We start from the raw sequence: 115,343 nt of genomic DNA, 5'->3' as shown, positions 1-115,343 counted from the left end.
ATGCGTTATTTCCCCATTTAACGATTGCAGAAAATGTCGCTTTTGGGCTGAAATTACGCAAAGAAAGCAAACAAACCATGGACCAAAAAGTCACGGAAATGCTAAAAGTATGTGGTTTAGAAAGCTTGGGCGACCGTTATCCAAAACAATTATCTGGTGGTCAAAGACAGCGGGTTGCGCTAGCACGTGCTCTGATTATTGAACCTAAACTATTACTACTAGATGAACCGTTGAGTAATTTAGATGCAAAATTGCGAGTGGCAATGCGGATTGAAATCAAACGGATTCAACAACAATTAGGCATTACGACAGTTTTTGTCACACATGACCAAGAAGAATGTTTTTCTATTTCAGATAAAGTGGCCATTATGAATAATGGCGTGATTGAACAATATGATTCACCAGAAACGATTTATCGTTTGCCTCGTACTAAGTTTGTTGCAGAATTTATCGGTTTTGAAAACTTTTTCTCTGTCGAAAAAATGGAAGCCGGTCATTATCGGACACAAACAAATCAAATAGTGAAAACGACTAATCCTGAACCAAATGTTACAACGACGGTGGCAACGATTCGTCCAGGGGACATTGAGATTGTTTCAGAAGCTGCTACTAATACTGTCGCAGGTACTGTCGCTGTCCGAACATTTTTAGGGAAAAGCTATCAATATGAAGTGGAAACAGCGTTAGGTACATTGCTGGTTAATGGAACAAGTGAACAGTTATATGAAACAAACGAAACCATTCACTTGGCTTTTCCAGCTGAGAAATTAGTTATTTTAGAAAAATAAAAACCATTTTGGAGGAAGATTTAAAAATGAAAAAACGCGTAATTTTAGGGACATTAGTCGCTGCAACGTTATTAATGACTGCTTGTGGAAACAGCGAAGCAACTACGAAAAGCGAGAGCAAAGGTGGAAGTAATGCTTTAGTCGTTTCAACTTTCGGATTAAGTGAAGATATTGTCAAAAAAGACATTATCGCTCCATTTGAAAAAGAGAATGAAGCGAAAGTTACCTTAGAAGTAGGCAATAGCGCAGACCGCTTTACGAAATTAAAAAATAATCCCAATGCGGGAATTGATGTCATTGAATTAGCACAAGCAAATGCAGCACAAGGTGGAAAAGAAGGGTTATTTGAAAAAATTACAGAAAAAGAAGTACCTAATTTAAGTCAGTTAACGCCGGGAGCAAAAGAGGTTTTTGAAAGTGGTGCTGGCGTACCAATCGCTGTAAACAGTATCGGGATTGTTTACAACAAAGAAAAATTAGGCAAAGAAATTAAAAACTGGGATGACTTATGGTCAGCTGATTTGAAAGGTAAAATTTCTGTTCCAGACGTTGCCACGACGGCAGGTCCTTTAATGTTATACGTTGCCAGTGAACATGCTGGTCAAGATATTACAAAAGATAACGGGAAGGCCGCTTTTGAAGCGATGAAAGAATTAAAACCAAACGTTGTTAAAACGTATTCAAAATCGTCAGACTTAGCTAATATGTTCCAATCTGGTGAAATTGAAGCAGCTGTGGTTGCTGATTTTGCGGTTGATATTATTCAAGGCGCAGCAGAAAACGTGACGTATGTCGTCCCAGAAAGCGGCACGTATGCCAACTATAATACAGTCAATATTCCTAAAAAAGCACAAAACAAAGAAACCGCCTTTAAATTTGTTAACGCACGGATTAGTGAAGAATCACAAAAGGCCAAAGCGATTTCATTAAATGAAGGACCTACAAATCAACAAGTAACGTTAAGCGAAAAAGAAGCGAAAAATAAAACATATGGTGCCATTGCCGAACGTGCCAAAACAGTCGATTTTAATTTTATTAATAGTCAACTAGCGGATTGGATTGATCAATGGAATCGGACGATGAATCAATAGTTTTAGAAAAGAGGGACAAAATGAACGTCGATGTATTACTAAAAAATGTGTGGCTGTATCAAACAGTCACTCAAACATTCGTTCAACGAAATGTTGCGATTAAAAATGATAAATTTTATTACATTTATGAAGAAGAGAACGTCAATTTGCAGCCCCAAAAAACAATTAATGCCGAGAATCAATGGATGATTCCCGGCTTAATTGATGCACACATGCATATTGAAAGTTCCATGACGACACCTACTATTTTTTCCAAAGCAGTAGTGCGTTACGGTGTGACAACGGTGATTGCCGATGCCCATGAAATGGCTAACGTATTTGGCTTAGAAGGCTTAAAAGCTTTTATGGCCGCTGAAACAGAACTAGATATCTTTCACGCAATTCCTTCCTCGGTTCCTTCGACCACTCCCGAATTAGAAACAACTGGTGGGATTATCGGCTTAGCAGAAGTAGCAGAATTACTCAAAGAACCAAAAGTGATTTGTTTAGGGGAAGCCATGAATTTTAAAGGGATTTCCTATGAGCCAGATTCTTTAATTCGTCAAATTATCGATTTGTGCCAAAAACAACGACCAACCATGCCTTTAGAAGGCCACTGTCCTAAAATCGAAGATCAAGAGTTAGCAGATTTTCTATATAGTGGTATCACTTCAGATCATACCCATCAATTTCCTAAAACGTTAAAAGAAAAAATTGAAGCGGGCGTCTTTATTCAATTTCAAAATAAATCAATCACTCCTGAAAACATTCAGGTGATAGTAGACAATGACTTCTACAATTATGCAAGTATTATCACGGATGACGTGATGGCTGATGATTTGCTAAAAGGTCATCTAAATGAAAATGTCAAAAAAGCCGTTCATGCAGGGTTACCTATCGAGAAAGCCATTTATATGGCAACTTATACGCCAGCCAAACGAATGGGTCTCCATGATCGCGGCGAAATTGCACCTGGTAAAAAAGCTGACTTTTTGTTATTAAATGACTTAGAAAGTTTTGATATTAATACGGTTTATAAATCTGGAAAGGTCGTTTTTGAAAAAGGCGAGCCCTTCCATTATCCAGAAAAAATCGAAGAGTTTCCAGCCGCTTATCAACAAACCATCCAATGTAAAAAGTTAACAGAAGAAGATTTACTTTTAAAGGTGGCTACAACAAAAGAAACAGTTCGTTGTAATGTGATTCAAAAACAAGAAATTGGCACATTTACAGAACGAATTACAAAAGAAATTCCTGTTGAAAATGGATTGTTGCAATGGCAAAAAGCCAACTGCGCCTTATTAATTGTGATGGAACGTTACGGAAAAAATGGTAATATTTCTTTTTCTTTAATGGATCAACCTCTTTCCGAGAAAGGAGCCATTGCGACAACCTGGGCCCATGATCATCATAATTTAATGGTGATGGGTAATACGATTGAGGATATTCTGTTAGCGCAGAATGAATTATTAGCGATGCAAGGCGGCTATTTGGTTGCTTCGGATCAGCAAGTGATGGCAACTTGTCCTTTACCAATTGGTGGGATTTTATCGCAAGCACCGATTGAACAATTAGGCGCTTCTTTACAAAAAGTCCGACAAGCTATGCAAGCGTTAGGTTATCAAAATATGAATGAAATCATGTCCTTTTCTACACTATCATTACCTGTCTCGCCAGCCATTAAAGTGACAGATTTTGGGATGATGGATACGAAGTCACAACGTTTCTATCCATTAGTTTTTCCAGAGGATGGAGTTCTTTTTCATGAAAACACTCATTAAAAATGTGCATATACTAACAATGGATGAGCAATTTTCAGAAATCAAAGCCGGCTATTTAGTGATTGAAGAAGACACAATTGTGGAATTAGCATCAATGACCACACTTGATGAAAAGCGAGTGGCTGCAAATCAAGTAATCGATGGCCAAAATGGAATTTTAATACCTGGGATGATTAACACCCATACCCATGTAGGCATGATTCCGTTTCGTTCGTTAGGAGACGATGTGCCAGATCGACTCCGGCGTTTTCTTTTTCCATTAGAACAATTCATGACAAAAGAATTAGTAGGATGCAGTAGTGATTATGCAATTGCTGAAATGTTACTGAGTGGTATTACGAGCTTTTGTGATATGTATTATTTTGAAGATGAAATTGCTAAAAGTTGTGAAAAAATGAGTGTTCGTGCTTTGCTCGGAGAGACGATCATTGATATGCCCACTTGTGATAGTCCAGAGCCTTCAGGCGGTCTTTTTTACGCGGAAACCTTTATTCGCAAGTGGCAAGGCCATCCGTTGATTACGCCTATACTTGCGCCACATGCACCGAATACCAATTCACCAGAAGTGTTGGCAAAAATTATTGAACTTAGTCGGCAATACCAAGTTCCTGTGACCATGCACGTTGCTGAAATGACTTATGAAATGGCTGAGTTTGAAAAAGCCTATCAAAAAACACCAATTGCTTTCTTAGAAGAACTGGGTTATTTGAGCGAGCCGTTTATTTTAGCGCATTGTATTTTGGCAACAGATGAAGATCTTGCGAGTTTAGCTGCTACTAATGGAAAAGCGCGTGTCGCTCATTGTATTGGTGCGAATACTAAATCAGCCAAAGGCGTAGCGCCGATTAAGCAAATGCTTGATCAAGGGATTATTGTCGGTTTAGGCGCGGATGGACCTAGTAGTGGGAATACATTAGATTTATTCACCCAAATGCGTATGGTTGCGAATTTTCATAAGACAGCACACCAAGATCGCTCTTTGTTTCCTGCTAAAGAAATTGTTTATCTGGCAACGATGGGGGGCGCTAAAACGTTAGGCTTGGCGGAGCAAGTCGGCTCATTGGAAGTGGGCAAAAAAGCGGATATAACATTAATTGAAACGCAATCAGTTAATATGTTTCCGATTTTTGATGCCTATTCAGCGTTGGTTTATTCAGCAAATGCTAGCAATGTTGAAGCCGTTTGGGTGAACGGTCAACAGTTAGTTGCCAATAAAGAATTACAACAAGCTAATCTCAAAGAAATCAAGGAAAAATTATATCAGGCCATGAATACGTTTGTGAAAGAAGCTAAAAAAAGAGCAGCTCTCTAAACAGAACAAGTAGGACGTATCGGATTGATTAAATAACGCTGGATTGACGTTTAGTGATTCAGGTTCTAATAGAGCGCAGACAAACTTTTAATGAAAGAGTTGCCTGTGTTCTTTTTTGTTATAAACATTTTTCTTTTTCTATATATATTTTTAAGGTAAGTTGTATTATAGTAAGTTTGAGAAGATGAGAATGAGAGGAAAAGCAATGAATATACAACGGTTTATAGAAAAACGCAAAGCACGTGGTTTGTCGCAAAGTGAATTAGCTAAAGGGATTTGTACGCAAGTTACGGTTAGTCGCTTTGAAAAGAATGGTCAAGTCCCAACTTTAAAAATATTGATCCAACTATGTAATCGTTTAGAGCTACCTTTGGGGGAACTCTTCCCGCGCGTAGGGATTAAACAACCTGAAATTCTTGAAAAAATGGAAGAAGCAGAATTCTTCTTGATTACCAGCGAACATGACCAATTGCAAACAATTTTAAAAAATATTCCTTTTGATGAAATCAAAGATTCCCAACTGTTATTAGAATATTATTATTTACAAGGCTTTGTCATGATTTTTCAAAATGCTTCGTTGATGGATTGCTTATTTACCTTTGAAAAACTTCTGTTTGAAGAGCAAAAATACACGAGCGATATTTACCGTTTGTTAGCTTTTACTGGAATTGGCATGGCCTATGCCAAAGAAGGCGAAATTGAGAAAGCCGAATTTTATTTCAATAAGGTCTTCAAGGAAATTTATCTCTATACTATTCAATCAATGGAAGATACTTGGCGAGTATTAAATGTTGTCTTTCACTGTGGTGTTTTTTATGCAGAAAAAGGCGATTTAGAAACAAGTGATGCTTTGTTAGAGTATGCGATTTCCATCTGTTCTGATAATCACGTCACGTATTACTTGGCAAGAGCAGCTTTCCAACTTGCGAAAAATGCCTTAGCTGAAGAAAAGCCGCAAGAGCAAATTTTAGAACTACTACAAGATGCCCGCGCGTATGCAAAAATCAATAAAAACCGCATCTTGTTGGAAGCAATTCAAACATTGAAAGAAACAATTTTATCTAAGAATAATTAGTTTATATAGAAAATTATATATTTATTTTCAAAATATAATAAAAAAAGCGTTTTTTAAAAGAGTTCAAGACATGTTACGACCTTAAATGAAAATTTTAAGGTCGTTATTTTATATAAAAAAATATATAAACGACTTGACTGGCATCAAATAAAGGCGTATGATTCATTTGTGAATAAATGTGAAATAAAACACAATCTTTCGTGGAGAGGAAGTCTTGAGGTGCAACAAAGTCAAACTATTTATTTGATGGGCACAGTAATAGATGTATTTGTAGACCATGAAGAACCTGAAAAAATTCTAGAAGAAGTGCATCAACGATTGATCACTTATGAACAACGCTTTAGTGCAAATGATTCAACTTCGGAACTGATGGCTGTCAATCAACAAGCTGGGCAAAAACCAGTCAGCGTTCATCCAGAGTTGTATCAATTAATTGCATTAGGGAAAAAACATAGTTGTGATCCAGCTAGTCATTTGAATGTTACCATTGGCCCGTTAGTTCAAACATGGCGAATCGGTTTTAAAGATGCCCGTGTCCCGTCAGAAGAGGAAATTAAAGCCTGTTTGAAAAAAATTAATCCAGAAAAGATTCACTTAAATCCCTTAAAACAAACGGTTTTTTTGGAAGAAGAAGGAATGAAATTAGATCTGGGGGCTTTAGCAAAAGGCTATATCGCTGATTTACTAATTGCCTATTTGAAAGAAGTCCATGTGACGTCTGCTTTGATTAATCTGGGCGGTAATATTGTGACGTTGGGGCCCTCTATGCATCAAAACAAAAAATGGCGAATTGGTATTCGCAATCCGCAAGAATCCAGAGAAACAATCAGCTTACTTGTCGAAGTGGCTAATCAATCGGTTGTGACGTCGGGCATTTATGAAAGAAGTTTAACCGAAGCTGGGCGAGTCTATCACCATTTGTTGGATCCGACAACCGGATACCCATTGGAAACTGAAATGGCCAGCATCACAATTATCTCGGATGCTTCAGTGGATGGTGAGATTTGGACAACGCGTTTATTTGGTTATCCAATTCCAGAAGCGCTTGAAATCCTCAATCAACTAGATGGGATTGAAGGAGTCATCATTACACAAGACCAGCAAATTTTATATAGCAGCGGGTTAGCAGATACTCTTCACATTATCCATTCATAGAACCGAAAAAGAAAGGACAGCTCATTATGAAAAAAATTATCGGCTTAGTAGGAACGAACTCAGAGCAATCAACCAATCGTCAACTTTTGCAATTTATGCAACACTATTTTGCGCAGGAGGCTGACATTGAACTAGTTGAAATTGTTGACTTTCCTATGTTTAACAAGCCAGAAGACAAAGCTTTGCCAGAAATAGTTAAAACGGTTGCTGAAAAAATTGAAGCAGCAGATGGCGTCATTATCAGTACGCCTGAATATGACCATGCGGTGCCGGCTTCTTTGATGAATGCCCTAAGTTGGTTATCTTACGGGATTTTTCCGTTTGTTGATAAACCAGTTATGATTACTGGTGCATCCTATGGCACGTTAGGTTCCTCTAGAGCACAAGCGCATCTACGTCAAATTTTAGATGCTCCTGAATTGAAAGCACGAATTATGCCAAGCTCTGAATTTCTATTAGCGCATTCCTTACAAGCTTTTGATGAAAACAATGCGTTAAAAGATTCAGAACAAATAGATAAACTAGCTGGTTTGTTTGCAGATTTTTGTGTATTTATTGAAATTACAGAACAGCTGAAACATGCGCATGCGCAAAATAAAAAAGAAGCAGAAAATTTCTCATGGGAAACGATTTAACGAAATGGAGTGAATAAAATGAAATTAATTGGGATCGTCGGATCAAACGCTGATTCTTCTTATAATCGGTTACTACTGCAATATATTGGCAAAGAGTTTTATAAAATGTTCGACTTGGAAATTTTAGAAATTAAAGATATTCCAATGTTTAATCAAAGTAAGGATCAAACGAACAGTGTCTTGATTCAGAATATGAATCGCAAAATTTTACAAGCAGACGGCGTAATTATTGCGACGCCCGAACATAACCATACCATTCCTGCCGGTTTGAAAAGTGTGTTAGAATGGTTATCATTCAAAATTCATCCGCTGGAAAATAAACCAGTAATGATTGTTGGTTGCTCTTATTATGATCAAGGAACCTCGCGTGCGCAATTACATCTCCGTCAAATTCTTGATGCACCTGGTGTCAATGCAATCGTGATGCCTGGGAACGAGTTTTTATTAGGGAAAGCTAAAGAAGCATTTGATGAAAACGGCAACTTAATTGCGGAGGGAACACGTCAATTTTTAGAAAGCACATTACAAAAATTCGTGGAATTCATTGATGTGATTTCAAAATTAGAAGGGGCTAAGCCAAAAGACTTACCTGAGGATTTACATGCAAAAGGAACCATTGAAACAACGATCGAAGGGGTTGATATGGCAGCAGATGATTGGGTAGAACAAGCAGCAGAAGTGGTTCAGGCTGTGGAAGGCGACACATATGTAAAATTAGATCGAGGCATTTTAACCGTAGATCAGCTAAATTATTTCTTAAAATCAATGCCAATGGAATTGACTTATGCAGACAGTAACAATCAATTTTTATATTACAATAAAAAAATGGCTGCTGAAGAAATGTTTGCTAAACGGCAACCAGGACAAGTTGGTAATCCATTAGCGAATTGCCATCCGCCAAAAGCATTGAAAAATGTAGAATGGGTGATTCAACAATTACGGTCAGGAAAAACAGATGCTATTCGCGTTCATGTTCCAATGCACGGACCAGATACCTATGTAGTGCATAACTATCAAGCGATGTATGATGATAATGGAAATTACGCGGGAATTAATGAGTATATTTTAGACTTTAAACCAATTGTTGATTGGTATTTAAAACAAACTGGGCAAGAATTAGTCGGTGGAAAAAACGTCGATGCAGTCAGTGGTGCCTCCAAAAAAGAAGCGCCAGAAACAGCAGATAGTGTCTCAAGTGCATCAGTCCATGAAGAAGAGTCAGCGACCGAAAAGCCAACAGTTGACAGCGTTTCTAGCGCTTCAATTAAAGAGTAAAATAACAGCAAAAAATAGCGGCAACAAGTAGTCATACTGTATTCAGATTAGCAATGCCAAATGAGGACTTTTATTGACAGAAGCTGATACTTAAAAGAGTAAGAACTTTATAGGAAGATAGTATAGAAGACGAACCAAAAGTTTCAATCATTTTTGACGAATAGGCTAGAAAAGAAACAGAAAATTAGTCAAACAAATCAGCTTTTCTTTAAATTTAAAGTAAAAAAATAACAAAAAAAGCCTCCTTGGTGACGCAAGGGGGCTTTTTTTGGTTAAAATAATACTTTTCTATGAAGATTCCTAAATATTGAAAGAATCATTTTTAAATTTGTGGAAAAAATAAGCAAGATTGACACTCACGTCTTGTTAAAAAAATAGATACTTAAGGCGTGATAGTTTGGAGTTGAAAATGTGACTACTTTGTTAGATGAATTATTAGACCAAGAATTCCGAGATAAATTACTTATTTATCAAACTTTTATGAATAGTGAAGGTCCATTATTAAAAGAAGAATTTTATGGATATTTTGATTTATCCACTCAAAAGTTAGAATCGTTGTGCCGTCAAATAAATTATGAATGTACACAGATTTCTTCAAGGAGTCAAATTCTTTTTCCAGCTAAAGGACTGATTAGTGCGCAAAAATTATCGCAAATTGATTATCAAGCCTTAAGAAAATATTATTTTGATCAATCACTAATGGCCAAGTTGCTTCTTGATGTGGGCCTCTATCAAAAGCACACGATTCAAGAATTTTCTCAAATTCATTTTATGAGCAAAAGCAAAATTTATGCCTTCTCGTATAAACTAAATCTGATTTTAGCTAATTGGCGTATTAAATTAAAGTCAACAGGCTTGGTTGGAGAAGAGAAAAATATCCGAAGTTTTTGTTTTCAATGCTTGTATTATTTTTATGGAAGTAATCAAGAAAGGCTGCCTAACATTTTGCTGGAAAATAGTCCTGGCATTAAACAATTTATAAACGATCTACAATTGATGTATCAAAGAACGTTTAGTCTTAATCAAAGCGCACAACTATTTATTCTTTTAACGATTCAACGTTTTCGTGTATTTTCTGATCATGTAGTGGACTCTTTTACGGAAGTTCATGTGCCTAGCTGTTTACAGCATGCGTTTGAAAAAATTTATACAAGCGAAACCCCTCTTTTTAAAGAGGATTTTGGCAAAGAGACTTCATATATTTTTCTTTTTTTAAGTTTAAATGAATACATTGATAGTCCGATTGTTTTTCCAGATAAGTTAACCATGTTAGACGAATTTATTGATCATATGAATAGTGTTATTCCTTTCTTTGAAAAGCGAATTACGGTGGAAACAAAAGAAAAATTAAAGTTGATTTGTTATCGCTGGGACCGCCTATACTTTTCAGTGGCTGCATTTATTCCCGCCAAGCAGAGCAGTTTCTTTGAAGAGCGGTTTCCTCAAATTCATCGCGCCTTAGATGGTTTTATACAAAAGACAGAGTCGCTGTATCAAAAACGATTTTTAATGTATGAACGCGTGCATCTATACTATGATTTTATGTTTTGTTTGTTAAATGATCGGTCTTTTTGCGCAATTGAAAAAACGATTCATGTATTTGTTGATTTTTCTGGTGGGGAGGATTATAACCGCTTTATTGCAAAAATTATTGCTTCTTTCAATTATATGGATGTCATGATTGATCACAAATTAACCTTAGAAACCGATTTGTATTTGTCCGATTTTTATAGTTCGAAAGTACGGTGTCGTCAATTGACATGGCGTCATTTGCCGGAAACAAAAGATTGGCAAGTATTTGCTGAGGTGGTCAGAGAACTAAGAAAGGGAGAGACTCAGAAAAATGAGCACTATGAGAGAGACCCAATCGAGATGTGGCGAGAACAAGAATACGAAGGATAGTCAATTGAGACAAGCAGTTAACTATAAAGACTTAACTGGTCAAAAGTTTGGTGAGTTGACAGTAGTAGCACCAACGGCAAAAAGAAAAGAAGGGCTGATTGTTTGGGCCTGTCGCTGTTCTTGTGGGAGCTATACAGAAGCTTCAAGAAGACAACTAATTCGTGGGTATCGAACCAAATGTGCGCACCATCGCTATCAAACAATGTTGAAAAAAAACTATCATGAATTAGTCGTGGTACGGATCGAAAGTATTCAACAGACAATGAAAGCATATTGTCTGTGTTCGTGCGGACAATCTTGCTGGGTTCGCTGTGAAAATTTGTTGAATGGCCATACCAAAAGTTGCGGTCATCGTAAAAAGAAGGATTACCGACAAAGAGTTGCTGGTGTAATTCCAGGGAAGTTACAAAGTAAACGCCCCAAAAATAATAGCAGCGGACACAAAGGAGTGAGCCAAACCGCTTCTGGGAAATGGCTGGCTTATATCTCTTTGAAAGGCAAGCGCCATAACTTAGGTATCTTTACGAAAAAAAGTGAAGCAATTTTAGCAAGAAAATTAGCAGAGCGTCGTCTATTTCAACCAATTTTACAACAAGAAATAGTGACTACAAATAAGGAAGTTTAGCAACAGAGAGGATGCGAAAGATGTTAGCAGGCTTATTTTCAGTAACTGGAATGATTTTATTGGGGATTTTATTTTGCTTAATTGGTTATCAAACGTTTCGAAAACATCATCATTAAGAGAAGAATGTTCTAGCTAGATAATTTCATCGACAAATGAAATTATCTAGCTTTTTTTATAAAAAAGCTAAGAAAAGGATAAGAGATTGTGGAAATTCTTTAGGTTGTTTAACAAAGCCTTAATTTCCTTTGTTTTAGATTGTGGTTAAGAAGATTCTTCTCTATACTAAGTCTTCGGAAATCAAAGAAAAGAAAGGAGCGAGTGATGTGGTTAAAAAAATTGGTTTAAGTATAATGCTCTTATTTTTTTTCTTAATTATCGCACTCCCAATCTATGCATGGAAGATTGAGCCGAATTTAGTTCACGTTAATCAGGTGACTTTGGGAAAGAAAAATCAACGAGAACCATTAAATGTTGTGCAACTTTCGGATATACAAGTTTCAGAATTTTATGAGACGAAGCGGTTAGATAAAGTCATAAAAAAAGTCAATCGTGAAAAACCAGATATTATCGTTTTTACAGGTGATTTATTTGACAATTATGCCAAAAATCCGCAACAAAAAGAACCGATGATTGAAAAATTAAAACAGTTGCAAGCGACAATTGGAAAATATGCAGTTTGGGGAAATCATGATTATGGTGGCGGTGCTTCTGCGGTGTATGATGAAGTCATGGAGGCCAGTGGCTTTACCGTTATGAAAAACCAAGGAGAAACAGTAACCCTAGCAGATGGACGCCGTCTTTTTATTGGTGGTTTAGATGACTCGTTATTAGGAAATCCTTCCGTTTCAGAAACATTATCCTATCGAGAAACGTATGACTATGCGTTATTAATGACCCATGAACCAGATGTCGCGGATGCATTTATTGGTACGGGTACACAGTTAGTTTTAGCAGGACATAGCCATGGCGGACAAATTTGGATTCCTTTTTATCCAATCACAAATGTTTTAGCTGAAAAGTATACCAGAGGATTGTATCAGTTGGACCAAGAAACGCAACTATATGTTAATACAGGCTTAGGGACGACCGCCATTCATGCCCGTTTTGGGGTGATCCCTGAAATTACACATTTTACTATCTATATTTAAAAAGTCTGGTCAATCCGACCAGACTTTTTTCTGTTATTTAACAGAATTATTTTTAAGAAAAAGATGTTCATATTTTGGTGAAACGTTTCTATAAAATGCTTTAAAATATCTAGAAAAGAGTATTTTTATGGAAAAAGAAGCAGGGAAAATAATTTCTTTATAAATGGTCTATAGCGCTTTTTAATGCTGTTATTTTTAAATAAAACCATAATGTAAGGGTTTACAACCGTTTGAAGTGAATGTATAATCTGTTTGTAGAAACGTTTCACTAAAAAGAAAGGAACCCTGCTTATGAAAAAACTAAAAAAGTTTTATGATCAGCGGCAATTGCATTGGATGGTACTTCCGGGTGTAGCATTCATGATTGTCTTTAACTATATTCCAATTTATGGAATTATCATTGCTTTTAAAAATTATACGATTGTTGATACGGTTTCTTCTGCACCATGGGTTGGACTTGAAAATTTTCGAATCATTATGGAAGATAGTTTTTTTTGGGAAGCAGTTCGTAATACCTTAGCGATTAGTTTAATGAAACTTTTTTTAGGATTCGCTATTCCGATTATCTTAGCGGTAATGATTTTTGAAATGAGAGATGGACATTTAAAAAAAGTGATTCAGACGATTTCTTATATTCCGCACTTTTTTTCTTGGATCGTTTTAGGCGGGATGTTGATTTCGTGGCTTTCAACAAATGGCTTTATCAACCAAGTCATGATGTCGTTAGGCTTAATGAATCAGGGCGTCAATCATTTGTTAGATCCTGATAAGTATTGGTGGATTGCTGTTCTTTCTGATTTGTGGAAAGAAGTAGGTTGGGGCACGATTCTCTATCTTGCTGGTATGTCTCGCATTGATCCAACGTTTTATGAAGCCGCGAGAATTGATGGTGCTTCAAAATTAACACAAATCCGAACGATTACTTTGCCCTTATTAGCGCCGATTATTTCGTTGAACTTAATTCTAAATGTTAGCGGTTTATTGGGATCGAACTTAGATCAAACGTTGGTTTTAATGAATGCTCAAAACCAAAACAAATCAGAAGTAATTAATTCATTTGTTTATCGTATGGGGCTAACGCAAGGGGACTTTTCTTATGCGACGGCAGTTGGTTTAGGGATTTCTGTTATTTCAATTGTTTTATTAGTCATTACAGATCGCATTACTAGAAAAATGAACAATGGTCGGTCGGTTATTTTATAAAGGAGGCAACAGCTGTGATTAAAAGAAAATCAAAAGAAAACAAATGGTTTTACTTTTTCAATACGTTAATTCTTGTGTTGTTTTCTTTATTAATTATCGTGCCAATTTGGAATATTTTAGTTTCCTCAGTTTCGTCAAGTTCGGGTTTAGCCGGTAAAGGCTTGGTTTTATGGCCGAAAGGATTTACGCTAGAAAATTATCGGAAAGTTTTTTCGGATAGTAGCATTCCGCGAGCGTTTTTGATTTCTGTTTTAAAAACAGTCATCGGTGCGTCGACGCATACGCTGTTCTGTGCAATTGTTGCTTATGGACTTAGTAAATCTAGACTAGTCGGGCGTAATATTTATACAACGATGGGTGTCATTACAATGTACTTTGGTGGGGGCATGATTCCCACGTATCTTTTGATTAAGTCATTAGGACTCTTAGATACCTTCTGGGTATATATCATTCCAGCTTTATTTAGCTATTATGATGTAGTTATCTTAATGAACTTTTTCCGAGAAATTCCACCATCTTTAGAAGAATCCGCCAAAATAGACGGCGCCAGTGAGTTTCAAATTTTTTATAAAATCTTTTTACCTTTAACAAAACCGGCATTAGCCACCATTATTTTATTTAATGGGGTAGGTCAATGGAATGACTTTATGACCACGAAATTATATATTACCAAAGAATATCTGTATCCATTGCAGATGAAAATTTATGAAATTATTGTTCAATCAAACTTGAGTACCATGACAGAGAGCGGCAGTACAGATATGGTGGTGCAGGCAACGACACGTGGTGTTCAGCTGGCAACAATTGTCATTACAACGATACCAATTTTAATCATTTATCCATTACTACAAAAACACTTTATCGGCGGTATGATGGCCGGTGCAGTAAAAGAATAAAGAAAGTAGGGAACAATATGAAAAAAGTTTTAGGCGGTTTATTGGTGGCAACGGCGGTCGTTAGTTTAGCGGCCTGTAGCGGTGGGGAAAAGAAAGCTAGCTCAGATGTCTCAATTAAGGATCGGTATGAATTAGATGAAAAGACGCCTGCTTGGAAGTTAGATAAGAAGAAAGAACCGACCAAGATTAAATGGTATATTAACTCAGATTGGACGGCGCTACCTTTTGGAAAAGACGTGACCACTGCGCAGATTAAAAAAGATTTAAATGTGGATATTGAATTTATTTCCGGCGATGATTCAAAATTAAATGCCATGATTTCAAGTGGAGATATGCCTGATATCGTGACATTAACTGAAAAAACTGGACAAGCAGCATTGAAAGCAGATTCTTGGGCCTATTCTTTAAACGATTTAGCTAAAAAATATGACCCCTATTTAATGAAAGTTGTTAACCAAGATACGTTTAAATGGTATGCCTTAGAGGATGGAAAAACATATGGTTACCCTAATTACTCTAATACAAAAGCAGATTATGAAAGTGGAAATATCCCAGTAAATGATAATTTTGTTATTCGTGAAGATGTCTATAATGCATTAGGCAAGCCAGACGTTTCAACACCAGAAAATTTTGAAAAAGTCATGCAACAGATTAAAGAAAAATATCCTGAGATGACCCCAATGGGCTTTACCACAGTGGGCGATGGTGCAGGACCATTTTTAGACAAATTACAAGACTTCTTAGGTGTTCCTTTAGAGGATAAAAATGGTAAATACTATGATCGAAATTTAGATAAAGAATACTTAGAATGGTTAAAAACATTTAATGATGTTTACCGAGCAGGCAATATTAGTGATGATAGCTTCACAGATGATGGAGCGACGTTTGATGAAAAAGTGAAACAAGGAAATTATGCAACCATGCTCGTTGCTGGAACCAGTGGTCAAGGTGGGAACTTTACAGAATTTATGAAAAAATCTGGCACACGTTATATAGCCATTGATGGACCAAGTAGTACTTCTGGCCGAAAACCAACATTAAATCAAACCGGCATTTCAGGTTGGTTAAGTAATTACATTACGAAAGATGCGAAAGATCCAGCGAAAGTCACTCAACTATTCACATATTTAATTGATGAACCAGGACAAATTTTAACAAAATATGGCGTTGAAGGAGTTACTTATGCGTACAATGATCAAGGGAAAATTGATTATTTACCAGAAGTGAAAAAATTAGAACAAACAGACAATGATGCCTACAACAAAAAATATGGCATTAGTCGTTTCCTATACTTTAACAACGACCGTGTCAATAAACTAAAAGTGCCAATGGAAAGTGCTTTAACGCAAATGCAAGAATGGGGCAAAGGAAAATTAGTCCCACATTTCGTAATTGAAAATATTAATCCAGATGCAGGAACGCCGGAAGCTCGGGCGAATGAAGCGATTGAAACCAAACTAAATACAACCGTTATTTCAATGATTCGTGCGAAAGATGATAAAGCCTTTGACAAATCTTTAGAAGACTACAAAGCATTCTTAAAATCAAATAAATGGGATGCAATTGAAAAAATAAAATCTGAGAAAATGGCGGAAAACAGAGACAAACTTAAGTAAGAGAGGAGGAGAGAAAAGCGGATAAAGCAACGAGAAATCCGCTTTTCTCTTTTAATATGAATAAGCTATTTGCATATGAAGGTTGGTATTATCGGATTTTTTCTTTTATTGCCAACTTGATCATTATTAATTTTCTCTTTTTAATTACCTGTATAACAGGCATCTTTAGCGGTGTCGGCTTAATTGCGTTGTATCGAACGATATATCGTTTGTATCGTGAAAAAGATATTCCTGTTTTGCGAACGTTTTGGACAGCATTAAAAAATAACATCATGCGAGGTTTTATTTTAACAGGTGTCTTGTTCGTTGCTTTTTTACTGGGCGGTATTGTCGTAACAAGTTTATTTAAAATAGCCACTAGTTTAGGTTTCTTAGCTATTTTTCTATTAAGTTTTGTTGCATTATTTTTGACGAGTTTTCTTTTTCTCTTTTCCGTTTTTAATTGGTCCGTTAAAAAGACACTAGGTGAGACGGTTTATGTGGTCTTAAGTAATAGTGCCAATGCGATTATTTTGTTTATTTTACCTCTTTTAACGTTTGTTTTTTTCTATAAGTTTAATTTGTTTTTATATATTGCGTTAGGATTCGGGACAACGGCTTTTCTTCAAGTTGCGTTTTTTCAGAAAGTGTTAGGTGTGGAACATGAATGAGTATTTTGAGTTTTGGGAAAAGACTAAGGAAGAACTTCAAAAAATACCGCTAGATATCCATCGGCGGGTCATTGACTATCCATTGGAAAATGTTCAAGTGGAACAGGTCGACTTTTTAAGTTTCCTAGGTGAGCGCATCTTTGGCTATTTGTTACTTCCTAAAACGGCGGGGAAACAGCCAATAGTGATTGATTGTTTAGGCTATATGAATCATATTCAAGAACCTTGGCAATTTGCTCATTGGACACAAATTGGTTGTGCTTGTTTTGTCATTGATAATCGAGGTCAAGGGGGATTAACCAAAGATCGCGTGCCATATCAAACAATTTGGCATGAAGCACCAATGGGACGAGGATTTCTAGACAAAGAAGATTGGTACCAACGCCGTTTGTTTGCCGACCATTTACGTAGCGTAGAAGTGGTGCGGACCTTTACTGAAATTAATCAGGACCAAATCATTCTTCGTGGTGGTTCCCAAGGGGGTGGCGTAGTGTTAATGGTGAACAGTTTAGTCGACTTCCCGATTTTAGCTACTTTTGCAGATGTTCCAAGTCATTCTTGTTTAGAAAATCGAGTAGCAGAAGGAACGGGTTCGTATCAAATTATTCATCAGTACTTACAAGAGCATCCTCAAGCGCATGAAAAAATTGCCGCGGTCCTTCCTTATTTTGATAGTCGTCACTTTGTTTCGCAAATTAAAAATCCAGTCTTTGCTTCTGTTGGGAGTCACGATCCGATATGTCCGATGAAAGATTTTTTCCCTTCTTATCATCAGATAAAGGCAAGAAAAGCAGTCAGAGTGTATTGGAAAAAAGGCCATGGTGGTGGTGAAACAACCCAGATTCGTCGTGAAATGCGTCAAATTCAACAACTATTGCAGGAGGTTAAAAATGAAAGTAGCTACGTATAATGTCCGGGTAGATACAGAGTATGACCAAGATTGGCAATGGTCTTTTCGTAAAGAGGCTGTTTGTCAGTTAATCAATTTTCATGATTGGAGCCTTTGTTGTATTCAAGAAGTACGACCGAATCAAGTCAGGGATTTAAAGGCGTATACAACATTCACCTGTCTTTCTGCGGAAAGAGAAGGGGATGGTCAAGGAGAAGGACTAGCGATTCTCTATAACGAACAAAAAATTCAGGCTATTGATACAGGGTATTTTTGGTTATCTGAAACACCTCAGCAGCCAAGTATCCATCCTGAAGCTGGCTGTCCAAGAATTGCTTTGTGGGGACTATTTAAGGAAACGACTCAAAATACGCCTTTTTTAGTCATCAATGTTCATTTGGATCATATTTCAGCTCATGCTCGTTTAGCAGGAATGACCGTTATCTTAGAGGAGTTACATGACAAAATTGCACAGTATCCAACTTTATTAATGGGCGATTTTAATGCAGAGTCGGAGGAAGAGGTTCATCAACTTGTTCAAAAAAAATTTCAAGATAGCAAAAATTTAGCTACTCATTATGGCCCAAGAGGAACATTTCAAAATTTTACTTACACAAAACCTTGGGCGGAATTAGAAGAAATTGATTATATTTATGTAAAAGGTTGGCAAGTACAGCAAACCGCAAGTTTAACAGATAGTATCGATGGACGTTTTCCCTCCGACCATTTTCCTTTAGAAGCAGAAGTATGTATTGAAGAAAGGTGAGAGTATGAAAGAAAATCAACTGATTCAATTAGTCGAAGAAATGACGATTGATGAGAAAATTAATCAATTATTACAATTAGCAGCAGCGTTTTATTCAGATAAAGCAGAAGAAAAGACCGGCCCTATGTCAGAGCTAGGACTAAGTCAAGAAACGATTGATACGGCTGGGACAACACTGGGTGTTTCTGGTGCAAACGAAGCAAAACGTGTTCAAAAAGAATATATGCAAAATCATCGATTAAATATTCCAACACTTTTAATGGCGGATATTATTCATGGTTTCAGAACCATCTTTCCGATTCCTTTGGCTTTAGGAAGCACTTGGGATGAAGCAGCGGTTGAAAAAATGGCGGAGATTTCAGCAAAAGAAGCTGCTGTTTCAGGATTACATGTAACCTTTTCACCAATGGTTGATTTAGTGCGCGATCCACGTTGGGGACGTGTCATGGAGTCAACAGGTGAAGATCCATTACTCAACAGCCGCTTAGCTGCTGCAATGGTTAGAGGTTACCAAGGAGAAAATTTAAAAGAAGACAATTGGCGAGTAGCCGCGTGCGTGAAGCACTTTGCGGCATATGGTGGTGCCTTAGCTGGTCGGGATTATAATACGGTAGATATGTCTGAACGGCAGCTAAGAGAAATGTATTTACCTGGCTATAAAGCTGGATTAGATGCGGGTGCAAAACTTGTCATGACGTCCTTCAATACAGTGGATGGGATTCCTGCTACAGGCAACCAATGGCTGTTTAGAGACGTATTACGAAATGAATTTGGCTTTGAAGGGGTTGTGATTTCAGACTGGGGAGCGATTAAAGAATTAATTCCTCATGGCGTTGCCAAAGATGAAAAACAGGCAGCAGAATTGGCTATCAAAGCTGGTGTAGATATTGAAATGATGACCACGTGTTATCCAGATTATTTAAAAGAATTACTTGAAGAAGGCCGGATTGCTGAAACACTTATTGATGAAGCAGTTATGCGAATTTTAAAACTAAAAAATGAGCTAGGCTTATTTGAAAATCCCTATCGTGGTGCGGATGAACAAGCGGAAGCAGAAGTGATTTTAAGCAAAGAACATCGAGAAATAGCTAAAAAGATTGCTCAAAAATCAATGGTTCTTTTAAAAAATGAAAATATTTTGCCTTTTACACCGCAAGAAAAAATCGCGCTTGTCGGTCCAGGGGCCCAATCACAAGATATTTTAGGGGCTTGGTCATGGCAAGGAAAGAAAGAAGAAGCCATTTCACTCGTGGCTGGGGCCCAAAAATTAACCACAAATCTTCTAGTTGCCCAAGAACCCTTTGATTACTTTGAACCGACCGCGGCGGCCATTGAAGAGGCTTTAACGTTAGCTAGTCAAGCAGATAAAGTAGTAGTGGCACTAGGCGAAACAGATTGGATGAGTGGGGAAGCTGCCAGTCGCAGTGATATTCGTCTACCCGAAAAACAATTAGCAGTGGTGGCACAAATTATTGAGAAAAATCCCAATGTTGTTGTCACGGTCTACAGTGGCCGGCCCTTAGATTTACAAGGGATAGATGTTGCAAAAGGAATTGTGCAAGCTTGGCAACCTGGAACAGAAGGGGGCAATGCGCTAGCAGAAATTTTGTGGGGAGAGTACAATCCAAGTGGTCGTTTAAGTATGTCGTTCCCAGAAACGGTTGGTCAAGTGCCAATTTTTTACAATGTCGACAATACTGGGCGTCCTTATGAGTCAGCACCAGAAGAAAAATATGTTTCTAAATATTTAGATGTCTCTAATTACGCTAAATATCCCTTTGGATTTGGCTTAAGTTATAGTCATTTCTCTTATCAACCAATTCAACTAAGTGCATTAACATTTACCAAAGAAGAACCAGTCACTGTCTCTGTTTTAGTAAAAAATGACAGTCCAATCGCTGGAGAGGAAACCGTGCAATTTTATGTACGTGATTTGGTGGGACAAGTGGTTCGCCCAATTAAAGAGTTAAAAGATTTCCAAAAAGTTTGGCTGGAACCAAAGGAAGAAAAAGAAGTTCAGTTTCTTCTTTCAGAGGATATGGTGCGCTATGTTCATTCAGACAATCAGGTAACCAGTGATGCAGGTGAATTTATCGTAATGATTGGTGGAAATAGTCGCGATGTACAAACCGCAACAGTCACGTTAAATGAATAAGATGGGAAGGATAAGTTATGCAGATAAAGAAGCTTAAGCAAGCAGACACAGTTGCTACATTTCTAGAGACAGGTGATTTAAAAGAATTGAATAGCTGTGGCATGATGATTAATCAATTAGAAGGTAATCCTTTAGACGGCAGTATGAACCAACTCTATTTGCGGATAATTACAGGGGACACAATTAATTATCGACCAATGATTGGTTCCAACAGTCAAAGTGATTTTTATCTTTCAGATAATCAATTGACATGGCGGGGTGAATTTGAAGCGGTTCGTTACCAAGTTGACTTTCGTTTGGGGCCAAGCAATCAATGGTTCTGGCGGGTTAATGTCACTGGAACTGGCTTAGTAGATATTGTTTATGGTCAAGATATTGGCTTAGCGACAAAAGGAGCCGTTCAGTCAAATGAAGCGTATGTGTCGCAGTATCTTGATCATCACATTTGGCAAGAGGGCGAAGAGCTTGTTGTTTTATCAAGACAAAATCAACCGCAAAATGAGAAGTTTCCAGCCCTTATTCAAGGGAGTTTTCAAAAATTAGCAGGCTACTCAACGGACGGCTATCAATTTTTTGGACGTTCATTTAAACAAACGAACACACCAGAAGCATTGAGGAAAAGATATTTAGCAAATGAAGTCTATCAATATGAATTTGCTTACACCGCTTTACAAACGGAAGCCGTCCAATTAACGAATGAAAGTAAGGAATTTGTTTTTTATGGTGCGGTAACAGAAACACATCCGCAAGCATTAGCTGAACCTTTTTTATCGAAAGAAGCCTTACAAGCTATTTATGAAACTGTGACATTCGATTCATTAGAAGGAACACAGGACTATCCTCCGAAACTTTTAGGAGAACCTATCACAGGAAATCCATTAACAGAAGAAGAATTGGCCGCACTTTATCCCCTTCAGACACAAATTGAAAAAGTAGGAGGTCAGACGTATTCCTTTTTCACGGAAAATTACCATCATGTTGTTCTTCAAGAAAAAGAAATTGCCATGGAAAGAGCGCATGGCCACATTTTATTAAGTGGTAAAGGCTTAACGGTTGATGAACCTTTGCTTAGTACGACAGTGTATATGTATGGCATTTTCAATTCACAAGTAGTTTTAGGAAATACGACCATGAACAAATTAATGAGTAATAGCCGAAACGCTTTAAACGTTATGAAACGCTCTGGTCAACGAATCTACATTTTAGAGAATGGCTTATGGCGCTTACTAACAATGCCTTCTGCTTTTGAAATGGGGTTGAACTCTGCTACTTGGTATTATAAGTTGCCAAAGGATACAATTCGTGTACGCACTTTCACTTCGCCTGATTCAAGAGTGATTCAATTGGAAGTGACCAGTCAAAAGGATGCGTATATGTGGGCTGTTTCTAACCATTTGTTATTAGGACCGGAAGAAGTACCAACCTATCAATTAGAACAAGCTGGCAAAACGCTTCGAGTGACGGGAAATCATTCTGCTACAGAAAATTATTACCCAGAACTAACCTATGCATTGACAGTTGATAAATCATTTCAAGTAACCGATAGCACATTATTTGGTGGAGCTGAAGCGGACTTATTAGTCTTGGCAATCGAAAAGACCCAAAAATTTTCACTACTTATTACGGGCAGTATAGAGGACCAAGCATTAGTTAATACACCATTAGATTTTGAAAAAGCAGAAAGTCAATATTTGGCATTCATTAATGGCTTGTTGCATCATTTTGAGTTAACACACACAGACTCAAGTGTGCAGCAAATGAATCAATTAACTCGTTGGTATACTCATAATATGCTCGTTCATTATTTGTCGCCACATGGCTTAGAACAATATGGTGGAGCAGCTTGGGGCACACGAGATGTGTCGCAAGGACCGACAGAATTTTTCTTTGCGACGCAACAGCCTAAGATCGTGGCCTCCATTATTCAGCATCTATTTGAAAATCAATTTGAGGACGATGGCAACTGGCCGCAATGGTTTATGTTTGACCGATACGAAGAACAAAAAGCCAGTGAAAGCCATGGCGATATTATCGTCTGGCCATTGAAAGTAGTGACTGATTATTTGGAACAAACTGCAGATTATTCAATCTTAGCTACGGAAATCCCTTATACAAGTCGCAAAGATAATCACAAAACAAAAGAAACAGCATCTTTATTTGAACATTTGAAAAAAGAAATAAATTATATTGAACAACATTTTTTACCAGAAACTTTTCTATCCTGTTACGGTGACGGCGATTGGGATGACACGTTACAACCTTATGATAATCGTCTTAAAGAGCAAATGGCTAGTAGTTGGACCGTTGCCTTAACGTATCAAGTGTTGAAAAAATTTGCGGCTTTAATTACGGAAATCGATGCTACTTATAGTTTGCACTTAACAATTTTAGTCGCAGGAATAAAGAACGATTTTCAAAAATATATGTTGGCGGATGAAACGATTCCAGGGTTTATTTATATGGAAACGCCAGAAACTTTTGAACAAATGATTCACCCAAATGACCAAAAAACAGGAATTCAATATCGATTATTGCCAATGACTCGTAGTATGTTAGCTGAATTATTAACACCGGAACAAGTAAGTCATCATTTAGAAATTATTGAAAAAGAATTAACGTTTCCTGATGGCGTGCGCTTAATGAACAAACCAGCGAACTATCGAGGCGGTGTGAGCACTAATTTTAAACGAGCAGAACAGGCGGCTAATTTTGGTCGCGAAATTGGCTTACAGTATGTTCATGCGCACATTCGCTATACAGAAGCGATGGCGAAAATTGGTCAGCGAGACAAAACCTGGCAAGCATTAATGCAAATCAATCCAGTTCAATTAAAAGAAGTGGTTCACAATGCAGAGTTACGTCAAGCCAATGCCTATTTTAGTAGTTCCGATGGCGATTTTAAAACAAGGTATGAATCACAAGAAAATTTTGGTAAACTAAAAGATGGAAGTATTGGGGTAAAAGGTGGTTGGCGAATTTATTCAAGCGGGCCGGGAATTTATTTAAATCAATTAATTACAGCTGTTTTAGGGATTCGGCAAAAGGCCCAAAGCGTGGTTTTTGATCCCATGTTACCAGAAAAATTGTCTGGTTTAACACTAACTTACCAATTGTTTGATAAACCTGTCACATATAAATTTTATCCAAATCAGTCAGCGAAAATAGTTATCGATGGTCAAGAAGTTCCGTTTAAGTTTGAAGAAAACCCTTATCGAGAAGGGGGAATGGAAGTTCAAAAAGACGAGGTACTTTCATTATTAAATGAAGCAAGTGTTATTGAAATTTACCATTAGAAAGGAGAGTAGTCCATGGTAGGAATTAAAGATATTGCAAAAAAAGCAGGCGTATCAATCTCGACCGTTTCTTACGCATTGAATGGTAGTTCAAAGGTAACTGAAGAAACACGAACGCGCATCCAAGCAATTGCTGAAGAGCTAAACTATGTTCCTAACATGGCCGCTCGCACATTAAAACGTCGTCAAACCAATATTATTGGTGTCTATTTGGCCGATTATGGCGGTAGTTTTTATGGTGAATTGTTGGAGGGAATTAAGAAAGGCTTAGCACTGTTTGATTATGAGATGATTGTCTGCAGCGGTAAAAAGTCACATCTTTTCATTCCTGAAAAAATGGTGGATGGGGCAATTATTTTAGATTGGACATTTCCAACAAAAGAAATTGAAAAGTTTGCTGAACGAGGCCATTCGATCGTTGTCCTTGATCGAACCACTGAGCATAGGAATATTCGGCAAGTTCTCTTGGATAATCGTGGCGGTGCCACGCAGGCAATTGAGCAATTTGTCAATGTGGGTTCAAAAAAAGTTCTTCTGCTTTCTGGACCAGAAAAAGGTTATGATAGCCAAGAAAGATTGGCTGTTAGTACACGAGAATTAACTCGTTTTGGGATACCTTATGAAATTATCCAAGGCGATTTTACCGAACCTTCTGGCTATGCGGCTGCTAAAAAAATTTTGAGTCAACCACAGACAGAACCAGTCGATGTTTTTGCTTTTAATGATGAAATGGCGATCGGTGTCTATAAATATGTTGCAGAAACAAATTACCAAATGGGGAAAGACATTCGGATTATTGGTTTTGATAATTCTGAACTAGGTGCGTTTGTGCAACCGCGATTAGCAACAATTGCCTATTCTAAACATCGATGGGGCATGGTGGCTGCAGAGAAAATTATTCATTTAATGCGGGGAGAACCTGCTGAGAGCGAACACATTTACACTCGTTTTATAGAAGGAGAATCTTTTCCGTCTGAATAATAAATAAAAAGTTTGGTCCAATGCTAGCTAAGCTAGCGGACCAAACTTTTTTCTGTAATGGTAATTTCTTCTGATGCAATGGGTTCATCCAGACTGAGAAGGCGATCTCTAAATTTAAAATGGACCGGCTTATTCTCATTAATAAATTCATACGGGTAAGCGCCTTGGATTGTTTCACCAGGATTGATTTCATCTGCTAAACGATCTAATTTGTCTTGGAAAGGTGAATCTGTTAAGACTGCATATTGTAAATTTTGGGCTTTTCCGTGGACAGTTTGACTAACTTCCATAAAACTTTGAATCATTAGCTGAATATTTTGTGTTTTTTCGGTTGTATTGGTTAATTCAAACAGGACATAAAACATTGGTTTGCCTTGATAATCTTTTCCTTTATGCAAGGCAGTTAAGGCTAAACGACCATCTGGAACCAACAATGTTCGATTTTCATACGTCCCAATACTTGTCGCCAACACTTCATCAGGTGCGGGCGCACTTTGACTTGCTGGGCTGCCACTTACAGTTGAACAAGCACTTAATAAGGTACTTAGAACGAGTAAGCTCATTAAAATGTAGGGTTTCCTCATATAAAGTCCTCACTTTGGTTGATTGACTATGTAAAAAACAAATTGCTTGTATCTATATAAAAAAGAGTGCTACAAGCAATATTTTAATCGTAGTTCTAGTAAATAGCAATACTTTTATCAAAATTCATGTTTGGAAATATAATTTGAAAAATATTTTTAACTAGCAGAAAAACATTTCTAACAAAAAGTATTGGCTCAAAGTAAAGAGATCGTTTTGTTAGAAATGAGAAATGGCAACATAAAAGTTTTCTATTTTTCTGCAATTAAGACAGTTTCAAAAGTGAATTCACTAGGAATATGATTCGCAATTGAGTATTCAAAAATATGTCCATTGCCTAGGTAAGCAATTTGTTCTGCACGCATCAGGAAATCATTATCGGTTAAGTTTAGATATTTTTTTTCCAACGCAGAAGGACGGATCCCAGAAATGCTGACCCGCGCACTTTGAATTTTTTGATGCAATTGTTCCGAAATATATTGATAAATGGAGACTTTCAATTCTTTCATTGTCAAGTTCGGAATTAAAGCAACGGGCATCCAAGTGTATTCAATAATTGAGGGCACATCTTCGATAATCCGTAAACGAATAATTTTGTAGACTAACTCTTCTTCTGTAATACTTAATTTTTCAGTCACCCAAGGCTCAGGTACTTCTGTTGCAAAGCCTAAAACCACGGATTCAACTTTTCCATCGTAGGTTGAGTAAGTGCCGGTTAACGGAGAAAATTTAGTAATGGTTCGATTTTGAAAGTCTTGAACAAAGCTGCCCGAGCCACGTCGTCTGACAACATAACCTTCTTGCACAAGCAAATGTAAGGCTTTTGTAATGGTTAGTTCGCTGACTTGATATTTTTCTGCAAGAAGACGACCTTGGGGTAACTTTTGATTAATGGGATAAACACCTGCTTCAATATCCTGTTTTATAGCTGCATAAATTTCTTTATAACGTGTATTTGTGCGCATCAGAGTCCTCCTTTATCACCAGTATTTCTCTCATTATACCATGAATTTAACGTGTTAAAACTATATATTTATTTTTAACGTAACCACTTAATAATCAAGTACTTAAATAAAAGTAGTTGACTTATCCTTTTTAAAACTATATAGTTTTAAAAGTAAACAGAAGAACTTATTGATCTGATTGGTACTTTTTGTGAAAACCTTTTACAATAAAAGGGCAGCACAGAAAAGAGGGAGGTATGACAATGGAACATCACCAACTAAAAGCATTTCCGCAAGATTTTTTATGGGGCTCTGCTTCGGCAGCTTATCAAGTAGAAGGTGCTTGGAATGAAGACGGCAAAGGCGCATCTGTTTGGGATGAATTTGTTCGGCTACCAGGAAGAACGTTCAAAGAGACAACTGGCGATTTAGCCGTCGATCATTATCATCGTTTCAAAGAAGATGTGGCTTTAATGAAACAACAAGGTTTAAAAGCATATCGTTTCTCGATTGCATGGACACGAATTTTACCTGAAGGGCGTGGTCAAGTAAATCAAGCGGGACTGAAATTTTATTCAGATTTAATTGATGAGTTATTAGCGGCAGGAATTGAACCAATGGTAACTTTATATCATTGGGATTTGCCAGCTGTTTTGCAAAAAGAATATGGTGGCTGGGAATCAAGAAAAATTATTGCTGATTTTGTGGCCTATGCGAAAATTTTATTTGACGCTTTCCGTGGCAAAGTTCGCTATTGGATTAGTTTAAACGAACAAAATGTGTTTACTTCGTTAGGTTATCAATTAGCCGTGCATCCTCCCGGCGTAACAGACAATAAACGGATGTATGAGGCCAATCATATTGCTAATTTAGCCAATGCAGCAGTGATTAATGCGTTTCATGAATTAGAAATGCCTGGCAAAATTGGCCCTAGCTTTGCTTATACGCCTGTTTATGCCGTTGATGCGCATCCTGCCAATGTTTTAGCGGCTGAAAATGCAGAAGATTTGCTGTCGCATTTTTGGTTAGATGTCTATCTTTGGGGAGAATACCCAATTGCCGCATTAAATTACTTAAAGGAGCAAGGTGTGGCCCCAACGATAAAAGAGGGCGATTTAGCGTTACTACGTTCAGCCAAACCTGATTTTCTAGGTATTAATTATTATCGGACGGATACGGTTGCTGCTAATCCATTAGATGGCGTTGGAATAGGGAAGATGAATACAACGGGTAAAAAGGGTTCTGAAACGGAATCTGGGGTACCAGGATTATTTAAAAAAGTAAATAATCCATATGTTGAACGAACGAACTGGGATTGGGCCATTGACCCGCAAGGTTTGAGAATTGCCTTACGACGATTAGCTAGTCGCTATCAAGTGCCTATTTTAATTACTGAAAATGGGTTAGGCGAATATGATACCTTAACAGAAGATAAACATATTCATGATACTTATCGCATTGATTATTTGCGAAGCCATATCCAAGCGATTCAAGAGGCGATTACGGATGGCGTTTCAGTTATTGGTTATTGTACATGGAGTTACACCGATTTACTGTCGTGGCTTAACGGCTATCAAAAGCGTTATGGTTTTGTCTATGTGGATCAAGATGAAACACAAAAAGGTTCCTTAGAAAGAATCCCGAAGGACAGTTATTATTGGTATCAAAAAGTCATTGAAACAAATGGACTAATCTAATTATAAGAAAAGAGTGTGGAAAATATGACAGTAAAAATGGGGTTTATTGGATTTGGTAAAAGTGCCAACCGCTACCATTTACCTTACGTAATGATTCGAGAAACACTAGAAGTGAAAACGATTTTCGATTTACATGTTAATGAAAAAGCAGCAGCGCCCTTTAAAGAAAAAGGTGTAAATTTTACCACTGACCTTAATGAATTATTGACAGATCCAGAAATTGAATTGATCACAATCTGTACGCCTGCGCATACACATTATGATTTAGCCAAACAAGCCATTTTAGCTGGTAAATCAGTGATTGTGGAAAAACCATTTTGTGATACGTTAGAACATGCAGAGGAATTATTTGCTTTAGGGCAAGAAAAAGGGGTAGTAGTGATGCCTTATCAAAATCGACGTTTCGACGGCGATTACCTAGCGATGAAGCAAGTAGTAGAGCAAGGATTTTTAGGAGAAATCAATGAAGTGGAAACGCATATTGATTATTATCGACCAGGAAGTATCACGGAACAAGGACCTAAAGAAAATGGTTCGTTTTACGGACTAGGCATTCATTTAATGGATCGCATGATTGCTCTTTTCGGGCGTCCAGATCAAGTCACTTATGATATTCGTAATAATGAAGTGAGCGAGGCAGTCGATAATTATTTTGACGTTGATTTACATTATGGTTCAAAATTAAAAGTAAAAGTTAAAACGAATCATTCTGTCGCTAGTCCGTATCCACGTTTTATTGTTCATGGCAGCAATGGCTCGTTCATCAAATATGGCGAAGATCAACAAGAAAATGATTTAAAAGCCGGAATCATGCCGGATGCACCAGGCTTTGGAGAAGATTCACCAATGTATTATGGAGAAGTGACCTACCGTAATGGCAATGGCGACTGGGTTAAAAAACAAATTAAAACGCCTGTAGGTGATTACGGTCGTTATTATGATGCCGTCTATGAAACGTTGAAAAATGGTGCACCGCAACTAGTAACTGAAGAGCAAGCATTAACTAACATCGAAATTTTAGAAGCGGGTTTCCTTAACCCAAGTCCAAGTGTTTATCGTTTGAAAGAAAACTAAAGCGTGCTTAAATGACTTGAAAAGCGCCTGCCCTACAGTCCAGACAACTGTGGGGCAGGCGCTTTTATTTATAAAGAATTGTGAATTTTAATATAAGAAACGTATATTGTTAGTAAAAATAAAAAAAGGAAAGACATCTTAGTAGCACTACTTCCCCAAGAATTGCTACTAAAATGTCTTTTGTGATGCTCGCTCAATTGAAGAGCCTTAAATAGGATATCGAATATCCAGTATAAATGCAAGTAAACTACTTTATAGTTAATATTAGTATACTTCATAAAATAATTTTTCAAAGAGAAAAAGGCTTGTTATGAGAAAAAATTAATTTTTAACTCGTTTTTTCTAAGCAAGATTCGTGCGAAAAAGACAATAATTACTGAAGCTGAATGGTAATTAAAGAGGTTCTTTGCTAAAATAGGAAAGACAAGAAAGTTTGGTTAACGAAAGAACCAAATCAGAAAGGAGGACAACCAGTGGAAAGTTGGCTTTTTTTACTACTGATTGCCTTGATTGCGTTTGTTGCAAAAAATCAAAGTTTATTAATTGCGTCAGTTGTTGTGCTTGCTTTAAAAGCTTTACCAAATAGTGCGAAAATCATGTCGTGGTTGTCAGATAAAGGCATTAATTTAGGCGTCACAATTATTTCAATTACCATTTTAGTCCCGATTGCTACAGGACAAATTGGCTTAAAGGATTTAATTCAATCATTCAAAACACCGATGGGGTGGCTGGGGATACTTTGTGGAATTCTGGTGGCTGTTTTATCCTCAAAAGGAGTAGGTTTAATTAATCAATCGCCAGAGATTACGGTTGCCTTAGTTTTTGGAACGATTCTTGGCGTCGTTTTTTTAAAAGGAATTGCAGCTGGTCCGATTATTGCATCGGGGATGATGTACGTAATCATTACTACCTTTCAAGCCTTTCAACACTAAAAAAGCAAACAAAACGCGTAAACGTTTTGTTTGCTTTTTTAGTGTTGATAAATGTCCACATTACTATCTAATATGCCACTTTCATTTTTTAAAGTAATGGTTCCCGCATTCGGATGAATCACTAGCTGTAAATGCCCTGTTAAAAACATTTGGTCATACGTCGAAGTATAGACGTGAAAAGAATCATTAGCAATTGTTTCGGTATAAGGCGCTTCTGCTTGATCAACAGGAACGATAATGAAACGATCGCCAATCATACAACAACCTTCTGCGGAAGAATAAGGATTAGAGCCGTCATTTGCTACCAACAAGAAGGTGTTCGTTTCAGTTAAGAAAGGGGCTAAACGTTGTTTTACTTCTTCAGAAATAGTCAGAGACATTTGCCTCACTCCTTTAAATAATATGTAAAAGGAAGAGGGTAGCTTGTCGCTATGCCGCTCTTCAAAGGTTTTGTTATTTGCTTGTTTCTTTACTGCTTTTTTTGAAAAGAGCAATAGAAAAGGCGACAACTAAGACAACTGTTGCAGCTAAAACAAATGGATTTTTTGTTGCTGATGTGAACCCTAGGACTGTTGAACCAATCGCACCTACGTAAGATAAAATAATCGCTGCTTTCTTTGGTGTTGAAAGTTCTGTAAAGCTATCGCGGAAGGCGACACCTAAACCTAAAGCGCCAATAAAGGCAAACATCCCAAAAATAATGTGTAAAAAGACCATGAATTTCACCTCCAACAGTCAGTATAGAGAGAAATAGCTAGTTTGTAAACTAATTGAGCTTACTTGTGTTATTTATCACTTGATAAATGTCTTTGCCAATGCAAAAAAACAACGTACGATCAATCGGCAGTACGTTGTTTTTTAGTTTAATATAATTAGGAAGCAGAAGCCTTATTTTGCTGGATTTTTTTGATTGATTCTTCTGTTGGCGTCACATATAACGTTCGTTGGTTTTCATAAATCACATAACCTGGTTTTGCTCCATTGGGTTTATGCACATGTTTTACTTGGACATAGTCAACAGGCACTTGTGAAGAAAGTCGATATTTTGAAAAATAAGCTGCTAGAAGTGCGGCTTCAGTAAGGGTTTCTTCGCTAGGATGTGCGTCACGAATAATTACATGAGATCCAGGAATATCTTTGGCATGGAGCCAATAATCAGTTTTTTTAGCGGTTCGTAAAGTTAATTGATCATTTTGCAAATTGTTTTTACCAACGAGAATAGGTGTGCCATCTGTGGCATAAAAAAGATCGGGTTGGCTTTTTTTCGGCTGTTTTTGTTTTTTATTTTTTTTACGTTTTAAATAGCCTTGTTCAATCAGTTCTTCACGAATCACTTCAATGTCCATTGGTGTCGCAATTTCAAGTTGTGCCACAACTGACTCTAAATAAGAAATTTCTTGTTGTGTTTGCTGAATTTGTGTCTTAACAACTCGGACAGCATTTTTCAATTTTTGGTATTTTTGAAAATATTTTTGTGCATTTTGATTAGGTGAAAGTGCAGGATTTAGCGAGATACGCAATGGTGCATTTTCTTCATAATAATTTGGTAATTCCACCTCGGTGGCTCCTTTTGGGACTTGTGCCATGAAGGTTGTTAATAGTTCTCCGTCGCGACGGTAATTTTCAGCGTTTTCTGTATCGGCTAAGGTTTGTTGTAATTTTTTAAGTTTCTTTTGATTTCTTTTTAGTTCATTTTCAATTTTGCGAATTAGTTCGCCGCCTTGTTGTTTGACACGGTCTTTCTCTGCTTTACCAGAATAAAAGGCATCTAGTAATTCACTGAGTGTCGCATACGTTGTTTGTTCACCAACTAATGATTGATAAGGAATGGGCGTAAAATATTCTTTTTTTTCAGTGACGGTTAATGTGGGTACAACAGCTTCAGTGACTGAGGACCAAAATTCCGTCCAGATGGCCATTTTTTCATTTGGTTGTGAAAGTAAACGGGCACTTAATTCGTCTGCTGTATCTTTGCCTAGACCTTGGAAATGTTGTTGTAAATAGCGTCCGTTTAATTCAGGAGCTGTAGAAAGAAGCGCAAAGACTTCTTCTTTTGAGGCCGTGAGCGGATTAAGTCCCATTGGTTTTGGCGGTTCAATATAAGTTGCTCCAGGAAGCAACGAACGATAACTATTTTGGCTCATTCCAATGTGTTTTATCGCATCTAAGATTTTTCCAGAAGATTGGTTAACTAAAACGATTGTACTGTGACGTCCCATTAATTCAACAATCAAAACAATATTTTGTAAGTCACCTAGTTCATCTCTTTTTGAAAAGGTGAAGTGAATCACGCGATCATTTTCTATTTGTTGAATCGTTTCTAAAATGGCACCGTCCAGAAATTTTCGTAACATCATCACAAAATTAGGAGGTGTTTCCGGATTGCTATAGGTAATTGTAGATAGTTGTATGCGCGCATAACTAGGATGTGCTGATAATAATAATTTATGGTTTTTACCTTTCGCACGAATGACTAAAACGACTTCGTTTTCATAAGGCTGATGGATTTTTGAAATCCGGCCACTTACGAGTGTTTCTGTCAACTCATGAACCATGCTATGAGTAAATACGCCATCAAATGACATAATAAATCCCTCGTTTCTTTCCGACTAATAGCTTTATTATAGCGGAGTTTTTGAATTTAAGAAAGAAGCTTGTTAAAAAGGAGTTGGGTTTTCCTTAGAAAGCTGGGGAAGTTTGCTGGTTTTTTTAGTAATTAAAGCGCAAGGGTAGGCAAGAAAGAAAATGATTAGTATAATAGATAAGAACTAAAAGCGAGGAGCGATTAGAAGTTGAATAATTTTATGGAAGAACTAAAAGAGGCACTTTATGAATTAAGACAAAGAAAACTGTTAATGATTACCGCTATTGTAGCATTAGTATTAATAATTGGCTCAATCATTTTTATTCCAACGATGCAAAAAAATATTCGAGCTGCTCAAGTTGAATCGTTAGTCGCAGGACCCATCAAATCAGAGAAAGTCAGTGTCTTAGATTACAAAACAGCAGACAAGAAAATCCAAGAAACAGGAGCCATGTCAGTCATGTTTGCTAAACCGTCTGGCAAGCAATACGATCAAATGGTGAAGCTGTTTAATTCAGATAAAATGAATGAATTTCATCGATCGCTGTATATCTATCCGTTAATTTATAATGCTGGCAAAGCACAAGAGCAATACAATGTTAGCGGCGATGAGATCACGCTTGTTTTCTTTGAAAACGGCAAAGAAAAGACACGGACGGTTGTCGAAAAATCTATGGATTTAAAAACACAATTAATACCAGAATTAAATCGATTACCAATGGCTGGCGTTTTGAAAGACCAACAAAAGGCAGCCCAAGAAGCTGAAAAAGAAGCAGCAAAGACCGCTGAAACACAGACGACGACCAGCATGACTGGCGTTGCTCAATCTACTGAAACGACGACAGAAAGCACTGATACAGTACCAGAAACTGGTGAATAATAGCTAGCTATGTTAAACTTAGATTGTAGAAAGTTTTAAGGAATTAGAAAGAGGGGATTTTCGATGGCATTAGTAATTTCAATGACGATTTTAGTAAGTTTATGGCTGATTCAATCGCAAAAACAAGCAGTTAAAGTTCCCGTGAAAATTGAAAGAAACCGAAACAATTAAGTGGTAAATATGCTGAAATAAAGAAAAACGAGCCTCTCATAAGAGTGGCTCGTTTTTAGAAGTAAAAGAAATGCAAGAAAATAAAAACTTTTTCTTGACGAACAAAATCAATATAGTGTAGACTACCTTTAACAACATAACTAGGAGGGAAAATACATGACACAATTATCTAACGTAAAAGAAATGCACCAATCATGGCAAAACTGGCGTAGATAGTTGTATGTATGATTCTTTCATAGATACAACTTTAGAAGACTTATTCTAAAAAGTGTATCTATGCTGGTTATATTCAAGAAGAAAAAACGACCACATAGAGGACCCATCTATGTGGTTTTTGTTTTGCATAAAAACAACGACCACTCCTAAACACTTAGGATAAGTCGTTGTTTTTTTGCTACGAATCACTACGATTGGCACGAAGTGACAGAGTAGATGCAGGCTGCGTATACTCGCCGCAGTTTGGCCTTCAAGAGTGATGAGTAGTACAAGGTGAACGAAGAGAACGTTGTCCCATTCGTAGAAAAGTGCTCCTGCGATTCTCACCAAAATTGAGATCCTCGTCGCAGCTAAATCCTGACATTTGTAAAAAAGTGTTCCTAGGATTTTGACTAAGCAGAGGATTACGAATCTCAGTTTCACTTTCAACGGAAGAAACGCCCTATAGATAATGGTTTTATTATTAAAAAGAAAAAGTTGCCAAACAAAAGGGCAGTTAGGAGAATGCAAAATGAAAAATAAACGTTTAACGTTTGTCGTGTCTTTATTAGCTATTTATTTAATCGGTGCTTTTTTTGTGAATCAAAAAGTGACGAATTCAAAGAAAGAAACAGTTACTGTAGGGGTTTTGCAGTTTGTCAGTCACCCCGCATTGGACGAAATTTATAAAGGTGTCGAAGAAGGGTTAAAGGAAAATGGCTACGACAAAGGCAAAAACTTAGAAATTATTCTTCAAAATGGTCAAGCCGACCAGAGTAAGTTAGCAATCATGAGTCAACAATTAGTACAAAAAAAGGCAGACGTTTTAATTGGTATCGCCACGCCAGCTGCGCAAGCGTTAGCCAACACTACCCAAGAAATCCCGATCATTTTAGGCGCCATTACGGACCCTGTTAGTGCTGGATTGGTGAAAGACAATCAAAAGCCAGGCGGTAACATCACGGGTGTTAGTGATCAATCACCTTTGTCAGCCCAGATGGATTTACTAAAAGAATTGATACCAGCTGCCAAAAAAATAGGTATTCTCTATGCTTCCTCAGAAGAAAACTCTCGATACCAAGTAGCTGAAGCGCAGAAAGCAGCTGAAGCCAAAGGATTGACAGTGAAAACATATGCTGTGCCATCGAGTAATGAAATTGCACAAACGGTTCAAGTGATGACTAAGGAAACAGATGTGATTTATATACCAACTGATAATACGATTGCTAATGCCATGCAAACGGTAGTCGGAGAAGCAAATCGAACCAAGACGCCGATTATTCCTTCGGTGGATACAATGGTAGAACAAGGCGGTTTAGCAACAGTAGGGATTAATCAACATGCGTTGGGGGTACAAGCCGGCAAAATGGCAGCAGAGGTTCTGTCTGGAAAAAGTCAACCAGCAACTACACCCATTTATACCTTTAATACAGGCGACACAATTATCAATGAAAAACAAGCTCAAAAGTTAGGAATTACGATTCCCGCAGAGTTAGCAAAAAAATCGAAATTGATTAACTAATTATCAAAGAAAGTAGGAGAAGCGATGATTGTTTCAGCAATTGGACAAGGAATGTTATGGGCCTTGTTAGGACTAGGTATCTTTATGACTTATCGTATTTTAAATTTTCCAGATATGACCACAGAAGGTTCATTTCCGTTAGGGGGGGCGGTTTGTGTAACTGCCATTACAACGGGGGTTTCACCATTTGTAGCGACTCTTTTAGGGGTCGGAGCAGGAATGCTTGCCGGTTTAGTGACTGGTTTACTATTTACAAAAGGAAAAATTCCAATTATTTTAGCAGGAATTTTAGTGATGTCTGGTTTAAATTCCGTGATTTTATTTGTGATGAAATCGCCAAATAAGTCTTTATTAAACCAACCGAAGATTCAAGATGTTTTTCAAAAAATGGCCTTACCAGATTATTATGATACTATTTTTTTAGGGATTAGTGTTTTGGCTGTGGTAATGATTTTACTGTTATTTTTCTTTAACACTAGTTTAGGACAAGCCTATATTGCGACAGGTGACAATGAAGAAATGGCTCGCTCGATTGGCATTCAAACGGATCGCATGAAAATTTTAGGATTGGTTTTATCGAATGGCTTGATTGGCTTATCTGGCGCTTTGATTGCCCAAAATGATGGATATGCGGATGTAAGTAAAGGAACCGGCGTCATTGTGATTGGCTTAGCTTCACTCATTATTGGTGAAGTACTGTTTGGAGAATTAACGTTTGGTGAACGGTTGATGGCGATTGTTGTAGGGAGTATTATTTATCAACTATTGATTTTATTAGTGATTAAATTAGGCTTTGATACAACGTATTTGAAAATCTTCTCAGCAGTGATTTTAGCAATCTGTTTAATGATCCCGCAATTAAAAAAAGCATTACGACTACACGGCTTTTCTGATAAGGGGGAAACGAAATGAAACCAGTTGTTGAATTAAAAAATGCGACAAAAATCATTGATAATGGGATGAATGAAAAAAAAGTGATTTTGGATCATGTGAACTTAGCCATTTATCCCGGGGACTTCATTACTGTTTTAGGTGGAAATGGCGCAGGCAAGAGTACGCTATTCAATAGTTTAGCAGGAACTTTGACGCTAACAGAAGGACAATTTTTAATTGAAGGAGTCAATCGCACCAATCTTTCTGAAGTCAAACGGGCCAAATCTCTAGCGCGTGTTTTTCAAGATCCTAAAATGGGGACAGCACCAAGAATGACTGTGGCAGAAAATTTATTGCTTGCCATGAAACGCGGACAAAAACGTCCCTTAACATTACGGAAGATAAATGAGCAACGCGCCTTGTTTACAAAAATCTGCCAAGAAGTTGGCAATGGCTTGGAAAATCATCTGGATACACCGACAGGTAACCTTTCTGGCGGTCAACGCCAAGCCTTAAGTTTATTAATGGCCACTATCACAAAACCAGAATTATTACTTTTAGATGAGCATACTGCTGCCTTAGATCCCAAAACATCCAAGCAGTTGATGCACTTAACGGAACAACGGATTGAAGAAGGGAACTTAACTTGTTTGATGATTACCCATCGAATGGAAGATGCTTTACGATATGGCAATCGTTTAATTGTTTTACAAAAAGGTAAAATTGTTCAAGATTTAAACGCTGCTGAAAAAGCACAATTAACGCTACAAGATTTGTTGCTGTTCTTTGAAGAAGTAGAATAAAAAACAAGCTCGTTTTCTGAGCTTGTTTTTTTTTATTTTTTGACCAATCGGAAGAGTCGCTTGGGGAAAAAACGTTTGACAATTCGTTCCAGTAACGATGTCACCATAAAGCCCGCTGCGATAGCTGCAGCAGTAAAGACAACTTTTAAAATCAACTGCAACCCGTCATCAATGTTTCCTAACAAAATGCTCCGAACCGCTTGATAGGCAGGGCCTCCTGGCACTAAAGGAACCAAACTAGGAATATAAAAAATAATCATCGGCATTTTTTTGTAACGAGAAAAAAAGATACTAGCGATCCCTAACCCGACCGTTCCTAAAAAGTTTGCAAAGGTTTGACTAGCATCAAAAGTTTGCGTTAAGACATAATAAATCATCCAGCCTGTCATGCCAGTAATACCACAAGCCACCAGTGCTTTACGAGGAATGTTCGTAATAATACCAAACGTCACAGTCGCTAAAAAACTAAAGAGAAGATGAAAAATTAGTTCCATTTGAACACTCCTTACATAAATAATTTAAAAATCAAGGCAATTCCCAGGCCAACAGACCCAGCAATAAAAATAGCTTCTGTCCCTCGCGCCGTCCCGCTGATGAGGTGGCCGGCTAAAATGTCGCGAAAAGAGTTCGTAATCGCCACACCTGGAACTAATGGCATCACCGCACCAATAATAATATTATCGATGTTGACCGCTAAGTGAAAATGCACAGCCAAATAGGCCAACAAACCAATGACAAAAGCGGCTGCGAATGAATCGAGGTAAGGAACTTGGAATAACTTTTGGGTAAAAAGATAACTGGTATACCCAATCACGCCAACAAAAAAAGTTGCAATAAAATCTTGCCAAGTGCCACCAAAAATGTACATCAACGTACAACTAACAATCCCGGCTGCTAACAAGCGTAACGAAATTGAAAAAGTGGGGGTATCTGTTTCTAATAGAGTTAAGCGCTGATAAAGCTCTGGTAGAGTAATCTCTTTTTGTGCAAATTCTCTTGATAATTGATTGACAAGGCTAACTTTTTCCAAATTAATCGAGCGCTGGGGGATGTTTTCTAATTGCGTATAATTACTGGAACGAAAGCCCACGAAAATCCCTGTAGCCGTCGTGTAACAAACGCTCTCTGGCTCGCCAGCATTTGCAGCAATCCGAGTAATTGTATCTTCGGTTCTATATACTTCAGATCCGCTTTCCAGCATAATTTTTCCAGCTAAAATGCATGTATCAATAATTAATTGTTTTCTTTTTTCGCTATTAACCAAAGGAATGGCTCCTTTCATTTCGAGTTCACTTTTAGTGTATCATTTTTTTTAAGAACTGTACGCAATTTAAAACAGAGATAGAAAAAAAGTGTGATTTTTTACAAAAATGAAACGAATCTTAAGAATAAATGAAAACAAATAAGGAATTAGTAAAAATTATGGGTTAGTTGTAAGAATCTAGGATCTTTCCTTGCATTTTAGTAGGAAACATCCTATCCTAAACATAGAAAAACAAAGGGGTCAATAAAAATGGACAACCAATGGTTACTCTACGGAATTAGCAGTGTTGTATTAATTATTTTAATCAGAAGAACAATCCTATCAGGAAACATCGTATTAAGTTGTTTGTTGGGAGCGATTTTGCTGATTCAAGTAGTGGGAGTAGCTCTCTGTGCACAGCAGAAAAAGAAAAATGAACATACAAAAGAACTACCTTCTTCTAAAGTACATCAATAGAAGAAGGTAGTTTTCTCTTATAGTAAATCAAATTTTTTCAAGCCATTAACAATGCCATTCTCAGTATTTTTAGTTGAAATAAAGGTGGCTTTTTCTTTTAGTTCTTCTCGCGCATTACCCATGGCAATTCCATAATCACAGGCCTCAAACAGCGCCAAATCATTGATGCCATCACCAAAGGCATAAGTGGGAATGCCGTTTAATCCCAAGGTGTTAAAAAGATTTTTGACACCAGAGCCTTTAGAGACCCCTTTACGAACAATATCTATTGAAAAAGGACCATTGCGATAAAAGGTTAATTCAGGAAATCGCTCATAGTAATATTCATCATCATCGCCATGTTGACTTAAGACCAACATCATGTTGACGGCATCATTCTCATAACCTGTGGGATCAATTTCTGGAACAGCTGAATGAATATAGTCATAGGCTTGTTTCACTGTGCCAGTATGCCCTGTACAAAAAATACGGCGCTCATTGTAAAAAGCCAATTCATGACCACGATGTTTGACATGTTCATGCAGTGAAACACATTCCTCTGTTGTAAATTCATCTGAATAAATCGTTTTTCCTTCATAATGAATAAATTGCCCGTTCATTACAATCGCTGAGTCAATGCCACTGGCTTTCATAATTGGCTGAATCTCACACAAGGTCCGTCCTGTCGCAATTAAAGGTAAAATTTGATTGTCTTTCAAGGCCGCCACTGCTGCGGTAATCTCAGGAGTTATTTGCGATGTTCCATCTAACAAAGTTCCATCTAAATCAAAAAAAGTAATAGCTTTCATTTTATCCATACCCTAACATCCTCTCTACGCTTGTTATTTTAACAAACTTTTCTGAAAAGACAATGGGTTCCTTTCGTTTTCTTTAAAAGAGCAGGAAAAAAAGTGATTTTTGATGGTTCTGTAAAGGATTTTTGAAGAAATATAGAATCGGTTGGTACAAATTCAATTTTAGAGTATACTACAATAGAGCAGTTTTATGAAAAGTGAATAAGGAGTGAATGAAATGAATATATTAATGATTGAAGACAATGAATCCGTCTCAGAAATGATGCAAATGTTTTTCTTAAATGAAGGGTGGGAAGCTACCTTTAAAGATGATGGCAAAGAAGGATTGGCGACTTTTCTTGCTTCGCCAGAAAAATGGGACATGATTACGTTAGACTTAAACTTACCTAGTATGGATGGGATGGCTGTTTGTCGTGAAATTCGCAAAGTTTCAGCCAATGTTCCCATTATTATGTTGACCGCTCGTGATTCTGAAAGTGACCAAGTAATTGGCCTTGAAATGGGTGCGGATGATTATGTGACAAAACCATTTAGTCCATTAACTTTGATTGCACGGATGAAAGCTCTACATCGTCGTGCCGAGGTGGCAGAGGCTGCGCATGATACGTCTGAGAATACAGATGAAACGTTTGATGTGATTACGGATCATTTTAAAATGAATACGAAAACACGAGAAACATATTTAGATAATCAATTAATTGAAGGCTTAACACCTAAAGAATTTGATTTGCTATACACTTTAGCAAAAAAACCACGCCAAGTCTTTTCACGCGAACAACTACTAGAATTGGTTTGGGACTATCAATACTTTGGCGATGAACGGACAGTTGATGCCCATATCAAAAAATTACGACAAAAAATTGAAAAAGTGGGTCCTCAAGTCATCCAAACGGTTTGGGGCGTAGGGTATAAATTCGACGATTCAGGTGTTGCTTAATGAAGTATTTGTATCAACAATTACTTGCTTTTATAGGTGTGATTGCTCTGATTATTCTCATTGTCGGAACGTCTTTCACACAATTGACCAAGCGCACAATGCAAGAAAATAACTATGAACAGCTATATGGTTATGCAGAATCGGCTTTAGAAACACGTGACTTTTTTATTAATGTCGCAGGCGTTTCGGATCGAGATGTTTTATCCTATTCATTTCAGTTGACTGAACGTGTACTCCAGAAGCAAGATGTGCAATTTGTGTTTATTAACAAGGACCGCGAAGTGCAGTACCCACCAGTTGATAGCACAAAAAAATTAGACTTTTCCTTAATCGATAAAAATTGGGATCAAATCATGAAAGGCAATCGTGTTTATGCAACAGAAAACATTGATATTTACGGGGCCCGAAATACTTCGTCCTATGTAATGTTACCGGTGTATGCATCAAATCAGTCTTCTGATAAAAAAGTGATTATTGGTTCACTCGTTATTACACAACCTGCCAAAAACGTTGACCGAAGTGTTCAGTCAGTGACACAAAACTTGATTAAAGGCTTTATTTTTTCTGGTGTGATTGCCTTGTTACTAAGCTATCTATTTGCGACTTTCCAAGTGAAACGAATTAATCGGATGCGTAAAGCCACCAAAGAAATCACTAGTGGAAATTTTGATATTCAATTACCAGTCCATGACAAAGATGAATTTGATGACCTAGCAGAAGATTTTAATAAAATGGCTGCGTCTTTAAAAGAATCACAAGAAGAAATCAATCGGCAAGAAGAGCGCCGTCGTCAATTTATGGCGGATGCCTCTCATGAAATGCGGACGCCTTTAACAACTATTAATGGCTTGTTAGAGGGATTGCAGTATAATGCTATTCCTGAAAATCAAAAAGAGAATGCGATTAAACTGATGCAAAATGAGACCGCTCGCTTGATACGCTTAGTCAATGAAAATCTTGATTATGAAAAAATTCGGACCAACCAGATTCAAATTGTTGTGAAGAAGTTCAACGGAACAGAAGCTTTAGAAAATATTGTGACTCAACTAACGGCCAAAGCTGAAGCCGCCGGTAATCAATTGTATTTAGACACCACCGAACCAATTGATGTGTATGCCGATTATGATCGTTTCGTGCAAGTTGTTGTCAATATTGTTCAAAATGCCATCCAATTTACTGAAAATGGTGAAATTCATATTGCTTTAGAAAAAGGCTATTTAGAAACCATTGTCCGTATTTCTGATACAGGAATCGGCATGACGGAAGAGCAAATTCTGAATATCTGGGATCGTTATTACAAAGTAGATCCATCCCGTAAAAATACGAAATATGGAGAATCAGGATTAGGCTTACCAATCGTTCAACAATTGGTCCGCTTGCATAAAGGAAAAATCAATGTTGAGAGTGAACTTGGTAAAGGCACCACGTTTATTATTTCATTTCCTGATGTTGAAATCACTGAAAACTAAAGAAAACGTCTGGTCACAATCAGTGCCAGACGTTTTTTTAGTTTAATAACGCATGTAGAGACAGGGGGTGCACATAGGGACTATCAATAATTTGTGGATCTTTTGTCAGAAATAGCAAGCGCTTGTTTCTTTTTTGAACTGCTATTTTTAATTGAGGTAAAATTTCTTGACGTTGTCCAATCGTTAATGAAGAAAAGATGTCATCAATCACTAACGTACTTGTTTTTGAAAGCAAAAGTTGTATTATGCGCATTTTAATTTTTTCAAAAGTCGTAAAAGAAGTAAAGGAACGACCAAGTAAGGCAGGTTCTAATTGGAACACCTGGAAAGCTTCGGCTAGAACTACTTTTCGATCCCGTTCTTTGATCGTACTAGCGATAAATAAATTTTCTTCTAATGGCAAGTAGGGCAGAAAGGTTTCACTAGAAGAAAGCCTAGTAATGGTTAGTTGGTTTGTTTGGAAAAAATCGGCCAATGCGAGTTCTTGTTCTGGAGCAGAATAAATGATTCCATAAACTTCTCGCAAAGCTAACGCGTCGAATGAGGATTTTTTTTCGGTTGTTTTTTTGAATGATGGTGTGACATTCATAGAAAATCCCTCCCTTATTTCTGATGTGTACGTAAATAAAGCAACGTGAAAGGAGTCCCGCAAACAAGAGGAATACCAAGCAAGATTAAGCAGTTAACAAAGCAGTTACGGATTGTATAAAGTGACTGCATACTTTTAAAATCAAAAGAAAACGCTTGGATCGTTTGAATCCCTAAATGCTGGATATTTGTAATCGTGACATCCTGGTCGGTACTTTTAGCTAAAAATGCTGGAGGTTCCAAATGAGACCACTGTAAAATAGCATCACGAGCAGCCCAAAGAACAGTATTATACGTTTCTTGAAACATTAAAGTGAAAAGTAAAAAACTGAAAATTCCTAATAGAGCCGGTAAACATAACTCTAGTAAGAGCTGTTTGGTGACATACATATTTGAAAAGTGCATGTGATACCATGTATGTATTTCTTCCTTTTTTATGCGTAATGTCACATACATCAACAGAAGAAAAGTAACACCAAAGAAAATGACACTACCTAGATAGAGGTGCCAATAGTATTGGATCAGTTGGTAATGGTAACTAGTTTGTTTTTCAATATCGACAAAGTCTGGCATCGTTCGTAAAAACTCTTTTTCAAAATCAATTAAGTTAAACAGCCCAGTCAATAAGAAAGAGAACAGGAAGAAGAAGAGTGCGGTGATTAACGTGATTTTTTTATGATAAAAACTACTAGCTGTAGCGTAACGGACACTTCTCATCAACTTTCACCTCTCTAAACTATCTTTAGTATAGTGAAATAATATGAATTAATTATGAAAAAGTAGCAAAAAAGCTTGAGCAAATTGCTCAAGCTTTTTGAAGATTTATTTACCCGTTTTTTGATAGCCTTGATAACTGTCAGTGTGATATTCATCAACGGTTGATTTATTATTGTTTTTACTGTAAACACTCGTTGATTTTTCACCTTTTTCTTTTTCAATTGCTTCCAGTTGTTGCAATTGGTTCTTGTAATCATAGTCTTCTGGGTTAACTGGTTTTAAGCCGCTATTGGTATAGAAACGAAGCAAGTCACCGTTAGTAATTTGGTCAGACGTTTCTAATTGTTTCGTCGCTTTGGCTTTTAAATCAGCGACTTCTTTCTTAACTTCTTCGGTTGGCTCTGTAATTAAAGTGCCTGTTTTAGTATCGTAAATGCTAGAACCTAAAATAGTATATTTAGGTGTTACAACATTGCCGTTGCGGAAAGCAACGATTTGATTGTGTTGTTTAGAGAATAAATCTTGGCCTAACTGAATGTAGTTTTTCGTATCGACACCAAGCAAGTGTAGAAGGGTTGGTAAGGCATCAACTTGGCCGCCATACGTATGGTTCACACCGCCATTTTCTTGACCAGGAACGTGAATCATATAAGGAACACGTTGCATATTGGCGTTGTCAAAATCGTTCCAATCTGCTTTGGTTTTACCTACTAACTCTGCTAAGTTTTGGTTTCTTGAATTAGAAACCCCATAGTGATCGCCATAAAGAACAATGACTGAGTTTTCATAGAGACCTGAAGATTTCAAGTAGTTAAAGAATTCTTCGACCGCTTTATCTAAATAATTCGCTGTTGCAAAGTAACCATTAATTGTTTCGTCAGAGGTTTTTGCAATTGGGAATCCTGCTTCATCGTTTGTAAATTGAGAATAAGGATAATGATTGGACACAGCAATAAATTTAGAATAGAACGGTTGTTGTAAATGTTCTAAATATTGAACGGATTGATTAAAGAATGGTTTATCGTGTAACCCATATTGGAATGAGTTATCTGAATTAACATCATAATAACTAGCATCAAAGAAATAGTCATAGCCTAAACGTTTATAGGTTTCATTTCGATTCCAGAAGTTACCGGCATTTCCGTGGAAAGCAGCGCTAGTGTAACCTTGCGTTTGTTTTAAAATATCGGGTGCTGCTTCAAACGTATTTTTGCCACCAACTTGTGTAAAGAGTGAACCTTGGTCTAAACCAAATAGTGAATTTTCAAGTAACGTTTCGGCATCACTTGTTTTTCCTTGACCAACTTGGTGGAAGAAGTTATCAAAGCTAAAGGTACTTTTACTATTGTAAAGACTATTGATAAATGGTGTGACTTCGTGTTCTACGCCATTTTCATCTTTTAATTTGTAATTAACTAAAAATTGTTGGAAACTTTCTAAATGGATATAAATTACATTTTTGCCTTTTGCAATACCAAACTTACTATCATCGGGTGCCGCATATTGTTGTTTCACGTAATCTTCAACTTGTTTCATATCGTTAGCACTGGCTTCGGCACGGACTTGGTTTGTTTGGTAAGTCGTAATGCCATCGTACACGGTAAAGGCATTTAAGCCTAAGAATTTCACGATATAGTCACGAGAGAATTGACGTCCTAATAATTGGGGACGTTCTGTTTCAGCCATAAATAGATTGAATAAGAAAAAGACAACAGAAAGGAGTGTGACAGAGACTGCTACACGTGCGCGGACTGGACGCGCATCTGTTTTAATTTTTTTCGTTAATAATAATACGCCAATAATAATGAAGTCTAAGAAATAAATGACGTCATAAGGTCTAAAGAGACGTAAGGCACTTTCGCCAAGACCGCTAGCTACTTTGCCAGCACCAAGCATCGTATTAACTGTGATGAAGTCAGTAAATTCTCGATAATACACGACATTTGAGAAGAGCAGTAAACTCATCAAGAAGTAAATAATCATCATTGTAATATAAGAAGCTTTTTTACGGCGAACATACAAAGCGATGGCTAATAAAAAGACCGTTGTGGCAATTGGATTAATTAAGAGTATGAAGTACTCGTTAATATTTTCCAAACGTAAATGGAAATCAACGGCGTACGCAAAGAGGTTTTTTAGCCACAGTAAGATGGCGATTAGCGAGAATAACCCCAGTCGCGTGTTCAAAATATTTGTTTTAAATAATTTTTTCAAAATAAACGTCCTTTCTAAACGATGATTCTATAAAAGTAAAATTAGGTAAATTTCGTATTTTACAATATCGCTTTAATTTTACTCTTTCACAAATTTTATGTCAATTCTTACCGAAGTGAGGAATGGTGATGTTAAAGAAAACTTACTATTTCCTTAAACTTTTTAGTTCGTTAAATGACGTGAAGCTTGAATCCTTTAAAGACAGATGGGCCTTTTTTTGCTATACTAGATAGGACTTTGAAAAGTAGGTGTACAGAATGAAACTTCAAGTAACTAAAAAAGCAGAACATAAATTTAAAAAAGGATATCCTTTAATTCAGAAAGAAGATTTGCAACAAGTGCCAGCGCCGTTGCCAACAGATTGGCTTACTTTGATTGATAGTAAAGGCCAGCGTTTAGCCGAAGGATATTTAGGCGAACAAAATAAAGGAATTGGTTGGTTGCTGTCATGGCATGGACCAATTAATCAATCTTTTTTTCAACAACTCTTTGAAATAAGTCGTGAGAAGCGGACGTCTTTTGAAAAGGATTCGCTAACAACCGCGTATCGATTATTTAATGGAGAAGGGGATGGCATTGGGGGGCTAATCATCGATCGCTATGCAGATTACGCCGTTTTTTCATGGTATAATGAAACCCTTTATCAGAAAAAAGCCGAACTTTTGACGGCGTTTCGCACAGTTTACCCTGACATTATTGGTGCCTACGAAAAGATTCGCTTTTCCACAAAAGATTTACCAGAATCACAGTTTTTGTATGGCGAACAAGCACCCGAGCCATTACTTGTCACTGAAAATGGCGTTCAATTTGCTACCTATTTAAACGAAGGATTAATGACAGGCATCTTTTTAGATCAAAAAGAAGTTCGTGGTCGATTAGTAGATGGTTTTGCAGTAGGTAAAACAGTCTTAAATATGTTTAGTTATACAGGTGCTTTTTCAGTAGCTGCCGCTATGGGGGGTGCCGTGGCCACCACTAGTGTGGATTTAGCTAAACGAAGCTTACCGAAAACGACTGAGCAATTTGAAGTCAATCATTTAAATCTTGCCCCGCAAAAGATTATTGTTATGGATGTTTTTGACTACTTTAAATATGCTTCGCGTAAAGGCTTGAGTTATGACATGATCATTTTGGATCCGCCGAGTTTTGCTCGCAACAAAAAGAAAGTTTTTTCCGTTGCTAAAAATTATGGGGAGCTAGTGAAAGATTCTATTGATATTTTAACGGATAAGGGAACGCTTATTGCCTCAACCAATGCGGCAAATTTATCCTTAGCCAAATATAAAAAAATGGTGATTACTGCCTTGCAAGAGAAAAATGTTCGTTACAAGATTACGGACACGTATCAATTACCGGCAGACTTTCAAGTGAATCCTAATTTTCCAGAAGGTAATTACTTAAAAGTCCTGTTTATCGAAATTGAAAAATAATTTTTTACACCAAGCAAAAGTCCCAGCGCCGCTAATCGGCATTGGGACTTTTGCTTGGTGTTTATTTTATAGTAACTTTTGGGCTTTTTGGGTGTTTGCAAAATGCAGCTTCGCGTAATTCGCTAATAAGTCTAGGCCGCCTTTTTTCAAAATACGGGCGGCTACTTGGTCTGATTTGCTGCCGGCACCAGAGGGCACAGAGAAACCCAATTCTGCAGATTCTTTGTCTAACTCTTCTAAAAAAGCAGCGCGGCTAATAATAGAGGCGGCAGCAACAGCAACATGATACTGCTCTCCTTTAGTGACGAAGAACAATTTTTCAGTGACTTGATTTTTTTCATTACGAACATATTTCCGATAGTTATTTTCAGGGGTGAATTGGTCAATCAAAATCCCTTCTGGCTTTGTGGGAGCCAACTCTTGCAGCAACAGATAAATCGCTTGGTTATGCAAAGCGACTTTCATGTGTACAGCATTGTAGTTTGGTTGGATCTCATTGTATTTTTTTGGTTCAACGATTAATAACTTGTAAGGAATCAGTTCTTTAATGACATGTGACAATTGAATAATTTGTGGGTCGGTTAATTCTTTGGAATCACGAACACCCAATGCTTTTAGTTTGCTAATCATGCTTTTGTCAACATAGGCAGCACAGACAGTTACTGGACCAAAATAGCTGCCATTACCGACTTCATCGGAACCTATCACAGACCAGTTGCCAAAATCAGCAGGCAGCGTTGTAGTCTGGGGGGACACTTTTTTCTGTGGTGTGGTACTCGTTCCTTCCCAACGAGCGGCCTCTTTTTCAGCTTGAGGTCCCTGAAACATGACTTTACCTGATTGATAAGCAGTGATGGTAGTGGTGCCAACCTTGGCCACGAAGACAGTATAAGGGACCGTTTTATTTAAACGATTGGGTTGATAAACAGTGGTCATCTCTGCTAATGTTTTTTTACTAACTTTAATTACGTGATTCTGTGCCATCAATTGTTCCTCATTTCTTGATATTTCTTCTTTACTATAGTAAAGGAAAAACAAGTAAATGAAAAGGTTTTGCGTTAGCTTGTTCCTGAAAATGACAATGTTTAGGAAATGTATAATTTTTTTCTATAGTTGGACGCTAGTTGTTATCTAAATTTTTATTCAGTGCTATACTGTGGGAGAGAAGGAGACGATGAAAGAGTCGACTAGAACAAGGGGTGATGTGTTTGAGAAGAAAAAAAGAAATGCAAGAAAATGAACCAATAGCAGTGACTGCTAACGCGGAACGCTATTATCCAGAAGATAAACAAGGCTTGACGGCCGCACAAGTTGAAGAAAGACAGCGAAAAGGCTTAGTCAATGCCGCCGTCGACACAGAGTTTATCACAACGAAACAGATTGTTATTAATAACGTATTTACGTATTTCAACTTAATTTTTGTGGTACTAGGTGTGTTATTAATGCTGGTACAATCTTATAAAAATATGACCTTTTTGCCAGTAGTAATCATTAATACGGTCATTGGAATTTACCAAGAAATTAAGTCGAAGAAAGTATTAGATAGCTTAAATATTCTAAACGCTACAAAAGTAACCGTTGTGAGGGATGGCCAAGAACAAGAAATTTCGCCAGATGAACTGGTTTTGGATGATGTGGTGCTCTTTAAATCGGGTGAACAGATTTCTGGGGATGCAATTGTCTTATCTGGTGAAGTCCGTGTGAATGAATCCTTGTTAACTGGGGAATCTGATGAGATTACCAAAGTAGCAGATAGTCAACTTTTGTCAGGTAGCTTTATTGTGTCAGGTTCTTGTTATGCAAGAATTGATAAAATTGGCGCTGAGGCCTATGTTCATCAATTAACGCTTGAAGCCAAATCAATTAAAAAAGGGGAACAATCAGAGATGGTCGGTTCCATTAACCGTTTGGTGAAATGGGTAGGGATTATTATTATCCCGATCGGCTGTGTTCTATTTTTCCAAAGTTATTTCATCAACCATCAAGGGCTTCATGACAGCATTGTCTCCATGGAAGCTGCCTTGATTGGGATGATTCCGGAAGGGTTGTACCTTTTAACAACCGTTGCATTAGCTGCCAGCACAATGCGCTTAGCGAAGCGCGGCGTTTTATTGCACAACATGAAAAGTATCGAATCCTTAGCACGTGTTGATGTGTTATGTGTAGATAAAACAGGAACAATTACTGAAAACACGATGGAAGTCCAAGAGTTGGTTCCTGTGGTGAGTATCGAAAATGATGGTACAGACTTAACCAATGTCGAAAAATTAATTGGCGATTTTTGCCGAACAATGTCAGCTGACAATGATACGATGAAAGCGATGAAAGAATTTTTTGTTACTAATAATCAAAGGGAAGCTGTTAGCTACACCTCGTTTTCGTCTGTCGAAAAATTTAGTAGCGTGACTTTCCCGGAAGCGACGTATATTCTTGGGGCGCCAGAGATGATTTTGAGAGACAATTATGAAATGTATCAATCTGAAGTGGAACATTATACAAGTCAAGGCTATCGCTTATTGGTGTTCGGAAAGTATTTAGGAGAATTTCAGGAAACGTTGGCAGCAGAGGTTCAACCTCTAGGCTACATTCTTCTTTGGAATCCGATTCGTAAAGAAGCCAAAGCAACTTTTGAATATTTCGCTGAACAAAATGTGGCTATTAAGGTCATTTCTGGTGATAATCCTTTAACAGTATCCAATGTAGCACAAGCGGCAGGCATTATTGGTGCTGAAAATTATGTGGACGCGCGAACATTAACTACAATGGAAGCCCAGACAGAAGCGTTAGAAAAATACACCGTTTTTGGTCGTGTCACGCCAGAACAAAAGAAACAATTTGTACTATTGTTGAAAAAATTAGATCATACAGTGGCGATGACAGGGGATGGAGTCAATGATATTTTAGCCATGAAAGAAGCAGATTGTAGTATTGCCATGGCTTCAGGAAATCAAGCTACAGCACAAGCCTCGCAAGTTGTGTTGTTAGATTCTGATTTTTCAACGATGCCGGAGGTTGTCTTTGAAGGCCGCCAAGTAGTTAATAACATTGAACGCTCTTCAAGTTTATTCCTTGTAAAAAATATTTTCTCCTTGCTGATGTCTGTCTTTGCTATGATTTTTGCCGTGACATATCCTTTACAACCGACACAAGTCACATTGATTAGTTTATTTACAATTGGGATTCCTTCGACATTTCTAGCTTTGGAACCAAATCATCGTCGCATTGAAGGGAAATTTCTTTTCAATGTGTTATCAAAAGCAATTCCTGGTGGGTTAACGGATATGTTAGTAGTCGGTGCCTTACTAATTTGTGGTGATATTCTTGCACTTCAAAAAACGGACATTTCAACGACTGCAACATTGTTGCTAGTTTCAGTCGGCTTTATGGTTCTTTATAAAATTAGTTCACCAATGAATCGTTACCGCAAGCGCGTAATGATTGGCTGTTTAATCGGAATGGTTATTACAAGTATTTCCATGAAAAACTTGTTCTCGTTAACTTCGGTATCGCCAACAGCCTTGTTACTTTTAGCCATTCTTTTCTTTGCAGCAGACTCAACTTTCCAACATTTATCAACCATTTCTGAAAAAGTTCAATTATGGTTTTATAAGAAAAGACATTAGGAGCAAAACACCGAGCCAAAATTATTTTGGTTCGGTGTTTTTTGTTTTTTATTGTTGAGAAAAATAAAAACACTTGTACCTAGTTAATCCTTGATAGTATAAACCTAACCAATTATTTTAGGTAGGAAGGATTGAATAAAAATGAAAAAAAGAAGTTTTGTCTATTGGGGAATGTTTTTCATTCTTTTGTCGACGCTGATAACGCCTTTTCTGAAACTTGAAACAGGATATGCGCAAACGGAACCAACTAGTACCAGTGAAACCAATCAAATTTCTGCTACGCCAAATGTAGTGCCGCGTAAACAAGTGGGCAACATTGTGTCAGCGATTCAACTAACGGACAAAGAGGGAAACCCGCTTGGGACCATTAATCAATATACAGACATCTACCTCCGAATTGAGTTCAACTTACCGGATAATACCGTTAATAGTGGGGATACGAGTGTGATTATTTTACCCGAAGAGCTACGTCTCGAGAAAAATATGACCTTTAATGTAGTAGATGATACAGGTGCTGTGGTTGCAATTGCACAGACCGATGTAGCAAATAAAACGGTCACGTTAACGTATACAGATTACGTAGAAAACCATGCCAATATTAGTGGGTCTTTATATTTTACAAGTTTGATTGATTTCGAAAATGTCGAAAATGAATCCAAGATTCCTATTTACGTCACGGTTGAAGGGGAAAAAATATTTGCTGGCGATCTTGATTACCAAGGTGAAGGCGATGATGTTAACGAAAAATTTAGCAAGTATTCATGGTTTATCGAAGACGATCCAACCGAAATTTACAATGTGCTACGGATTAATCCAACAGGGCAAACGTATACTGATTTAGAAGTAGAAGATGTGCTAAAAACAGAAAGTTTAAGTTATATGAAAGACACTATGAAAATTGAACGAGGACAATGGACACTGGATGGAAATGCTATTTGGCAGTTCACGCCAGAGGAAGATATAACTGATCAGTTGGCTGTCCAGTATGGTCCTGGTGACCGCAATTTTTCGGTGCATTTTGGTAATATTGGGACTAACGAATATCGTATCACCTATAAAACCAAAATCGATCATCTTCCCGAAAAAGGTGAAACCTTCACAAATTATGCAAAATTAACAGAAAATCAAACGGTGGTGGAAGAAGTCGAAGTGAGTCGTGTCTCACAAACGGGTGGTGGATAAGCTAATGGTGAACAATATGTTGTTGAAATTCATAAAGAAGATGAAGCAGGCCAGCGTTTAGCAGGTGCAGAGTTTAAACTCATTCGTAACTCAACCAATCAAACAGTGGCCAAAATCACAACAGATCAAAACGGAACAGCGATTGTTAAAGGCTTGTTAAAAGATAACTATACTTTAGAAGAAACCAAAGCACCTACCGGTTACCAGCTTTCGCAAAACAAGATTTCAATAACACCTGAAGACTTTGGTAAAAACTTAGTTGCACTGAAAACTGTTGTGAATCATGAGATTTCATATCAACCAGTCGCTGCTTCATTTTTAGCTGGAAAAGTTCTTTTAGGAAAACCACTGAAGGATGCTGAATTTCAATTTGAATTGTTAGATGAGAACGGTACAGTACTAGAAACGGTTAGTAACGATACTTTAGGGAAAATTCAATTTTCACCATTAACCTTTGAAACTCCCGGAAACTATCAATACACCATTCGGGAAGTAAACACGCAACAGGCAGGTGTTTCCTACGATACGCACAACCTTCAAGTTCAAGTAACCGTCGAGGCGCTTTTAGGAAATCTTGTGGCGACTACTCAGTATGATGGAGGTCAAGTATTTACTAATCACTATACGCCAGAAGAACCTATAGAAAGTACCACACCACCAACGAGTGGGACAACAGATACTACCACGAATTCAACCACAGAAACTACTTCAATAACCATTGAAAAACAGGCGATTCGTAATAAGGAATTGCCAAAAACAGGAGAAACAAAAGAAAACGCGTTTCTTTTCTTAGGTAGCCTTCTTTTGATTCAAGGAGTATTTATCTATTTTAAAACGAAAAAATAATCGCTTAGATAGTTTCAGTAATCGAGACAAAATGTGCAAATTTCGAGAGATTCAGCTTGTTCATTTGAGTTTGGAGTGGTTCTGTGCTATACTATTTTTAGCGTAATGATACTAGTTGGGAGTGAGCGGATTTCTGCTCACTCTTTTTGATGGAAAAGTCATCAGGACACGGTTCGTTACATCAATCTCGAAGGAGGCGAAAATTTTGAGTAGTGCTGTGGAAACTGTAACAAAGTTAGTCACACCAATCTTAGAAGAACAAAATTTTGAACTTGTGGAAGTAGAGTTTGTTAAGGAAGGAAAAAATTGGTTTTTACGAGTATTTATCGATAAAGAAGGTGGCATTGATATTGAGGAATGTGCCTTTGTCAGCGAAAAATTAAGTGAAAAACTAGATGCAATGGATCCAGATCCAATTCCGCAAGCGTACTTTCTGGAAGTTTCTTCTCCGGGAGCAGAACGTCCGTTAAAGAAAGAAAGCGATTATGAACAAGCGGTAGGCAAGTACATTCATATTTCTCTTTATCAAGCAGTTGATGGAGAAAAACAGATTGAGGGTACCTTAGTCCATCTTGATTCAGAACAATTAACATTAAGTGTAAAAATTAAAACCAGAGTGAAGGAAATGACTTTTGAACGTAAAAATATCGCAAAAGCTCGTTTAGCCATTCAATTTTAATCAACAGACTCGAATGTAAAAAGGGTCCACTAAAAGTTTTACTTTTAGCTAGGCCTGTGACAAGTTTTAACGAGAAGTTTTTCCCTTGGAAGAAGAACCACTCGTTCAGCTTTAACGAATCCATAGGAGGAAAAGAAAAACAATGAGCAAAGAAATGTTAAATGCATTAGACGTATTAGAAGCTGAAAAAGGGATTCCTAAAGATACGGTGATTGAAGCGTTACAAGCAGCTTTAGTTTCTGCATATAAAAGACATTATGGACAAGCAAGCAACGTCGAAGTTGAATTTGAACCAAAAAAAGGCAATATTCACGTGTATGCTGTCAAAGAAGTAACAGAAGAAGTATTTGATTCACAATTGGAAGTTTCATTAAAAGATGCCGTTGCATTAAATGGGGCATATGAAATCGGCGACAAAATTCGTTTTGAAGTTACACCAAAAGACTTTGGCCGCATTGCTGCCCAAACAGCAAAGCAAGTAATTTTACAACGTGTCCGTGAAGCGGAAAGAACAATTATTTATAATGAATTTAGCGAATATGAAAATGACATCATGCAAGGAATTGTTGAACGTCAAGATCGTCGTTATATTTATGTAAACTTAGGTAAAATCGAAGCAGTCTTATCAAAACAAGATCAAATGCCAAATGAATTTTACCAACCGCATGATCGGATTAAAGTTTACGTATCACGTGTTGAAAACACATCAAAAGGCCCACAAGTTTTTGTAAGCCGTAGTCATCCAGATTTACTAAAACGTCTTTTTGAACAAGAAATTCCAGAAGTTTATGATGGAATTGTTGAAATCGTAAGCGTCGCTCGTGAAGCTGGCGATCGTTCAAAAGTAGCCGTTCGTTCAACAGATCCTAATATTGACCCAGTGGGTACCTGTGTTGGTCCAAAAGGCCAACGTGTTCAAGCGATTGTGAATGAATTAAAAGGCGAAAATATGGATATTGTGGAATGGAACGAAGATCCAGCTATTTATATTAGTAATGCCTTGAATCCAGCTCAAGTATTAGATGTTATTTTTGATCCAGAAAATAGCAAAGCATGTACAGTTGTTGTACCTGATTATCAATTGTCATTAGCAATTGGTAAACGTGGTCAAAATGCGCGCTTAGCTGCTAAATTAACGGGCCATAAAATTGATATCAAATCAGAATCTGATATGGCTGAATTTTATGAACAACAAGCCAATCAAGAAGTTGCCGAAGTTGCAGAAGAAATGGATGAAGCAATTATCCATTCAGATATGACGGCAGATGATTACGAAAACTTGGCTGCTGAAGAAGCAGTTGTTGAAGCAGAAATTACAGAAGAATTACCTGAACAAGAATAACGTTTTTGGAGGGTGAAAAAATGAAAAAGAGAAAAATTCCAATGCGTAAATCGGTTGTTTCAGGCGAAATGAAACCGAAAAAAGAATTAGTCAGAATTACTCGCTCCAAAGAAGGCGAAGTGGCCTTAGATCCAACTGGTAAATTACCTGGACGTGGCGCTTACGTTGATTTGGATCCTGCGGAAGTCCAAAAAGCTTGGGATAAAAAAATTCTTGATCGTGTCTTAGAAACAAAATTAAGTGATGAATTTTATCAAGAACTATTGGATTATGTAACACATCAAAAAGCCCGCAAAGAGTTGTTTGGCGATGGAAAATAAAACCAAAATTTTGAACCTTTTAGGTTTAGCAATGCGCGCCGGTAAATTAGTCACAGGCGAGGAATTAACCCTTAAAGATATTCGTGCAAACAAAGCAAAATTTGTGTTTGTTGCGCAAGATGCCAGTGAGAATACTAGAAAGAAAATCAAGGACAAAAGTTCTTATTATAATGTTCCTGTTAGCGAACTGTTCAGTCAATTCGAGCTCAGCCAAGCGATTGGGCGACCACGAATGGTTATCGGAGTAACTGATGCAGGATTTGCCACCAAAATCAAGGAATTACTAAAAGGTTAGGAAGGTGATTGCATGGGAAAAAAAAGAATTTATGAACTAGCAAAAGAAATGAATAAAGCAAGCAAAGACGTTGTCGATAAAGCGCATCAATTAGGTATGGATGTTAAAAACCATATGGGCGCAATTAGTTCCGAGCAAGAAACAAAGCTTCGTCAAGCATTCGGAGGAGGAAGTACCGTAAATACTCAATCAAAAGCAACAAACAACCAAAAGCAACAAACAACACAAAATAAACCAGCCAATAAGAAACCAATGAACAATAAACCTGGTGAACAAAGAAATAACCAAAATCGTCCAAACAATCAATCAACGAATGGACAACAAAGAAACAACAACAACCAAAATCGTCACGGCCAAAGCAACACACAAAACCGTAGCAATCAAACAAATACAAACAATCAAAACCGCAATACCCAAAACAATAACGGTTCTACAACGAATCAAAATCGGACCAGCCAAAATAACAATGGCGGGAACAACCAAAACCGTGGCGGCCAAAACCGTAACAACAATTTTGGTGGCGGTCAAAATCGTAATAACCGGAATAACTTTAATAACCAAAACCGCAATCGTTTCAACAAAAAAGGGAAAAAAGGCAAACATCAACAAGAATCAGCGAAGCCAGCAGTACCAGCACGTAAATTCCGTGAATTACCAGATGTTTTAGAATATACAGAAGGTATGAACGTGGCGGATATTGCGAAAAAAATCCACCGCGAACCAGCGGAAATCATCAAAAAATTATTTATGATGGGTGTCATGGTTAACCAAAACCAAGCCTTAGATAAAGATACAATTGAATTATTAGCTGTGGACTATGGCATGGAACCGCAAGAAAAAGTTCAAGTTGATATTGCGGACATTGATAAATTCTTCGAACCAGAAGCAGTTGTTGAAGAAAACTTAACTACACGTCCCCCTGTTGTCACAATCATGGGACACGTAGACCACGGGAAAACAACATTATTAGATACATTGCGCCATTCTCGTGTGACTTCAGGTGAAGCGGGCGGTATCACGCAGCATATTGGTGCCTATCAGTTAGATATTGATGGCAAACCAATTACGTTCTTAGATACACCAGGACATGCGGCCTTTACAAGTATGCGCGCGCGTGGTGCCAGCATCACTGATATTACCATCTTAGTTGTTGCAGCGGACGATGGAGTAATGCCACAAACAATCGAGGCGATTAACCATGCGAAAGCGGCAAAAGTGCCGATTATTGTAGCAGTTAACAAAATTGATAAGCCTGGTGCGAACCCTGATCATGTGAAACAAGAATTAAGTGAACATGAATTAATTCCTGAAGAATGGGGCGGAGATACGATTTTCGTCAATATTTCAGCGAAATTCAATCAAAACATTGATGAACTATTGGAAAATATTTTATTGATTGCTGAAGTAGAAGACTTAAAAGCTGATCCAACGCAAAAAGCAATTGGAACAGTGATTGAAGCGCGCTTAGATAAAGGTAAAGGTCCGGTTGCGACATTACTCGTTCAACAAGGAACTTTACATGTTGGTGATCCAATCGTTGTTGGTAATACTTACGGACGTGTTCGTGTGATGACCAATGACATGGGCCGCCGTGATAAAGAAGCAGGACCCGCAACTCCTGTAGAAATTACCGGATTAAATGATGTTCCTCAAGCGGGTGATCGTTTTGTGGTCTTTGAAGATGAAAAAACGGCACGTCAAGCAGGGGAAGAACGGGCTAAACGTGCGTTGCTTGAACAACGTTCAGCAAGTAGCCGTGTGACATTGGATAACTTATTTGAAAGCCTAAAAGAAGGCGAATTAAAAGAAGTTAATATCATTGTCAAAGCAGACGTACAAGGATCTGCCGAAGCCGTTTCAGCAAGTTTACAAAAAATTGATGTAGAAGGCGTTCGTGTGAAAATTGTTCACGCGGCAGTTGGGGCCATCAATGAAAGCGACGTAACTTTAGCTGCAGCAAGTAATGCGATTATTATCGGCTTTAACGTTCGCCCAACACCACAAGCAAAACAACAAGCAGAACAAGAAGAAGTTGATATTCGTTTACACCGTATTATCTATAAAGCCCTAGAAGAAATCGAAACAGCGATGAAAGGGTTATTAGATCCAGAATTTGAAGAAAAAATTACGGGTCAAATGACGGTTCGTGAATTGTACAAAGTATCTAAAGTTGGCACAATCGCTGGCTGTTATGTTACAGAAGGCTTTATTCGCCGCGATAGTGGCGTGCGTGTCATTCGTGATGGTATTGTTATTTATGAAGGTAAATTAGCAAGCTTGAAACGCTTTAAAGATGACGTGAAAGAAGTCAAACTTGGTTTTGAATGTGGTGCTATGATTGAAAACTTCAATGATTTACGTGTAGATGATGCGATTGAAGGCTTCATTATGGAAGAAATCAAACAATAATTTTAGTAATTGGAGGAAGACACTATGGCAAATTATCGTGACCGTCGTGTAGGTCAAGAAATCATGCGTGAAGTGAATGATATCTTGAACAAACGCATCAGAGATCCACGCGTCCAAGGCATCACTATTACAGATGTTCGTGTGACCGGTGATTTACAACAAGCAACGATTTATTACAGCTTGTTATCTGATTTAGCTTCCGAACAACAAAAAGCTCAACAAGGATTAGACAAAGCCAAAGGACTGATTCGTAAAGAATTAGGACAACGGTTAACCTTGTATAAAACACCAGAGTTGATTTTTGAAAGAGACGAATCTGTCCAATACGGAAATCACATTGATGAGTTGATTCGTAAGTTGAATCAAGGTGAATAATTAAAAAGAAAAAGCACACCAGACGAATGGTGTGCTTTTTCTTTTCATGATTTCTTGATAAAATAGTCATGGAGGTGCAAAGATGAAAAGAATTGTTGCTTTCTATAAAAATGGAGATCGTTATTTAAAAGAAATGGGTTCAGGCAAGAGTTCCCTGTACTTTTTTCTTTTCTTCTTTGTACTACATAGTATGCGGGAACGTATTATTCAGTTCATCGGATTTTGGCCGTCATTTATATTCGTCCTCATACTTGTCCCAAATCTTATGATTGGCGTCGGACATATTAACCATTGGTACAAAAATCGCTCTTGAATTTTCCAGAATACTTTTAAGCATGGAACAAAATCCTTATTGATTTTGTTCCATGCTTTTTAAGTTAACCCAGTATTTAATACCATCACAGAATAATCCCTAAATTCAAAAATCCGTCCTTTATAAAGATAAGTGGCGCCATACTTTTGTCGATAGTACGTAATCACATTTTTTAATGTCTCAACATCGATTTCCAAAAATTCAGCACAAGAATAATGGTTGCTTAAGCCAGCTTCAGAGCAACGAATTAAATCGTCTAATGTAACTAATTGCTCTAAGGCCACATTGCGGGCTTTCAACTCTTGCTTCCGATTTTCTGTACAATTTTGATTTAAAATAGTGCCAACGGATGTTTGATAATGCCCGTATTCCTCGGCTAAAATGTTCTTCTTTTGACGGGTACTCAATGTTTTTTCAATATAAATTTTGCCATTTCGATACAACCCATAACAACCTGTTTGATTGTATAAATCAATTTCTAAAACCGTCACATCCTTTTGAATGGAACTGACGAGTTTTTCATAATCATTCACTTTACCATTCACCTGCCATTACTTAATAAAAAGAGTAGATGGGAAGTTAATCCTCTTTTTTGTCAGAAGAAATCGATTGTTGATATTTGGCATCAATTTCATCCAAGTAATCGTGAATTTTCTCGATTTCTTCTTTTGAAAATATCTTTTCTGGATCCCCAGCGTGGGCAGCCAGTGTCATTTCGTCACGGCGAGGGAATGAGAGAATTTCTGCTTGCGTTTGTTGTTCGTGTAATTGTTGTTCGGCAAATTGATAAACGATGGCTTGTCGTTGGGGTTCTAATTTTTTATAAATGCGGTCGATAGTTGAGGCATTTTTTTCCATGGGAACTTCTTGCCCCATCAACCAGGCCTCATTAATGTCTAATGCATCTGCAATGCGATAAACTTTGTCTTGTTTTGCTTCGTAACGACCAGCTAGCCAATCGCTGATCGAAGATTTACCGATGCCAGTTTTTTTCGCTAATTCACTAGGTTTGATGTTCTTGGCTGTTAAAGCTTCTTTTAAACGGATAGCAAAAATGTTCATATTTCCGAACCTCCTATTGCCTCAAAGTATACTATACCTGTTTAGAGAAGGCAAGTAACAATCGCAATTAAAATTAGCGGTTCATAAAACCGAACTTATGAGTTGACAGTGAAAATATTTGATGCTAAGATAGAGCCATTCAAATGTTCGGTTAACTGAACTATTTTTTTGAACACTTTGTTCGGAAAACCGTATTTTGGTAGAAAGGGTGAAGAAATGAGTCGGAATTATAAAAAAACGTTGTCGGATATGTTACTTTTAGCAATTATTTTATTAATAAGCAGTGTCTCAATAAAAATTGGGGCCATCGTGATTGGTATGATTGGCCTCATGGAATTACTAACAGAGTAACAATAATTTAGTCAAAAGGAGAGAAGCGGATTGGCAGAGCGACGCATGTTTGCAAAAACGATTATTGATAGTGATGCGTTTTTAGATATGCCCTTATCAAGTCAGGCCCTGTATTTTCATTTAGCGATGCGTGCCGATGATGATGGATTTATCAATAATCCCAAAAAATTGCAGCGAATGGTCGGTTGTGGGGAAGACGATCTAAAATTGCTAATGGTTAAAAAATTTATTCTAGTATTTGAAAGCGGTGTGATCGTTATCAAACATTGGAAAATTCATAATTATATTCGCAGTGATCGTTACAAACCAACCTTGTATCAAGAAGAGAAAAATCAGATTGTTGAAAAAAATAGCAAAGCTTATACGTTTAAAGCAGAATCGTCTGTCAGTGGTCAACCAGCTGACTACCAACGGTTACCACAGGAAAGCATAGTCCAGTCTAAGTTAGGTCAGAGTCAAGGTAGTAGTTCAGAAAACGATTGTTTAAAGATGATTTATCATTTTTATGAGGAAAACGGCTTTGGTACACTGGCCTCAAAAACAAGCCAAGATTTTAAGTATTGGTTGCAAGATTTTATGCAAAAAGGGGCTAGCCAAGAGGAAGCATGCCAATTAATCTTGCATGCTTTAGGAATTGCCATCGATCGAAATAAACGGAATTATGGCTATGTAAATGCTATTTTGAAAAGTTGGGAGCAACAAAATTATTTATCCGTACATGAAGTTTTGGTAAATGATAAAAAACAAGTGTTGGAGCATACGCCGCAAATTACAGAAGAATATCAAGAGTTAGGTTTTTAAAGAAAGGAGGAAATCAGTATGCATGCGACAGATCAAACTTTTCAAATACTATTGAGTCAATTGTTAGAAAAAGTTGAAGACCGTTGTCCTGAATGTGGCAGTGAACAATATGTTTGGCAACAAAAAAATAAAGATGGCACAGAACGTTGTGCCCCAACTTGTTGGTCGTGTGGGTATAAAATGCTAAAAAAACATGAACAAGAAGCCAATCAACAACGTTCTCAAGAGAGTTTTATGGCACGTACACAAAAATTTTTTCATCAAGGGTCCTTAATTGCTGATGATGCGCTACGGCAATGTCGTTTAACCAATTACCAAACCACTGAATTAGAAACAAGACAAGCAAAAGAACGGGCCTTAGCAGCAGTTTCAGCGATTGTTGAAGAAAAGCCAATTCACGTTATTTTTTCAGGGAAACCTGGTGTCGGTAAAAGTCATTTGGCTATCAGTATTTTAGTTGAAGTCTTAGAACGCTCTGCATATCAAAAGTATTGTTTATTTGTCAGCTACTCTGAGTTATTAGAAAAACTAAAAATGTCCATGAATGAATCGGCCAAAAGCCAAGCAAAGGCTCAAGCGTATATTACTAGAATGAAAAAAGCAGATGTTTTGGTCTTAGATGATTTAGGTGCTGAATTAGGAATTAAAAATAAAGTTAGTACGGATTTTAATAATGACATCTTAAATCGAATTTTAGAAGCTAGACAGAATAAAGCAACTATTTTTACTACTAATTTTTCTGGAAAACAACTGGTGGAGGCCTATGGAACACGCATTATTTCTCGTCTAATGAAGCACGCCAGTGGCTATGTTTTCCAATATAAAGACACAACAGACAAACGAATGAGGAGTGTGAAATAAATATGTTAACAATTATTATTGGGTTTATCTTTTGGACAATGACACTGATGTTAGGTTATCTAATTGGTGAAAGAGAAGGCCGTAAACATGAGTAATTTAACAAAATGTAAAAAAGATTTATTTGAAATGAAAAGCGTTGTATTTAAAGATATTTCAAAGCAACAAAGCGAAAAAGCACAAAAAAGAAAACGACTCTTACAACTAATGAATCAATATCCCGATTGGGCAAGTCAAAAAAATAAACTTATTATGCAGGAAATTCAAGAATTAGGACAAGCAATCGGTAATTGGTCGATGGATCAATCAAGACCCATCCAATCCATCAAGGCCGCATCGTTTACAAAAAGCGAGTATCTCTATTTAATTTGGCTCGGTTATTCAGATGAAGCGATTCGTCACGGCTTAGACATGTCGAAAGAGTGTTATTTTATTTATCGATTAACACTTTTAAATGAATAAAAGTAAAGGAGATTAACCAATGCGTACGTCAACATTTAATTATATCAAAGATATTTTAGCAGACTTTTATAAAACAGATGAGTATATCCGGCAACGGGAAGAAGAATTACGGCACCCTTATCAAGAAGCAGATTTAAATGCTGGTATTAGAGGACAAGGACTTCACTCTGTAGTGACCGAACGAATGGCGATTACGATAGCTATGGATCGTCGTCTGTGGAACTTAGAGAGAAATCGAGACATTATCAAAAATTGTTTAGCTGAAGCGGATGAACAAACGCGCGTGATTATTGAAGAACTATATATGAAAAAACGGCCCTCTTTAACATTAATTGGACTTGCCCAGCAATTATTTATTAGTAAAAGCCAAGCCTATAAATTAAGAAATCATTTCTTTGAAGCGGTGGCGGATGAACTAGGGATGTAAACATGGAAAAAGCGTGGAATTTTTTCAGGTGTCAACATGGTAAATTAATAGTGTCGAAAGAGATAGATAAACGTGAGGCAACCAAAAAATGAAGACACGGAATTCTATAATTTTGACTGCTTTCTTGTGTCAGCTATGAAGGAGCAGAAAATGCCGGCTACTTTCAAAATCCTTCATTTTGACTAGAAGAGAGCCAATTTGTTAACCAATCCTGAATTTTTTGAATGGAAAGGTGGCGCTAAAAATGAATGAAGCGGAACAAGAGTTATATGAAGCCCTTGTTGCAATCTGCCAGACGTCAGGATTTTTGTTGCTAGAGGAACTGCCGACAGATTTACCAGATCAGCCATTTGTTTATTTAGGTGATAGTAAAGAATTACCTAAGCCAACTAAATCAGCTATTTTGGGAGAAATTGAATTAATAATGCATGTTTATGGTGCGTTATCTGAACGACAACAAATTTCTACAATTAAAGGAACGATTTTACGGCAGGCAACCAGTAACTTAAAACGAACGGCTCATTTTAATTGGGGTATCAAACATCAAGAAGTCAAAGCACAAATGGTAAAAGATACCAAACAAATGAAAAAAACAATTTGGCATGCTGTACTACCATTACACATGCAATTTTACTAGGAGGAATTATCAATGGGAGAAGTTATGCAAGGAAAAGACCGTATTTTATTAGTTCGTCGCTTGGATGAAGCAGCGACAAAGAAAGCAATGAAACCCTTATTTCAAATTGAACATGAATGGGAATTCTCACGTGAATCGAGCGGTACGCAAACAAAAGATGGCGTTGCGAATGCTGTTTCTGGTTTAGAAGTTACGTTATCGTTAAGCGGTTTAGCCTCTCGAGATGATGAAAATTTATACATGAAAGACGCAGTTGAAGATGGCATCTTAATGGAATTTTGGGATGTTGATTTAAAAGGTGAAAAAAATGCGGAAGGTAAATATCCAGCAATTTATGCCCAAGGTTATGTAAATTCATGGAGTTTACCAGCCAATGTAGAAGAATTAGTAGAAATCGAAACAGAAGCCTCTATTAATGGCAAACCACAAGATGGTTTTGCAACAGTAGAAGCAGATATTATTGCAGAAGCACAATATGCGTTCCAAGATACCGTTCCAGAGAAAGCACCACAACCTGGCGAATAATCAAAAAGTGTTGAATTTTAGGAGGATAAAAAATGAATTTAGAGATTAACGGAAAAACAATTGAAGTGAAATTTACGATTGGCGCGATTCGCGAATTAGATAAACGTTACCAAATTGAAAATGGCGCTGCCAAATTCGGCATGGGCATCAGTTCAGCAATGATTTATTTACGCCAATACAATCCAGTAATCTTAGTTGACATCATGGAAGCTTTACAAAGTGGGCAATTAAAAATAGGTAAGTCGGAAATTGAAGCATGGTTAATGACCCAAGATGTCAAAAAACTTTCAGATGATTTGCTTAAAGAAATGGGAAAGCAACCTCTTACAAAACCAATGATCGATCAGTTCAGCAAAGAAGCGAAGAAAGCAGAAGCGCAAGCGACCAACTAATTAAAACGAGCGATGACGTGTATCACGACATCGCTCTTTCTGCTTTTCGCTACTTAGGCTGTCGTTCATTTGAAGAAGTGGATCGGATGACCATGTCTGAATTTGAATTACGAATGATTGCTTTTAATTTAGCAGAAGTAGATGAAGAGCGGAAAAGGCACGAGCTTGCCTACTTAAATGTTAAAGCGCAAGCGACAAACAAAAAAGGAAAACCCGTTTTTGAAAGCTTTAAAAGTTTTTATGATTATGAAAAACGAGTTGCTGAAGTTCTGGCAGCTAACCAGCCACAACGAACGAAATTAAATGAGCGGAAAAAAACGCAACTTGCCACTGTGGCAGAGCGTCTACGCCGCTATCGAGAAGGGAGGAGAGTAGATGGAGAATGACAAAGAAAAAACGCCGTTATCGGAGGCAAAGAAAAGCCTTGCAGGCGTCCAACAAGCATTAAAAAGTATGAGCGGTGAGTATGCCTTATTAAGTGGATATTTAGGGAAAATTAGTGCGGGTGTCAATCAGTCAGCCACGGTCATGAACACATTTAAAACCGTTATGCAACAATCTGGAGAAACAGTGAAAAAAACAGGAGACGAAACAGCAAAGGCAGCAGATCAAATGAACACAGCGTTAACAGATTCTGCTGAACAAGCCGGTGAAGCAGCTAAAAAAGCGGGGAAAAAAACCTCTGATGGCTTTACTAATGCACAAAATAATATGCTGAGCTTTGGGACTGCCATGACTAGTGCCGTTTCCTTACCTATGCTGAACGTTTTAAAAACAGCTATGGGCGTCGGTGCTGGGGTCAGTGGCGAATTTCAAGGAATGCAAGGACTGATTATGGCCAGTGCAGGAGGGATTTCTGATTCATTGCAAGGCGAGTTGCAAGGGGCATTGACTCAGATGAATCAATCATTTGAAGCGGCGGCACAAGTGATTCAAAGCGTGATGGCTCCAGGAATGGAAATTTTGGTTCAAGTGGTTATCACAGTCGTCAAAGGCATTACAGCTTTGGTGAATTTATTTATCAAATTACCAAAACCCGTCCAAGTTTTTATTGTTGCCATTATGGGCATTTTAGCCGCCATTGGGCCCATGTTGATTATGGTAACGATGGCTCAGCAAAAATTTCAACAGTTTAGTGATGGTTTGGTTCTTGTAAAAGGAAACATTGGGAAGTTAGGTGGTGGCTTATCAAAACTAAGTGCTAGTTTTAGTGCCTTAAGTGGAGGACCATTAATTTTAATTGTAGCAGCCGTTTTAGCAGCGGTAGCAGCGTTTGTTTATTTCTATAAAACCAATGAAACATTTAGAAATAGTATCAATAGCTTAGCTAGTGCCATTCAAGGAGCTGTTTCAGCGGCGTTTGGCAAATTGGTAGGACTGCTACAACAGATCCAGCCGGCCTTTCAGCAAGTAATGGCAGTTTTTAAACAATTTTTTGCAGTAGGCTTAGAGAAAATGGCGACTATTTTTTCAACAATTGGTCGTGTGCTAACAGGCGTTTTTGCCAGCGGTTTGCAATTAGGTAGTAACTTATTAGGGCAATTTGGTGGCACCTTTGACAAAGCTGGTTTAGCGGTTGGTTTTTTGGTAAAAGTTCTGACAAAGGTTGCACTGGCTGCATTAGGAATTTCCGGGCCGTTTGGTCTAATTATTTCCTTGATTGTTTCATTCGTGACGGCCTGGATGAAAACCGGTGATTTGAGTGCGGGTGGTATTACCCAAGTCTTTGATAATTTAGGTAACACGATTACATCGGTTACAACAATGCTGGCAGCTAATCTACCGAAAGTTATACAACTTTTTACAACCGTCTTAACCAGTATTCTCGGGAAAATAACAGAAGCTATTCCAAGCATCGTAACCGCGTTATCTAGTTTAATTACGTTAATTGTTGGTGCGATCGTTGCCAATTTGCCAGTCTTAATTGAAGCGGCAACACAAATTATTACTACGTTGATTCAGGGGATTACAACAGTCTTACCAATGTTGATAGAAGTTGGTTTGAGCTTATTAATGACTTTAGTTAATGCGATTGTCACCGCCTTGCCAACAATTACAACTGCAGCGATTAATATCATCACTACATTAGTGACAGCTTTTGTCACAGCGTTACCAATGCTAGTTACAGCAGGTGTTTCAATTATCACGGCCTTAGTCAATGCATTTGTTACGATGTTACCGTTGATTTTGACTGCAGGTTTACAAATTTTGATGGCATTAATCACTGGGATTATGACGATTTTACCTCAGTTAATTCAATCAGCGCTGACGATTATTCTAGCGTTAGTGACTGCGTTGGTAGGTGCCTTACCACAGATTATCAGCGCAGGTGTCAAATTGTTAATGGCGTTAATTCAAGGAATTATTTCGATTTTACCAACCTTAGTTGCGGCAGCTATTACCTTGATTTTGACATTGGTAAATGCCTTAATTGGTGCGTTACCACAAATCATCAGCGCAGGCGTCAAATTGCTAATGGCTTTGATCCAAGGGATTATTTCAATTTTACCGCAACTGGTTACTGCAGCAATTACGCTCATTACCGCTTTAATGGGTGCGTTAATCAATGCGTTGCCACAGTTGTTAAGTGCTGGGATTCAACTGATTCAAGCCTTAATTAATGGTGTACTCAGTCTATTGGGTGCCTTGCTGTCCGCAGCAGGAACATTAATCTCACAAATGATCATGAAGATTGGTTCTTATTTTGGTCAACTGTTAGCTTCGGGCGGACAGTTAGTTGAAAATATCAAAAATGGGGTTACCAATGCAGCCGATCAGGTAAAAAATGCCATTGGTTCTGTAATTGAAGGTGCTTGGCAAGCAATCCAAGGTTGGTTTTCAAAATTCACCGATGCCGGTGCGAATATTGTCGGCATGATTGCTGATGGAATTACAGGCGCAATTGGAAAAGCCAAAGAAGCAATCGATGGGGTCGTCAGTAAAATTCGTAACTTTTTACCATTTTCACCAGCAAAAGAAGGTCCCTTATCTGATTTGCATAAATTGAATTTCGGCGGCACGATTGCCACGGGGATTTATGCAGGCGAAACAGCCGTTAGTAGAGCAATGGCTTCTATTTTAGACTTACCGCTGTTAAATGATTTTGCCTTGGACTTAGCTGGTCGAGGAAACTTCACGGCAACGATTGACCATCGTTTAGAAAATGATGCATACAATCGACCATTATTTGTGACAGTAGAGTCAACGTTAGATGGAAAAGTCGTCGCAGCTACTACGGCGCCTTATTTAGCAACGGAGTTACAACGACAACAAGTGAAACAAAATAACCGCTTAGGAAGGAGAGGATAACATGTATAAATTTGTTGATACCAATCAAGCAACTCATTCAACGCCTCTTCCTTCAGAAGCGTTAAATTTTAACGGCCAATTTTTAGAAAAAGTCATCCCTGGTTATCAAACATTATCAGTTTCAGGACGAGAATTAGTTCCAAGCGAAATTGAAAGCTATCAATTAGGGATTCGTGATGGCAAACGTCACGTTTATGCGCGGATTCCAGAACGAGAATTAACAGTCAAATATCGGCTTTCAGCTGTGAATAATGAAGCGTTTCGAGATGCATTTAATCATTTAAATGTTGCTTTGTTTACGGAAAAAGACGTTTCTATTTGGTTTAACGACGAACCGGAAATGCTGTGGTTTGGCAGTAAGTCTTCAGTGAGTGATGTACCCGAAGGCGTTAACCAAGTAACAGGCACCTTTACTTTATTGCTTTCTGATCCGTATAAATACACACGGAGCGATGCGACTAGTGTGATGTGGGGTTCGCCAACCATTACATTTCAAGCGAATTACTTAATGGGGAATACAGGCTCAGGTGCAGTTGATTTTCCAATTTTAATTGAAGGCGGGGCTTATTGGGGATCAACCATGATTACCTTTCAAAATCGGGCCTACACGATGGGGGATTTAGGCAAAGAAGTTCGGCCAATTGAAATTTATCCTACGGTCGAAGGATTAAAAGTCAAACCGACCATTATTTTAACAGGAACCGGACGTGGTGTTTGGATTAAAACACGGAACGATACAATTAACTTAGGAGACTTTGATCGTTCGGAAATTATCATTGATACTGAAAATTTTTATCTGACAAAAAATGGTGCACCGATGATTCGACCAATGAACGATTTTTATCTATATCCCAATGAACCGCTGTATATTCAAGCCAAAGATAGCGACTTCCGCTTGACGATTCGCTATCCTAACCGATTTGTGTAGGAGGGTGATTAAATGTTAATGGCGCTGGATTTGAAAAGAACATATACGGCAATCTTGGATAATGCCTATCAAGTCAGTTATGAAAAAATAGAGAACAAAATTGGGAGTTTAGATTTTACCATGCCACTAGATGATCCTAAAAATGAATTTATTGAAGAAATGCAATGGGTGGAACTGACCGACAATGAGAATGAATATATTGGTTTATATCGCGTGATGCCAACCACAATTAAGAAAGATGCGAACAATAATCAAATTCACTACTCTGCCACAGAAGCATTATGTACCTTAGGTGATACTGTCCTTTTTGGTTGTCACGAAATTAAAAACAAAACAACGAAAGAGGCCATTCAATTTCTATTGAATAAACAAAAAACAAAGCATTGGGTCCTAAAAAAATGTGATTTTTCAAGGAAATTAACCTATAAATGGGAGAATGAAAACGGGCTAGTCGAGCCTTTATTTAACATCCCAGCCGATTTCGAAGAGGAATATCTTTGGCAATGGAATACAGAGGTCTATCCTTTTGAACTTTCATTAGTCAAACCACCAACAGAAGCAGTTGCGCGAATTCAAGAAGGTTACAACATGCAAGGATTTGAAATAGAACGTAATCCCAAGATGCTAATCAATCGGATTTATCCATTAGGTTCAGGCGAAGGTGTTAACAAAGTCAATATTCGCTCGGTCAATCAAGGGGTTCCGTATTTAGAGAACAAGGCCGCAATTGACCGCTATGGTTTATTGGAGTCAATTTGGGTAGAACAGCGTTTTTCTGATCCCAAGGCATTAAAGGAAAATGCTTTGCGAATGTTAGAAGAATGGACCAAACCACAAGTTTCTTGGGTAGTGACTGCAGCTGATTTAATTAAATTAACAGATCAACCTTTGGCAATCGATCGTTTGCGGTTGGGTACGGTTATCATGATTAATACGAATGAATTTGGGAGTGTCAACCTTCGTATCAAAAAAGAAAGTAAAAAAGATGTCTTTGGTGCCCCCCAAGACATTCAGCTAGAGTTGGGAAATCTGCAAGAAACAATTCATAGTACCATGACAGCTTTCAGTCGGAAACAAGAGATTAGCGAAACTTACGCACAAGGGGCGACGACACTTTTAAATCGTTCAATACAAGGAGAACTTAGCAAGACACAGCCAGTGGAGCTGAATTTATACTTTGACGAGGACATTCTTTATGTAAACACCGCAGAATTAACGTTCAAGGCAACTGCTAAAGGATCTTCGCATTCTGTAACGAATATTGATTTGGTAGTGGATGGCAAAAAATTACCCCAACTATCATTGCAACAACAACGGCTAAACATTTTGAGTTATTTACGAAAAACAACAGATGGAAAAATCGAACGCGGCAATCACACGCTTCAATTTTTCTCTCATCAGCCACTATGGTTGGATGCTTCGGTCATCTGTCGTGTGTATATTCAATCCCAATTGGGTGGCCAGTTTTAATAAAATAATGAAAACTAGAGGAGTGTGACGAAATGTCAGTAGAACATATTGAAGAATTAGATACCCTGAATCAAGGTCGCCTTAAAATCAATGCAATCTTGGATCAGTCGAACGCATCAGCTGAGAAAGTTGATGCTTACCAAGTCCAGTTAACGAATGGAATTTCTGAAGCGAAAAACATCGCAGATGAAGCTGGCAAAGAAGCCGTACAAATTGCCACTGATGCAGGCAATCAAGCAAATGAAACAGCCAACCAAGCGATGAACAATGCAAAAACAGCCATCACGATTGCAGGAAACGCAGTTTCAACGGCAAATAATAATAAACAAGAATTTGATACTTTGCGAAATGATTTCGATCAATTAGTAGCAGAAGCGGGTGATAGTAATCCAGAAATTGTCCAAGCACGCACAGATACGCAAGGTATCAAACAAGCTACCTTAGCGAATCGTCTTCAAATTGATTTGAATGACCGTATGACAAAAGCAGATGGCATTTCTTTATTGGCTAAACCAACTACTGTCAAAATGAAGTTAGACTTTAACGGTAAAACGGCCGGCAATACAGCCACCAATGCAAACAGCTATTCCACTGATTTTACGGCTAAAATTCTTAAGAAGCCAACAGATGTTTGGGAGGAAGTTTCTCAAGCAGACTACAATAAAATGGCCAGCCGTGATGATGAGGGTGTGAAAACAGGTTCCACCCAAAGCGGTGTGATTCCGCAACAATTAGCGGCCTTTAATCTCGTTGAAGCCGCTAAAAAATTAATTCCACAAATGTTTGAAACATTCACAACTGACGAGGCGGTGGCATTTATTCGCCAGAACGTTCAATTTTTTATGATTAATCAACGTGTGAAAGCCGTTGCGCCCAATAATCAAACGATTAAAATCGCTACGTATTTACCAACTACGGATAATTGGGTAACTCAAATCCAAGAATCAGCAAAAGAGTTCGGCGATTTTTCAATTCAAATCAATGATCAGAATTTTATCACAGATGAAGGGTTCATTTATTTAATGAGCTATACAGATTCATCGAATGGGGTAACGCCAGCTAGCTTAGAAGTTGATTACGTGGGGCTTCATATTGGTCTGTCTGTTGATGCCCAGGCGGTTTTAGCGAAGAGTGGTTTTGTTCAAGCAGAGCAACTCAATACCCATGTGGAAAATCAGGATAATCCGCACCAAGTAACCGCTGAACAAGTAGGGCTAGGCAATGTAGAAAATTATGGCTTCGCATCAGACAGCGAAGCAGTCGCGGGAACTTTAGTGAGTAAATATATGCACCCGAAAAACGTTGCGGAAGCGATTAAAGGTCAAGCTGTGACACAAACAGGTGATCAAGAGATTGCTGGGGTGAAGAATTTTGTAACTATGCCAACCGTCAATGGTTTGCCTTTGGAATCCTCTAGAATGGCCATTTATGAAGCTAGTGGAGTCGGTGAAGTCGAGGCAAAATATCAGGCGGCCTTTAATAAGGATAATATGAAATTTGTATTAATTAGGGTGGGAAATCGTGTCGATGCATTTGTAAGATGTAATTTGAGTGATCCAACGAAATTGAATAATAATTTGGTTAAAGTGTTTACTGTTCCAACAGGATATACATTATCGACGAAGATTACAAAGGGAATATGGAATTTGGCGTTAACTGCTATGCAATATACATTCCCTCAACCGAATTGTGCTGGTTTATATGAGATGGGAAATCAAGGAATTCTTTTTGGTGCTAACCGTGCTGGAAATATTTACCTACAAGGAAGTTGGTACACGGACGATCCGTTTCCGACAAAATAACAAGCTAGTTTAGGAGACTTTTTATGGAACGTTATCTCAACACAATAACAATGCTTTTAAGCATTTTCGGTGGGATTGTCGTACGTTTATTAGGCGGATTAGATCAATTGTTGGATGTCTTCCTCTTTTTAATTATTGTCGATTTCATCACAGGTTGGATTAAGGCAATCGCCACAAAAGAATTGTCCAGTCGGATTGGTATGCTCGGAATTGCGAAAAAAGTGACGATGTTATTTGTGGTTGCTGTAGCGGTTCGTGTTGAAAAAGTTGTGGGGAACAATTTGCCAATTCGGGAAATGGTTCTGATTTTTTACATTGCGAACGAAGGACTTTCTTTTTTTGAAAATATTGCGACCTTTATTCCTATGCCGAAAAAGTTAAAAGAGTTATTTATTCAGTTAAAAAATAAAGATGATTAAGTAGAAGTGGTCGGGACAAACGTAGAACTTTCGGCTGATTGCCGAAGAAATTACTTCTGTCCCGCCATTTATCTGCAGGTTTAAGCCATGAAAGGGAAGTTATTTTGACTTTCCTTTCATGGCTTTTTTTAGAAAGGAGTATGCTATGTTTAAAAAATTAATGATTCAACTTGCTTTAGTGATTGGCTTAAGTTTAACGATTCCGATGACGGCTTGCGCTTACACCATCGAAGCGGATCCAATCAACTTTACTTATTTTCCAGGCTCTGCAAGCAATGAATTAATTGTTTTACATGAATCAGGAAACGAGCGGAACCTAGGACCACACAGTTTAGACAATGAAGTGGCCTATATGAAACGAAATTGGTCAAATGCTTATGTCTCATATTTTGTCGGATCTGGTGGACGAGTGAAACAATTAGCTCCTGCTGGTCAAATTCAATATGGCGCAGGTGCTTTAGCTAACCAAAAAGCATATGCGCAAATCGAATTGGCTCGAACGAATAATGCGGCGACGTTTAAAAAAGATTATGCTGCCTATGTTAATTTGGCCCGTGATTTAGCTCAGAACATTGGTGCTGATTTTTCGCTGGACGATGGAACAGGTTATGGCATAGTCACTCATGATTGGATTACAAAAAATTGGTGGGGAGATCATACAGATCCTTATGGTTATTTAGCGCGTTGGGGGATTAGTAAAGCGCAGTTGGCACAAGATTTACAAACGGGCGTTTCTGAAACAGGTGAGACTGTCATTATTCAGCCGGGTAAACCTAATGCGCCAAAATATCAAGTAGGACAAGCAATTCGTTTCACTTCAATCTATTCAACACCAGATGCTTTAATCAATGAACATCTATCAGCAGAGGCACTTTGGACACAGGTAGGAACAATTACAGCGAAATTACCGGACCGACAAAACCTTTACCGTATTGAAAATAGCGGACATTTGTTAGGTTATGTGAACGACGGCGACATTGCTGAACTTTGGCGCCCGCAAAAGAAGAAATCATTTCTAATTGGTGTGGACGAAGGCATTGTTTTAAGAGCAGGACAACCTAGCCTGTCAGCCCCAATTTATGGTATCTGGCCCAAAAATACTCGCTTTTATTACGATGCGTTTTATATTGCAGATGGGTATGTTTTTATTGGTGGAACAGATACGACAGGCGCGAGAATTTATTTGCCAATCGGACCAAACGATGGCAACGCACAGAATACATGGGGATCATTTACTAGCTAAAAAAAAGCCACAAACTCTGATAAAAGCAGAGTTTGTGGCTTTTTGTGCATTTAGCAGAGATTTTGCCAAAGGGAATAAGCAATGGAGACTGCGAAGCTAGGTACTTTTATGCTATAATGACAAAGTTAGTATTATCGGAACTGGAGGAACTATAATGGACGGCATTTTACCGTTATGGAAGGAACGTGGCATGACAAGTCATGACTGCGTATTTAAATTGAGAAAAATTTTACATACCAAAAAAATTGGTCATGGTGGTACGTTAGATCCAGATGTCGAAGGGGTCTTACCCATCTGCGTTGGCAAAGGAACGAAAGTGATCGAATACATGGTAGATTCTGGCAAAACCTATGAAGGTGAAATTACACTTGGATTTGCTACGACAACCGAAGATGTTAGTGGTGAAATTGTTGAAAAAAAACCAGTTACAACACCTCTGTCAACTGAACAAATTGATCAAGCAATGGCCGAAATGACAGGTGAAATCACACAAATCCCACCGATGTTTTCTGCGGTGAAAGTCAATGGTAAACGTTTATATGAATATGCGCGGAACGGGGAAGAAGTTGAACGGCCCCAACGAAAAGCAATGATTTATTCATTTGAACGCACTAGTGAACCAATTTTTAATGAATCTGCTCAAACACAAAGTTGGCGGTTTAAAGTGGTCTGTGGCAAAGGAACCTATGTGCGGACACTATCCGTGGATACTGGCAAAAAATTAGGCTATCCTGCCCATATGTCGGATTTAACGAGAACGGCAAGTGGCGGTTTGCAAGCTGCGCAATGCTTAACGTTAGAAGAAGTAGCCAAACAAATGGCTGCTGAAACAATCGATCAATGCCTGTTGCCCATTGAGACAGCAGTAGAACAATTCCCACGAATTGATTTATCAGATGAATTGTATCAAAAAGTAAAAAATGGCATGCGTTTGCACAAAAAAGAATTAGGAATAAAGGCAATGCCAGAATCCTTAGTTGCCTTATTTTACCAAAATCAAGTGGTTAGTTTATACATGCCACACCCAACGCATGATAAATTATTGAAACCAAGTAAAGTTCTACGGAACAATTAAATAAAAAAGAAGGAAGTTTTTGCACATGCAAGTTATTCAACTACATCATCCCTATGAACCCAATCAAATTCCTAATGAAGAAGTCGTGATGGTCCTAGGCTTCTTTGACGGTGTTCACAAAGGCCACCAAAAAGTAATTGAAACAGGTAAAAAGATTGCTGAGGAAAAAGGCTTGAAGTTAGCTGTGATGACCTTCAACCAACACCCATCAATCGTTTTTCAAAAAGTTTTACCAGAAAATATGAAATATTTAACTAGCTTGGAACAAAAAGAACGCCTAATGGCCAACTTGGGCGTTGATATTTTATATATTGTCGAATTTACTTCAGCGTTTGCTCAATTAAAACCGCAAGATTTTGTCGATCAGTATATCGTTAATTTAAATAGTGCAGTAGCAGTCTCTGGGTTTGATTATACGTATGGTCCTAAAGAAATCGCTGGAGTCAAACAGTTACCAACTTATGCGCAAGGCCGTTTTGAAGTGGTGACAGTACCAAAAGAAGAAATGACTGGTGCCAAAATTAGCTCAACAAGAATTCGCGAAAAAATGGAAGCCGGCGAAATGGAGGAGGTCACGGAGTTGTTAGGATATATTTATGAAACAGAAGGAACAGTTGTCCATGGCGATGCTCGTGGCCGTTTATTGGGTTTCCCGACCGCTAATGTCAAAGTGAAAAGCACTGTGCGCTTACCAAGAATTGGCGTCTATGCTGTGCAAATCGAAGTTGGTGGCAAATGGTATGTCGGCATGGGCTCAATTGGTCATAATGACACCTTTGGAGAAGGACGCGATTTAACCGTGGAAGTCTATATTTTGGACTTCCATCAAGACATCTATGGTGAGCAAGTGGTGGTTCGTTGGAATCATTATTTACGTGACCAAGTGAAATTCAATGGGGCTGAAGCCTTGATCGACCAATTAAAACAAGATGAACGAGATACGGCTGACTATTTCCAACAATCTGAGGATAAATAATGAAGATTCGTCAAGAAAAACCTGCAGAGTATCAAGCTGTAGAACGTTTAACGTATCAAGCGTTCAAGGAATTAAACTTGACCGAAAACTGGCGTCCCACAGAGCATTTTATCGTGCATTTATTAAGAGAAAGTGCCGACTTTATTCCGGAGTTGTCCTTAGTTTCAGAAACTGATCAAGGAAAATTAACGGGTCATATTATGTCTTCAAAAGCCAAACTACGATTACCTGATCATACAGAGAAGGCTGTTTTGACCGTTGGGCCGCTAAGTGTCCATCCAGAAGCACAGAACACGGGCGTAGGCTCAGCGTTAATTAAGCATTCTGTGCAGAAGGCCAAAGAATTAGGCGTCGGCGGATTGATTATCCTGGGCCATCCAACTTACTATACGAAGTTCGGTTTTGTTCCAGCGACTACTTTTCAGATTACGTTACCGGAAAAAGAAACATCAGAAGCATTATTGGCTTTGGAATTACTGCCAGGTTATTTTGGCACAAGTGGTGGGGAGTGGCATTTTTCAACATGCTTTGCTTATCCAGAAACACACCCTGCAGAATTAGAAGCCTTTGAAGCAGAACTCGGAATAAATGAATAAAGAATAATAAGACGCGACAACTACTAGTTAAGTACTGGTGGTTGTCGCGTCTTTACTACTTTTTATTACAAAGTAGTTGACAGAACCGGTACTCAGTATTATCATGTAGTGGTACATAGTACTAAAGAGTAGTTTAGGGAGGAAAAGCAGTGAAGCAGACAGAGTTGCTAAAAGGCATTTTAGAAGGTTTAGTTTTAGCCATCATCCAAAGGAAAGAAACATATGGTTATGAAATTACAAAAATTTTAAATGACCAAGGGTTTACTGAAATTGTTGAAGGAACCGTTTATACGATTTTACTGCGTTTAGAAAAAAATCAATGGGTTATAGCTGAAAAAAAGCCTTCAGAAAAAGGACCAATGCGGAAGTTCTATCGCTTAACCTCATCAGGAGAAGCAGAACTCGCTGATTTTTGGCAGCGTTGGACGTTGCTTTCAAAACAAGTAAACAAGATGAAAAAAATGGAGGGATAGAGCATGTCAGATTTTAAAGCGTTGATCAAAAAAGTTATTGGGGATAAAAAAGAGTACAAAGAATATAAACGACGGATTGCAGCATTACGAGCAGAGTATCGACAAGTATTTCAAGAAATTGAAAAATATGCATGGCATTTTTCAGATCATAGCGGAGCCAATATGTTCAATGCGTTGACTGATTTACTTGATTTGTTTGAAGAAGGAGCTGCTAACGGAACACCTATCAAAAATATTACGGGAGAAAAAGTAGGTGATTTTGCTGAAACAATTGTCAATGAAGTCGCTGGCAAATGGACTGATAAACAGAAAGAAAAACTGAATCATCAATTTTCTAAACAATAGTCAAAACAAAAAAAGGAGAATAAACATGGTTGAAAATTTTTTTAAAGAAGGAAAGTTGCTGGTTATTCCCAAGAAAAATGCGAAAAAAGTCCAAGTGTTTCAACGTGTGGCCAACCAATTTGAATTTGGGAAAGAATATACGGAAAAAGAAGTCAATCAGCGACTTAGAGAAATCTATGAAGATTATGCACTTTTGAGACGGTATTTAGTAGATTATCAGTATTTAGAAAGAGATAAGTTTGGAAAAATTTATCAGAAATGTGAGCAACACACAAAAATTATATAAATGGCTTTTTTTAAAAGTAGCGAAACTAGGTGAAATGAACCAAGTCTAGCTACTTTTTGTTATGTAAGCTTAGTAATAGTTCTATAAAAAACTCTCTATTTGTTTTCTAACTCAGACTGGTAAGATTGATTTAATTAGAAAAAGATAGAGGTGAGAGAATGAATCTACGTACTTTAGGTCTAACAAAAATTCTTTTGACCTTTATTATATTAAGTATTATTGGTGCATTAATGATTTATAGCGCCAGTAGCTATGACTTGTTGATGCAAGGCGTGAAGCCCACTGCTGTGTTTATTAAACAAGGCATTATTATGTGTCTCAGCTGGGTGCTAATGTTCGTGATTTACAAAGTTCGACTAGAAGTGTTATTTAATAAAAAAATTGCGATTGGACTGCTTTTAGTTTCGGTACTATTACTGTTAATGGTTCGACTACCTTTTTTTGGTGTAGCAGCGAATGGCGCACAACGTTGGATTTCTCTCTTTGGAATCCAATTTCAGCCATCAGAACTTTGTAATTTTGCGATTATTTATTACTTGAGCTGTTATTTAGGTGAAAAAGAAAATGGCTTGACAACGAAGCAGTTAAGGAAACAATGGCTGTTTGTTTTGGTCGTTGCATTTTTAGTTTTAATTCAACCCAAAGTTGGCGGGGCTATTCTCATTTTAGTTATTGGCAGTGTCTTGATTTTCTCAGCAAGTATTCATGCAAAATTTAGTGTAATTGCTGCGGGGATTGTCGTTGCTAGCGCGGCGCTTCTTTCTAAAATAATTATTTTTCTAGGCGATCACCGCTACTTACCACATTTTTTTGCGCATGTGTATGACCGCTTAGTTGTTTTGAAAAATCCGTTTTTATCCTTTCATGATCGCGGATTTCAGCCTTCAATGGCCTATTTAGCAATGTATAACGGTGGTTTTTGGGGCACTGGATTAGCCAATGGTATGGTAAAAAAAGGTGGCTTGCCAGAAGGTCAAACCGATTTTATCTTTGCGGTGATTGTGGAAGAACTTGGTTTGATTGGCGGCTTACTATTGCTATTTCTTTTGTTATTTTTAGCGGCCTCGATTTTGCGGAGTAGTTGTGTAATAAAAAATCATTGTTACGGCTTGTTTTTGTTAGGGGTCGGGACCTTGATTTTAGCTCAAACGGCGATTAACATTGGTGGCGTTTTGGGGTTGATTCCAATGACGGGAATTCCTTTACCGTTTGTTAGTTACGGTGGGACAAGTTATTTAATCTTTTCAGTGGCATTAGGAATCGTCATTAAAATTATTGCAAACGAAAGGCGGCAGTTAAATGGTCAATACAAAAAAATTCAACTTACATCTTAATTATGATTTATTATTGCCCATTTTTTTACTCACACTTTTATCTTCTGGTGTGCAATATTGGATTGCCGTTAATGAAGGAAAAGACGGAACTGTGCCAGCATTAAAACAACTCTTCTTTATTTTTGTTGGCTATGCAGGCATGTTTTTAGCTAGTCGGCTGTCACAGAAATTTATTTGGAAAGTAGCTCCTTTTTTCTATGGATTTTCATTAATCTTGATGAGCGCTTTGTATTTTTCCTATGACAAAGGAATGTATTTATTGACGGGCACAAAGCGCTGGTTAGATTTAGGGTTTATTAAATTTCAGCCATCAGAAATTGCGAAAATTGCGTTTATTTTAATGTTGGCAAAAATTATTGTCCAACATGAGCAACAAGACTGGTCCGATAAATGGCGTTCAGACAAGCAACTTCTAAAAAAAATCGTTGCGGTTAGTGTCCCTGTTTTTTTCTTGATGGCGGTACAAAAAGATTTTGGGACATCCCTTGTTTTCGTAACGATTATTCTATCTCTTTTAGTTATTTCGGGAATTGATCGCAAAATTTTAATTATTATTTTCAGTGCTTTAGCAACGTTAGGCGTGATCTTGATTCTGTTAGTCTTTACAGAGTGGGGGCACAAAGTACTCTTCTTTTTACATTTTAAACAATATCAATTGGATCGAATTTTAGCATGGATTCATCCCTATGATTATGTCGATAAAATCTCCTATCAACAAGTACAAGGCTTATTGGCAATTGGTTCGGGTGGTTTATTTGGCAAGGGTGTGCATGGGATTGAGGTGTATGTTCCTGTTCGTGAGTCTGATATGGTTTTTACTTTTATCGGGGAAGCCTGGGGCTTTGTGGGCAGTGCCACTGTTGTTTTTCTCTATTTTTACTTGTTTTATCAAGTTTTAGTAGCTGGCTTGCGGAGTAATTCGCGTTTCTGTATGTACATCTGTGTCGCCCTTATTTTTTCGCTGGTCTTTCAAACGGTGGAGAATATCGGTGCGGTGATTGGACTGTTGCCGTTAAAAGGCATTCCTCTTCCGTTTTTAAGTCAAGGAGGCACTTCGTTAGTGATGGCTATCACTTCTTTAGGATTTGTTAAAGGAAGAGAAGCCGCTACCTGAAAACACAAATAAAAACCAAGACTGGAACTCGCTTGCCGACAAGCTCTAGTCTTGGTTTTTACTATTGAAATTGTTTTTGGCATTCAGCCAAAAGTTGTTGAAGTTGTCGACTCATGTAACGTTCTTTTAAATAATAAACTGCCATGTTTCGTTTAGGTAGTTCTTGGTAAGTCAGTGTATGAATCGAATTGTCTAAAAGTTGAATATTTGTGTATTCGGGGACAATAGCGAAACTATCGGAATGAGACACCAAGTGAGTAATAAGTGAAAGAGTATCCACTTGAATGACTTTCTCTGGAGAAAAATTAGAAAACGTAGTATCTAGCCAATTGGTTAATTTGTTTTGCTCGGAAAATTCGGTATTTAAACGGACGAAGGGGTACATTGTTAGTTCTTTTAAAATTTCTTCCGTCGTGGCTTTTGCCAAAGCTGGATGATCGTTTCTTAAAATGAATTGATAATTTGCTGTAAATAAATCAATTTTACCAATATGTTCAGGTAATGGTAAGTCAGCAAAGGAAATACCAAAATCTGCATCCATTGTTTCCAAGGATTGAAGAATATTTTCTGTAATAATAGTATGGACTTGTAAGTTGGATGAACGATCCGTTAATGTTGTCATTAGTAAGTCATTCAATTTATATTCTAAATCACAGAGATAAGTGGCTACATAAATATGGTTGGAAGAATGATTAATTTCTTTTAGCTCTTCTTCAATTGAGACCAACTCATTGGTGATGCGCCAACAATATTTTTCTAAAATTAATCCAGCCGGTGTTAAGGTGGTAGTTTGGCCTTGGCGATTAAAAAGTTCAGCGCCTAACGTTGCTTCAAGAATTTTTATTTGCTTACTTAGGGCAGCTTGAGAAATTGCTAAATTTTCGGCTGCTTTAGTAAATTGTTTCACTTTGCATAACTCTAAAAAATAATGTAAACGAAATAGTTCCATGGGAATTCCTCCTTTTTCTATTCCTAGAATAAATAACGTAATTGTTCGAACAAATAACGGTGTGCTTCACAATGTCCGTGATGATTATTCTGAACTAAATAGATGGCTCGTTCTGGACTATCTTCCAGAGGAATACCAACTAAGTTACGTCTGTTTAGTTCATCAGTGAGTGAATAGGGAAGGATGCTACAGGCTTTTTCTCGTTGGACCATGTCTAAGACTAAATGAAGAGAAGGGAGTTCGATGACGATTTGCCGATTTTCCCAATTGATTTTACGTTCCCAACGTTTAAACACTTTTTTTTCATATACTTGATCGGAATATGCAGCAAAAGGTAAAGAACGAATTTCGTCAATCGTTACGCTATCGGCATGGGCTAAAGGATGATTTTTATTGACACAAAGGAGATAGCTTTCTGTATAAATTAATTCTTTCTCTAATGGAATCGAGGTATCCAAAAATATCCCAATCCCAATGTCAATTAAATCTGTTTCCAAGGCTGTTTCAAGATCGTAATAATACTTAAAATCAATACTTACATACGGATAGGATTGATTAAATAACAACAAGACTTCTCCAAATGCTTTATCTATATCAATTAAGTTTGTTCCAATCCGAATGGTCGTTGTCGATCCTTGGGTCACTAATTCATTAATCTCTTCTTGCGCTTCCTTAATGAGTGCAAAAATCATCTCTGTTCGCTTGGCGACGACTTCGCCTGCTGGAGAAAGCCGACAATGTTTCTTGTCTCTTAAAATTAATGAAGCACCTAATTCACGTTCCAACTCCTTGAGCTGGGTACTTAAATAAGGTTGACTCGTATGGAGCTTTTGAGAAGCTAAAGTAAAACTCGCATACTTTGAAACTGCCATAAAATATTCTAGTTGTTGTAATTTCATTTTCCTCACCGCCGTTTCTTTAACTATACAAAAAATAGCAGAAGAAAAGCTTCTCGACAAGGCTATCTGACGGTCTTTAGATTAATTTAACCAGTTATGATTCTATGAATAAATACGAATCATACCAGAAAACCATAGTAAATAAGCGGATTATTTTTCTTTTTGTTACTGAATGGACAAAAAGTTATCTGCTAAAAACTTTTTCTATATCGTTATTTTTTCAAGGAAGAATTATACTTGCTGTTGTAATTAAATAAGATTTGTTAGGTGAGGCTCCTATACAAACATAGGCTACTGCCCAAAAATGTCGAGAGACGCCAATGGGTAGAACAGGAACTGTCGAATGAAGGCTTTTCTTAAGGTAGCTAAAAGCAATCGCTTTTTACGTTGTATAGTGCTAAAGCTCAACGATAAGAACGATTATTCTTTGACACGTTGAGTTTTCAGCGTGTCTTTTTTGTGGAAAGGGTGAGGAAAATGGAAGATGAACCGATCGTCAATTCAAGTCAACAACAGATAAATGAGGTGAAAGAAAATGGAAAAGAAAATGCGTCACTTGGGCCATGACTATAGTTACAAAAAGTTTGCCCACTCAGAAGTAGAAAAAGTTTTACAACGTTTCGGCTCAACTTGGGATGGCATTAAACACCAAGATATTGAAGAATTACAAGAACGTTATGGCCGCAATAAAATTATGAATGAAAAAAAAGCTTCACGGCTGCGACTTTTTATAAAATCGTATATCACGCCGTTTACTTTGGTGTTACTAGCACTAGCCACGATTTCATTTTTTACAGAATATGTCTATGCTGCGCCAGAGGAAAAAGATGTGACTGGCGTGTTAATTATGTTAGCGATGGTCATCTTAAGCGGCACGATGAGTTTTGTTCAATCAGTCAAATCAAGCAATGCAGTTGAAAAATTACAAAATATGATTAAAGTTACAGCGACAGTCATTCGTGACAAGAAGCAAATGGAAATTCCTATTGAGGAAGTTGTGTGTGGCGACTTAGTCCAACTATCCGCTGGCGATATGATTCCAGCCGATTTACGTTTAATCCAATCTAAGGACTTATTTGTTTCCCAATCATCCTTGACTGGAGAGAGTTTTCCCATTGAAAAACACGCGACTCATCAAAAAGATAGTGATCAAATTGATACAGAATACGACAATCTTTTGTTTTTAGGAACAAATGTCATTAGTGGCACTGGTTTAGGCATTGTCATTAAAGTTGGTAATCAAACTTTATTCGGACGGATGGCTTCTGATAACGGAGAAGAGCAGCAGCAGACGAGTTTTGAAACAGGAATTAATAAAACAACGTGGGTGCTGATTCGCTTTATGTTGGTCATTACGCCGACTGTTTTTCTAATTAATGGGTTAACAAAAGGCGATTGGGTGGAAGCATTAATGTTCGCGATTGCCACAGCTGTCGGCTTGACACCAGAAATGTTACCTATGATTGTAACAACCAATTTAGTCAAAGGTTCTCGAGAAATGGCTAAAGAAGGCACGATTATGAAAAATGTCAATGCCATTCAAAATTTTGGCGGGATGGATATACTTTGTACGGATAAAACAGGTACCTTAACACAAGATAAAGTAATTTTAGAATACCACTATAATATTGGGTGCCAAGAAGATCAAAAAGTCTTGGATTTAGCATTTCTAAACAGTTATTTTCAAACAGGTTTGCGTAATTTAATGGATAACGCCGTTATTCAAGCGGCGACACAAGAAAGTGATATACAATCAGATGATTTTTATAAAGTAGATGAAATTCCTTTCGATTTCAATCGACGTCGAATGAGTGTGATTATCAAAGAGTTTAAAACGCGAGAAACACGCTTAATTACCAAAGGTGCGGTTGAAGAAATGCTCTTGGTCTGCACACAGGTACTTTTAGATGGCGAAATTGTGCCCTTAACAGAGACGCTGCGTCAAAAAATTACCAAAGACGTTGAAGCTTTAAATCGAGATGGTTTGCGCGTTCTAGCAATTGCCGATAAAAAAGTCGAAGCGGCTGAATGGGAGTATACAACTAAAGATGAATCAGAGTTGATTTTACAAGGCTATCTTGCCTTCTTGGATCCGCCAAAAGAAACAGCAGCGGCAGCTATTCAAGCCTTGCATCAACATAATGTAGCTGTGAAAGTATTAACGGGGGACAATCAGTATGTGACGCATTCTGTTTGTAAAGAAGTTGGTCTGGCTGGCGAAAAAATTATTACAGGAAATGAACTTCAACAATTAAACCAAGAAGAATTAAGAAAAACCGTTCAAGCGTATAATATTTTCGCCAAAATTACGCCTGACCAAAAAGTTCGTATTGTAAATGCGTTAACTGAAAATGGTCAAACTGTTGGTTTTTTAGGTGATGGAATAAATGATGCTGGAGCAATGCGTGCTGCTGATGTAGGAATCTCTGTTGATACAGCTGTCGATGTGGCGAAAGAATCGGCGGATGTAATTTTATTGAGAAAAGATTTAATGGTTTTGGAAAAAGGAATTTTATCTGGACGGCGCGTGTTTACGAACACGATGAAGTACGTCAAATTAACAGCAAGTTCTAATTTTGGCAATGTTTTTTCCGTGATCCCAGCAAGTATCTTTTTACCATTTTTACCGATTGCTCCGATTCAATCGCTATTATTAAATCTAATTTACGATACTTCGTGTATGTCAGTTCCTTGGGACAAAGTAGATGAAGAATACGTAGAAAAACCAAAAAAATGGGAACCAAAATCAATTGGTAATTTTATGCGTTGGTTTGGCCCAACGAGTTCTATTTTTGATATTGTTACCTATTTATTTATGTATTTCATTGTGTGTCCGGCTATCCTAGGTGGCTCATTCTTTGAATTAAATGGAGCAGATAAATTGCTCTTTATCGGTATTTTCCATGCAGGGTGGTTCATTGAGTCCTTATGGTCCCAAATGCTCGTCTTGCATTTCCTACGAACAGAAAAAATGCCTTTCCTTCAAAGTAGTGCTTCTGGAATTATGACGTTAGTCACTACAGCAGGGATTGCTCTCGGAACTGTTTTACCCTTTACCGCTTTCGGTGCAGAACTAGGATTTGTCGGTTTATCACCAAGCTATTTCTTGTATTTAATCCCGACAATTGTTGCTTATTTAGCACTGGTTGCGTTCATTAAAGTTTTATACGTCAAACGTTACGGTCAATTACTGTAACTGATTTGTACTATTATATATAGAAAAATTTTTTTACTTTTCTTTCAAGGTTGAGGAGGTGTCGGTTTTTATGACAGCTCCTCATTGTTGTTTTAAGTGGCTGCGCGAATTTTTTTATGGATTTATTTGTCATTTACAGTTAGTATGGCTAGTAGAGACTTTCCAAAAAGAACGAGCTTTTTGGTAATAAGGAGATAAAACGAGCTAATGACCAAAACAAACCAACTTTCAACTTCAACGCCGATGTTCGATCGGTCGGCCTATATTCATATTCCATTTTGTGAGCATATTTGTTATTATTGCGATTTTAACAAGGTCTTTTTAGAAGGACAACCAGTTGATGAATATATTCAGAGTTTATTAAAAGAAATTCAACTTACGCAAGCATTGTATCCAGAACAAGAAATGAAAACCATCTATATTGGCGGAGGCACGCCAACTTCATTATCAGCGAAACAGTTAGATGTGCTACTAAAAGGGGTTCGCGAACAGCTAACGTTTGATGACCGAAATGAATTTACGGTGGAAGCAAACCCTGGTGATTTAACCCAAGAAAAATTACAAGTCATGAAAAACTATGGCGTCAATCGTCTTTCGATGGGCGTTCAGACATTTGATGATCGCTTGCTCAAAAAAATCGGTCGCAAACACACCGCCGCAGATGTTTATGAAACAATGAAATTTTTAGAAAAAGAAAATTTTACCAATGTCAGTATTGACTTAATCTATGCTTTACCTGGACAAACATTGGAAAGTTTTCGCGATACTTTGACAAGAGCCTTAGCATTGGACTTGCCACACTATTCGCTTTATTCATTAATTCTTGAAAATAAAACAATGTTCATGAACTGGGTTCGTCAAGGCCGGTTACAGCTGCCTGAAGAAGAAATCGAAGCACAAATGTTTGACGAAACGATTGAAGCAATGGAGAAAAAAGGACGTCACCAATATGAAGTCAGTAATTTTGCTTTAACAGGAAAAGAAAGCCAGCATAATCTAGCTTATTGGAATAATGACCACTACTATGGATTTGGCGCAGGTGCCAGCGGCTATCTTGGGCAAACTCGTTACAAAAATCATGGCCCAATCCAACATTATTTGAAACCCTTGCGAGAAAATCACTTGCCAATTGTGGAGACCGAAGAATTAACTCGTCTAAATCAAATAGAAGAAGAGCTATTTTTAGGCTTACGTAAAAAAGTAGGCATTTCTAAACAAAAATTCCAACAAAAATTTCATGAACCAATTGAAGCAATTTATGGAGAGGTCATTCAACGCTTAATCAAAGAAGAATTATTAATTGAAGAAGCAGATATCTTACGTTTAACGAAAAAAGGACTATTTGTGGGGAATAATGTTTTTGAAGCATTTTTGTTAAGTGAAAAAGAGTAAAAAAATAAAAAAATCATCGAAGTGTGACAAAGCATTTCGATGATTTTTTTATTACAAAAGTTGGTATTGATGGTTTTTGAAGGTGGTTTGCAGCGATTAGCACTCTTGCGTTAAGAGTGCTAAAAAGTTGCGTATTTCCCTTGACAAAAAGGTAAGGACTTGTTATATTAGTATATGTAGTTAGCACTTAGATGTTAAGAGTGCTAATGAAGGGTGGTAATAACGATGATTACAGAAAGACAACAAAATATCTTGAGACTTATCATCCAAAATTACACGAACACGGGCTTACCTGTCGGTTCTAAGAAATTGATGGAGGATGGCATTGCCTCTAGTTCTGCCACAATTCGTAATGATATGAAAGCATTAGAGGAATACGGCTTATTAGCTAAGACCCATTCTTCTTCAGGGCGAATCCCCTCAATGGCTGGTTATCGTTACTACGTGGATCATCTTTTACAACCAACACAAGTAGAAGAGAACGAACTTAGAAGAATCCGTCAATCTTTTGGAAAAGAATTTCATGAGATTAATGATATTATTCGACAATCAGCTGAAATTCTATCAGAATTGACAAGTTATACTGCTTTTTCATTAGGACCTGAAGTGAAAGAACGGAAATTAACCGGCTTTCGAATGGTTCCTTTGAATGATCGGCAAGTCCTTGCTATTATAGTGACAGATAAAGGCAATGTTGAAAACCAAGTATTTGCCATTCCTGCCGCTGTTTCTAGCCAAGATCTTGAAAAAATGACACAAATCATCAATGATAAGTTGGTTGGACAACCTTTGTTGACCGTTTATCATCGTTTGCGGACGGAGATTCCGATGATTTTACATCGCTATTTCCAAACGCCAGAAGGAATGATGAACTTATTCGATGAGATGTTAGGACATGCCTTTGAAGAAAAAGTCTTTGTCGGTGGTCGCATGAATTTGTTAGATTTTGGCATCAAACAAGATATTGAACAATTGAAATCTGTCTATTCCTTTATGCAAAATTCTGATGAGCTGACGCATTTATTAAATGGTTCTGCAACAACAGAAAATCCAATTGTTTTTCGTATCGGCTCAGAAATTGGCAACAATCTCTTAGAAGATATGAGCATGATCACTGCTACGTATGAAGTATCAGGACATGGCAAAGGAACAATTGCCCTGCTAGGACCAACCAGTATGCCGTATTCAAAAATATTCGGTTTGGTAGACACGTTTCGACATGAGCTAGCTTCACAACTAGGTGACTATTACCGTTTTTTAGGTAATTAAGCAAACCTTGTTAGGATAAGAAGTAGATGCATAAAGAGAAAGGAAGTTGCTGAAGTGAGTAAAAAAGAAGAGAAGCAAGAAGAATTACAAGAAGAAATGGAAGCTGTTGATGCTGCTGGCGTTTCTGAAGTAGAAGTTGAAGCAACAGAGATTGAAAATCTTAAAGCAGAGCTTTCCGAAATGGAAGACAAGTTCTTGCGGGCAAGAGCCGAAATTGCTAATATGAGCAATCGAAATAAAAACGAACGAGAATTATTAGTTCGTTACCGCTCACAAGATTTAGGTAAAAAGATTTTACCATCTATTGATAATTTAGAACGAGCAATGGCTATTGAAGTATCAGATGAACAAGGCGAAAGCTTGAAAAAAGGTATTTCGATGGTGCTAGAAAGTATTACTGTGGCTTTAAAAGAAGAAGGAATTGAAGAAATCCCAGCAATGGGTGAAACCTTTGATCCAAATTTACATCAAGCCGTTCAAACAGTCCCTGCTTCTGAAGAAACCCCAGCAGATACCATTGTTGAAGTTCTACAAAAAGGGTACAAATTACAAGATCGTGTGTTACGACCATCAATGGTCATTGTTGCACAATAACAAACGTTAATTAAAAATATATTATTATAGAAAACTAATACAGATTGGAGATATTCACTATGAGTAAAATTATTGGTATTGACTTAGGAACAACAAACTCAGCTGTCGCAGTACTAGAAGGCGGCGAAGCGAAAATTATTGCAAATCCAGAAGGTAACCGCACAACTCCTTCGGTCGTTTCATTCAAAAACGGTGAAATTCAAGTGGGCGAAGTAGCAAAACGTCAAGCTGTTACAAATCCTAACACGATTTCATCTATTAAACGTCACATGGGTGAAGCTGGCTACAAAGTTGATATTGAAGGGAAATCATATACACCACAAGAAGTTTCTGCAATGATCTTACAATATTTAAAAGGTTTTGCTGAAGACTATTTAGGTGAAAAAGTTGAAAAAGCAGTTATTACAGTTCCTGCATATTTCAACGATGCGCAACGTCAAGCAACAAAAGATGCTGGTAAAATTGCTGGTTTAGAAGTAGAACGGATCGTTAACGAACCAACAGCAGCAGCTTTAGCTTATGGTTTAGATAAAACAGACAAAGATGAAAAAATTCTTGTCTTTGACCTTGGTGGTGGTACATTCGACGTGTCAATCCTTGAATTAGGCGATGGCGTTTTCGATGTATTATCAACAGCCGGTGATAACAACCTAGGTGGGGATGACTTTGATAATAAGATCATTGACTACATGGTTGCGGAATTTAAAAAAGAAAATGGCATTGACTTAGCTAACGATAAAATGGCGTTACAACGTTTGAAAGATGCTGCTGAAAAAGCGAAAAAAGACTTATCAGGTGTAACAAGCACACAAATCAGCTTGCCATTTATTACTGCTGGCGAAGCAGGACCATTGCACTTAGAAATGAACTTAACTCGTGCAAAATTTGATGAATTAACAAGTGATTTAGTTGAACGTACAAAAGTACCAGTACGTCAAGCCTTGAAAGATGCTGGTTTAAATCCTTCTGAAATCGACGAAGTTATCCTAGTTGGTGGTTCAACACGTATTCCAGCTGTAGTTGAAGCTGTTCGCAAAGAAACAAACAAAGAACCAAACAAATCAGTTAACCCTGACGAAGTAGTAGCAATGGGTGCTGCAATCCAAGGTGGCGTAATCACTGGTGATGTTAAAGACGTTGTCTTATTAGACGTAACACCGTTGTCATTAGGGATTGAAACAATGGGTGGCGTATTTACAAAATTAATTGATCGTAACACTACGATTCCAACAAGTAAATCACAAGTCTTCTCAACTGCTGCTGACAATCAACCAGCTGTTGATATTCACGTTTTACAAGGTGAACGTCCAATGGCCGCTGATAATAAAACATTAGGTCGTTTCCAATTAACAGATATTCCTGCGGCTCCTCGTGGTGTGCCACAAATTGAAGTAAGCTTTGACATTGATAAAAACGGGATTGTAAATGTTCGTGCGAAAGACTTAGGCACTCAAAAAGAACAAACAATCACGATTAAATCTTCTTCAGGTTTATCTGATGATGAAATCGAACGTATGGTAAAAGATGCTGAAGCAAACGCTGAAGCAGATAAACAACGTAAAGAAGAAGTAGACTTACGTAACGATGCAGATGCTTTATTATTCACTGTTGATAAAACATTGAAAGAATTAGAAGGAAAAGTAGACGCTGAAGAAGTGAAAAAAGCAGAAGATGCGCGTGATGAATTAAAAGCAGCCATCGAAGCAAACGATATCGAACAAATGAAAGCAAAACGTGATTCATTGAATGAAATCGTCCAAAACTTAACAGTAAAACTTTACGAACAAGCTGCGCAACAACAAGCACAAGAAAATCCTGAAGCTGCCCAAGGTGGCGCTGATGATGTTGTTGATGCTGATTTTGAAGAAGTAAATGGTGATGACAAATAATCAATAACAATTGATTTTAGGGACTGGATCATTAGTACAATGACTAATGTCCCAGTCCCTTGTCTTTTGTGAGAAAATCAACCACAATCAAGTTAGCAAGAAACTATTTAGGTTTTGAAAGAACTGTGGTATGATTACAACGATGTTAAACAAGCTGAAAATACCTATTCACAGCTAGTAACACTGATTCAAGGTGTGACAGATAATCCAACCAGAGAGACCGAAAGCAATCGATGAATTTGGCTGGTTCTAAACACATTGTAAAGTTTGAAGAAAGTTGGAGGGGAGTCAATGGCGACGAAACGAGATTATTATGAAGTGCTAGGATTAGCAAAAGGTGCTTCAGATGATGAAATTAAAAAAGCATACCGCAAACTTTCCAAAAAGTACCATCCAGATATTAACAAAGAAGCCGATGCGGAAGAAAAATTTAAAGAAGTTTCTGAAGCGTATGAAGTATTAAGTGATCCACAGAAAAAAGCGGCCTATGACCAATATGGCCATGCAGGAACTGATCCTAATTACGGTGGCGGCGCTGGTGGCTTTGGCGGTTTCGGTGGCGGCGGATTTAGCAGTAGTGGTTTTGGTGGATTCGAAGATATTTTCGATTCATTCTTTGGCGGCGGCGGTGGCCGTTCTGTTGATCCAAATGCACCAAGACAAGGCGCCGATTTACAATATACAATTCAATTGAAATTTGAAGAAGCTATTTTCGGTGTCGAAAAAGAGATTAAGTACAATCGAGAAGATACTTGTGCAACCTGTGGCGGTAATGGCGCCAAACCAGGCACACACCCAGAAACTTGTCATAAATGTCATGGCTCTGGAACAATCAATGTTGAACGTCAAACGCCATTAGGTCGTATGATGAGTCGTCAAACTTGTGATGTGTGTCATGGCACAGGGAAAGAAATCAAAGAACCATGTCCAACTTGTCATGGCACAGGTCATGAGAAAAAAGCACATACTGTCAAAGTAAATGTGCCTGCTGGAGTAGAAGACGGCCAACAAATGCGCTTAGCTAACCAAGGAGAAGCGGGTACCAATGGTGGACCATATGGTGATTTATATGTAGTCTTTCGTGTTGAAGATAGTGATATTTTCGATCGAGATGGCGCAGAAATCTACTATGATTTACCAGTAAGTTTTGTCCAAGCGGCTCTAGGGGACGAAGTAACTGTACCAACTGTTCATGGTGACGTGAAATTAAAAATTCCGGCTGGAACACAAACTGGCACAAACTTCCGCTTAAGAGGCAAAGGTGCGCCACGTTTACGTGGTGGGGGCAATGGTGATCAACACGTGAAAGTGAAATTAATAACACCAAAAAATCTTAATGAAGAACAAAAGGATGCCCTACGAGCTTTTGCAAAAGCTGGCGGACAAAATGTAACTGAACAACAAGAAGAAGGCTTCTTTGATAAAATGAAAGATGCGTTTGGCGGTAAGAAGAAAAAATAAAACAAACGAGTCAGAGACAAAAGCAGTTAGCTCCAAGTGTTCATCACTCTCGAAGGCTAAATTGCAACGAGTAATTGTAGGTGCTGCTTTTGTTCAACTGATTATTTTAAGATTTAGAGAGTGGGACATAAGTCGTTTTGACTTATGTCCTATTTTCTTTTTTTATTTCCAAACATTTTACGAGAATATTTTAAAATTTAGCGTATACTTAATATAAGCAAGTTAGGAGGGCTTATTTATGAAACCATATGTTTATGTAATCAGTGATATTCATGGACAAGCAGATTTGTTTGATGCCTTACTCACAGACTATGACCCAGTCGAGCATCAGCTAGTTTTAATTGGTGATTTAAACGACCGTGGTCCGCATTCTAAAGCCTGTTTTCTCAAAGGAAAAGAACTTGTCGAGCAACACGACGCTGTTTATTTACGAGGCAATCATGAAGAATATTTTTTGCAGTTTCTTCAAAATCCAGAGGACTGGTTTGCAGGATATGTTCGCAATGGTGGCAAGGAAACAATTGAAAGTCTCTTGCATCCAGGAGCTACTGCAGAATACTCACCAACAGAAATGGCCTTAATGATCCGTAGTCGCTATCCAGAGTTAATTGATTTTTTAACAAAACGACCGCTTTATTTTGAATGGCAGCATTACTTATTTGTGCATGCTGGGGTTGATTTAACGATGGAAGATTGGCGGCAAACAGCACCTAAGGATTTTTTGTGGATTCGCGAACCCTTTCATCAAGGGAAAAATAATACAGGCAAGACCATTGTTTTTGGTCATACCATTACTCCGATGTTACATGGTGATATGCAGACCACGGACCTTTGGCAAAGTGATGGAAAAATTGGGATAGATGGTGGTGCTATTTTTGGTGGCTCTGTGCATGGTGTGATTTTTAATGAAAAAGGCATTGTCCAAGATATCGAATATCAAAAACGCACCCCTGCATGGCAACCAGAATTTTGATTCCTTAATCGCACGAATCAGTTACCTCACTTCTATATTTAGAAGCAAAAATATGCTAAAATAGATAAGTATGCATAAGAAAAGAGGTATCTAGTTAATGGCAGAAGCTTATAACGAAGAAGTAGTAGCGCTACTTCAAAAAGAATTGACAACGTATCGTTCAAAACAAATAACAACGGTTTTAACTTTATTAAATGAAGGAAATACAGTTCCTTTTATTGCCCGTTACCGGAAAGAAATGACTGGAAGTTTAGATGAAGTCCAAATCCGTGAAATAGAAGAACGTTATCATTATTTACAAAACTTGAAAAAGCGGAAAGAAGAAGTTCTCCGTTTAATTGAAGAGCAAGGAAAACTAACAAAAGAACTCAAAACAGATATTCAAAAAGCAGTAAAAATGCAACAAGTGGAAGATTTATATCGACCATATAAACAAAAACGTCGGACTAAAGCGACTATCGCGAAAGAAAAAGGGTTGGAACCATTAGCAGATTGGTTGCTCTCTTTACCTGAAAACGCGGATATCTTAGCTAAAGCGGCTACTTTTATTAATGAAGAAAAAGAAGTTGCAACCGCCGAGATAGCCTTGCAAGGTGCTCATGAAATTTTAGCAGAACGTATTAGCGATGAACCAAAATACCGAACATGGTTACGTGATTATATGGTTAAGCATGCGCAATACGTTAGCGTAGTTAAGGATGAAGAAAAAGACGAAAAGCGGACCTATGAAATGTATTACGATTTTGCAGAACCAGTTAGCAAAATGGTGCCGCACCGTGTCTTAGCAACGAATCGTGGTGAAAAAGAAGACATTTTAAAGGTTTCCCTTGTCGCTGATGAAATAAAAATTAATGATTATTTCCAACGTCAACTAATCGGCAAGCAAGCAACAAGTTTAGCTGCTCCATACATTGAGGCTGCTTATTTAGATAGCTATAAACGATTCATTGGACCAGCGATTGAACGGGAGATTCGCAATGAATTAACAGAAAAAGCTGATGAACAAGCGATTGCAATTTTCGGTGAAAATTTACGTAATTTATTATTACAGTCACCACTTAAAGGAAAAGTTGTTCTAGGATTTGACCCGGCTTATCGGACAGGCTGTAAATTAGCAGTTGTCGATGAAACTGGTAAAGTTTTAGCAATTCAAGTGATTTATCCACATAAACCAGCGACTGCTGCGAAACGTGAAGCCGCTGGTCCAGCCTTTAAAAAGATCATTGAAGACTATCAAGTGGACATGGTAGCTATTGGAAACGGAACGGCAAGTCGTGAATCTGAATTGTTTGTGGCAGAGCAATTAAAAGCGGTGAAACGGGACGTCTTTTACGTGATTGTTAATGAAGCAGGGGCTTCCGTTTACTCTGCGAGTGAAGTGGCTCGTAAAGAGTTTCCTGATTTACAAGTCGAAGAACGAAGTGCGGTCAGCATTGCACGTCGTTTGCAAGATCCGTTGGCAGAATTAGTAAAAATTGATCCCAAAGCAGTCGGGGTTGGTCAATATCAGCATGACGTATCGCAAAAACGTCTTGCCGAGCAATTGGATTTTGTTGTGGAAACTGCGGTAAACCAAGTTGGTGTTGATGTGAATACAGCGAGTGCTCAACTTTTACAACATATTTCTGGCTTAAATAAAACAACGGCGCAAAACTTAGTCACTTATCGTGATGAAAATGGTGTCTTCACAGCACGAAATCAAGTCAAAAAAGTACCTCGTTTAGGACCAAAAGCATTTGAACAAGCAATTGGCTTTTTACGAATTCCTAATGGCAAAAATGTGTTAGATAACACTGGCATTCACCCAGAAAGTTATCCAGTAGCACAAGCAATTTTAGAAAAAGCAGAGATTGCTTCTAAAGAATTAGGGACAGCAGAAGCTATCGAAAAATTGAAACAGTTACCAGTGAATCAATTAGCTACTGAGTTAGAAGTTGGTTCAGAAACACTCACAGATATTATTGCTAGTTTAATCCAACCAGGTCGTGATATGCGCGATGAGATGTCCGCGCCACTTTTACGTAAAGACGTGTTGACGATGGAAGATTTGAAACCAGGAATGGAAATGCAAGGGACTGTTCGAAACGTAATTGACTTTGGCGCGTTTGTCGATATTGGTGTGAAGCAAGATGGCTTAGTCCACATTTCTAAGTTAAGTCCTAAATTTGTTAAGCACCCAACGGATGTTGTTGCGGTGGGTGATGTAGTCACAGTTTGGGTAGAAGATGTTGACTTGAAAAAGGGGCGTATTAGTTTAACCATGTTGCCTCGTGCTGATAGAAAAGAGTAACAATGAAAGAGTCTCAACCAGTCTTGATGACAGATCAAGCGCTTCAAACGCTAGTGGAAAAAATTTCAATCGTATTTTTTCAGAAACCTTTTCTGCATCAAGCTACATTTAATCGGCGGTTAAAAACTACGGGCGGTCGCTATCATTTAGCTTCGCATCACCTGGATTTTAATCCAACTGTCTTTTTAAAGTATGGACAAGAGGAACTGGAAAAAGTCATTAAGCATGAGTTATGTCACTATCATTTACATTTAGCTGGCAAAGGCTATCAGCATAAAGATAAGGACTTTAAAGAGTTATTGGCTAAGATTGGCGGTGCCCGTTATGCACCGCCTCTAGTAGAACGGAAAAAAGCAGTTTTCCATCAGTACCAATGTCAGTCTTGTGGAGAAGTCATCCTCAGAAAACGACGAATTGATACGACACGATATGTCTGCGGAAAATGTCATGGGCGTTTGTCCTGGCAAGCGAAAAAAGAACAAATCTAACGATTCTGGTCTTTGTTATCTTGACAAAGACCAGTAATTATTTTAGGATAAATAAGTGCTCTTAAAATGCAGATGTGTTGGAATTGGCAGACAAGCATGATTGAGGGTCATGTGGACAGATGTCCGTGTGGGTTCGAGTCCCATCATCTGCATCAACTAGTATAACAAGAGGTCGGGACAGAAGTGTTTAACTCCGAGAAATAAGAAGGAGTTGCTTCTGTTCCCGCCGTTTATCAGTTTTGAGCGTGGAGCAAAAATCCAAAGTGATTTTTGTCCCACGCTCTTGTTTATTACGGAAAAACCATCAATTTTTTATTAAATTCTGATATTTATTATTGCTTTTTCATTATAGTTGGCGTAACTTTAGAGTATAAATTTGTGAAGCGAGGGAGTCCGTGTGAGAAATTTTAAAAAATCCGATAAATTAAATAACGTAAGTTACGATGTCCGTGGTCCTGTTTTAGAAGAAGCAGAACGCATGCAAGAAGAGGGCATACGTATTTTGAAATTAAATACAGGGAATCCAGCGCCATTTGGTTTTGATGCCCCAAATGAAATTGTGCGCGACATGATTGTAAATGTTCGCGATTCAGAAGGTTATTCCGATTCAAAAGGTATTTTTTCTGCAAGAAAAGCGATTGAACAATATTGCCAATTAAAAAAATTTCCTAATGTAACGATTAATGATATTTACACTGGTAATGGCGTGAGTGAACTAATTACCATGTGTATGCAAGGCTTGTTAAATAACGGCGATGAAGTACTTGTGCCAATGCCAGACTATCCTTTATGGACTGCTTCTGTTTCTTTGGCGGGCGGTACACCCGTTCATTATATTTGTGATGAGCAAGCAGAATGGTATCCAGACATTGATGATATAAAATCAAAAATAACTTCGAATACAAAAGCAATCGTTATTATCAATCCCAATAATCCGACTGGTGCTTTATATCCGAAAGAGTTATTACTAGAAATTGTCGAAGTGGCACGTCAAAATGATTTAATTATTTACTCCGATGAAATTTATGATCGCTTGGTCATGGACGGTTTGGTTCATGTACCGATTGCTACATTAGCTCCTGATTTATTTGTCGTAACATTGAATGGTTTGTCAAAATCACATCGAGTGGCAGGCTTCCGATGCGGTTGGATGGTGTTAAGTGGAGATAAATCACGAGTAAAAGGGTATATCGAAGGGCTAAATATGCTTGCTTCCATGCGGTTATGTTCGAATGTGTTGTCACAACAAATCATTCAGACCGCATTAGGCGGCTATCAAAGTGTCGATGATTTACTTTTACCAGGTGGCAGAATTTACGAACAACGAGAATTTATTTACAATGCGATAAATGATATTCCTGGTTTATCAGCCGTGAAGCCTAAAGCAGCTTTCTATATTTTCCCGAAAATTGATACGGCCAAATTTGACATTTATGATGATGAAAAATTTGTTTTAGATTTCTTACACAAACATCATATTTTATTAGTCCATGGTGGTGGGTTCAACTGGCAACAACCCGATCACTTCCGTATTGTTTATTTACCGAAGATGGAAGACTTAAAAACTACAGCAGATAAAATGCGTGAATTTTTAAGTACCTACAAACAAAAATAAAAGAACTACCAAAAAATAGCCTCTAACGAAGCTATTTTTTGGTAGTTCTTGTTTTATCAACAATACTATTCTGCGGTTTCACATGCTTTTTTACTAATAATCATTCGGTTGGTATATTTTTCTTCCATATCAGGACTAGGATTTGCTACTACGATGAGATAAGAATTTTCATACTCCTTCTCCACAAAGCCTGAATAATTTGTTTTTTCCCAAATGAAGTGAACCTTTTTCTCTTCGGCCATACAATAACACTCCTTTTTAATAAAAATGAACCTATTTATTTTCTAAGAAAACCTTAGATAATGTTCTTGCAGTATATTATGCAATAAAGTACAATAAAAGCATAATGCGAATTCGCATATTTTGACAAAATCCCCATTTTGCAAGGAAAATGGCCGATATAAATAGGAGCTATTGTGATGAATTCTTTAGGTGCAGTTATTAAAGAAATTAGAAAAAATAGAAAATTGACACAGAAAATGTTATCAGAAGACATCTGTTCGCAAAGTGTTTTAAGCCGCATTGAAAACAATGAAGAGTTGCCAAACGTTCTCGTAATGCAACAACTTTGTGATCGTTTAGGTGTGACTGTTGACCAGATTATGCGTTATAAATCTGGTGATGTGCACGTTGTTACGTATTCATTTGAAAAAATGGCTGAATATTTTCGCCATAAAAAATATCAATTATTATTAAATTATTTAAAGGAAAATCGTATTGAAGAACAATTGTATTTAGATACGGACTGGCAAAAATATTATTATTATTTAGGTAGTTGTGAATTGTTTGTTCTAAATGATTACGAAAAAGCTATTGCTAGTTTGCGTAAAGGATTATCTTTCACCTATAAAGCCGATAAATTAAATGTTTCTGATTTAGAGATTCAATTAATTAGTTGTCTAGGTGCTACTTATGGTTACATGGGCAATCGAGTAGAGGCAGAACGATTTTTAAGTTTGAGTATTCATTATTTTAATCAATTGCCAAATGAACGCAGTAATGCAGAGTTAACGAAAATATTTTTTAATTATGCTGATTTCTTATTCAAAAATTATACAGAAAAAGATGCCGAAATTTATGTGGATCAAGGAATTACTTGGGCCCGCAAAAAAAATAGTTATTATTATTTAAGTGAATTATTAAATCTAAAATATTTAGTTTTAATGAGAAAGAATAAACACGAAGAAGCAGAACGTTATTTAAACTTAGCACAACAAATGAAAAATGTGGAAAGTGGCAATCTTTAAAAAATCCTCAGAATTGCTTAAAAGGTCTACACCATTTCTTGACTTTTGTACTGATTAAGAGTACTTTTGAAGTAAGTAAAATAAAGAAAGAAGGATGAAGATGAAAACATTTATCTTTGCAGACAAGTTCTTTTTAAAAAGCGATGTTAAAGGACCTGGTTATTTAGAAATCACGGATGGTATCTTTGGTAATTATACAAAAGATGAACCGCAAGGGGACGTAAAAATTATTCGTGAGGAAGGCAAATGGATTGCCCCAGGTTTAGTGGATACTCATATTCATGGTTACATGAATCATGACGTAATGGATAACGATGCAGAAGGCATTAAAGTGATGTCTGAAGGCTTGTTATCTTGTGGTGTAACTTCATTTTTACCAACAACGTTAACTTCAAGTAAAGAACGTTTAACAGACGTTGCACGTACGATTGGTCAAGTCTACCAAGAAGTACCTGGTGCAAAAATTCAAGGGATTTACTTTGAAGGACCTTTCTTTACTGAAGAACATAAAGGCGCACAAAATCCAAGTTATTTTGGAGATCCAGACCTTGATACATTCCACGAATGGCAAGAAGCTTCAGGCGGAATTATTAAGAAAATTGCGTTGGCACCAGAACGTAATGGGGTGAAAGAATTTGTTGAAACCGTTACAGATGAAGGTGTCGTTGTTGCTTTAGGCCATAGTAATGCGACCTTAGAAGAAGCTGATGTGGCAGTTGAAGCAGGCGCTAGCGTTTTTGTTCATGCATATAATGGGATGCGTGGCTTAAATCACCGTGAACCAGGGATGGTTGGTGCATTGTTAACGTTACAACACGTTTTCTCTGAATTAATTTGTGATGGACACCATGTACATCCGCAAGCGGCTGAAGTATTGATGGAAAAAGCGGGCCATGATCACGTTGCGTTAATTACAGACTGCATGATGGCTGGCGGTATGCCAGATGGCAACTACAATTTAGGTGAATTTCCTGTTGTGGTAGCAGAAGGAACGGCTCGTTTGGATACTGGGAACTTAGCAGGTAGTATTTTAAAACTAAAAGAAGCAATTAAAAATGTAGTTGATTGGGGTATTGCAACACCTGCACAAGCAATTATGATGGCTTCATTAGTTCCTGCGATCAGCTGTAAAATTGATGATCAATGCGGCATGATTGCAAATGGTCGTGATGCTGACTTTATCGTATTAGAACCAACCATGGAATTAGCAGCTACTTATTTAGATGGTGTTGAACGTTATCGAGCATAAGACACAAGAAAAAGCTTGCGGAAATTTATCCGCAAGCTTTTTTTATAATTCTTTTGGTAAAATCGCAGAAGTGATTTCTTTGTTCTCGTAGGCAATAAAAAAATCGATTAATTGCTTGTCAAATTGCTCAATATCCTCTTTGTAAAGGGAGCTAGGAATCACAAAGGTTTGCTCTAGGGTGCCTGCTAGATAATCGCCATCTAAACTTTGGGCGACAACTAAAAATTCTTGTTCGCGCCAATGTTCCACATCTGTTTCAGAAATGGTTTCCGGAGAGGCTAAAAATTTACAATTTTCGACAAACTGTTCATCAATTTCTTCACTGAAAGTTAATTCAGCATCCTCTTCTTGAGGTTGAGAGAGGATTGCTTGCAAAAATGTTTGTGGTTTTGCATCGGGTAATGTTTCTTTTAGCTGTTCAAAATCCAATGAAAGTTCCTCCTTATTGTTTGTTTAAAATAGTTACTGAAAAATCAATGGGTGAATTTGTTTTAAGGCTTTTGGCTTCTAAGATGATTTTTTCAGCCAACAAATCGTTTCCGTTATATACAGGTGTCACGCGATAGCGAACGGTTTCGCCGCGATCAAGAGCTGCCCGAATCTGATTTTCATATTTCGTCATATAAGGAGTGTTGACAGGATTCTGATACAAGGTGGTTAAGTTACGTGGATCATCACCACTGCCTCCCATTTGACGGCCGATTAGGTGGCCACGCGAATGATTAGCTTTTCCTGAAATGAAACCAGCTGGTCGAATATCTTTATTAGCGGAAGTTCCTGTATTGACCATTGCGGGTTTTAATAGCGCATCAGCGCCTGTCGCTCGTTTTAGACGATCTAGAGAATGATAAGTAATCCAGCCGTTTGAGTTATCCTTTAATTCCTCTGCTGAAAATGTGGCTTTACCATTTTCAATTGGTCCGGGATTATCTCCTTTTGGTGCTGGTGTGCTTGAAGGGGTGGTTGTTTGTGGTTGAACATTAAATAAATCTTGTAAAGCATCAGGAACTTTAACGCCAACCGCGCCTAAAATTAAAATGGTTAATGCGCCAATCAGCATGATGGTTGAATTAAATGGTGGTTTCTTCTTTCTGTTTGCCATAACGTGCTCCTCTAATTTTATACTTGCAATAGTCCAAATTTAAGTGGACCATCTTTTCTATTATACGTAAATTTGCTAAAAAATCAAAAAAGGCTTTTCTTTGAAAGACTTGTTTTCTCAGATATGTTACTATTTTAATGTAGAAGGGAAGGGATAGTGGATGGCCTATATTGAAGTCAAAAATGAATACAAGCGTTACCAAATGGGAGAGACAACTATTACTGCGAATGACGGCATTTCTTTTGAAGTGGAAAAAGGAGAAGTAGCGGTTATTTTAGGCCCCAGCGGTGCTGGAAAATCAACTGTTTTAAATATTCTTGGTGGAATGGACAGCTGTGATGAAGGGGAAATTATTATTGATGGTACAGATATCGCTCAGTTTTCAGAGAAACAATTAACCACTTATCGACGCAATGATGTCGGGTTTGTTTTCCAATTTTACAATTTAGTCCCAAATTTAACGGCAAAAGAAAATGTCGAATTGGCTTCGCAAATCGTTGCGGATGCGTTGGATTCGACCACTGTTTTACAATCGGTGGGTTTAGGGGAACGTTTAGATAATTTTCCAGCGCAACTTTCTGGTGGTGAACAACAACGAGTGACCATCGCCCGTGCGATTGCTAAAAAGCCCAAGTTACTTTTATGTGATGAACCGACAGGAGCACTGGATTATGAAACAGGGAAACAAATTTTAACCATTTTGCAAAACACTGCTCGTGAAACAGGAACGACCGTCTTAATTATTACCCACAATTCAGCCATTGCAGAAATGGCCGATCGGGTAATTCGAATTAATGATGCGAAAGTTCGCGAAATGACTGTGAATGATCAGCCTAAATTGGTTGCTGAAATTGAATGGTAGGTGCCTAAAATGAAGAAAACAGCGCTAATTAAAACAAGCTTACGTGAAATTAGACAATCTACTACACGGTTTTTATCGATTATGGGGATTATTTTCCTTGGTGTAATGGTTTTTGTTGGTTTGAAAGCTACTGGACCAGATATGATTAAAACCGCGAATAATTATTACCAGAAAGAGCAGCTTCCAGATGCGCGAATAATTTCTACAATGGGACTGGAAAAGAAAGATTTAACAACACTACAGTCTTTAAAAGATGTCGAAACAGTTGTGCCGCGGTATACAATAGATGCCACGATTGGGCCGCAAAATAATGCAGTAAAATTGTTTGGCTATCGAAAAAATCAAGCAGGATCGGTTAACTATCAAGTAGTTGACGGTCGGTTACCTAAACAAACAAATGAAATTGCATTAGATACATTAGCGAAAACTAGATATGACTATAAAATGGGTGATAAAATCACTTTAAACGATGCAGCGATTAAAGAAAAAGGACTGACGCAAACCCATTTTACTGTTGTCGGATTTATCAATTCACCAGAATATATTGATAATACATCCAGGGGAACCACAACGGTCGGTTCTGGAACGTTAAACTTTTTTGGCGTGGTCTCGGAAAAAGCCTTTGACAGTCAACGGTATCCAGAATTGCTAATCTCATTTCGTTCATTAAAACATCAAAATACGTATTCCTCTGATTATGAAAAGAAAAGAGAGCAGGCCTTAAATCAAGTAAAAGAGGCACTGAAAAATCGGCCAGAAGAACAGGTTGCCGCCCTGCGTGATTCGGCTCAGCCGGACATTAACCAAGGTCGCCAATCGCTGGAAACGGGAAAACAAGCGCTTGCGCAGTTGGAGCAACAACCAGGAATTCCAGCTGAGATGCTTGAAAAGCAAAAAGACGAATTGGCTAAACAGGAACAACTGTTGGCTGAAAAACAAACAGAGCTAGCCAATTTGAAAGCCCCGACGTATTATTATTTTACCAGGGAAGACAATCCAGGATTTTCTGAATATCAAGATAATGCTGATCGGATTTCTTCTTTAGCCACGCTGTTCCCGTTGTTCTTTTTCCTAATTGCGGCATTAGTCAGCTTAACTACCATGACACGTATGGTGGAAGAAAAAAGAATGGAAATTGGTAGTTTGAAAGCTTTAGGTTATCGTAATCGTGAAATTGCTTCGATTTTTATTACCTATGCAACGGTTGCTAGCCTAACAGGTGCATTATTAGGATTGGCAGTTGGCTATTATCTATTCCCTAAAATAATTTTTGATGCCTACGGTCAAATGTACAATATTCCTGATTTAGTTACACCGTGGTACTTAAATTACAGTTTATGGGGCATCATTGTAGCCTTAGCTTGTACTGTGGGAGCGGCCTTAGTGACATTAAGAATCGATTTATTAAGTACCCCAGCTACCTTGCTAAGACCCAAAGCGCCGAAAGCAGGCCAACGGATTTTATTAGAACGAATCCGCCCTTTATGGCAACGCATGAGCTTTATTCAAAAAGTGACCGCTAGAAATCTGTTCCGCTATAAACGACGGATGCTGATGACCGTTATCGGAATAGCTGGTTGTATGGGGCTGTTAATTGTTGGTTTTGGTTTACGCGATTCAATTGTGGATGTCGCTACAATTCAATTTAATAAAATCTGGCATTACCAAGCAGTCGTGACTTTTAAAGAGCAAACAACACCTGAAGAGACAAAAGAGTATCAAGAAACGTTGCGCAAACTGGATGGTTTGAATAAAACAATTCCGTTATATTCAGAAATCTTTAAAACGAAGGGCAAAGGCGCACCAACTCAAAATATTACTCTTTATGTGCCACAAGATCCTTCGAAAATGGCTGAGTTTCAATTATTTAATGATCGAGTCACTGGAGAAAAATATTCCCTCAACGATGACGGTGTAATCATTAATGAAAAATTAGCTAAATTATTTGGCTATAAAGTAGGAGATCAATTAAATTTAGAAAATAGTGATAATCAAACCTATCACGTGAAAATTGCCGCGATTGCAGAGAACTACACGGGTCATTTTGTCTATATGACGCCGAAACTCTACCAGACGATGACGAAACAGAAGCCGGAGTATAATACAGAATTCCTACTTTTTGACAAAAAGTTATCCTCAAAACAAGAAACCTCAATCGGAGAGGCGTTGACAAAACAGCCGAAAGTGTTGAACATTACGTTTTTAACTGCGATGAAAGGTTCGTTTGATGATATGCTGAAAAGCCTTGATATTGTCATTTGGGTACTAATTGCTGTTTCTGGTTCTTTAGCGTTAATTGTGTTATATAATTTAACCAACATTAATGTTTCTGAACGGATTCGAGAACTTTCCACGATTAAGGTTTTAGGATTTTACGATCGTGAAGTCACTACCTATGTTTACCGTGAAAACATTATTTTAACGTTCATTGGTATTATTGTTGGCTGCTTCTTTGGGAAAATTTTGCATCAGTATATTTTAGCAACCGTTGAAGTTGATTTAATTATGTTTTCGCCAATTATTCATTGGCCAAGTTATCTATATTCCGCAGTCATCACCATGTGTTTCACGTTGTTTGTGATGGTCATTATGCATCGGAAATTGAAGAAAATCAATATGATTGAAGCGTTAAAATCAAATGAATAGCACATTTTAAAAAACGAGGAGTCCGTAGAAGTTCAATAATTCTAGGGCTGCTCGTTTATTGTTGCTTCTTTTATTAAGAAAAAATAGGTCTTAAGATGTATCTTTTGAGATTTATTTGGAAATTGCTACTCTTTTTATTTAAAAATTGGTACACTATTACTAGGTTATAGCACAGAAAGGAGTGTGGGAAAAGTGTTAGAAGGTCTACCATTGGAAACGGTTTATTTTTATGCATTAGTGGGGAGCGCGGTCCTCGCTTTTTTACTAATTATTTTTGGGGATGTTTTTAATTTTGATGGACCGGTGGACCCAATGCTGATTATTCCATGGATTGCTTTTACCTCGCTGTTTGGGTACCTTGGGGAAGAATTAACAGCGGTGAATAGTTGGCTTATTTTAATTGTCAGTGGTATTCTTTCAACCATTATTGTTTTCTTCTTAAATTTTTATGTGTTGGTCCCTTTGAAAAATTCGGAGGCCACAATTTCTATTTCGGAAAAAGACATGGAGGGTCGTGTTGCTACTGTGATTACCCCAATTCCTGTCCAGGGAATGGGCGAGATTCAATTGAAGAGTGTCACAGGTTCGTTAAGTCGACCAGCAGCATTTTATGTGCCACAAGAAGTGGCTGCGCCAAGAGGTAGTGAGGTATTGATTATTGAATTGAAAGAACGGGTTTGTTATGTCATTCCTTACGAAGGCAGTCTAAAAATATAGAGTAGGAGAGAAGAAAATGGGGATTTTGTTACCGATTATTATTGCAGTTTTAGTATTATTAATGTTATTAATTGTGTTTGTTTCTAAATATCAGACAGCCAAACCTGATGAAGCGTTAATTATCAGCGGGAGCTATCTAGGCTCTAAAAATGTTCATGTAGACGAAGGTGGCAACAAAATTAAAATCGTTCGTGGCGGTGGTGCGTTTGTCTTACCAGTGTTCCAACGTTCAAATCGAATTAGTTTGCTTTCAAGTAAATTAGATGTTTCTACACCAGAAGTGTACACAGAACAAGGGGTTCCTGTGATGTGTGATGGGACATCAATCATTAAAATTGGTTCGTCAGTTGAAGAAATTGCGACAGCAGCGGAACAATTTTTAGGAAAAACAACGGAAGAATTAGAAAATGAAGCACGTGAAGTATTAGAAGGACATTTACGTTCGATTTTAGGTTCAATGACAGTGGAAGAAATTTACCAAAACCGTGATAAATTTAGCCAAAGTGTACAAGAAGTTGCCAGTGTTGACTTAGCTAAAATGGGCTTAGTTATTGTGTCGTTCACAATTAAAGAAGTTCGTGATAAAAATGGATACTTGGATTCATTAGGGAAACCAAGAATCGCTCAAGTTAAACGTGATGCAGATATTGCTGAAGCAGAAGCCTTGAAAGAAACTCGCATCAAAAAAGCGGAAGCAGAAAAAGAATCACAACAAGCGGAATTGCAACGTCAAACAGAAATTGCAGAAGCTTCAAAAGAAAAAGAATTGAAATTAGCGTTATACAAACAAGAACAAGACATTGCCAAAGCCAAAGCAGACCAAGCCTATAACTTGGAAAGCGCGCGTGCACAACAACACGTGGTGGAACAAGAAATGGAAGTCAAAGTCGTTGAACGTCAAAAACAAATTGAGTTAGAAGAAAAAGAAATTACGCGTCGTGAAAAACAATACGACTCAGAAGTGAAGAAAAAAGCCGATGCAGATCGTTACGCACGCGAACAAGAAGCTCTTGCTCAAAAAGCACGCGAAGTAGCAGAAGCCGAAGCAGAACGCTTCAAAGTTGAAGCATTAGCCGAAGCGGAAGCCAATAAAACGCGTTTAACAGGTCAAGCGCAAGCCGAAGCTATTTTAGCTCGTGGTGCAGCGGAAGCCGAAGCCAAACAAAAGATTGCTGATGCCTTCAAAGAATATGGTGAAGCAGCTGTGTTAAGTATGGTGATGGAAATGTTGCCACAATTAATGAAAGAAGCAGCACAACCATTGGGCAACATCGACAAGATTTCAGTGGTAGATACAGGCGCAGGTGGCGAAAATTCTGGCGCCAACCGTATTACAAATTATGCAACAAACTTGTTGGCTGGTACACAAGAAACACTAAAAGAAACAACGGGCCTCGACGTGAAAGAGCTAATTGAAAACTTTTCTAAAAAAGGTACCTCAAATAGCGTGAACTATCATGCAACAGAAGGTTCAGAAAAAGAATAGAAATCAGCCTTTAAGGAGTAGCGAATCGCATTTCGTTACTCCTTAATGCTGCATTGAAACGATAAACGAACAATCTGACAGAGAAATAGCGAGTGCTTGTTTTGTTTCAAAGATTCTGATAACATAGAGTTCTTGGAGGGATAGAGATGTCAAAAAAGAATAAAGATATTGAAGTACGTGTTGAAGAAGAAAAAGCCCAATACAATGGAGCAAATGTTTTAATGAACAAATTATTTATTGGTAAAAAAGAAATCGGTCGTGTCATTCCGCAAAATGATAAAAAATTCATCATTGAAATTGATGGCAAGCAAGAAGGTACAGCAAAAAATCTGGACGAAGCCTTTGAAATAATTATTCGTCAATGGAATTTAAGTGAATAAAAAATAAATAACAATTTTTTTAAAAAAAGGGTTGCTTTTTTCTGGAAAAGATTGTATTATAACTAAGTCAGGTCGTTACAGCGACAATGACTTTTTGGAGGAATAGCGAAGTGGCTAAACGCGACGGACTGTAAATCCGTTCCTTAGGGTTCAGTGGTTCGAATCCACTTTCCTCCATTTTCTTTTTGGGGTATAGCCAAGCGGTAAGGCAACGGACTTTGACTCCGTCATGCGTTGGTTCGAATCCAGCTACCCCAGTTTTCAGAACATTTCTGGTAGAGAGATGTTCTTTTTTTGTATAATTATATAACAAAAATGAGGTAAGATTTTCCTCATGTACAGGCTAGAAAAGTTTTCATTTATATAAGAATATGCTAAAGTATTAAGAAAGAATAGTCTGGAGTTGATAAGAATGAACTTTAAAGAAAAAATTACAGAAATGGTTGAAAATGTTTACGATTTAGCACGCGATGGTAAGTATGATGTCAAAGTTGACTTAATTCCTCGTAAAAAAGGCAACATCAAAAGTGGTGTTAAAGTCACTTCTTCAAGAAATACAGCCCACAATATCAAATGGCGTTCAAAAAACTAACTCGTCTTTAACAGAAACACCGGTGCAGACAACATTATTGTCTACTCCGGTGTTTTTATTTTTCTAATTCGATGCCTAAGACAGTTAAATGCCCATTACCAACTAATTTGATAACTAATTGGGCTAAGTGGTTGGGTGTCATATCCGTCTCGCTAGTAATCCACCAATGAAGGGTACCGATGAAGATAGAGGTCATGTATTCAATAACAAAATCTATCGGTACATCAATATCATTTTCGGTGATACGCAACTGCGAAAAAATCGTCGCATATTTTTCTTCGATAATTTCAGCTAAGCGTTTTCGAAAGTGTTCGTTGAAATTATTGTCCATGATAGTTAAGAAGAAAGATTTGTTCTCTTGAATATTAATATAGAGTTGCGTCAGAAGTTCTTCAATGTGCTTCACGCGGACACGGTTGCCATTAACCAGTTGTTGCGAATCAAGAATAGCGGTAAAAGCACTAAGCGTAAAGGTGAAGATTGCATCATATAAATGCTGTTTGTCTTTAAAGTGAGCATAAAAAGTCGCACGATTAATCATAGCTTCATCAGCAATATCCTGAATCGTCACCGCTTCGTAGCCTTTCGTTTCTACAAGTTTAAAAAAAGCTTCAATAATCATTTTTCTGGTTCGTTGTACTCTAAGGTCTGTTTTCTTTGCCATCATAAATTCCTTTCGAGATAGTCAACATTCGCGGAAACTTTGTTGTTTATCTCACAAAATAGGGTAAATTGCTTGTTGCAAATCATTTAGAACCTTTCTAAAATAGGTATATCTATTATAACAAACAGTTTGTATAATAATCAACAAACTGTTGGGAAATGAAGGGGTATTTTAATTGATGGTTATGAGAGCAGGGATTGATGTTGGGTCAACGACAGTAAAATTAGTATTTTTAAATAAACAAAATCAGCCTATTTTTACAAAATATGAACGCCATTTTTCAGATGTCAAAGCAGCAACGGAACGCATTTTAAAAGAAGGACTATCAAGGATCGGTGCAGACCAACCTGTGACAATGAGCATAACTGGCTCTGGTGGTATGGGGCTGGCTGAGGTATTAGGGATTCCCTTTGTTCAAGAAGTTATCGCGTGTACACGAACTGTTGAAACAATAATCCCAGAAACGGATGTTGCTATTGAACTTGGCGGAGAAGATGCAAAAATCACTTTTTTTGATGGTGCTTTAGAGCAACGAATGAATGGTAGTTGTGCAGGTGGGACAGGCGCCTTCATCGATCAAATGGCTGTTTTACTTAAAACGGATGCCAATGGAGTGAATGAATTGGCGAAGAATTATCAAACTATTTATCCGATTGCTTCCCGCTGTGGGGTTTTTGCCAAAACGGATGTTCAACCTTTAATCAATGAAGGAGCAGCGAAAGAAGATATCGCGGCGAGTATTTTTCAAGCGGTAGTTAATCAAACAATCGCCGGGTTAGCTGCTGGTCGCAAAATTAAAGGTAAAGTAGCGTTTTTAGGGGGACCTTTATTTTTCATGTCAGAATTGAGAAAACGGTTTGTTGAAACCTTAGCAATTCAGCCAGAAGATGTTATTTTTCCAGAACAACCGCAACTGTTTGTAGCAATGGGTGCAGCACTTTATTCAGAAGATGCAGCCGAATGTACATTGGAAGAATTAATTCAGCGCTTAGTGAACAGCCAGGCTACTGATTTACAGCCGAGCGACACGTTACCACCGTTATTTAACAGCGCAGAAGATTTGGCAGATTTTCGAGAAAGACACGCGCAAGCTCAAGCAAAGGAGAAACCTTTATCTCAACATACTGGCGTGACCTTTTTAGGGATTGATGCAGGCTCCACAACGACAAAAGTCACATTGATTGATGAAGATGGTCATTTGTTGTTTTCTTTTTATGGTAATAACCAAGGGCAACCTTTAGAAACCACCATGACAGTACTGAAATCACTTTATCAACAACTGCCTGAAGAAGTTTTTATCGGAAAAGCGGCTGTTACAGGATATGGAGAACAGCTAATAAAAAATGCGTTAAAAGTCGATATTGGTGAAGTTGAAACGATGGCCCATTACAAAGCAGCCAACCATTTTCAGCCAGGTGTGGATTTTATTTTGGATATCGGAGGACAAGATATGAAAGCGATGACCATTAAAAATGGCGTGCTTTCCTCCATTCAATTAAATGAAGCTTGTTCTTCTGGGTGCGGTTCTTTTATCGAAACCTTTGCGCAATCTTTAAAATATAATGTGAAGGATTTTGCTTTGGCGGCTTTAGAATCGCAAGCGCCTGTTGATTTAGGTTCTCGGTGTACTGTTTTTATGAACTCAAAAGTGAAACAAGTTCAAAAAGAAGGGGCCTCTGTCGGCGATATTTCTGCTGGACTATCTTATTCAGTCATCAAAAATGCCATTTATAAAGTCATTAAAGTTCGCCGACCTGAAGAGTTGGGAGAAAAGATTGTCTGCCAGGGAGGAACATTTTACAATGAAGCGGTCTTGAGAGCTTTTGAAAAAATTAGCGGTCGTGAAGTGGTTCGTCCTTCTATTGCTGGTTTGATGGGGGCCTATGGGGCAGCGCTGATTGCTTTGGACGCTTATGAAATTGGGGAAGAAACCACGCTTCTTTCTTTAGAAGAGTTAGCGGCATTTACCTCTGAAAAGGAATTTACTCATTGCGGCTTGTGTGAAAACAATTGTCAATTAACGGTCACAGTGTTTTCGGACGGGCGCCAATTTATTACGGGAAATCGCTGTGAACGTGGTGCGCGAATTAAAATTAAACGAGAAGAACGCAAAGTGAATTTGGTTGATTATAAGTACCGTAAGTTATTTAAGTACCGACCTTTGCGGGAAAATAAAGCGTTTCGTGGGCGCGTGGGTATCCCTAGAGTCCTAAACATGTATGAAAATTATCCTTTGTGGCATACATTTTTTACTGACTTAGGCTTTCGGGTCGAATTATCGCCACGTTCTAATAAACAAATCTATGAACAAGGCCTTGAAACGATTCCCAGTGATACGGTTTGTTACCCAGCGAAAATGGCGCATGGACATATTCAAGCATTAATTGATGCGCAAGTGCCAATTATCTTTTATCCTGGTGTCGTTTTTGAACAGCAAGAAACAGTGGAAGCAGATAATCATTTTAATTGTCCAATTGTGCAAAGCTACCCAGATGTCATTCGAAATAATGTGGATGCCATCAGAGAGGGCCAAGTGGATTATCGAAATCCCTATCTTAATTTAGCGAATGAAACTGCAGTTGCCAAAGTTTTAGCTGAAAATTTTGCTGATTTAGGGATTTCCTTAGAAGAAATTCAAACAGCGCTGCATCATGGTTATCAAGAATTAGCAGCTTTTAAAAAAGAAATTCAAGAAAAAGGCGAAGAAACGTTAGCCATGTTAACTGAAAAAGGCCAGAGAGGGATTGTCTTATCGGGGCGACCGTATCACTTGGATCCAGAAATTAATCACGGCATTGCCGAAGTCATTACACAGGAAGGATTCCATGTCTTGACAGAAGACAGTATCTCGCATCTTGGAGACGTGCAGAATTTACGTGTGGTGAATCAATGGGTCTATCATTCTCGCTTATATGCGGCGGCTAAAGTAGTGGCTAAGACGAAAAATTTAGAACTTGTCCAACTGAATTCCTTTGGTTGCGGCTTAGATGCTGTGACAACCGATCAAGTAGAAGAAATCATGGATCGGTCTGGCAAAATTTATACAGTCCTCAAAATCGATGAAGGTGCGAATTTGGGCGCAATTCGTATTCGGTTGCGCTCCTTGAAAGCGGCTGTCAATGAGCGGGAGAAGCAACAGTTTGTTCCGCATATGCAAATGGAAGAGCCGGAGAAAATTGTGTTTACAAAACAAATGAAAAAAACACATACCTTACTGTTACCAATGCTTAGCCCGATTCATCAATCTGGATTAGTCGATGTAGCATTACAAGCTTCTGGCTATCATGTCGTCTGTTTGCCTGCGCAAGACAAAGAAGCTGTGAATGTCGGGTTAAAATATGTCAATAATGATGCGTGTTACCCAGCAATTATTTCCATCGGACAACTAGTTGAAGCTTTGGAAAGTGGTCAATATGATTTGGATAATGTCAGTGTCTTAATGACGCAAACAGGGGGCGGTTGCCGCGCAACGAATTACATTCCATTATTACGAAAAGCTTTAAATGATGCTGGTTTTTCTCAAGTTCCTGTAGTTTCAGTTTCGATGGGCAATAAAGGAGTCGAATCCAATCCGGGATTTAAATTTACGTTGCCAATGATCAAGCGCTTAGTAGTTGCCTTTTTATATGGTGACTTATTCGAACGAGTAGTTTATCGAACAAGACCTTATGAAACAGAAAAAGGAATGGTGGATCAACTGCACCAAGATTGGCTAAAAAGAGTGGAAGCCAATGTCCGGAATGGTTCGCTGACACAATTTAATCACTTCATGAAAAAAATTATTCGGACGTTTGATGAAATTCCTTTACAAGAGATAAAAAAACCAAAAGTCGGTGTGGTCGGGGAAATTTTAGTGAAATATTCGCCGACAGCGAATAATGATATTGTGCGTTTGCTAGAAGAAGAAGGTGCTGAAGCAGTTGTGCCAGATATTGTTGGCTTTATGAACTATTCTTTGTACAATCAAATTTGGAAATACGAAAATATGGGCATGTCAAAACAAAGCAAACGTTTAGCAGAATTTGCGATAAAAATCATTGAATTGGTAGAAAAACCAATGGATAAGGCATTGAGAAAATCTGTCCGTTTTGATGGTATTCATTCCATTTATGATATGGCAGCAGATGCAAGTAAAATTTTATCAATTGGCAATCATACGGGTGAAGGTTGGTTTTTAACAGCTGAAATGATTGAGCTCTTAAAACACGAGGTGAATAACATCGTTTGTATGCAGCCGTTTGGGTGTTTACCAAACCATATTGTTGGAAAAGGGGTCGTGAAAGAGCTACGACGTCAATATCCGCAAGCAAACATTGCGGCGGTGGATTATGATCCAGGGGTATCTTTGGTTAATCAGTTGAACCGAATCCGTTTGATGATGGCCACAGCGAACAAGTTGTTGAAAGAAGAAAATGTAAAAAGATAATAACTAATAGCAATTCGTTTAAAAACATTTGACTTGGTCACTTTTTACTGACTAAGCCAAATGTTTTTGTTATAAAAGAAAGTATGCAACTAGACCAACTTTGATAAAAATTCCAATTTCTCTTTTATTTATCATTTTTTGGTTGTTTACACGGTCTATACCAGTTATAATAGAAGAGGAGATGAACGAAGAGGAGGAAGCGTAAATGGTTCAAAATATACCAATTTATATTCAAATTCACGATAAAATCAAAGAAGATATTGAAAAAGGTGTCTGGAGTATCGGGGATCGTTTGCCCTCTGAGCGAGAATTAGCCTTGAAATTTGATGTTAGTCGAATGACCTTACGCCAAGCCATTCAGACTTTAGCAGACGAAGGGATTTTAGAACGAAAAATTGGTTCAGGAACATATGTAGCACGTAAGAAAGTTCAAGAAACAATGACAGGTACCACTAGTTTTACAGAAATTACCTTGTCTCAAAATCGCGTTCCTTCTAGTCGGACGGTGTCTTATTTTGTAGCGAAACCTAGTTCTAGTGAGATGGAAAAATTACAACTAGGTCCAGAAGATTCAATTTTACGAATGGAAAGAATTCGTTTTGCGGATGACATTCCGATTTGTTTTGAGGTGGCGAGCATTCCTTATTCATTGGTCTCGCAATATGGCAAATCTGAAATCACGAACTCTTTTTATAAAACGCTTGAAGCCAAATCTGGCCACAAAATTGGCCACTCTAACCAAACAATCTCTGCTGTTCAAGCATCGGAACAGATCGCAGAATATTTAGAGATTAAACGAGGCGATGCGATTCTGCGTGTGCGCCAAGTATCCTATTTTGAAAACGGACTACCTTTTGAATATGTTCGTACGCAGTATGCAGGAAGTCGATTTGAGTTTTATTTAGAGAAGTAGAGAAATGATAAGTATGGAAAAATGCCAAGAAATAGGCTGAGGTAAGATATTTTAACCTCCAAAAGTTGTATCTGAAAAATACAATTTTTGGAGGTTATTTTTTATGAACTTATCAGGCAGAATTCAAATTAAAATTAGTGAAAGCATCTCAATTCAAATAAATATTGAATAGAGTAGCAAGTCTGAATACCAGAAAAGTGAGATGGTTTGTCCCGCTATAAATATTGTTAAAAATAAACTTATAATAGCTGCTAGTTTATTTGCTTTTATTCTTTTTTTGGCTGTAGTTCATTTTTGTCCATTTTTTACATTTCTTTTTTAAACTGATAAACCGACATAAGTAATCTGGATAAAAATATCAAAAATTCAGGTTACTGACAAACATTTAATTAGCATCTAAAAAATAATCATGTAAATTAAATGAGCAACGAAAACATCTGTTAGGGTGCTATCAATTTTTTTAAAATCTACATATGATTAAAACTTGATGCTATAATGTTACTAGTAAGGTTAATGTATACCATAGCAGTACTTGAGAAAAGTAGAAGTGTTTCTGATGTTAGATATGTGGGCTGTGTGTTGACTGATTTTCCTTTGAAGTTGAATAATAAGTTCGTGAATAATCGGAAATACTATATTTTTTCTGGTGAACAGATGGATTAGTGAAGATTGATATTGAACAGTCAATTGTTTTAAAAAAAGTGATTTTCAAATGGTAATAAAAGTATATTTAAAGGAACTCGAATTTTCAGAAAGTAGCTTCAAACTTAGTTTGAAAGAATAGCTTTCGGCTATAAAAAAGTTAAAAGGAGCCTGCCATGTTACAGAAATACCTAGAAATTTTAACAAGAGACGAGGCCATCTTTCGTAAAAAGCCAGATGGAACAGAAGTAAATTATTTTCTATTTCCAGAGTTTGAAATACATATAAATAGCTTGCCAGGAAAAACTGTGCAAGGTTGGCATAAGCATCACGAAATCGAAGAAGTTTTACTTGTACAGTCGGGAAAAGTGAAAATAGAAGAGGTAGAAAATCAGCAAATTGTTTCAAGAATTTGTGCAGAAGGAGAACTTATTCGGATGCATAATAGTCTTCATCGGATTAGTAATCCTGATACGTTATCTGCATCATTTACAGTATTTCGTTTTGTTCCACAAGGGCAAAATCAACAAGAATGCATAAAAAATGATAAAGAAGAATTCTCTGATGCGGCAGTACAACGGCTTCTAAAAATCAATGATTCGTTGTGATCGTTATTTTTAAACTTTTCTTTTCCCCCTCCTAGAAAACACAAAACCGTGGTACAATAACTTACGTAATAGACACACCTACTCCGAATGTCAAAAAAGGGCAGAAAAGTAGACAAGAAATTGTTTAAGGAGTAAAGTAAACTTACTTAAAATTTTGGGGGAAATAAAATGTATGATGTAATTATCATTGGTGCCGGTCCTGCTGGGATGACGGCAGCACTTTATGCATCACGGTCTAATCTTTCTGTATTGATGATTGAACGCGGTGCGCCTGGTGGGCAAATGAACAACACTGCTGAGGTAGAGAATTACCCAGGCTTTGATTCTATTATGGGTCCAGAATTGGCCTATAAAATGTATGAAAATGTAGAGAAATTTGGTACGGAAAATGCGTATGGCATTGTGATGAGCATTGAAGACCACGGATCTTATAAAGAAGTGATTTGTGATGACAAATCTTATGAAGCTAAAGCGGTAATTATTGCAACAGGCTGTGAACACCGAAAATTGGGTGTAAAAGGCGAAGAAGAATTTGCTGGCCGTGGTGTTTCTTATTGTGCCGTTTGTGACGGTGCCTTCTTTAAAAATAAACGCTTAGTAGTTGTTGGTGGCGGCGATTCTGCAGTTGAAGAAGCAATCTATTTAACACAATTTGCTTCTGAAGTAGTGATTGTTCACCGTCGTGATGAATTGCGTGCGCAAAAAATCATTCAAGATCGTGCCTTTGCAAATGAAAAGATTTCCTTTGTTTGGGATACAGTTGTCGAAGAAATTGTTGGCAATGAAATGGTCGTGACAGGTGTGAAAGCACGGAATTTCAAAACAGATGAAGTTTCTGAAATTGAAGCAAACGGCGTGTTCATTTACGTGGGGCTAGATCCATTAACAGAACCATTTAAGAAAGCTGGTATTACGAATGAGGCTGGTTGGATTGAAACAGACCAAGAAATGAGAACAAAAATTCCTGGTGTTTATGCCATTGGTGATGTCCGTGAAAAAACATTGCGTCAAATCACGACAGCGGTCGGTGAAGGCGGTATTGCTGGACAACAAGTATTTAACTATATTGAAGAATTAAAATAAAAAAATGCTTTTGCCTTTAATAATGGCTCTTTGTCAAATGATGTTGGTAAAGAGAAATCTTAGAATAATTGGAGATCAAGTGGATCAGTTCCTCTTGATCT

At 37.7% G+C, this 115,343-nt stretch carries 105 protein-coding genes, 3 tRNA genes, 1 pseudogene and 1 riboswitch (1 of these 110 running past the window's edge); of the genes and pseudogenes, 88 read left to right on the top strand and 21 right to left on the bottom strand.

The genetic code is table 11. The features are described from left to right. The 20 genes from KQI94_RS02540 to KQI94_RS02445 form a co-directional block, all read left to right on the top strand. A protein-coding gene (locus KQI94_RS02540; RefSeq protein WP_216454310.1) for an ABC transporter ATP-binding protein crosses the window boundary here: on the top strand, positions 1 to 788 show its 3' portion. The gene continues 253 nt to the left of window position 1, outside the view; 788 of the gene's 1,041 nt are visible here — the last part of the coding sequence; its start codon lies off the left edge, out of view; its stop codon occupies positions 786 to 788. Between the two features lie 26 nt (positions 789 to 814). Next, a complete protein-coding gene (locus tag KQI94_RS02535) occupies positions 815 to 1,879 on the top strand; it encodes an ABC transporter substrate-binding protein (RefSeq protein ID WP_002357914.1) in 1,065 nt (354 codons plus the stop codon). After that, positions 1,855 to 3,639: an adenine deaminase C-terminal domain-containing protein gene (locus KQI94_RS02530; RefSeq protein WP_002390123.1), complete on the top strand. Its 1,785-nt coding sequence runs from the start codon at positions 1,855 to 1,857 to the stop codon at positions 3,637 to 3,639. Before KQI94_RS02535 ends, KQI94_RS02530 begins: the two co-directional genes overlap by 25 nt. Beyond that, positions 3,623 to 4,951 carry an amidohydrolase gene (locus KQI94_RS02525; RefSeq protein WP_025186778.1) on the top strand — a complete coding sequence of 443 codons (1,329 nt, stop codon included), beginning with the start codon at positions 3,623 to 3,625 and terminating at the stop codon, positions 4,949 to 4,951. Before KQI94_RS02530 ends, KQI94_RS02525 begins: the two co-directional genes overlap by 17 nt. Before the next feature lie 184 nt (positions 4,952 to 5,135). Further along, complete coding sequence (locus KQI94_RS02520; RefSeq protein WP_002382193.1) at positions 5,136 to 6,026, top strand: helix-turn-helix transcriptional regulator; 891 nt, start codon at positions 5,136 to 5,138, stop codon at positions 6,024 to 6,026. Positions 6,027 to 6,245: 219 nt separating this feature from the next. Next, positions 6,246 to 7,181, top strand: a complete 936-nt coding sequence (locus KQI94_RS02515; protein ID WP_002369563.1) for an FAD:protein FMN transferase — start codon at positions 6,246 to 6,248, stop codon at positions 7,179 to 7,181. Between the two features lie 26 nt (positions 7,182 to 7,207). Then, on the top strand, positions 7,208 to 7,816 hold the full coding sequence (locus KQI94_RS02510; RefSeq protein WP_002363762.1) for an NADPH-dependent FMN reductase: 609 nt from the start codon (positions 7,208 to 7,210) through the stop codon (positions 7,814 to 7,816). A gap of 18 nt (positions 7,817 to 7,834) precedes the next feature. Then, positions 7,835 to 9,091, top strand: coding sequence for an NADPH-dependent oxidoreductase (locus tag KQI94_RS02505; RefSeq protein WP_002369562.1), 1,257 nt, complete (start codon positions 7,835 to 7,837; stop codon positions 9,089 to 9,091). Positions 9,092 to 9,502: 411 nt separating this feature from the next. Next, positions 9,503 to 10,993, top strand: coding sequence for a helix-turn-helix domain-containing protein (locus tag KQI94_RS02500; RefSeq protein WP_002363764.1), 1,491 nt, complete (start codon positions 9,503 to 9,505; stop codon positions 10,991 to 10,993). Next, on the top strand, positions 10,944 to 11,618 hold the full coding sequence (locus KQI94_RS02495; protein ID WP_002390125.1) for an AP2 domain-containing protein: 675 nt from the start codon (positions 10,944 to 10,946) through the stop codon (positions 11,616 to 11,618). Before KQI94_RS02500 ends, KQI94_RS02495 begins: the two co-directional genes overlap by 50 nt. 257 nt (positions 11,619 to 11,875) lie before the next feature. Then, complete coding sequence (locus tag KQI94_RS02490; RefSeq protein WP_002390126.1) at positions 11,876 to 12,766, top strand: metallophosphoesterase; 891 nt, start codon at positions 11,876 to 11,878, stop codon at positions 12,764 to 12,766. Positions 12,767 to 13,057: 291 nt separating this feature from the next. Next, a complete protein-coding gene (locus KQI94_RS02485; protein ID WP_002382199.1) occupies positions 13,058 to 13,969 on the top strand; it encodes an ABC transporter permease subunit in 912 nt (303 codons plus the stop codon). Between the two features lie 14 nt (positions 13,970 to 13,983). Continuing rightward, positions 13,984 to 14,865: a carbohydrate ABC transporter permease gene (locus KQI94_RS02480; RefSeq protein ID WP_002357901.1), complete on the top strand. Its 882-nt coding sequence runs from the start codon at positions 13,984 to 13,986 to the stop codon at positions 14,863 to 14,865. 17 nt (positions 14,866 to 14,882) lie between these two features. Beyond that, complete coding sequence (locus tag KQI94_RS02475; RefSeq protein WP_002357899.1) at positions 14,883 to 16,481, top strand: ABC transporter substrate-binding protein; 1,599 nt, start codon at positions 14,883 to 14,885, stop codon at positions 16,479 to 16,481. Positions 16,482 to 16,537: 56 nt separating this feature from the next. After that, positions 16,538 to 17,131, top strand: coding sequence for a DUF624 domain-containing protein (locus tag KQI94_RS02470; RefSeq protein ID WP_002369557.1), 594 nt, complete (start codon positions 16,538 to 16,540; stop codon positions 17,129 to 17,131). Beyond that, positions 17,124 to 18,041: an acetylxylan esterase gene (locus KQI94_RS02465; RefSeq protein WP_002390129.1), complete on the top strand. Its 918-nt coding sequence runs from the start codon at positions 17,124 to 17,126 to the stop codon at positions 18,039 to 18,041. Before KQI94_RS02470 ends, KQI94_RS02465 begins: the two co-directional genes overlap by 8 nt. Beyond that, positions 18,022 to 18,786, top strand: a complete 765-nt coding sequence (locus KQI94_RS02460; protein WP_002369554.1) for an endonuclease/exonuclease/phosphatase family protein — start codon at positions 18,022 to 18,024, stop codon at positions 18,784 to 18,786. The genes KQI94_RS02465 and KQI94_RS02460 overlap by 20 nt, the downstream gene beginning before the upstream one ends. A gap of 4 nt (positions 18,787 to 18,790) precedes the next feature. Beyond that, on the top strand, positions 18,791 to 20,941 hold the full coding sequence (locus KQI94_RS02455) for a glycoside hydrolase family 3 N-terminal domain-containing protein (RefSeq protein WP_010777577.1): 2,151 nt from the start codon (positions 18,791 to 18,793) through the stop codon (positions 20,939 to 20,941). Between the two features lie 17 nt (positions 20,942 to 20,958). Further along, complete coding sequence (locus KQI94_RS02450) at positions 20,959 to 24,234, top strand: hypothetical protein (RefSeq protein WP_002369551.1); 3,276 nt, start codon at positions 20,959 to 20,961, stop codon at positions 24,232 to 24,234. 15 nt (positions 24,235 to 24,249) lie between these two features. Further along, positions 24,250 to 25,215, top strand: coding sequence for a LacI family DNA-binding transcriptional regulator (locus KQI94_RS02445; RefSeq protein WP_002360522.1), 966 nt, complete (start codon positions 24,250 to 24,252; stop codon positions 25,213 to 25,215). A 32-nt stretch (positions 25,216 to 25,247) separates the two neighbouring features. Here KQI94_RS02445 and KQI94_RS02440 read toward each other — a convergent pair whose 3' ends face one another. Both KQI94_RS02440 and KQI94_RS02435 read right to left on the bottom strand, forming a co-directional pair. After that, on the bottom strand, positions 25,248 to 25,778 hold the full coding sequence (locus KQI94_RS02440; protein WP_002384665.1) for a DUF5067 domain-containing protein: 531 nt from the start codon (positions 25,776 to 25,778) through the stop codon (positions 25,248 to 25,250). A gap of 270 nt (positions 25,779 to 26,048) precedes the next feature. Continuing rightward, positions 26,049 to 26,762: a GntR family transcriptional regulator gene (locus tag KQI94_RS02435; protein ID WP_002366529.1), complete on the bottom strand. Its 714-nt coding sequence runs from the start codon at positions 26,760 to 26,762 to the stop codon at positions 26,049 to 26,051. A 242-nt stretch (positions 26,763 to 27,004) separates the two neighbouring features. Here KQI94_RS02435 and KQI94_RS02430 point away from each other — a divergent pair, with 242 nt between their 5' ends. The 3 genes from KQI94_RS02430 (at position 27,005) to KQI94_RS02420 (ending at position 30,444) form a co-directional block, all read left to right on the top strand. Further along, positions 27,005 to 28,438, top strand: a complete 1,434-nt coding sequence (locus tag KQI94_RS02430; RefSeq protein ID WP_002369549.1) for a glycoside hydrolase family 1 protein — start codon at positions 27,005 to 27,007, stop codon at positions 28,436 to 28,438. Between the two features lie 24 nt (positions 28,439 to 28,462). Continuing rightward, positions 28,463 to 29,512 (top strand): oxidoreductase, encoded by a 1,050-nt coding sequence (locus KQI94_RS02425; protein ID WP_002390130.1) that lies wholly within the window; start codon positions 28,463 to 28,465, stop codon positions 29,510 to 29,512. A 473-nt stretch (positions 29,513 to 29,985) separates the two neighbouring features. Further along, positions 29,986 to 30,444, top strand: a complete 459-nt coding sequence (locus tag KQI94_RS02420) for a DUF441 domain-containing protein (protein ID WP_002357887.1) — start codon at positions 29,986 to 29,988, stop codon at positions 30,442 to 30,444. Positions 30,445 to 30,482: 38 nt separating this feature from the next. On the opposite strand, the gene KQI94_RS02415 is transcribed toward KQI94_RS02420, so the two are convergent. The 3 genes from KQI94_RS02415 to efbA form a co-directional block, all read right to left on the bottom strand. Further along, positions 30,483 to 30,824 carry an iron-sulfur cluster biosynthesis family protein gene (locus KQI94_RS02415; protein ID WP_002391631.1) on the bottom strand — a complete coding sequence of 114 codons (342 nt, stop codon included), beginning with the start codon at positions 30,822 to 30,824 and terminating at the stop codon, positions 30,483 to 30,485. A gap of 73 nt (positions 30,825 to 30,897) precedes the next feature. After that, positions 30,898 to 31,161, bottom strand: a complete 264-nt coding sequence (locus KQI94_RS02410) for a hypothetical protein (RefSeq protein WP_002381957.1) — start codon at positions 31,159 to 31,161, stop codon at positions 30,898 to 30,900. A 155-nt stretch (positions 31,162 to 31,316) separates the two neighbouring features. Then, positions 31,317 to 33,029 carry a fibronectin-binding protein EfbA gene (efbA, locus tag KQI94_RS02405; protein ID WP_002369545.1) on the bottom strand — a complete coding sequence of 571 codons (1,713 nt, stop codon included), beginning with the start codon at positions 33,027 to 33,029 and terminating at the stop codon, positions 31,317 to 31,319. A 219-nt stretch (positions 33,030 to 33,248) separates the two neighbouring features. Here efbA and KQI94_RS02400 point away from each other — a divergent pair, with 219 nt between their 5' ends. Next, positions 33,249 to 33,908, top strand: coding sequence for a hypothetical protein (locus KQI94_RS02400; RefSeq protein ID WP_002390132.1), 660 nt, complete (start codon positions 33,249 to 33,251; stop codon positions 33,906 to 33,908). A 432-nt stretch (positions 33,909 to 34,340) separates the two neighbouring features. Here the strand turns inward: KQI94_RS02400 and KQI94_RS16460 are convergent, their stop codons facing one another. Beyond that, the gene (locus KQI94_RS16460) at positions 34,341 to 34,718 is read right to left on the bottom strand and encodes a hypothetical protein (protein ID WP_002390134.1); all 378 of its coding nucleotides are present in this window, start codon (positions 34,716 to 34,718) and stop codon (positions 34,341 to 34,343) included. A gap of 88 nt (positions 34,719 to 34,806) precedes the next feature. On the opposite strand from KQI94_RS16460, the gene trpX reads away from it, so the two are divergent. From trpX to KQI94_RS02385, 3 genes are read left to right on the top strand one after another with little or no spacing between them, the layout of a single operon-like run. Next, positions 34,807 to 35,796, top strand: coding sequence for a tryptophan ABC transporter substrate-binding protein (gene trpX, locus KQI94_RS02395; RefSeq protein ID WP_079995066.1), 990 nt, complete (start codon positions 34,807 to 34,809; stop codon positions 35,794 to 35,796). A 24-nt stretch (positions 35,797 to 35,820) separates the two neighbouring features. Next, positions 35,821 to 36,708 (top strand): ABC transporter permease, encoded by an 888-nt coding sequence (locus KQI94_RS02390; RefSeq protein WP_002357879.1) that lies wholly within the window; start codon positions 35,821 to 35,823, stop codon positions 36,706 to 36,708. Then, positions 36,705 to 37,472: an ATP-binding cassette domain-containing protein gene (locus KQI94_RS02385; RefSeq protein ID WP_002357878.1), complete on the top strand. Its 768-nt coding sequence runs from the start codon at positions 36,705 to 36,707 to the stop codon at positions 37,470 to 37,472. The genes KQI94_RS02390 and KQI94_RS02385 overlap by 4 nt, the downstream gene beginning before the upstream one ends. A 32-nt stretch (positions 37,473 to 37,504) precedes the next feature. Here KQI94_RS02385 and KQI94_RS02380 read toward each other — a convergent pair whose 3' ends face one another. Both KQI94_RS02380 and KQI94_RS02375 read right to left on the bottom strand, forming a co-directional pair. Continuing rightward, positions 37,505 to 37,966: a threonine/serine exporter family protein gene (locus KQI94_RS02380; protein WP_002357877.1), complete on the bottom strand. Its 462-nt coding sequence runs from the start codon at positions 37,964 to 37,966 to the stop codon at positions 37,505 to 37,507. A gap of 11 nt (positions 37,967 to 37,977) precedes the next feature. Continuing rightward, positions 37,978 to 38,754, bottom strand: a complete 777-nt coding sequence (locus KQI94_RS02375) for a threonine/serine exporter family protein (protein ID WP_002382216.1) — start codon at positions 38,752 to 38,754, stop codon at positions 37,978 to 37,980. A gap of 231 nt (positions 38,755 to 38,985) precedes the next feature. Between KQI94_RS02375 and KQI94_RS02370 the strand changes: the two genes are divergently transcribed. Continuing rightward, on the top strand, positions 38,986 to 39,192 hold the full coding sequence (locus KQI94_RS02370) for a hypothetical protein (RefSeq protein WP_002357875.1): 207 nt from the start codon (positions 38,986 to 38,988) through the stop codon (positions 39,190 to 39,192). A gap of 17 nt (positions 39,193 to 39,209) precedes the next feature. Here KQI94_RS02370 and KQI94_RS02365 read toward each other — a convergent pair whose 3' ends face one another. Further along, entirely contained in the window at positions 39,210 to 39,989 is a 780-nt protein-coding gene (locus KQI94_RS02365; RefSeq protein ID WP_002369540.1) for a Cof-type HAD-IIB family hydrolase, read from the bottom strand. Between the two features lie 214 nt (positions 39,990 to 40,203). Here KQI94_RS02365 and KQI94_RS02360 point away from each other — a divergent pair, with 214 nt between their 5' ends. Both KQI94_RS02360 and KQI94_RS02355 read left to right on the top strand, forming a co-directional pair. After that, positions 40,204 to 40,923 (top strand): response regulator transcription factor, encoded by a 720-nt coding sequence (locus tag KQI94_RS02360; protein WP_002381953.1) that lies wholly within the window; start codon positions 40,204 to 40,206, stop codon positions 40,921 to 40,923. Next, positions 40,923 to 42,392: a sensor histidine kinase gene (locus tag KQI94_RS02355; protein ID WP_002357872.1), complete on the top strand. Its 1,470-nt coding sequence runs from the start codon at positions 40,923 to 40,925 to the stop codon at positions 42,390 to 42,392. Before KQI94_RS02360 ends, KQI94_RS02355 begins: the two co-directional genes overlap by 1 nt. A 37-nt stretch (positions 42,393 to 42,429) precedes the next feature. Here KQI94_RS02355 and KQI94_RS02350 read toward each other — a convergent pair whose 3' ends face one another. From KQI94_RS02350 to KQI94_RS02340, 3 genes are all read right to left on the bottom strand, one after another. Then, positions 42,430 to 42,981 (bottom strand): hypothetical protein, encoded by a 552-nt coding sequence (locus KQI94_RS02350; RefSeq protein WP_002360506.1) that lies wholly within the window; start codon positions 42,979 to 42,981, stop codon positions 42,430 to 42,432. A 14-nt stretch (positions 42,982 to 42,995) separates the two neighbouring features. Next, positions 42,996 to 43,697, bottom strand: coding sequence for a hypothetical protein (locus KQI94_RS02345; RefSeq protein ID WP_002369538.1), 702 nt, complete (start codon positions 43,695 to 43,697; stop codon positions 42,996 to 42,998). A gap of 105 nt (positions 43,698 to 43,802) precedes the next feature. After that, on the bottom strand, positions 43,803 to 45,911 hold the full coding sequence (locus tag KQI94_RS02340; RefSeq protein WP_002357869.1) for an LTA synthase family protein: 2,109 nt from the start codon (positions 45,909 to 45,911) through the stop codon (positions 43,803 to 43,805). Between the two features lie 257 nt (positions 45,912 to 46,168). Here KQI94_RS02340 and KQI94_RS02335 point away from each other — a divergent pair, with 257 nt between their 5' ends. After that, entirely contained in the window at positions 46,169 to 47,341 is a 1,173-nt protein-coding gene (locus KQI94_RS02335) for a class I SAM-dependent rRNA methyltransferase (protein WP_002369537.1), read from the top strand. 66 nt (positions 47,342 to 47,407) lie between these two features. Here the strand turns inward: KQI94_RS02335 and rnhC are convergent, their stop codons facing one another. Continuing rightward, on the bottom strand, positions 47,408 to 48,325 hold the full coding sequence (gene rnhC, locus KQI94_RS02330) for a ribonuclease HIII (RefSeq protein ID WP_002390139.1): 918 nt from the start codon (positions 48,323 to 48,325) through the stop codon (positions 47,408 to 47,410). Between the two features lie 218 nt (positions 48,326 to 48,543). Here rnhC and KQI94_RS02325 point away from each other — a divergent pair, with 218 nt between their 5' ends. From KQI94_RS02325 to rbfA, 8 genes and pseudogenes are all read left to right on the top strand, one after another. Further along, entirely contained in the window at positions 48,544 to 50,964 is a 2,421-nt protein-coding gene (locus KQI94_RS02325) for a cation-translocating P-type ATPase (protein WP_002384650.1), read from the top strand. A 141-nt stretch (positions 50,965 to 51,105) separates the two neighbouring features. Further along, positions 51,106 to 52,992 (top strand): annotated as a pseudogene (locus KQI94_RS02320) (Ig-like domain-containing protein). A 205-nt stretch (positions 52,993 to 53,197) separates the two neighbouring features. Continuing rightward, the gene (gene rimP, locus KQI94_RS02315; protein ID WP_002357863.1) at positions 53,198 to 53,671 is read left to right on the top strand and encodes a ribosome maturation factor RimP; all 474 of its coding nucleotides are present in this window, start codon (positions 53,198 to 53,200) and stop codon (positions 53,669 to 53,671) included. A gap of 142 nt (positions 53,672 to 53,813) precedes the next feature. Beyond that, positions 53,814 to 55,013, top strand: coding sequence for a transcription termination factor NusA (nusA, locus tag KQI94_RS02310; protein WP_002357862.1), 1,200 nt, complete (start codon positions 53,814 to 53,816; stop codon positions 55,011 to 55,013). A 20-nt stretch (positions 55,014 to 55,033) separates the two neighbouring features. Further along, complete coding sequence (locus KQI94_RS02305; protein WP_002363794.1) at positions 55,034 to 55,333, top strand: YlxR family protein; 300 nt, start codon at positions 55,034 to 55,036, stop codon at positions 55,331 to 55,333. Beyond that, a complete protein-coding gene (locus KQI94_RS02300; RefSeq protein ID WP_002357860.1) occupies positions 55,323 to 55,628 on the top strand; it encodes a YlxQ-related RNA-binding protein in 306 nt (101 codons plus the stop codon). Before KQI94_RS02305 ends, KQI94_RS02300 begins: the two co-directional genes overlap by 11 nt. 12 nt (positions 55,629 to 55,640) lie before the next feature. Beyond that, positions 55,641 to 58,037: a translation initiation factor IF-2 gene (infB, locus tag KQI94_RS02295; protein ID WP_002357859.1), complete on the top strand. Its 2,397-nt coding sequence runs from the start codon at positions 55,641 to 55,643 to the stop codon at positions 58,035 to 58,037. A 24-nt stretch (positions 58,038 to 58,061) separates the two neighbouring features. Then, the gene (gene rbfA / locus KQI94_RS02290; RefSeq protein ID WP_002360497.1) at positions 58,062 to 58,412 is read left to right on the top strand and encodes a 30S ribosome-binding factor RbfA; all 351 of its coding nucleotides are present in this window, start codon (positions 58,062 to 58,064) and stop codon (positions 58,410 to 58,412) included. Between the two features lie 372 nt (positions 58,413 to 58,784). Here rbfA and KQI94_RS02285 read toward each other — a convergent pair whose 3' ends face one another. Beyond that, a complete protein-coding gene (locus tag KQI94_RS02285) occupies positions 58,785 to 59,270 on the bottom strand; it encodes a toxin (RefSeq protein WP_002382232.1) in 486 nt (161 codons plus the stop codon). 34 nt (positions 59,271 to 59,304) lie between these two features. Then, positions 59,305 to 59,787, bottom strand: coding sequence for a helix-turn-helix transcriptional regulator (locus KQI94_RS02280; RefSeq protein ID WP_002357856.1), 483 nt, complete (start codon positions 59,785 to 59,787; stop codon positions 59,305 to 59,307). Positions 59,788 to 59,955: 168 nt separating this feature from the next. Here KQI94_RS02280 and KQI94_RS16695 point away from each other — a divergent pair, with 168 nt between their 5' ends. The 23 genes from KQI94_RS16695 to KQI94_RS02170 all read left to right on the top strand — a co-directional run bounded on the left by KQI94_RS16695 (position 59,956) and on the right by KQI94_RS02170 (position 79,610). Continuing rightward, a complete protein-coding gene (locus tag KQI94_RS16695; protein WP_002369529.1) occupies positions 59,956 to 60,138 on the top strand; it encodes a hypothetical protein in 183 nt (60 codons plus the stop codon). Between the two features lie 45 nt (positions 60,139 to 60,183). Beyond that, positions 60,184 to 60,939 carry a DnaD domain protein gene (locus KQI94_RS02275; RefSeq protein WP_002390143.1) on the top strand — a complete coding sequence of 252 codons (756 nt, stop codon included), beginning with the start codon at positions 60,184 to 60,186 and terminating at the stop codon, positions 60,937 to 60,939. Positions 60,940 to 60,957: 18 nt separating this feature from the next. Further along, positions 60,958 to 61,800, top strand: a complete 843-nt coding sequence (locus KQI94_RS02270; protein WP_002369527.1) for an ATP-binding protein — start codon at positions 60,958 to 60,960, stop codon at positions 61,798 to 61,800. A 66-nt stretch (positions 61,801 to 61,866) separates the two neighbouring features. After that, a complete protein-coding gene (locus KQI94_RS02265) occupies positions 61,867 to 62,259 on the top strand; it encodes a hypothetical protein (RefSeq protein WP_002363798.1) in 393 nt (130 codons plus the stop codon). A 19-nt stretch (positions 62,260 to 62,278) separates the two neighbouring features. After that, positions 62,279 to 62,686, top strand: a complete 408-nt coding sequence (locus KQI94_RS02260; protein WP_002360491.1) for a RinA family phage transcriptional activator — start codon at positions 62,279 to 62,281, stop codon at positions 62,684 to 62,686. Positions 62,687 to 62,906: 220 nt separating this feature from the next. Beyond that, the gene (locus KQI94_RS02255; protein ID WP_002382237.1) at positions 62,907 to 63,323 is read left to right on the top strand and encodes a hypothetical protein; all 417 of its coding nucleotides are present in this window, start codon (positions 62,907 to 62,909) and stop codon (positions 63,321 to 63,323) included. 12 nt (positions 63,324 to 63,335) lie between these two features. Continuing rightward, positions 63,336 to 63,848, top strand: coding sequence for a phage major tail protein, TP901-1 family (locus KQI94_RS02250; protein ID WP_002369526.1), 513 nt, complete (start codon positions 63,336 to 63,338; stop codon positions 63,846 to 63,848). 32 nt (positions 63,849 to 63,880) lie between these two features. After that, positions 63,881 to 64,240 (top strand): tail assembly chaperone, encoded by a 360-nt coding sequence (locus KQI94_RS02245; protein ID WP_002357848.1) that lies wholly within the window; start codon positions 63,881 to 63,883, stop codon positions 64,238 to 64,240. Between the two features lie 17 nt (positions 64,241 to 64,257). Next, positions 64,258 to 64,626 (top strand): hypothetical protein, encoded by a 369-nt coding sequence (locus KQI94_RS02240; protein WP_002361692.1) that lies wholly within the window; start codon positions 64,258 to 64,260, stop codon positions 64,624 to 64,626. After that, a complete protein-coding gene (locus KQI94_RS02235) occupies positions 64,616 to 67,549 on the top strand; it encodes a hypothetical protein (protein ID WP_002390144.1) in 2,934 nt (977 codons plus the stop codon). The genes KQI94_RS02240 and KQI94_RS02235 overlap by 11 nt, the downstream gene beginning before the upstream one ends. Position 67,550: 1 nt before the next feature. Beyond that, positions 67,551 to 68,477 (top strand): distal tail protein Dit, encoded by a 927-nt coding sequence (locus tag KQI94_RS02230; RefSeq protein ID WP_002365553.1) that lies wholly within the window; start codon positions 67,551 to 67,553, stop codon positions 68,475 to 68,477. Between the two features lie 12 nt (positions 68,478 to 68,489). Next, positions 68,490 to 69,947 (top strand): phage tail protein, encoded by a 1,458-nt coding sequence (locus tag KQI94_RS02225; protein WP_048950948.1) that lies wholly within the window; start codon positions 68,490 to 68,492, stop codon positions 69,945 to 69,947. Between the two features lie 32 nt (positions 69,948 to 69,979). Beyond that, positions 69,980 to 71,749: a hypothetical protein gene (locus KQI94_RS02220; protein WP_002369522.1), complete on the top strand. Its 1,770-nt coding sequence runs from the start codon at positions 69,980 to 69,982 to the stop codon at positions 71,747 to 71,749. Positions 71,750 to 71,772: 23 nt separating this feature from the next. Beyond that, entirely contained in the window at positions 71,773 to 72,168 is a 396-nt protein-coding gene (locus KQI94_RS02215; protein WP_002357842.1) for a phage holin family protein, read from the top strand. A gap of 118 nt (positions 72,169 to 72,286) precedes the next feature. Further along, positions 72,287 to 73,411, top strand: a complete 1,125-nt coding sequence (locus tag KQI94_RS02210; protein ID WP_002390146.1) for an SH3 domain-containing protein — start codon at positions 72,287 to 72,289, stop codon at positions 73,409 to 73,411. Positions 73,412 to 73,565: 154 nt separating this feature from the next. Beyond that, positions 73,566 to 74,486: a tRNA pseudouridine(55) synthase TruB gene (gene truB / locus KQI94_RS02205; RefSeq protein WP_002357840.1), complete on the top strand. Its 921-nt coding sequence runs from the start codon at positions 73,566 to 73,568 to the stop codon at positions 74,484 to 74,486. 25 nt (positions 74,487 to 74,511) lie between these two features. Beyond that, complete coding sequence (ribF, locus tag KQI94_RS02200) at positions 74,512 to 75,462, top strand: riboflavin biosynthesis protein RibF (protein ID WP_002363808.1); 951 nt, start codon at positions 74,512 to 74,514, stop codon at positions 75,460 to 75,462. Further along, on the top strand, positions 75,462 to 76,058 hold the full coding sequence (locus KQI94_RS02195) for an N-acetyltransferase (RefSeq protein ID WP_002357838.1): 597 nt from the start codon (positions 75,462 to 75,464) through the stop codon (positions 76,056 to 76,058). The genes ribF and KQI94_RS02195 overlap by 1 nt, the downstream gene beginning before the upstream one ends. A 149-nt stretch (positions 76,059 to 76,207) precedes the next feature. Continuing rightward, positions 76,208 to 76,531: a PadR family transcriptional regulator gene (locus KQI94_RS02190; protein ID WP_002357837.1), complete on the top strand. Its 324-nt coding sequence runs from the start codon at positions 76,208 to 76,210 to the stop codon at positions 76,529 to 76,531. A 3-nt stretch (positions 76,532 to 76,534) separates the two neighbouring features. Beyond that, on the top strand, positions 76,535 to 76,876 hold the full coding sequence (locus KQI94_RS02185) for a DUF1048 domain-containing protein (protein ID WP_002369519.1): 342 nt from the start codon (positions 76,535 to 76,537) through the stop codon (positions 76,874 to 76,876). A 25-nt stretch (positions 76,877 to 76,901) separates the two neighbouring features. After that, entirely contained in the window at positions 76,902 to 77,162 is a 261-nt protein-coding gene (locus KQI94_RS02180; protein ID WP_002360471.1) for a DUF2087 domain-containing protein, read from the top strand. Positions 77,163 to 77,320: 158 nt separating this feature from the next. Further along, a complete protein-coding gene (locus tag KQI94_RS02175) occupies positions 77,321 to 78,496 on the top strand; it encodes an FtsW/RodA/SpoVE family cell cycle protein (protein WP_002357834.1) in 1,176 nt (391 codons plus the stop codon). After that, the gene (locus tag KQI94_RS02170; protein WP_002369517.1) at positions 78,462 to 79,610 is read left to right on the top strand and encodes an FtsW/RodA/SpoVE family cell cycle protein; all 1,149 of its coding nucleotides are present in this window, start codon (positions 78,462 to 78,464) and stop codon (positions 79,608 to 79,610) included. The genes KQI94_RS02175 and KQI94_RS02170 overlap by 35 nt, the downstream gene beginning before the upstream one ends. Before the next feature lie 61 nt (positions 79,611 to 79,671). Here KQI94_RS02170 and KQI94_RS02165 read toward each other — a convergent pair whose 3' ends face one another. After that, positions 79,672 to 80,559 carry a LysR family transcriptional regulator gene (locus KQI94_RS02165; protein WP_002357832.1) on the bottom strand — a complete coding sequence of 296 codons (888 nt, stop codon included), beginning with the start codon at positions 80,557 to 80,559 and terminating at the stop codon, positions 79,672 to 79,674. Between the two features lie 23 nt (positions 80,560 to 80,582). Beyond that, positions 80,583 to 81,458: a LysR family transcriptional regulator gene (locus KQI94_RS02160; protein ID WP_002382245.1), complete on the bottom strand. Its 876-nt coding sequence runs from the start codon at positions 81,456 to 81,458 to the stop codon at positions 80,583 to 80,585. Positions 81,459 to 81,710: 252 nt separating this feature from the next. Further along, positions 81,711 to 81,881, top strand: a riboswitch (M-box (ykoK) riboswitch). A gap of 112 nt (positions 81,882 to 81,993) precedes the next feature. Between KQI94_RS02160 and mgtA the strand changes: the two genes are divergently transcribed. The 12 genes from mgtA (at position 81,994) to KQI94_RS02105 (ending at position 96,625) form a co-directional block, all read left to right on the top strand. Then, positions 81,994 to 84,654, top strand: a complete 2,661-nt coding sequence (gene mgtA / locus KQI94_RS02155; RefSeq protein ID WP_002369516.1) for a magnesium-translocating P-type ATPase — start codon at positions 81,994 to 81,996, stop codon at positions 84,652 to 84,654. A gap of 243 nt (positions 84,655 to 84,897) precedes the next feature. Beyond that, on the top strand, positions 84,898 to 86,046 hold the full coding sequence (hemW, locus tag KQI94_RS02150) for a radical SAM family heme chaperone HemW (protein WP_002369515.1): 1,149 nt from the start codon (positions 84,898 to 84,900) through the stop codon (positions 86,044 to 86,046). A 225-nt stretch (positions 86,047 to 86,271) separates the two neighbouring features. Then, the gene (gene hrcA, locus KQI94_RS02145) at positions 86,272 to 87,315 is read left to right on the top strand and encodes a heat-inducible transcriptional repressor HrcA (RefSeq protein WP_002357828.1); all 1,044 of its coding nucleotides are present in this window, start codon (positions 86,272 to 86,274) and stop codon (positions 87,313 to 87,315) included. Between the two features lie 54 nt (positions 87,316 to 87,369). Next, a complete protein-coding gene (grpE, locus tag KQI94_RS02140; protein ID WP_002357827.1) occupies positions 87,370 to 87,909 on the top strand; it encodes a nucleotide exchange factor GrpE in 540 nt (179 codons plus the stop codon). 59 nt (positions 87,910 to 87,968) lie between these two features. Further along, positions 87,969 to 89,798 carry a molecular chaperone DnaK gene (dnaK, locus tag KQI94_RS02135; protein WP_002369514.1) on the top strand — a complete coding sequence of 610 codons (1,830 nt, stop codon included), beginning with the start codon at positions 87,969 to 87,971 and terminating at the stop codon, positions 89,796 to 89,798. Positions 89,799 to 89,912: 114 nt separating this feature from the next. Beyond that, on the top strand, positions 89,913 to 90,035 hold the full coding sequence (locus KQI94_RS16690; protein WP_002357824.1) for a hypothetical protein: 123 nt from the start codon (positions 89,913 to 89,915) through the stop codon (positions 90,033 to 90,035). A gap of 54 nt (positions 90,036 to 90,089) precedes the next feature. Next, positions 90,090 to 91,259: a molecular chaperone DnaJ gene (gene dnaJ, locus KQI94_RS02130; protein ID WP_002357822.1), complete on the top strand. Its 1,170-nt coding sequence runs from the start codon at positions 90,090 to 90,092 to the stop codon at positions 91,257 to 91,259. Positions 91,260 to 91,497: 238 nt separating this feature from the next. After that, positions 91,498 to 92,232, top strand: a complete 735-nt coding sequence (locus KQI94_RS02125) for a metallophosphoesterase family protein (RefSeq protein ID WP_002369513.1) — start codon at positions 91,498 to 91,500, stop codon at positions 92,230 to 92,232. Between the two features lie 97 nt (positions 92,233 to 92,329). Beyond that, positions 92,330 to 94,522 (top strand): Tex family protein, encoded by a 2,193-nt coding sequence (locus KQI94_RS02120; protein ID WP_002369511.1) that lies wholly within the window; start codon positions 92,330 to 92,332, stop codon positions 94,520 to 94,522. Between the two features lie 26 nt (positions 94,523 to 94,548). Further along, the gene (locus KQI94_RS02115; RefSeq protein ID WP_002369510.1) at positions 94,549 to 95,010 is read left to right on the top strand and encodes a SprT family protein; all 462 of its coding nucleotides are present in this window, start codon (positions 94,549 to 94,551) and stop codon (positions 95,008 to 95,010) included. Positions 95,011 to 95,078: 68 nt separating this feature from the next. Then, positions 95,079 to 95,162: transfer RNA gene (locus KQI94_RS02110), tRNA-Leu, on the top strand. Between the two features lie 245 nt (positions 95,163 to 95,407). After that, on the top strand, positions 95,408 to 96,625 hold the full coding sequence (locus KQI94_RS02105) for a pyridoxal phosphate-dependent aminotransferase (RefSeq protein ID WP_002357817.1): 1,218 nt from the start codon (positions 95,408 to 95,410) through the stop codon (positions 96,623 to 96,625). Positions 96,626 to 96,690: 65 nt separating this feature from the next. Here KQI94_RS02105 and KQI94_RS02100 read toward each other — a convergent pair whose 3' ends face one another. Further along, complete coding sequence (locus KQI94_RS02100) at positions 96,691 to 96,867, bottom strand: hypothetical protein (protein WP_002357816.1); 177 nt, start codon at positions 96,865 to 96,867, stop codon at positions 96,691 to 96,693. Between the two features lie 177 nt (positions 96,868 to 97,044). Between KQI94_RS02100 and KQI94_RS02095 the strand changes: the two genes are divergently transcribed. Further along, complete coding sequence (locus KQI94_RS02095; protein WP_002381942.1) at positions 97,045 to 97,872, top strand: helix-turn-helix transcriptional regulator; 828 nt, start codon at positions 97,045 to 97,047, stop codon at positions 97,870 to 97,872. 100 nt (positions 97,873 to 97,972) lie between these two features. After that, entirely contained in the window at positions 97,973 to 99,121 is a 1,149-nt protein-coding gene (gene nagA, locus KQI94_RS02090) for an N-acetylglucosamine-6-phosphate deacetylase (protein ID WP_002357814.1), read from the top strand. A gap of 42 nt (positions 99,122 to 99,163) precedes the next feature. On the opposite strand, the gene KQI94_RS02085 is transcribed toward nagA, so the two are convergent. Next, the gene (locus tag KQI94_RS02085) at positions 99,164 to 99,550 is read right to left on the bottom strand and encodes a hypothetical protein (protein WP_002357813.1); all 387 of its coding nucleotides are present in this window, start codon (positions 99,548 to 99,550) and stop codon (positions 99,164 to 99,166) included. Between the two features lie 13 nt (positions 99,551 to 99,563). Beyond that, positions 99,564 to 100,223 (bottom strand): DNA/RNA non-specific endonuclease, encoded by a 660-nt coding sequence (locus tag KQI94_RS02080; RefSeq protein WP_002369509.1) that lies wholly within the window; start codon positions 100,221 to 100,223, stop codon positions 99,564 to 99,566. 160 nt (positions 100,224 to 100,383) lie between these two features. Here KQI94_RS02080 and KQI94_RS02075 point away from each other — a divergent pair, with 160 nt between their 5' ends. The 8 genes from KQI94_RS02075 to KQI94_RS02040 all read left to right on the top strand — a co-directional run bounded on the left by KQI94_RS02075 (position 100,384) and on the right by KQI94_RS02040 (position 106,906). Then, a complete protein-coding gene (locus KQI94_RS02075) occupies positions 100,384 to 101,085 on the top strand; it encodes an ABC transporter ATP-binding protein (protein ID WP_002360463.1) in 702 nt (233 codons plus the stop codon). Positions 101,086 to 101,094: 9 nt separating this feature from the next. Continuing rightward, positions 101,095 to 103,731: an FtsX-like permease family protein gene (locus KQI94_RS02070; RefSeq protein ID WP_002369506.1), complete on the top strand. Its 2,637-nt coding sequence runs from the start codon at positions 101,095 to 101,097 to the stop codon at positions 103,729 to 103,731. Between the two features lie 183 nt (positions 103,732 to 103,914). Further along, entirely contained in the window at positions 103,915 to 104,448 is a 534-nt protein-coding gene (locus tag KQI94_RS02065; RefSeq protein WP_002369505.1) for a hypothetical protein, read from the top strand. A gap of 16 nt (positions 104,449 to 104,464) precedes the next feature. After that, on the top strand, positions 104,465 to 105,934 hold the full coding sequence (locus KQI94_RS02060) for a flotillin family protein (protein ID WP_002357808.1): 1,470 nt from the start codon (positions 104,465 to 104,467) through the stop codon (positions 105,932 to 105,934). 146 nt (positions 105,935 to 106,080) lie between these two features. Further along, positions 106,081 to 106,314 (top strand): DUF2969 domain-containing protein, encoded by a 234-nt coding sequence (locus tag KQI94_RS02055; protein WP_002369504.1) that lies wholly within the window; start codon positions 106,081 to 106,083, stop codon positions 106,312 to 106,314. Positions 106,315 to 106,410: 96 nt separating this feature from the next. Next, positions 106,411 to 106,491 (top strand) — tRNA-Tyr (locus KQI94_RS02050). 9 nt (positions 106,492 to 106,500) lie between these two features. Then, positions 106,501 to 106,572 (top strand) — tRNA-Gln (locus KQI94_RS02045). A gap of 154 nt (positions 106,573 to 106,726) precedes the next feature. Further along, positions 106,727 to 106,906, top strand: a complete 180-nt coding sequence (locus tag KQI94_RS02040; protein WP_002357804.1) for a hypothetical protein — start codon at positions 106,727 to 106,729, stop codon at positions 106,904 to 106,906. A gap of 55 nt (positions 106,907 to 106,961) precedes the next feature. On the opposite strand, the gene KQI94_RS02035 is transcribed toward KQI94_RS02040, so the two are convergent. Then, positions 106,962 to 107,573 carry a TetR/AcrR family transcriptional regulator gene (locus KQI94_RS02035; protein WP_002357803.1) on the bottom strand — a complete coding sequence of 204 codons (612 nt, stop codon included), beginning with the start codon at positions 107,571 to 107,573 and terminating at the stop codon, positions 106,962 to 106,964. 175 nt (positions 107,574 to 107,748) lie between these two features. On the opposite strand from KQI94_RS02035, the gene KQI94_RS02030 reads away from it, so the two are divergent. The 4 genes from KQI94_RS02030 to trxB all read left to right on the top strand — a co-directional run bounded on the left by KQI94_RS02030 (position 107,749) and on the right by trxB (position 115,242). Continuing rightward, a complete protein-coding gene (locus tag KQI94_RS02030) occupies positions 107,749 to 111,996 on the top strand; it encodes a 2-hydroxyacyl-CoA dehydratase (RefSeq protein ID WP_002390158.1) in 4,248 nt (1,415 codons plus the stop codon). 205 nt (positions 111,997 to 112,201) lie between these two features. Beyond that, complete coding sequence (locus tag KQI94_RS02025; RefSeq protein WP_002357800.1) at positions 112,202 to 112,909, top strand: GntR family transcriptional regulator; 708 nt, start codon at positions 112,202 to 112,204, stop codon at positions 112,907 to 112,909. A gap of 818 nt (positions 112,910 to 113,727) precedes the next feature. Further along, positions 113,728 to 114,159 carry a cupin domain-containing protein gene (locus tag KQI94_RS02020; RefSeq protein ID WP_002369501.1) on the top strand — a complete coding sequence of 144 codons (432 nt, stop codon included), beginning with the start codon at positions 113,728 to 113,730 and terminating at the stop codon, positions 114,157 to 114,159. A 168-nt stretch (positions 114,160 to 114,327) separates the two neighbouring features. After that, on the top strand, positions 114,328 to 115,242 hold the full coding sequence (gene trxB, locus KQI94_RS02015; protein ID WP_216454309.1) for a thioredoxin-disulfide reductase: 915 nt from the start codon (positions 114,328 to 114,330) through the stop codon (positions 115,240 to 115,242). The last annotated feature ends 101 nt before the right edge of the window (positions 115,243 to 115,343 follow it).

It is taken from the genome of Enterococcus sp. S183_ASV_20 (assembly GCF_018919685.1).
GTDB classification, from domain to species: domain Bacteria; phylum Bacillota; class Bacilli; order Lactobacillales; family Enterococcaceae; genus Enterococcus; species Enterococcus faecalis.
The sequence above is the reverse complement of the archived record's forward strand: the minus strand, read 5'-3'. Positions and strand labels throughout refer to the sequence as shown.

Excerpts from the sequence above, each read along its gene's own strand:
- KQI94_RS02415 (WP_002391631.1), bottom strand. The coding sequence starts at position 30,824 with ATGTCTCTGACTATTTCTGAAGAAGTAAAACAACGTTTAGCCCCTTTC.
- KQI94_RS02535 (WP_002357914.1), top strand. The coding sequence starts at position 815 with ATGAAAAAACGCGTAATTTTAGGGACATTAGTCGCTGCAACGTTATTA.
- trpX (WP_079995066.1), top strand. The coding sequence starts at position 34,807 with ATGAAAAATAAACGTTTAACGTTTGTCGTGTCTTTATTAGCTATTTAT.
- KQI94_RS02210 (WP_002390146.1), top strand. The coding sequence starts at position 72,287 with ATGGCTTTTTTTAGAAAGGAGTATGCTATGTTTAAAAAATTAATGATT.
- KQI94_RS02275 (WP_002390143.1), top strand. The coding sequence starts at position 60,184 with ATGTTTGCAAAAACGATTATTGATAGTGATGCGTTTTTAGATATGCCC.
- KQI94_RS02470 (WP_002369557.1), top strand. The coding sequence starts at position 16,538 with ATGAATAAGCTATTTGCATATGAAGGTTGGTATTATCGGATTTTTTCT.
- rbfA (WP_002360497.1), top strand. The coding sequence starts at position 58,062 with ATGGCAAATTATCGTGACCGTCGTGTAGGTCAAGAAATCATGCGTGAA.
- mgtA (WP_002369516.1), top strand. The coding sequence starts at position 81,994 with ATGGAAAAGAAAATGCGTCACTTGGGCCATGACTATAGTTACAAAAAG.
- KQI94_RS02300 (WP_002357860.1), top strand. The coding sequence starts at position 55,323 with ATGGAAAATAAAACCAAAATTTTGAACCTTTTAGGTTTAGCAATGCGC.
- KQI94_RS02355 (WP_002357872.1), top strand. The coding sequence starts at position 40,923 with ATGAAGTATTTGTATCAACAATTACTTGCTTTTATAGGTGTGATTGCT.
- KQI94_RS02280 (WP_002357856.1), bottom strand. The coding sequence starts at position 59,787 with ATGAACATTTTTGCTATCCGTTTAAAAGAAGCTTTAACAGCCAAGAAC.
- KQI94_RS02180 (WP_002360471.1), top strand. The coding sequence starts at position 76,902 with ATGGTTGAAAATTTTTTTAAAGAAGGAAAGTTGCTGGTTATTCCCAAG.
- KQI94_RS02365 (WP_002369540.1), bottom strand. The coding sequence starts at position 39,989 with ATGGATAAAATGAAAGCTATTACTTTTTTTGATTTAGATGGAACTTTG.
- KQI94_RS02345 (WP_002369538.1), bottom strand. The coding sequence starts at position 43,697 with ATGAGAAGTGTCCGTTACGCTACAGCTAGTAGTTTTTATCATAAAAAA.
- KQI94_RS02040 (WP_002357804.1), top strand. The coding sequence starts at position 106,727 with ATGAACTTTAAAGAAAAAATTACAGAAATGGTTGAAAATGTTTACGAT.
- KQI94_RS02115 (WP_002369510.1), top strand. The coding sequence starts at position 94,549 with ATGACAGATCAAGCGCTTCAAACGCTAGTGGAAAAAATTTCAATCGTA.
- KQI94_RS02220 (WP_002369522.1), top strand. The coding sequence starts at position 69,980 with ATGTCAGTAGAACATATTGAAGAATTAGATACCCTGAATCAAGGTCGC.
- efbA (WP_002369545.1), bottom strand. The coding sequence starts at position 33,029 with ATGTCATTTGATGGCGTATTTACTCATAGCATGGTTCATGAGTTGACA.
- KQI94_RS02410 (WP_002381957.1), bottom strand. The coding sequence starts at position 31,161 with ATGGTCTTTTTACACATTATTTTTGGGATGTTTGCCTTTATTGGCGCT.
- KQI94_RS02185 (WP_002369519.1), top strand. The coding sequence starts at position 76,535 with ATGTCAGATTTTAAAGCGTTGATCAAAAAAGTTATTGGGGATAAAAAA.
- KQI94_RS02165 (WP_002357832.1), bottom strand. The coding sequence starts at position 80,559 with ATGGAACTATTTCGTTTACATTATTTTTTAGAGTTATGCAAAGTGAAA.
- KQI94_RS02430 (WP_002369549.1), top strand. The coding sequence starts at position 27,005 with ATGGAACATCACCAACTAAAAGCATTTCCGCAAGATTTTTTATGGGGC.
- KQI94_RS02455 (WP_010777577.1), top strand. The coding sequence starts at position 18,791 with ATGAAAGAAAATCAACTGATTCAATTAGTCGAAGAAATGACGATTGAT.
- KQI94_RS02425 (WP_002390130.1), top strand. The coding sequence starts at position 28,463 with ATGACAGTAAAAATGGGGTTTATTGGATTTGGTAAAAGTGCCAACCGC.
- KQI94_RS02400 (WP_002390132.1), top strand. The coding sequence starts at position 33,249 with ATGGAAGAACTAAAAGAGGCACTTTATGAATTAAGACAAAGAAAACTG.
- KQI94_RS02335 (WP_002369537.1), top strand. The coding sequence starts at position 46,169 with ATGAAACTTCAAGTAACTAAAAAAGCAGAACATAAATTTAAAAAAGGA.
- KQI94_RS02505 (WP_002369562.1), top strand. The coding sequence starts at position 7,835 with ATGAAATTAATTGGGATCGTCGGATCAAACGCTGATTCTTCTTATAAT.
- KQI94_RS02350 (WP_002360506.1), bottom strand. The coding sequence starts at position 42,981 with ATGAATGTCACACCATCATTCAAAAAAACAACCGAAAAAAAATCCTCA.
- KQI94_RS02435 (WP_002366529.1), bottom strand. The coding sequence starts at position 26,762 with ATGCGCACAAATACACGTTATAAAGAAATTTATGCAGCTATAAAACAG.
- KQI94_RS02440 (WP_002384665.1), bottom strand. The coding sequence starts at position 25,778 with ATGAGCTTACTCGTTCTAAGTACCTTATTAAGTGCTTGTTCAACTGTA.
- KQI94_RS02060 (WP_002357808.1), top strand. The coding sequence starts at position 104,465 with ATGGGGATTTTGTTACCGATTATTATTGCAGTTTTAGTATTATTAATG.
- truB (WP_002357840.1), top strand. The coding sequence starts at position 73,566 with ATGGACGGCATTTTACCGTTATGGAAGGAACGTGGCATGACAAGTCAT.
- KQI94_RS02080 (WP_002369509.1), bottom strand. The coding sequence starts at position 100,223 with ATGGCAAACAGAAAGAAGAAACCACCATTTAATTCAACCATCATGCTG.
- KQI94_RS02495 (WP_002390125.1), top strand. The coding sequence starts at position 10,944 with ATGAGAGAGACCCAATCGAGATGTGGCGAGAACAAGAATACGAAGGAT.
- KQI94_RS02525 (WP_025186778.1), top strand. The coding sequence starts at position 3,623 with ATGAAAACACTCATTAAAAATGTGCATATACTAACAATGGATGAGCAA.
- KQI94_RS02450 (WP_002369551.1), top strand. The coding sequence starts at position 20,959 with ATGCAGATAAAGAAGCTTAAGCAAGCAGACACAGTTGCTACATTTCTA.
- KQI94_RS02520 (WP_002382193.1), top strand. The coding sequence starts at position 5,136 with ATGAGAATGAGAGGAAAAGCAATGAATATACAACGGTTTATAGAAAAA.
- KQI94_RS02160 (WP_002382245.1), bottom strand. The coding sequence starts at position 81,458 with ATGAAATTACAACAACTAGAATATTTTATGGCAGTTTCAAAGTATGCG.
- KQI94_RS02485 (WP_002382199.1), top strand. The coding sequence starts at position 13,058 with ATGAAAAAACTAAAAAAGTTTTATGATCAGCGGCAATTGCATTGGATG.
- KQI94_RS02035 (WP_002357803.1), bottom strand. The coding sequence starts at position 107,573 with ATGATGGCAAAGAAAACAGACCTTAGAGTACAACGAACCAGAAAAATG.
- nusA (WP_002357862.1), top strand. The coding sequence starts at position 53,814 with ATGAGCAAAGAAATGTTAAATGCATTAGACGTATTAGAAGCTGAAAAA.
- KQI94_RS02390 (WP_002357879.1), top strand. The coding sequence starts at position 35,821 with ATGATTGTTTCAGCAATTGGACAAGGAATGTTATGGGCCTTGTTAGGA.
- KQI94_RS02250 (WP_002369526.1), top strand. The coding sequence starts at position 63,336 with ATGGGAGAAGTTATGCAAGGAAAAGACCGTATTTTATTAGTTCGTCGC.
- KQI94_RS02260 (WP_002360491.1), top strand. The coding sequence starts at position 62,279 with ATGCGTACGTCAACATTTAATTATATCAAAGATATTTTAGCAGACTTT.
- KQI94_RS02530 (WP_002390123.1), top strand. The coding sequence starts at position 1,855 with ATGGAATCGGACGATGAATCAATAGTTTTAGAAAAGAGGGACAAAATG.
- ribF (WP_002363808.1), top strand. The coding sequence starts at position 74,512 with ATGCAAGTTATTCAACTACATCATCCCTATGAACCCAATCAAATTCCT.
- KQI94_RS02215 (WP_002357842.1), top strand. The coding sequence starts at position 71,773 with ATGGAACGTTATCTCAACACAATAACAATGCTTTTAAGCATTTTCGGT.
- hemW (WP_002369515.1), top strand. The coding sequence starts at position 84,898 with ATGTTCGATCGGTCGGCCTATATTCATATTCCATTTTGTGAGCATATT.
- trxB (WP_216454309.1), top strand. The coding sequence starts at position 114,328 with ATGTATGATGTAATTATCATTGGTGCCGGTCCTGCTGGGATGACGGCA.
- KQI94_RS02025 (WP_002357800.1), top strand. The coding sequence starts at position 112,202 with ATGGTTCAAAATATACCAATTTATATTCAAATTCACGATAAAATCAAA.
- KQI94_RS02230 (WP_002365553.1), top strand. The coding sequence starts at position 67,551 with ATGTATAAATTTGTTGATACCAATCAAGCAACTCATTCAACGCCTCTT.
- KQI94_RS02075 (WP_002360463.1), top strand. The coding sequence starts at position 100,384 with ATGGCCTATATTGAAGTCAAAAATGAATACAAGCGTTACCAAATGGGA.
- KQI94_RS02445 (WP_002360522.1), top strand. The coding sequence starts at position 24,250 with ATGGTAGGAATTAAAGATATTGCAAAAAAAGCAGGCGTATCAATCTCG.
- KQI94_RS02460 (WP_002369554.1), top strand. The coding sequence starts at position 18,022 with ATGAAAGTAGCTACGTATAATGTCCGGGTAGATACAGAGTATGACCAA.
- KQI94_RS02465 (WP_002390129.1), top strand. The coding sequence starts at position 17,124 with ATGAATGAGTATTTTGAGTTTTGGGAAAAGACTAAGGAAGAACTTCAA.
- KQI94_RS02100 (WP_002357816.1), bottom strand. The coding sequence starts at position 96,867 with ATGGCCGAAGAGAAAAAGGTTCACTTCATTTGGGAAAAAACAAATTAT.
- KQI94_RS02370 (WP_002357875.1), top strand. The coding sequence starts at position 38,986 with ATGGACAACCAATGGTTACTCTACGGAATTAGCAGTGTTGTATTAATT.
- KQI94_RS02070 (WP_002369506.1), top strand. The coding sequence starts at position 101,095 with ATGAAGAAAACAGCGCTAATTAAAACAAGCTTACGTGAAATTAGACAA.
- nagA (WP_002357814.1), top strand. The coding sequence starts at position 97,973 with ATGAAAACATTTATCTTTGCAGACAAGTTCTTTTTAAAAAGCGATGTT.
- KQI94_RS02235 (WP_002390144.1), top strand. The coding sequence starts at position 64,616 with ATGGAGAATGACAAAGAAAAAACGCCGTTATCGGAGGCAAAGAAAAGC.
- KQI94_RS02325 (WP_002384650.1), top strand. The coding sequence starts at position 48,544 with ATGTGTTTGAGAAGAAAAAAAGAAATGCAAGAAAATGAACCAATAGCA.
- KQI94_RS02380 (WP_002357877.1), bottom strand. The coding sequence starts at position 37,966 with ATGGAACTAATTTTTCATCTTCTCTTTAGTTTTTTAGCGACTGTGACG.
- KQI94_RS02245 (WP_002357848.1), top strand. The coding sequence starts at position 63,881 with ATGAATTTAGAGATTAACGGAAAAACAATTGAAGTGAAATTTACGATT.
- rnhC (WP_002390139.1), bottom strand. The coding sequence starts at position 48,325 with ATGGCACAGAATCACGTAATTAAAGTTAGTAAAAAAACATTAGCAGAG.
- KQI94_RS02305 (WP_002363794.1), top strand. The coding sequence starts at position 55,034 with ATGAAAAAGAGAAAAATTCCAATGCGTAAATCGGTTGTTTCAGGCGAA.
- KQI94_RS02385 (WP_002357878.1), top strand. The coding sequence starts at position 36,705 with ATGAAACCAGTTGTTGAATTAAAAAATGCGACAAAAATCATTGATAAT.
- dnaJ (WP_002357822.1), top strand. The coding sequence starts at position 90,090 with ATGGCGACGAAACGAGATTATTATGAAGTGCTAGGATTAGCAAAAGGT.
- KQI94_RS02170 (WP_002369517.1), top strand. The coding sequence starts at position 78,462 with ATGGTCAATACAAAAAAATTCAACTTACATCTTAATTATGATTTATTA.
- KQI94_RS02175 (WP_002357834.1), top strand. The coding sequence starts at position 77,321 with ATGAATCTACGTACTTTAGGTCTAACAAAAATTCTTTTGACCTTTATT.
- KQI94_RS02360 (WP_002381953.1), top strand. The coding sequence starts at position 40,204 with ATGAATATATTAATGATTGAAGACAATGAATCCGTCTCAGAAATGATG.
- KQI94_RS02120 (WP_002369511.1), top strand. The coding sequence starts at position 92,330 with ATGGCAGAAGCTTATAACGAAGAAGTAGTAGCGCTACTTCAAAAAGAA.
- infB (WP_002357859.1), top strand. The coding sequence starts at position 55,641 with ATGGGAAAAAAAAGAATTTATGAACTAGCAAAAGAAATGAATAAAGCA.
- KQI94_RS02225 (WP_048950948.1), top strand. The coding sequence starts at position 68,490 with ATGTTAATGGCGCTGGATTTGAAAAGAACATATACGGCAATCTTGGAT.
- KQI94_RS02020 (WP_002369501.1), top strand. The coding sequence starts at position 113,728 with ATGTTACAGAAATACCTAGAAATTTTAACAAGAGACGAGGCCATCTTT.
- KQI94_RS02195 (WP_002357838.1), top strand. The coding sequence starts at position 75,462 with ATGAAGATTCGTCAAGAAAAACCTGCAGAGTATCAAGCTGTAGAACGT.
- KQI94_RS02475 (WP_002357899.1), top strand. The coding sequence starts at position 14,883 with ATGAAAAAAGTTTTAGGCGGTTTATTGGTGGCAACGGCGGTCGTTAGT.
- KQI94_RS02125 (WP_002369513.1), top strand. The coding sequence starts at position 91,498 with ATGAAACCATATGTTTATGTAATCAGTGATATTCATGGACAAGCAGAT.
- KQI94_RS02270 (WP_002369527.1), top strand. The coding sequence starts at position 60,958 with ATGCATGCGACAGATCAAACTTTTCAAATACTATTGAGTCAATTGTTA.
- KQI94_RS02510 (WP_002363762.1), top strand. The coding sequence starts at position 7,208 with ATGAAAAAAATTATCGGCTTAGTAGGAACGAACTCAGAGCAATCAACC.
- KQI94_RS02375 (WP_002382216.1), bottom strand. The coding sequence starts at position 38,754 with ATGAAAGGAGCCATTCCTTTGGTTAATAGCGAAAAAAGAAAACAATTA.
- KQI94_RS02055 (WP_002369504.1), top strand. The coding sequence starts at position 106,081 with ATGTCAAAAAAGAATAAAGATATTGAAGTACGTGTTGAAGAAGAAAAA.
- dnaK (WP_002369514.1), top strand. The coding sequence starts at position 87,969 with ATGAGTAAAATTATTGGTATTGACTTAGGAACAACAAACTCAGCTGTC.
- KQI94_RS02095 (WP_002381942.1), top strand. The coding sequence starts at position 97,045 with ATGAATTCTTTAGGTGCAGTTATTAAAGAAATTAGAAAAAATAGAAAA.
- hrcA (WP_002357828.1), top strand. The coding sequence starts at position 86,272 with ATGATTACAGAAAGACAACAAAATATCTTGAGACTTATCATCCAAAAT.
- KQI94_RS02030 (WP_002390158.1), top strand. The coding sequence starts at position 107,749 with ATGGTTATGAGAGCAGGGATTGATGTTGGGTCAACGACAGTAAAATTA.